General features: G+C 61.8%; 100 protein-coding genes and 1 pseudogene (1 of these 101 running past the window's edge). 54 read left to right on the forward strand and 47 right to left on the reverse strand.

The genetic code is table 11. The annotated features are described in order from the left end of the window. From JJJ17_RS12130 to JJJ17_RS12145, 4 genes are all read left to right on the forward strand, one after another. Nucleotides 1-464, forward strand: a 464-nt coding sequence (locus JJJ17_RS12130; RefSeq protein ID WP_200686819.1) for an ABC transporter ATP-binding protein, incomplete at its 5' end; no start/stop codon positions are given. Between the two features lies 1 nt (nt 465). Beyond that, nucleotides 466-1,347, forward strand: a complete 882-nt coding sequence (locus JJJ17_RS12135; protein ID WP_200686821.1) for a branched-chain amino acid ABC transporter permease — start codon at nt 466-468, stop codon at nt 1,345-1,347. A 1-nt stretch (nt 1,348) separates the two neighbouring features. Beyond that, nucleotides 1,349-2,347 (forward strand): branched-chain amino acid ABC transporter permease, encoded by a 999-nt coding sequence (locus JJJ17_RS12140; RefSeq protein ID WP_200686823.1) that lies wholly within the window; start codon nt 1,349-1,351, stop codon nt 2,345-2,347. A gap of 215 nt (nt 2,348-2,562) precedes the next feature. Further along, nucleotides 2,563-2,967 carry a DUF2177 family protein gene (locus tag JJJ17_RS12145; RefSeq protein WP_200686825.1) on the forward strand — a complete coding sequence of 135 codons (405 nt, stop codon included), beginning with the start codon at nt 2,563-2,565 and terminating at the stop codon, nt 2,965-2,967. 4 nt (nt 2,968-2,971) lie between these two features. On the opposite strand, the gene JJJ17_RS12150 is transcribed toward JJJ17_RS12145, so the two are convergent. From JJJ17_RS12150 to JJJ17_RS12160, 3 genes are read right to left on the reverse strand one after another with little or no spacing between them, the layout of a single operon-like run. Next, nucleotides 2,972-3,706, reverse strand: coding sequence for an SDR family NAD(P)-dependent oxidoreductase (locus JJJ17_RS12150; RefSeq protein ID WP_200686827.1), 735 nt, complete (start codon nt 3,704-3,706; stop codon nt 2,972-2,974). 3 nt (nt 3,707-3,709) lie between these two features. Beyond that, complete coding sequence (locus JJJ17_RS12155) at nt 3,710-4,345, reverse strand: ChrR family anti-sigma-E factor (protein WP_200686829.1); 636 nt, start codon at nt 4,343-4,345, stop codon at nt 3,710-3,712. Next, nucleotides 4,342-4,896, reverse strand: a complete 555-nt coding sequence (locus JJJ17_RS12160) for a sigma-70 family RNA polymerase sigma factor (protein ID WP_200686831.1) — start codon at nt 4,894-4,896, stop codon at nt 4,342-4,344. The genes JJJ17_RS12155 and JJJ17_RS12160 overlap by 4 nt, the downstream gene beginning before the upstream one ends. 218 nt (nt 4,897-5,114) lie before the next feature. Between JJJ17_RS12160 and JJJ17_RS12165 the strand changes: the two genes are divergently transcribed. Genes JJJ17_RS12165 through JJJ17_RS12180 form a run of 4 tightly spaced genes read left to right on the forward strand, consistent with a single transcriptional unit; the run spans nt 5,115 to nt 9,061 of the window. Next, the gene (locus JJJ17_RS12165) at nt 5,115-6,392 is read left to right on the forward strand and encodes an NAD(P)/FAD-dependent oxidoreductase (protein ID WP_200686833.1); all 1,278 of its coding nucleotides are present in this window, start codon (nt 5,115-5,117) and stop codon (nt 6,390-6,392) included. Nucleotides 6,393-6,435: 43 nt separating this feature from the next. Further along, nucleotides 6,436-7,170 (forward strand): DUF1365 domain-containing protein, encoded by a 735-nt coding sequence (locus tag JJJ17_RS12170; protein ID WP_234464068.1) that lies wholly within the window; start codon nt 6,436-6,438, stop codon nt 7,168-7,170. Beyond that, nucleotides 7,170-8,354 (forward strand): SAM-dependent methyltransferase, encoded by a 1,185-nt coding sequence (locus JJJ17_RS12175; RefSeq protein ID WP_200686835.1) that lies wholly within the window; start codon nt 7,170-7,172, stop codon nt 8,352-8,354. Before JJJ17_RS12170 ends, JJJ17_RS12175 begins: the two co-directional genes overlap by 1 nt. A 29-nt stretch (nt 8,355-8,383) precedes the next feature. Beyond that, entirely contained in the window at nt 8,384-9,061 is a 678-nt protein-coding gene (locus tag JJJ17_RS12180; protein ID WP_234464069.1) for an SGNH/GDSL hydrolase family protein, read from the forward strand. A gap of 155 nt (nt 9,062-9,216) precedes the next feature. Here JJJ17_RS12180 and JJJ17_RS12185 read toward each other — a convergent pair whose 3' ends face one another. The 11 genes from JJJ17_RS12185 to JJJ17_RS12235 all read right to left on the reverse strand — a co-directional run bounded on the left by JJJ17_RS12185 (nt 9,217) and on the right by JJJ17_RS12235 (nt 19,477). Continuing rightward, nucleotides 9,217-10,233, reverse strand: coding sequence for a hemolysin family protein (locus tag JJJ17_RS12185; protein ID WP_200686837.1), 1,017 nt, complete (start codon nt 10,231-10,233; stop codon nt 9,217-9,219). Further along, nucleotides 10,230-11,606: a hemolysin family protein gene (locus JJJ17_RS12190; protein WP_200686839.1), complete on the reverse strand. Its 1,377-nt coding sequence runs from the start codon at nt 11,604-11,606 to the stop codon at nt 10,230-10,232. Before JJJ17_RS12190 ends, JJJ17_RS12185 begins: the two co-directional genes overlap by 4 nt. Nucleotides 11,607-11,770: 164 nt before the next feature. Beyond that, nucleotides 11,771-12,436 (reverse strand): exopolysaccharide biosynthesis protein, encoded by a 666-nt coding sequence (locus JJJ17_RS12195; RefSeq protein ID WP_200686841.1) that lies wholly within the window; start codon nt 12,434-12,436, stop codon nt 11,771-11,773. After that, entirely contained in the window at nt 12,433-12,984 is a 552-nt protein-coding gene (locus tag JJJ17_RS12200; protein WP_200686843.1) for a DUF2076 domain-containing protein, read from the reverse strand. The genes JJJ17_RS12195 and JJJ17_RS12200 overlap by 4 nt, the downstream gene beginning before the upstream one ends. Before the next feature lie 26 nt (nt 12,985-13,010). After that, nucleotides 13,011-13,727, reverse strand: a complete 717-nt coding sequence (locus tag JJJ17_RS12205) for a Bax inhibitor-1/YccA family protein (RefSeq protein WP_200686845.1) — start codon at nt 13,725-13,727, stop codon at nt 13,011-13,013. Between the two features lie 24 nt (nt 13,728-13,751). Then, the gene (locus JJJ17_RS12210; protein ID WP_200686847.1) at nt 13,752-14,522 is read right to left on the reverse strand and encodes an anti-sigma factor family protein; all 771 of its coding nucleotides are present in this window, start codon (nt 14,520-14,522) and stop codon (nt 13,752-13,754) included. Further along, nucleotides 14,512-15,198, reverse strand: a complete 687-nt coding sequence (locus JJJ17_RS12215; protein WP_234464070.1) for a sigma-70 family RNA polymerase sigma factor — start codon at nt 15,196-15,198, stop codon at nt 14,512-14,514. The genes JJJ17_RS12210 and JJJ17_RS12215 overlap by 11 nt, the downstream gene beginning before the upstream one ends. 32 nt (nt 15,199-15,230) lie before the next feature. After that, nucleotides 15,231-16,256, reverse strand: a complete 1,026-nt coding sequence (locus JJJ17_RS12220; RefSeq protein ID WP_200686849.1) for a GlxA family transcriptional regulator — start codon at nt 16,254-16,256, stop codon at nt 15,231-15,233. A 257-nt stretch (nt 16,257-16,513) separates the two neighbouring features. Beyond that, nucleotides 16,514-17,500, reverse strand: coding sequence for a dipeptidase (locus JJJ17_RS12225; protein ID WP_200686851.1), 987 nt, complete (start codon nt 17,498-17,500; stop codon nt 16,514-16,516). A 58-nt stretch (nt 17,501-17,558) separates the two neighbouring features. Continuing rightward, a complete protein-coding gene (locus tag JJJ17_RS12230; RefSeq protein WP_200686853.1) occupies nt 17,559-18,089 on the reverse strand; it encodes a 4-vinyl reductase in 531 nt (176 codons plus the stop codon). A gap of 29 nt (nt 18,090-18,118) precedes the next feature. Beyond that, nucleotides 18,119-19,477 (reverse strand): MFS transporter, encoded by a 1,359-nt coding sequence (locus JJJ17_RS12235; protein ID WP_200686855.1) that lies wholly within the window; start codon nt 19,475-19,477, stop codon nt 18,119-18,121. Between the two features lie 408 nt (nt 19,478-19,885). On the opposite strand from JJJ17_RS12235, the gene JJJ17_RS12240 reads away from it, so the two are divergent. Next, nucleotides 19,886-20,827 carry a LysR family transcriptional regulator gene (locus JJJ17_RS12240; RefSeq protein ID WP_200686857.1) on the forward strand — a complete coding sequence of 314 codons (942 nt, stop codon included), beginning with the start codon at nt 19,886-19,888 and terminating at the stop codon, nt 20,825-20,827. A gap of 21 nt (nt 20,828-20,848) precedes the next feature. On the opposite strand, the pseudogene JJJ17_RS12245 reads toward JJJ17_RS12240, so the two are convergent. The 7 genes and pseudogenes from JJJ17_RS12245 to JJJ17_RS12275 form a co-directional block, all read right to left on the reverse strand. Next, nucleotides 20,849-20,981, reverse strand: a pseudogene (locus JJJ17_RS12245) (IS3 family transposase); the annotation flags it as partial. A 2-nt stretch (nt 20,982-20,983) separates the two neighbouring features. Next, on the reverse strand, nt 20,984-22,564 hold the full coding sequence (locus JJJ17_RS12250) for a bifunctional serine/threonine-protein kinase/phosphatase (protein ID WP_200686859.1): 1,581 nt from the start codon (nt 22,562-22,564) through the stop codon (nt 20,984-20,986). Nucleotides 22,565-22,759: 195 nt separating this feature from the next. Then, nucleotides 22,760-24,421 carry an OFA family MFS transporter gene (locus JJJ17_RS12255; RefSeq protein WP_200686861.1) on the reverse strand — a complete coding sequence of 554 codons (1,662 nt, stop codon included), beginning with the start codon at nt 24,419-24,421 and terminating at the stop codon, nt 22,760-22,762. 105 nt (nt 24,422-24,526) lie between these two features. Then, nucleotides 24,527-25,042: an HPP family protein gene (locus JJJ17_RS12260; protein ID WP_234464071.1), complete on the reverse strand. Its 516-nt coding sequence runs from the start codon at nt 25,040-25,042 to the stop codon at nt 24,527-24,529. A 60-nt stretch (nt 25,043-25,102) separates the two neighbouring features. Further along, nucleotides 25,103-26,308 carry an NAD-dependent formate dehydrogenase gene (locus JJJ17_RS12265; RefSeq protein ID WP_200686863.1) on the reverse strand — a complete coding sequence of 402 codons (1,206 nt, stop codon included), beginning with the start codon at nt 26,306-26,308 and terminating at the stop codon, nt 25,103-25,105. 664 nt (nt 26,309-26,972) lie between these two features. Next, a complete protein-coding gene (locus tag JJJ17_RS12270) occupies nt 26,973-27,746 on the reverse strand; it encodes a class I SAM-dependent methyltransferase (RefSeq protein WP_200686865.1) in 774 nt (257 codons plus the stop codon). Between the two features lie 6 nt (nt 27,747-27,752). Continuing rightward, complete coding sequence (locus JJJ17_RS12275; RefSeq protein ID WP_200686867.1) at nt 27,753-28,703, reverse strand: LysR family transcriptional regulator; 951 nt, start codon at nt 28,701-28,703, stop codon at nt 27,753-27,755. Between the two features lie 100 nt (nt 28,704-28,803). On the opposite strand from JJJ17_RS12275, the gene JJJ17_RS12280 reads away from it, so the two are divergent. Beyond that, nucleotides 28,804-28,989 carry an FAD/NAD(P)-binding protein gene (locus JJJ17_RS12280; protein ID WP_200686869.1) on the forward strand — a complete coding sequence of 62 codons (186 nt, stop codon included), beginning with the start codon at nt 28,804-28,806 and terminating at the stop codon, nt 28,987-28,989. A gap of 198 nt (nt 28,990-29,187) precedes the next feature. On the opposite strand, the gene JJJ17_RS12285 is transcribed toward JJJ17_RS12280, so the two are convergent. The 5 genes from JJJ17_RS12285 to JJJ17_RS12305 all read right to left on the reverse strand — a co-directional run bounded on the left by JJJ17_RS12285 (nt 29,188) and on the right by JJJ17_RS12305 (nt 35,913). Then, on the reverse strand, nt 29,188-30,234 hold the full coding sequence (locus tag JJJ17_RS12285) for a hypothetical protein (RefSeq protein WP_200686871.1): 1,047 nt from the start codon (nt 30,232-30,234) through the stop codon (nt 29,188-29,190). A gap of 29 nt (nt 30,235-30,263) precedes the next feature. After that, nucleotides 30,264-31,652 (reverse strand): hypothetical protein, encoded by a 1,389-nt coding sequence (locus JJJ17_RS12290; protein ID WP_200686873.1) that lies wholly within the window; start codon nt 31,650-31,652, stop codon nt 30,264-30,266. Beyond that, nucleotides 31,652-32,701: a DUF4123 domain-containing protein gene (locus JJJ17_RS12295; RefSeq protein WP_200686875.1), complete on the reverse strand. Its 1,050-nt coding sequence runs from the start codon at nt 32,699-32,701 to the stop codon at nt 31,652-31,654. The genes JJJ17_RS12290 and JJJ17_RS12295 overlap by 1 nt, the downstream gene beginning before the upstream one ends. A 700-nt stretch (nt 32,702-33,401) precedes the next feature. Continuing rightward, complete coding sequence (locus JJJ17_RS12300; protein WP_200686877.1) at nt 33,402-34,514, reverse strand: ParB/RepB/Spo0J family partition protein; 1,113 nt, start codon at nt 34,512-34,514, stop codon at nt 33,402-33,404. Further along, nucleotides 34,507-35,913, reverse strand: a complete 1,407-nt coding sequence (locus JJJ17_RS12305; protein ID WP_200686879.1) for an AAA family ATPase — start codon at nt 35,911-35,913, stop codon at nt 34,507-34,509. Before JJJ17_RS12305 ends, JJJ17_RS12300 begins: the two co-directional genes overlap by 8 nt. A 528-nt stretch (nt 35,914-36,441) precedes the next feature. Here JJJ17_RS12305 and JJJ17_RS12310 point away from each other — a divergent pair. Continuing rightward, nucleotides 36,442-37,623: a replication initiation protein gene (locus tag JJJ17_RS12310; protein WP_200686881.1), complete on the forward strand. Its 1,182-nt coding sequence runs from the start codon at nt 36,442-36,444 to the stop codon at nt 37,621-37,623. Nucleotides 37,624-37,675: 52 nt separating this feature from the next. Here JJJ17_RS12310 and JJJ17_RS12315 read toward each other — a convergent pair whose 3' ends face one another. From JJJ17_RS12315 to JJJ17_RS12345, 7 genes are all read right to left on the reverse strand, one after another. Then, nucleotides 37,676-38,503 (reverse strand): carbohydrate ABC transporter permease, encoded by an 828-nt coding sequence (locus tag JJJ17_RS12315; protein ID WP_200686883.1) that lies wholly within the window; start codon nt 38,501-38,503, stop codon nt 37,676-37,678. Beyond that, the gene (locus JJJ17_RS12320; RefSeq protein WP_234464089.1) at nt 38,500-39,270 is read right to left on the reverse strand and encodes a carbohydrate ABC transporter permease; all 771 of its coding nucleotides are present in this window, start codon (nt 39,268-39,270) and stop codon (nt 38,500-38,502) included. The genes JJJ17_RS12315 and JJJ17_RS12320 overlap by 4 nt, the downstream gene beginning before the upstream one ends. Before the next feature lie 196 nt (nt 39,271-39,466). After that, entirely contained in the window at nt 39,467-40,744 is a 1,278-nt protein-coding gene (locus JJJ17_RS12325; protein WP_200686887.1) for an extracellular solute-binding protein, read from the reverse strand. Nucleotides 40,745-40,780: 36 nt separating this feature from the next. Further along, a complete protein-coding gene (locus JJJ17_RS12330; protein WP_200686889.1) occupies nt 40,781-41,866 on the reverse strand; it encodes an ABC transporter ATP-binding protein in 1,086 nt (361 codons plus the stop codon). A gap of 55 nt (nt 41,867-41,921) precedes the next feature. Then, entirely contained in the window at nt 41,922-43,439 is a 1,518-nt protein-coding gene (gene arfA / locus JJJ17_RS12335; RefSeq protein ID WP_200686890.1) for an arabinosylfuranosidase ArfA, read from the reverse strand. A 105-nt stretch (nt 43,440-43,544) separates the two neighbouring features. Beyond that, a complete protein-coding gene (locus JJJ17_RS12340) occupies nt 43,545-44,471 on the reverse strand; it encodes a LysR substrate-binding domain-containing protein (protein ID WP_234464072.1) in 927 nt (308 codons plus the stop codon). Nucleotides 44,472-44,729: 258 nt separating this feature from the next. Beyond that, nucleotides 44,730-45,680, reverse strand: coding sequence for a LysR family transcriptional regulator (locus JJJ17_RS12345; RefSeq protein WP_200686891.1), 951 nt, complete (start codon nt 45,678-45,680; stop codon nt 44,730-44,732). Between the two features lie 119 nt (nt 45,681-45,799). On the opposite strand from JJJ17_RS12345, the gene chvE reads away from it, so the two are divergent. The 15 genes from chvE (at nt 45,800) to JJJ17_RS12420 (ending at nt 62,712) form a co-directional block, all read left to right on the forward strand. Continuing rightward, nucleotides 45,800-46,864: a multiple monosaccharide ABC transporter substrate-binding protein gene (gene chvE, locus JJJ17_RS12350; RefSeq protein WP_200686892.1), complete on the forward strand. Its 1,065-nt coding sequence runs from the start codon at nt 45,800-45,802 to the stop codon at nt 46,862-46,864. Nucleotides 46,865-46,927: 63 nt separating this feature from the next. Further along, nucleotides 46,928-48,448, forward strand: coding sequence for a multiple monosaccharide ABC transporter ATP-binding protein (gene mmsA / locus JJJ17_RS12355; protein ID WP_200686893.1), 1,521 nt, complete (start codon nt 46,928-46,930; stop codon nt 48,446-48,448). Nucleotides 48,449-48,459: 11 nt separating this feature from the next. Next, on the forward strand, nt 48,460-49,650 hold the full coding sequence (mmsB, locus tag JJJ17_RS12360) for a multiple monosaccharide ABC transporter permease (protein WP_200686895.1): 1,191 nt from the start codon (nt 48,460-48,462) through the stop codon (nt 49,648-49,650). A gap of 2 nt (nt 49,651-49,652) precedes the next feature. After that, complete coding sequence (gene araD1, locus JJJ17_RS12365; RefSeq protein WP_200686897.1) at nt 49,653-50,642, forward strand: AraD1 family protein; 990 nt, start codon at nt 49,653-49,655, stop codon at nt 50,640-50,642. Between the two features lie 8 nt (nt 50,643-50,650). Next, on the forward strand, nt 50,651-52,393 hold the full coding sequence (gene araD, locus JJJ17_RS12370) for an L-arabinonate dehydratase (RefSeq protein WP_200686899.1): 1,743 nt from the start codon (nt 50,651-50,653) through the stop codon (nt 52,391-52,393). Next, nucleotides 52,393-53,304, forward strand: coding sequence for a Gfo/Idh/MocA family protein (locus JJJ17_RS12375; protein ID WP_200686901.1), 912 nt, complete (start codon nt 52,393-52,395; stop codon nt 53,302-53,304). Before araD ends, JJJ17_RS12375 begins: the two co-directional genes overlap by 1 nt. Nucleotides 53,305-53,313: 9 nt before the next feature. Then, nucleotides 53,314-54,822 carry an aldehyde dehydrogenase (NADP(+)) gene (locus JJJ17_RS12380; RefSeq protein ID WP_407673364.1) on the forward strand — a complete coding sequence of 503 codons (1,509 nt, stop codon included), beginning with the start codon at nt 53,314-53,316 and terminating at the stop codon, nt 54,820-54,822. Nucleotides 54,823-54,871: 49 nt separating this feature from the next. Then, the gene (gene ytfQ / locus JJJ17_RS12385; protein ID WP_200686905.1) at nt 54,872-55,831 is read left to right on the forward strand and encodes a galactofuranose ABC transporter, galactofuranose-binding protein YtfQ; all 960 of its coding nucleotides are present in this window, start codon (nt 54,872-54,874) and stop codon (nt 55,829-55,831) included. A 50-nt stretch (nt 55,832-55,881) separates the two neighbouring features. Next, nucleotides 55,882-57,384, forward strand: coding sequence for a sugar ABC transporter ATP-binding protein (locus tag JJJ17_RS12390; RefSeq protein WP_200686907.1), 1,503 nt, complete (start codon nt 55,882-55,884; stop codon nt 57,382-57,384). Next, a complete protein-coding gene (locus JJJ17_RS12395) occupies nt 57,384-58,400 on the forward strand; it encodes an ABC transporter permease (protein WP_200686909.1) in 1,017 nt (338 codons plus the stop codon). Before JJJ17_RS12390 ends, JJJ17_RS12395 begins: the two co-directional genes overlap by 1 nt. Then, complete coding sequence (gene yjfF / locus JJJ17_RS12400; RefSeq protein WP_200686911.1) at nt 58,400-59,374, forward strand: galactofuranose ABC transporter, permease protein YjfF; 975 nt, start codon at nt 58,400-58,402, stop codon at nt 59,372-59,374. Before JJJ17_RS12395 ends, yjfF begins: the two co-directional genes overlap by 1 nt. Then, nucleotides 59,371-60,213 (forward strand): SMP-30/gluconolactonase/LRE family protein, encoded by an 843-nt coding sequence (locus tag JJJ17_RS12405; RefSeq protein WP_200686913.1) that lies wholly within the window; start codon nt 59,371-59,373, stop codon nt 60,211-60,213. Before yjfF ends, JJJ17_RS12405 begins: the two co-directional genes overlap by 4 nt. After that, entirely contained in the window at nt 60,210-61,193 is a 984-nt protein-coding gene (locus tag JJJ17_RS12410; protein WP_200686915.1) for an aldose epimerase family protein, read from the forward strand. Before JJJ17_RS12405 ends, JJJ17_RS12410 begins: the two co-directional genes overlap by 4 nt. Next, complete coding sequence (locus tag JJJ17_RS12415) at nt 61,190-62,077, forward strand: 2-dehydro-3-deoxygalactonokinase (protein WP_200686917.1); 888 nt, start codon at nt 61,190-61,192, stop codon at nt 62,075-62,077. Before JJJ17_RS12410 ends, JJJ17_RS12415 begins: the two co-directional genes overlap by 4 nt. After that, nucleotides 62,077-62,712, forward strand: coding sequence for a 2-dehydro-3-deoxy-6-phosphogalactonate aldolase (locus JJJ17_RS12420; protein ID WP_200686919.1), 636 nt, complete (start codon nt 62,077-62,079; stop codon nt 62,710-62,712). Before JJJ17_RS12415 ends, JJJ17_RS12420 begins: the two co-directional genes overlap by 1 nt. A 202-nt stretch (nt 62,713-62,914) precedes the next feature. Here JJJ17_RS12420 and JJJ17_RS12425 read toward each other — a convergent pair whose 3' ends face one another. Then, nucleotides 62,915-66,022 (reverse strand): efflux RND transporter permease subunit, encoded by a 3,108-nt coding sequence (locus tag JJJ17_RS12425; protein ID WP_200686921.1) that lies wholly within the window; start codon nt 66,020-66,022, stop codon nt 62,915-62,917. Next, on the reverse strand, nt 66,019-67,017 hold the full coding sequence (locus JJJ17_RS12430) for an efflux RND transporter periplasmic adaptor subunit (protein ID WP_234464073.1): 999 nt from the start codon (nt 67,015-67,017) through the stop codon (nt 66,019-66,021). Before JJJ17_RS12430 ends, JJJ17_RS12425 begins: the two co-directional genes overlap by 4 nt. Nucleotides 67,018-67,859: 842 nt before the next feature. Here JJJ17_RS12430 and JJJ17_RS12435 point away from each other — a divergent pair. The 6 genes from JJJ17_RS12435 to JJJ17_RS12460 all read left to right on the forward strand — a co-directional run bounded on the left by JJJ17_RS12435 (nt 67,860) and on the right by JJJ17_RS12460 (nt 74,540). Continuing rightward, nucleotides 67,860-69,056 (forward strand): M20 aminoacylase family protein, encoded by a 1,197-nt coding sequence (locus JJJ17_RS12435; RefSeq protein ID WP_200686925.1) that lies wholly within the window; start codon nt 67,860-67,862, stop codon nt 69,054-69,056. Continuing rightward, the gene (locus tag JJJ17_RS12440; protein ID WP_200686927.1) at nt 69,049-69,678 is read left to right on the forward strand and encodes a GNAT family N-acetyltransferase; all 630 of its coding nucleotides are present in this window, start codon (nt 69,049-69,051) and stop codon (nt 69,676-69,678) included. The genes JJJ17_RS12435 and JJJ17_RS12440 overlap by 8 nt, the downstream gene beginning before the upstream one ends. After that, nucleotides 69,675-71,465 (forward strand): amino acid ABC transporter permease/ATP-binding protein, encoded by a 1,791-nt coding sequence (locus JJJ17_RS20725; RefSeq protein ID WP_200686929.1) that lies wholly within the window; start codon nt 69,675-69,677, stop codon nt 71,463-71,465. The genes JJJ17_RS12440 and JJJ17_RS20725 overlap by 4 nt, the downstream gene beginning before the upstream one ends. Nucleotides 71,466-71,600: 135 nt before the next feature. Then, nucleotides 71,601-72,536, forward strand: coding sequence for an ABC transporter substrate-binding protein (locus tag JJJ17_RS12450; protein ID WP_200686931.1), 936 nt, complete (start codon nt 71,601-71,603; stop codon nt 72,534-72,536). 65 nt (nt 72,537-72,601) lie between these two features. Further along, nucleotides 72,602-73,546 carry an ABC transporter substrate-binding protein gene (locus JJJ17_RS12455; protein ID WP_234464074.1) on the forward strand — a complete coding sequence of 315 codons (945 nt, stop codon included), beginning with the start codon at nt 72,602-72,604 and terminating at the stop codon, nt 73,544-73,546. 1 nt (nt 73,547) lies between these two features. After that, nucleotides 73,548-74,540, forward strand: coding sequence for an LLM class flavin-dependent oxidoreductase (locus JJJ17_RS12460; protein ID WP_200686933.1), 993 nt, complete (start codon nt 73,548-73,550; stop codon nt 74,538-74,540). 190 nt (nt 74,541-74,730) lie between these two features. Here the strand turns inward: JJJ17_RS12460 and JJJ17_RS12465 are convergent, their stop codons facing one another. The 8 genes from JJJ17_RS12465 to JJJ17_RS12500 all read right to left on the reverse strand — a co-directional run bounded on the left by JJJ17_RS12465 (nt 74,731) and on the right by JJJ17_RS12500 (nt 82,298). Next, nucleotides 74,731-76,068: an LLM class flavin-dependent oxidoreductase gene (locus JJJ17_RS12465; protein WP_200686935.1), complete on the reverse strand. Its 1,338-nt coding sequence runs from the start codon at nt 76,066-76,068 to the stop codon at nt 74,731-74,733. 15 nt (nt 76,069-76,083) lie between these two features. After that, on the reverse strand, nt 76,084-77,070 hold the full coding sequence (locus JJJ17_RS12470; RefSeq protein ID WP_200686937.1) for an MsnO8 family LLM class oxidoreductase: 987 nt from the start codon (nt 77,068-77,070) through the stop codon (nt 76,084-76,086). 164 nt (nt 77,071-77,234) lie between these two features. Then, the gene (locus tag JJJ17_RS12475) at nt 77,235-78,338 is read right to left on the reverse strand and encodes an LLM class flavin-dependent oxidoreductase (RefSeq protein ID WP_200686939.1); all 1,104 of its coding nucleotides are present in this window, start codon (nt 78,336-78,338) and stop codon (nt 77,235-77,237) included. A gap of 26 nt (nt 78,339-78,364) precedes the next feature. Next, entirely contained in the window at nt 78,365-79,237 is an 873-nt protein-coding gene (locus JJJ17_RS12480) for an ABC transporter permease (RefSeq protein WP_200686942.1), read from the reverse strand. Continuing rightward, nucleotides 79,234-80,082, reverse strand: a complete 849-nt coding sequence (locus JJJ17_RS12485) for an ABC transporter ATP-binding protein (protein ID WP_200686944.1) — start codon at nt 80,080-80,082, stop codon at nt 79,234-79,236. Before JJJ17_RS12485 ends, JJJ17_RS12480 begins: the two co-directional genes overlap by 4 nt. Before the next feature lie 7 nt (nt 80,083-80,089). Then, nucleotides 80,090-81,103 carry an ABC transporter substrate-binding protein gene (locus tag JJJ17_RS12490; protein ID WP_200686946.1) on the reverse strand — a complete coding sequence of 338 codons (1,014 nt, stop codon included), beginning with the start codon at nt 81,101-81,103 and terminating at the stop codon, nt 80,090-80,092. Nucleotides 81,104-81,280: 177 nt separating this feature from the next. Further along, nucleotides 81,281-81,766: a hypothetical protein gene (locus JJJ17_RS12495; protein WP_200686948.1), complete on the reverse strand. Its 486-nt coding sequence runs from the start codon at nt 81,764-81,766 to the stop codon at nt 81,281-81,283. Nucleotides 81,767-81,839: 73 nt separating this feature from the next. Then, nucleotides 81,840-82,298 (reverse strand): Lrp/AsnC family transcriptional regulator, encoded by a 459-nt coding sequence (locus JJJ17_RS12500; RefSeq protein ID WP_200686950.1) that lies wholly within the window; start codon nt 82,296-82,298, stop codon nt 81,840-81,842. 125 nt (nt 82,299-82,423) lie between these two features. On the opposite strand from JJJ17_RS12500, the gene JJJ17_RS12505 reads away from it, so the two are divergent. The 6 genes from JJJ17_RS12505 (at nt 82,424) to JJJ17_RS12530 (ending at nt 90,608) form a co-directional block, all read left to right on the forward strand. Then, complete coding sequence (locus tag JJJ17_RS12505) at nt 82,424-84,223, forward strand: tyrosinase family protein (protein ID WP_200686952.1); 1,800 nt, start codon at nt 82,424-82,426, stop codon at nt 84,221-84,223. 25 nt (nt 84,224-84,248) lie between these two features. Next, the gene (locus JJJ17_RS12510) at nt 84,249-85,982 is read left to right on the forward strand and encodes a hypothetical protein (RefSeq protein WP_200686954.1); all 1,734 of its coding nucleotides are present in this window, start codon (nt 84,249-84,251) and stop codon (nt 85,980-85,982) included. Between the two features lie 56 nt (nt 85,983-86,038). Continuing rightward, nucleotides 86,039-87,556, forward strand: a complete 1,518-nt coding sequence (locus JJJ17_RS12515; RefSeq protein ID WP_200686956.1) for a hypothetical protein — start codon at nt 86,039-86,041, stop codon at nt 87,554-87,556. Between the two features lie 508 nt (nt 87,557-88,064). Beyond that, nucleotides 88,065-88,868, forward strand: coding sequence for a MetQ/NlpA family ABC transporter substrate-binding protein (locus JJJ17_RS12520; protein ID WP_200686958.1), 804 nt, complete (start codon nt 88,065-88,067; stop codon nt 88,866-88,868). Then, nucleotides 88,865-89,974: a methionine ABC transporter ATP-binding protein gene (locus JJJ17_RS12525; RefSeq protein WP_200686960.1), complete on the forward strand. Its 1,110-nt coding sequence runs from the start codon at nt 88,865-88,867 to the stop codon at nt 89,972-89,974. Before JJJ17_RS12520 ends, JJJ17_RS12525 begins: the two co-directional genes overlap by 4 nt. Then, nucleotides 89,955-90,608, forward strand: coding sequence for a methionine ABC transporter permease (locus tag JJJ17_RS12530; protein ID WP_200686962.1), 654 nt, complete (start codon nt 89,955-89,957; stop codon nt 90,606-90,608). Before JJJ17_RS12525 ends, JJJ17_RS12530 begins: the two co-directional genes overlap by 20 nt. Nucleotides 90,609-90,841: 233 nt before the next feature. Here JJJ17_RS12530 and JJJ17_RS12535 read toward each other — a convergent pair whose 3' ends face one another. From JJJ17_RS12535 to JJJ17_RS12550, 4 genes are all read right to left on the reverse strand, one after another. Then, nucleotides 90,842-92,212: an LLM class flavin-dependent oxidoreductase gene (locus JJJ17_RS12535; protein WP_200686965.1), complete on the reverse strand. Its 1,371-nt coding sequence runs from the start codon at nt 92,210-92,212 to the stop codon at nt 90,842-90,844. A 2-nt stretch (nt 92,213-92,214) separates the two neighbouring features. Then, nucleotides 92,215-93,423, reverse strand: a complete 1,209-nt coding sequence (locus JJJ17_RS12540; RefSeq protein ID WP_200686967.1) for an SfnB family sulfur acquisition oxidoreductase — start codon at nt 93,421-93,423, stop codon at nt 92,215-92,217. A gap of 4 nt (nt 93,424-93,427) precedes the next feature. Then, entirely contained in the window at nt 93,428-94,654 is a 1,227-nt protein-coding gene (locus JJJ17_RS12545; RefSeq protein ID WP_200686970.1) for an SfnB family sulfur acquisition oxidoreductase, read from the reverse strand. A gap of 146 nt (nt 94,655-94,800) precedes the next feature. After that, nucleotides 94,801-95,763 (reverse strand): LysR substrate-binding domain-containing protein, encoded by a 963-nt coding sequence (locus tag JJJ17_RS12550; RefSeq protein WP_200686972.1) that lies wholly within the window; start codon nt 95,761-95,763, stop codon nt 94,801-94,803. Between the two features lie 396 nt (nt 95,764-96,159). Here JJJ17_RS12550 and JJJ17_RS12555 point away from each other — a divergent pair, with 396 nt between their 5' ends. From JJJ17_RS12555 to JJJ17_RS12630, 16 genes are all read left to right on the forward strand, one after another. After that, nucleotides 96,160-97,224 carry an ABC transporter substrate-binding protein gene (locus tag JJJ17_RS12555; RefSeq protein WP_200686974.1) on the forward strand — a complete coding sequence of 355 codons (1,065 nt, stop codon included), beginning with the start codon at nt 96,160-96,162 and terminating at the stop codon, nt 97,222-97,224. Then, nucleotides 97,221-98,078, forward strand: coding sequence for an ABC transporter permease (locus JJJ17_RS12560; RefSeq protein WP_200686977.1), 858 nt, complete (start codon nt 97,221-97,223; stop codon nt 98,076-98,078). Before JJJ17_RS12555 ends, JJJ17_RS12560 begins: the two co-directional genes overlap by 4 nt. Then, nucleotides 98,054-98,779, forward strand: coding sequence for an ABC transporter ATP-binding protein (locus JJJ17_RS12565; protein WP_200686979.1), 726 nt, complete (start codon nt 98,054-98,056; stop codon nt 98,777-98,779). The genes JJJ17_RS12560 and JJJ17_RS12565 overlap by 25 nt, the downstream gene beginning before the upstream one ends. A 19-nt stretch (nt 98,780-98,798) precedes the next feature. Beyond that, nucleotides 98,799-100,139: an LLM class flavin-dependent oxidoreductase gene (locus JJJ17_RS12570; protein ID WP_200686981.1), complete on the forward strand. Its 1,341-nt coding sequence runs from the start codon at nt 98,799-98,801 to the stop codon at nt 100,137-100,139. A gap of 1 nt (nt 100,140) precedes the next feature. Then, on the forward strand, nt 100,141-101,505 hold the full coding sequence (locus JJJ17_RS12575) for an LLM class flavin-dependent oxidoreductase (protein ID WP_200686983.1): 1,365 nt from the start codon (nt 100,141-100,143) through the stop codon (nt 101,503-101,505). After that, entirely contained in the window at nt 101,502-102,926 is a 1,425-nt protein-coding gene (locus JJJ17_RS12580) for an MFS transporter (RefSeq protein ID WP_200686985.1), read from the forward strand. Before JJJ17_RS12575 ends, JJJ17_RS12580 begins: the two co-directional genes overlap by 4 nt. A 38-nt stretch (nt 102,927-102,964) precedes the next feature. Then, nucleotides 102,965-104,020, forward strand: a complete 1,056-nt coding sequence (locus JJJ17_RS12585; RefSeq protein WP_200686987.1) for an aldo/keto reductase — start codon at nt 102,965-102,967, stop codon at nt 104,018-104,020. A 30-nt stretch (nt 104,021-104,050) separates the two neighbouring features. Beyond that, nucleotides 104,051-104,890: a nitroreductase family protein gene (locus JJJ17_RS12590; RefSeq protein WP_200686989.1), complete on the forward strand. Its 840-nt coding sequence runs from the start codon at nt 104,051-104,053 to the stop codon at nt 104,888-104,890. Between the two features lie 483 nt (nt 104,891-105,373). Further along, entirely contained in the window at nt 105,374-106,048 is a 675-nt protein-coding gene (locus JJJ17_RS12595; protein ID WP_200686991.1) for a response regulator transcription factor, read from the forward strand. Then, nucleotides 106,045-107,367: a sensor histidine kinase gene (locus JJJ17_RS12600; RefSeq protein WP_200686994.1), complete on the forward strand. Its 1,323-nt coding sequence runs from the start codon at nt 106,045-106,047 to the stop codon at nt 107,365-107,367. The genes JJJ17_RS12595 and JJJ17_RS12600 overlap by 4 nt, the downstream gene beginning before the upstream one ends. Nucleotides 107,368-107,698: 331 nt before the next feature. Continuing rightward, nucleotides 107,699-108,031, forward strand: coding sequence for a hypothetical protein (locus JJJ17_RS12605; protein WP_200686996.1), 333 nt, complete (start codon nt 107,699-107,701; stop codon nt 108,029-108,031). A 332-nt stretch (nt 108,032-108,363) separates the two neighbouring features. Further along, nucleotides 108,364-109,449: an ABC transporter substrate-binding protein gene (locus JJJ17_RS12610; protein WP_234464075.1), complete on the forward strand. Its 1,086-nt coding sequence runs from the start codon at nt 108,364-108,366 to the stop codon at nt 109,447-109,449. Further along, on the forward strand, nt 109,446-111,398 hold the full coding sequence (locus JJJ17_RS12615) for an ATP-binding protein (protein WP_200687000.1): 1,953 nt from the start codon (nt 109,446-109,448) through the stop codon (nt 111,396-111,398). Before JJJ17_RS12610 ends, JJJ17_RS12615 begins: the two co-directional genes overlap by 4 nt. Before the next feature lies 1 nt (nt 111,399). Then, on the forward strand, nt 111,400-112,671 hold the full coding sequence (locus JJJ17_RS12620; protein ID WP_200687002.1) for a sigma-54-dependent transcriptional regulator: 1,272 nt from the start codon (nt 111,400-111,402) through the stop codon (nt 112,669-112,671). A gap of 155 nt (nt 112,672-112,826) precedes the next feature. After that, nucleotides 112,827-114,149 carry an ABC transporter substrate-binding protein gene (locus JJJ17_RS12625; protein WP_200687004.1) on the forward strand — a complete coding sequence of 441 codons (1,323 nt, stop codon included), beginning with the start codon at nt 112,827-112,829 and terminating at the stop codon, nt 114,147-114,149. A 41-nt stretch (nt 114,150-114,190) separates the two neighbouring features. Then, a protein-coding gene (locus JJJ17_RS12630; protein WP_234464076.1) for an ABC transporter permease crosses the window boundary here: on the forward strand, nt 114,191-115,343 show its 5' portion. The gene runs 593 nt beyond the window's last position; the window shows 1,153 of its 1,746 coding nt (coding positions 1-1,153); the start codon lies at nt 114,191-114,193; the stop codon falls past the right edge of the window.

The raw sequence follows: 115,343 nt of genomic DNA on the forward strand, positions 1-115,343 counted from the left end.
GTCTGGGTTTCGTGCCCGAGGAACGCGGCATCTTCGCCACGCTGTCGGTGCAAGAGAACCTGATGCTGCCGCCAAAAGTGGCCGAGGGCGGCATGTCGGTCGATGAGATCTACACGCTGTTCCCGAACCTCAAGGAACGCCGCAACTCGCAGGGCACTAAACTGTCCGGGGGCGAGCAACAGATGCTGGCCATGGCGCGCATCCTGCGCACCGGCGCGCGCTGCCTGTTGCTGGACGAGCCGACCGAGGGGCTGGCCCCGGTCATTATCGACGCCATCGGCGATGTGCTGCGGGCATTGAAACAGCGCGGCATGACCGTGGTGCTGGTCGAGCAGAACTTCCGCTTCGCCGCCAAGGTCGCCGACCGCTTCTATCTGATGGATCACGGCCAGATGAAGGCAGAGTTTCCCGTCTCGGAACTGGCCGCGCAGACCGATCTTCTGCATCGCGAATTGGGGGTCTGAGATGACAATGATCTTCGGCATTCCCCTTCAGGCGCTGATGGGCCAGATCCTGATCGGCCTGATCAACGGCTCCTTCTACGCGCTACTGTCGCTTGGCCTTGCCATCATCTTCGGCCTGCTGCGCGTCATCAACTTCGCCCATGGCGCGCAATACATGCTGGGGGCATTCGTCACGCTGTTGCTGCTGAACAAGCTGGGCGTCAATTACTGGTTCGCACTGATCCTTGCGCCGCTGATCGTCGGTGCTTTCGGTGCGCTGATCGAGCGGACGATGCTGTCGCGGCTTTACAAGCTGGACCACCTTTACGGGCTGCTGTTCACCTTCGGGCTGGCGCTGACCATCGAGGGCACCTTCCGCTATTACTATGGCGCATCCGGCATGCCCTATCCGCAACCCATTCAGGGCGCGGTCAATCTGGGCTTCATGTTCCTGCCGATCTATCGGGGGTGGGTGGTGCTGGCCTCGCTGGTGGTCTGTATCGGCGTCTGGCTGATGATCGAAAAGACCAAGCTGGGCGCGTATCTGCGTGCCGCGACCGAGAACCCGACGCTGGTGCAAAGTTTTGGCGTCAATGTGCCGCTGCTCTTGACGCTGACCTATGCGCTTGGGGCCGGGCTTGCGGCCTTTACCGGGGTGCTGGCCGCGCCGATCTATCAGGTCAGTCCGTTGATGGGATCGCAGATCATCATCGTGGTCTTTGCGGTGGTGGTGGTCGGCGGCATGGGCTCGATCCTTGGCGCCATCGTCACCGGCTACATGCTGGGCATCGTCGAGGGGCTGACCAAGGTGTTCTACCCGGAAGCCTCGAATATCGTGATCTTCGTGATCATGGCGATCGTTCTGATCCTGCGTCCTGCGGGTCTCTTCGGAAAGGATGCGTGAGATGTCAGGCAAATCCGAACCCATTCCTGTCGAATTCGGCGCGGTTCATCCGCAGGCCCGGCGGATCCAGTTGGCGATCATTGCGATCTGCCTGATCGGGCTGCTGCTGGCGCCGCATTTCTTCTACCCGATCTTTCTGATGAAGCTGCTGTGCTTTGCGCTGTTCGCCTCGGCCTTCAACCTGCTTCTGGGCTATACCGGGCTCTTGAGCTTCGGCCATGCCTGCTTCTTCGGCGGCGCCGCCTATTTCACTGCGCATTCGGTGAAGGTCTGGGGCTGGCCGCCCGAGGCGGGGATCTTGCTGGGCGTCGCAGGGGCCGCAGGTCTGGGGCTGATCATGGGGGCCATCGCGATCCGCCGCCAAGGCATCTATTTCGCGATGATCACGCTGGCGCTGGCGCAGATGTTCTTCTTCTTCTGCCTGCAGGCCGGGTTCACCCATGGCGAGGACGGCATCCAGTCGGTGCCGCGCGGCAGGCTTTTCGGGCTGATCAACCTTCAGGACACCACCAACATGTATTACTTCGTGTTGGCGGTGTTCATCATCGGGCTGCTGATCATCTGGCGCTTCGTCAATTCACCCTTCGGGATGATCCTGAAATCGATCCGCGAGAATGAACAGCGGGCGATCTCGCTGGGCTATTCGGTCAGCCGCTACAAGCTGGGGGCTTTCGTGATGTCGGCGGCGCTGAGCGGGCTTGCCGGGGGCACCAAGGCGCTGGTGTTTCAGTTCGCGACGCTGACCGACGTGGCCTGGCAGATGTCGGGCGAGGTGATCCTGATGACGCTGCTGGGCGGCATCGGCACGCTGGCCGGCCCGATCTTCGGCGCGGGTCTGGTGGTGACGTTGCAGAACTATCTGGCGACCTCGGAATTTCCGGTGACGATCATTACCGGCGTCGTCTTCATGCTGTGCGTGCTGCTGTTCCGCCGTGGCGTGATCGGCGAATTCTTCGCATCAAAGCTGGGTAAAAAACTGGGATTCAGGGCGGAGAGCTAAGGCGATAGGAAGCAACGGCTAAGGCCCAGTCAGCCGGGTATCGCTCTTGATCTTGGCGCTTGCGCGACAGACTTGTCAAAAAAGACATTTTTCCGCTCCAAAGAAGGGACAGCCGTCGCAGACAATAAGATCAAACAACAAGCTTCGCCTGGTTTCGACAAATAATGATCCGCCTGAGTTCTTCCTGCGTATAAGGGTGATACGGGGAGGCCGCGATGACGCAGTTATTGATCCTTTATGCCGTGACGGTGGTGGTCTTTCTGGGACTGGACATGCTGGGGATCAACTTTCTGATCCGGCCGGTCTTTGATCGTCATGTCGGGCACCTGTTGGCCTCGCCGCTTCGGCTTGGGCCTGCCGCGGTGTTTTATATGGTTTATGTGGCGGGGCTGTTGTGGTTCGTGTCGGTTCCCGCGTTGAAAGAGAATGCGCCGCTGCAAGCGCTGATCGGCGGGATGGTGTTGGGGTTTCTGTGCTATGGCACTTATGAGATGACCAACTATGCCACCTTGCGCGACTGGTCGTTGGAACAGGTGGCCGCCGATCTGGTTTGGGGCACGGTTCTGACCGGCTTTTCGGCTTGGGTCGGGGTCGCGGTGCTTAGCGGGAAGCTGGCGTGATCTGTCAGCCGAAACGGCGGGTCAGTCTGAGCGATAGCGAATAGGGCAGCAGCCGCAGCAGTTTTACCGCCAGCGTAAAGCGTTTCGGAAAGTGGATTTCGAACGCCCGGCCCCTCATCCCCTGCAGGACGTGACCGGCGGCTTCTTCTGCCGAGATGATCGCGGGCATCTTGAAATCATTCTTCTCGGTCAGCCGTGATCTGACGAAGCCGGGGCAGACCAGCCGCACATCAATCTTCGGCGACAGTTCAGCGGCCAAGGTTTCGGTAAGGTTATTCACCGCTGCTTTGGTCGCGGAATAGGGCTGACCGCCGCGCAGACCGATATAGCCTGCGACCGAGCCGAACAGGACCAACTGCCCGCCATCGCGTAAAATCTTGGGGCAAAGACGTCCTACCTCGAACATCCCCAGAAGGTTGACGCGGACCAGCTGCTCGGCCACTGCCGGATCGATGTCGGCGATGCGGGTCGGTTCATACATCGCCGCTGTGCAGATCACGGCGTCCAGCAGATCAGGATCAAGCCGGGTGATTGCATCGGCCAAAGCACCGGGCTGGCCCAGATCGAAGGCGATGACCTTTGCGCCGCCGCATTCTTCCGCCAGCCGATTAAGCGCAGCTTCATCCCGGGCCGACAAGATTAGCCGTGCCCCTTCGGCGGCGAACGAGCGGGCCAGTGCCTCGCCGATGCCGCTGCTGGCGCCGATGACCCAGATCCGCTTACCCGCGAAATGGGTCATCGCTTAGATCCTGAACAGCGGCTGCAGAAGCCGGGGAATCAGCGCGTTGAACCGCAATGGCGCATCGGTCGCCGCAAGGCAGATGCAGGCCTCACCCGGATCGGCAATGGGTTGGTGATTGATCTCATCATGAGCCAGTTCCACATCGCCGCGTCCAAAGCGTCCGGCGCTGTCCGAAAAGCTGCCCTGCAGGACCAAGGTCATCTCCATCCCCTGATGCCCATGTTCCGGCACGGCGCGTCCCGGCGGAATATACAGCAACCGCAACGACGCCTGTCTGTCGTCGATCAGGATTTGCTGACGAATACCACCGCCCAACATCCGCCAGCGTGGCGGATTGCCATCCAAGATTTGCATCACCGCCGCCGGGAAAATGCCCGACGGCCCGATCGGGACAGGATCGTGGACCGGCTGATCCAAAGCGGCCATCACGCGGTCGCGGCGATCAGAGGCCAACGCTACCCCATCCGTATCCTGCAAAAGAAGCCCGCCCAGCGTATCGGCAGCCTCGACCCGCGCGCGGCATTCGTCGCAGATCGAGATATGCGCCGCAACGACGACAGCAAAAGCCTGCGCCAGACGGCCATCGGCGTAGTCGGCCAAAAGGTCATCGGTGATATGATGTGAAATCGGGGTCATGATTGCAGATCCCTCAGCTCGTGACGAAGCCGCTCTAGCCCAAGCCGGATGCGGGACTTGATCGTGCCGATGGGCAGGCCGGTCAACTGGCTGATCCGGCTGTGGGGAAGGTCTTCGAGATAAGATTGTTCCAGCGCCTGCCGCTGTTCTGCCGAAAGACGAGAAAGAGCATCGCGCAGATGTCGGGTTTCTTCGGCCAAGGCCAGAATTTGCGCAGGATCTGGATCGGTGCCCGGCGGTTCTTCCAGCAGATCGGGCTGCGGAACCGGGCGGCGGCGGATCAGGTCGATCTGACGATTGCGAGCGATGCGATAGATCCATGCGCTGGCCTCGGCCCGGTGGGGATCGAACTGTGCCGCCTTGCGCCAAACGACCAACATCACATCCTGCACGATGTCTTCGGCCGCGCCGTCGCGCTGACCGGATCGGATCAACATTGCCTTCAGGCGGGGGCCGAAATGATCGAACAGCCGCCCGAACGCCTCGCGGTCGCGGTGATCGCGAACGGCGATCAGCGCCTCGGTCATCTCCGATAGCGGCGATGTGGTCATTGGCCCGTCCTTTGGAATCGGGCCGATCTGACCCGCCCCGGCGCGGCAGTGCAACCCCCGGTCGGAAAAGCGTGCGGCAGTTGCCATGATATCATCAGGCCTTGTCATGAGGATGCTACGCCGCCGGGCAGTCAGCGGATCAAAAATTTTCGTTCAAAGTGATCCGAAGTGATCCAGGTTGCGTAAACCCGATTGCACGAAGACATGCGGGAATGTTCATGCCCTTCGATCTGACACGCGGCGCACCGCAACGCATCGCCATCATCGGCGGCGGCATCGCCGGACTTTCGGCGGCCTGGCTGCTGCGCAATCATCACGATGTCACGCTGTATGAGGCGTCGCCCCGCCTTGGTGGCCATGCGCGCACGGTGATGGTGGGCGATCAGCCGGTGGATACCGGGTTTATCGTCTTCAATTACGCCAATTATCCGCATCTGACCGCGATGTTCCGCGATCTGGACGTGCCCGTTCAACGCAGCGATATGAGCTTTGGCGTCTCATTGAACGGCGGCAGGCTGGAATATGCGCTGCGGTCCGGCAATGCGCTGTATGGGCAGCGGCGCAACCTGATATCAGCAGGTTTTCACCGGATGGTCCGTGATATCCTGCGCTTCAACAGTCGGGCCGAGGCGACAGCCGCGGCCCATCCGGGTCTGAGCATTGAAGGCTTGCTGGACAGGCTGGGTTTGGGGCGGCGCTTTCGCGATCACTACCTGTTCCCCATTTGCGGTGCGATCTGGTCCACCCCGGCCAGCGGCATCGGTGCCTTTCCGGCAGAGGCGCTGATCCGCTTCATGCGAAATCACGCGCTGATGTCGGCGGGCGGTCAGCATCAATGGTGGACCGTTGACGGCGGCAGCATCGCCTATATCCGCAAGCTGGAAGTGGCACTGGCGCAGGCGGGTGTGAAGCTGCGCCCCGGCGCGGCCATTCGTTCGGTCACGCGCGCGGAAAGCGGGGTGACGCTGCGCGGTGATGGTTTCGTCAGCGACGCCTATGATCAGATGATCTTCGCCACCCATGCCGATGTGACGCTGAATATGCTGGCTGATCCGTCACCGAAAGAACGCGCTGCGCTTGGGGCGATCCGCTTTCAGCCGAACCGGACCGTGCTGCATTCCGATCCGTCGGTCATGCCCAAACGTCGCCGTTGCTGGAGTTCGTGGGTCTATCGCGCAGACACCGTTGCTGACGAAGGCGCGGCGGTCGGGGTCAGCTATTGGATGAACCGGCTGCAGAATATCCCCGATAGCACGCCGCTGTTCGTGTCCCTGAACCCGGAAATTCAGATCCGCGACGATCTGATCCACGATCAAACCACCTTCCATCACCCGGTTTTCGATCATGCTGCAATCGCCGCACAAAGCCGCCTCGCCGCAATGCAGGGCGAAAATCGAAGCTGGTTCGCGGGGGCTTGGCTGCGTAACGGGTTCCACGAAGACGGCTTTGCCAGCTCTGTCCGTATCGCCCGGCAGTTGCTGCCCGCGCGGGTCTGATATGATGCTTGCCGAACGCCTTCATGCGGGACAGGTGCTGCACATGCCGGCAGATGTCACCCATGCAAGACGCGGCGCGATCCGGCATGCATTCCGATACAGGGTCGATTACCTGCTACTGTCCCCCGAAACGGCCAAAGGCCCGGCGCTTCTGTCCCTGAACCGCTTCAATCTATTTGCGGTTCATGACCGCGACCACGGCGGCCTGCGTGGCAAGGGTGTCGGCGCATCATGGGCTTGGGACCAACTGGCCCAAGCGGGGTTTGAACGGACGCCGGGGATGGTCATGGCGCTGCTGACCCAACCGCGCTTGCTGGGCCATTGGTTCACGCCCGTCAGCTTCTGGCTGGTCCTGCGTGGCGACGAGATTCTGGCCGCGATAGCCGAGGTGAACAACACCTTCGGCCAACGTCATTCCTATCTGTGCGTCACTCCGGGCTTCACGCCGATCGGACCCGACGACGACATTTGCACCCGTAAGCTGTTCCATGTCTCGCCCTTCCAGGACGTAGCCGGGGAATATCGTTTTGCCTTCCGACTTACGCCCGATCACATCGGAATCCGCATCGCGCAGATTGACAGTGGCAATGGCCTTGATGCCGCGATGACCGGCGCGCTGCGCCCGTTCGGCAATGCCGCCGCCATCGGTGCCTGCCTGCGTCGTCCCGGTGGAAGCCTGCGTGTGTTGGCGCTGATCTACTGGAACGCGCTTCGCCTGAAACTGAAGGGTGCTGCCTATCGGCCCGTGCCCGCCCCTCCCGACAAGGACGTAAGCTGATGGGCCTTGCCTCTCGCCTCATGCAACGACGCTTTCTGACCTCGCTTGAGGGGATCCGAAAGGGCCGCCTGTGCCTGACCACGCCCGAGGGGCGCGTCCATCATTTCGGCGACGAAGGGGCTGAGGTCGAACTGCATATCCACGACTGGGCAGTGCTGTCGCGCATGGCCGCGCGCGGTGACGTCGGTCTGGGCGAAGCCTGGATCGAGGGTCAGTGGTTCACGCCGTCGCTAGAAGCGTTGCTGACACTGGCCATCCGCAACCTTGACCACCTGTCCGAATGGGCGAATGCGGGCATCCTGTCGCGGCTGCGCATGCGGATCACCGATCAGGTTTTGCGGTTGAACAGCCTGCGCGGCTCATCCCGCAATATCCGCGCCCATTACGATGTCGGGAATGAGTTCTATCAGCTCTGGCTGGACCCCGGCATGACCTATTCATCGGCGATTTTCGCGCCGGGAGAAGATGATCTGGAACAGGCACAGGCCCGCAAGAACGCCCGCATCCTGTCGCAGCTTGGCCACGGCGAAACGGTTCTGGAAATCGGCTGTGGCTGGGGCGGCTTTGCCGAAGCGGCGGCGGATCACGGACGACAGGTGACCGGGCTGACCCTGTCGCATCAGCAAAAAGGCTATGCCGACGCGCGTCTTGATGGACGCGCCCAGATCCGGCTGCAGGATTACCGCCATGTGCAGGGGCGCTTTGCCAATATCGTCTCGGTCGAGATGATCGAGGCGGTGGGCGAGCGTTACTGGCCCATCTATTTCGCCACGCTGAAGGCGCGACTGGCCGAAGGTGGCCGTGCCGTCCTGCAAGCCATCACCATCCCGGATGCGGAATTCTCGATCTATCGTAAACGGTCGGATTTCATCCGCCAGCACAGCTTTCCGGGCGGAATGCTGCCCTGCAACGCCGTGATCGCGCGCGAAGCGGCCCGCGCCGGGCTGGTGCTGCGCGACACCTTTGCCTTCGGACAGGATTACGCCCGAACCTGCCGCATCTGGGCCGAACGCATGCTGACCGAACGCGACCGCATCCGCCGCTATGGCTATGACGAACAGTTCATCCGCGCCTGGCAGTTCTACCTGGAAGCCTGCGCCGCGACCTTCGCCACCAAACGCACAGACGTGGTGCAGATCACCCTGTCGCACGCCTCAGAGGTGCATCCCGCGCCACCTCGCTAAGAAGCGCCACAAATAAAGGGAATGGACCCATGCACCTTTGCGCAATTGCCCTTTTCACCCTGATCTTTCTGGCAAGCTGCGGTTTGGTGCCGAAAAAGCAGGGCGGCGACATTCTGGTGATCGGCGATTCGGTTATGGCGTGGAACGGTTTTGCGGGTGCCGATATCGGCGATGTCATCGCGGCCGAATTGGACCGCGATGTGGTGAACCGCGCGGCACTGGGCGCGCGGTTTCAAGCAGGCGGCGCGGCGACCCTGATCGGCCTCAACATCCCCGCCCAACTGTCATCCGGTCGCTGGACCTGGGTCGTGATGAATGGCGGCGCCAACGATCTGGGGGGCTCCTGCGGTTGCACCCGCTGCGATGGCGTCGTCGATGCCCTCATCTCAGCGGACGGGAAGGTCGGTCAGATTCCCAATCTTATCGCGCGGGCACAGTCCCAAGGCGCCCAAGTCCTGTGGATGGGCTATTATCAGGCGCCGAAATCCACCTCTTTCAAGGGCTGCCGCCCCGCTTTGGTCGAACTGGAACGGCGGATCGCCCTGCATGCCGGTCTGCGGGCCGGATTCTACTTCCTAGATGCAGAGGATGCGTTCGATCCGACCGACGACACGCTATTCGCATCAGACCTGACCCATCCTTCGCAGAAGGGGTCTGCGGTGCTAGGCAGATTCTTGGCAAAGAAGATGTCTGAAAGCGCGTTGTAGGGTGAGGCAGAAGCTTCTTCAGTTTGGCGTTCTCATCCTTTATGGCCTTCAGCCGCTTGCCTCCGGCAGCCTAATCTAGGAATTTGTTGGTGAAACAAAAGAAAAGGACGCCTTCCGGCGTCCATAGGTGACACAAATTTCACCGTAGACCAAAATCAATCCTTGCCCACGCTTGTGGTTGGCAGCAAACGCTTGACGATATCTGACAACGAGACGACGCCCAGAAGCCTTTCCCCCTCCATCACGACCGCCAACTGGACGCTGGCATCGCGAAAGCGGGACAGTGCTTCGTAGACAGGCATGCTGGGTGGAAGCGTCAGGACCGGACGCGCAACCTGTGATACGAACTCGTCGTCTTTCAACAGCAGTGTGTCGCGGACATGGATGATCGCAGGCTGCGTGTTCTCGTCAGTCAGCAGAATGCGCATGTGACCCGATGCAAGACCCGCCGCGCGCAGATCGGCAGCGGTAGCGTTCGGGCCAACCTGCGTCACGGCTGCCATCGGCGTCATCAGTGAGGCGATCTGAATGCTGCCCAGATCGATCAACCCCGAAAGCTGCTGCTGCATCTCAGGCTCCAAGGTGCCTGCCTTGGCTGAGTGTTCGACCAGTTGGCGAATGGTGGCGGCGTCTTGTCCACCGACCGCCGCTTTGTCTACCGGCGTGACGCCGCTGGCTTCGACAAGGCGGTTCGCCAATCTGTTGATCCAAGCCAGAAGCGGTCGCAGCGGCCAGATATAGGCCTGCGCGATATGGCCGATGGCCAGGGCGGATCGTTCCGGATGGGCGATGGCCCAGGATTTCGGCGCCATCTCACCCACGACAAGGTGCAGGAAGGTCACGACGAACAGCGCCAGCGCGAAGGCCAGACCGCCTGCCAACCAAAGCGGCAGTCCCGCCGAAAGAAGGATCGGATGCAGCCAGGAATCGACGGCAGGTTTGGTGATGGCACCAAGCGCAAAAGCGCAGACAGTGATGCCAAGCTGGGCACCCGCCAGCATCAGTGTCAGATCATTCATGCCGCGCAAAGCGGCGCGGGCCGAGCCGCTGCTCCCGGCCAGTTCTTCAAGCCGGTGACGCCTTGCGCCAAGCAATGCGAATTCGATGATGACGAACAATGCGCTGAGCGCGATCAGCGCGATCGTCGCCAAAACTACGGGAAGGGGACTCATGCTTCGTCCTCATCTTTAGAGACCTCGACCAGCTTCACACGAAGCTCGGTCGGGATATGTCGTTCGACCTGGAGAACATCGACTTCCAGCAGCCATTGTGACGGACGTTCGTTCACCAGATCGGCGGGATCTATCGGCAGAGGAACAACGATCCGCTCGCCCAACTGGGGCAGACCACCCCGCTGGGCGATCAGAAGGCCCGCAACAGTCTCGACATCAGGGTCCGGCAGATCGCGACCGATTTTTCTGCGCAACTCGTCCAGATGAACATCCCCATCGATCAGCCAGACATTTTCGCCTTCGGCCGTCAGACCGTCGCTTGGGCTTTCGTCATGTTCGTCCGTGATCTCGCCCACAACCTCCATCGCCAGATCTTCCAGCGTCAGCACGCCAGCGAAGCCGCCATATTCATCGATGACGCAGGCCAGTTGATTGCGCGAGGCGGCCAGCAAAGCCAAGGCATCAGGCAGGCGCATCAGCGTGGGAATGACGGTGGCCGGACGCATCAGTGTGGTTACAGTGGCCCCGGCGGGGTCGGCCACATCTTGGTTTAGCAGATCGGCCAGATGCACGACGCCCACCGGCGTATCTTCATCGTCGATCACCGGATAGCGCGTATGCGCCTGCGACATCAGAACGCGAAGTTCGCCCAAGGTGGTGTCAGGCGTGACCCAATCGACTTGCGAGCGCGGAACCATCGCGTGTTCAACATCCTGCTGTGGAAAATCGATGATCCGATCCATCATCAACGACAGTTCCAGCGGCAGATCGCCACTTTCACGCGAATCCGCGATGATATGCGGCAGGTCCGCCGCCGAGGCTGTAACGTCCAGATCGTGAACCGGCTCAATCCGCAAGGCGTGCAGCAGAATATTAGCGGATTTGTCGAAGAAGCCGATCAGCCAGCCGAATACCTTAAGATAGATGAGGGTTGAACGCGCAAGCCCCCGTGCCAATGGCTCGGGGTTCGCGATGGCCAGATTCTTGGGATAAAGTTCCGCGAAGATCATCGTGACCAGCGTTGCGACGATCAGCGCCAAGGCCGTGCCGATCCCAATCCCGATCGCGCCTGGTACGCCAAGCCCGCCAAGCACGACGCCCAGCGGATAGCCGATCATCGGCTGAGCCACGAAACCGATCAGCAGCCCGGTGACGGTGATGCCCAACTGCGCCCCCGACAGCATGAAGCTTGTGCGCTGCGTCACCAGCAAGGCGCGTTGCGCTGAGGCATCGCCCCCCGCCGCCTGCGCCGCCAACCGGGTCCGGTCGACGGACATATAGGCGAATTCTTGGGCGACGAAATAACCGCAGGCGGCGATGATCACCAGAATGACCACCGTGCCGACCAACAGCAGAAGAAGTGCTTCAATCATCGCTGCGCCCCCGTGTCAGAGCAGGGTTTGACGCGGCAAGACCTGCGGCCCATGAAAGTTTCTCCTTCTGTATGTTTAGATAAAGCCGCGCCGGACCGAAGGTCCGGTGCGATGATTGTTTCGGATGGGATATCACAGTCAGGAAGTCTAAGGGCTCACGCATGTCAGGACAAAAGACCCACAAGCAGATGCCAGACAAAGATGACCGATGCGGCCACGACACCTGACATCAAGATGATGCAAACCAGCGACAAGAACCAACCCAACAGAATACTGATACCGTCGCGCATCGCCAAAGCCAGCACAAGAAAGGTCATGCAGGCGGCGGGCGGAATGTTTCCGAAGGGTATAGGCAGGATCAGGATGATGGAAAGGATCAGGCACAACAGCCCTGAAAACCGGAATGCCCATCCTTGTGAAAGCTGCTCCCTGCGGGGCCGCAGTAGCTGTTCGCAACGCCGCAGATACGGCGTTCCCCGATACGCCAGTGTCTGGAACAGCGACGCGGAAATGCCCCGATCCATCACGATGCGGGGAAACCATGGCTGCCGGTCAAGCAGCATTGCCGCTGACAGATAAAGCATCGGCAGGCCCAAAACGACGGAAGAGCCTGGCGGGTTGGGCAGGATGTTCAGAATGCCAAAGATCAACATCAATGCCAGCGTCGCCCGGTCCTCAAACCAGAGGACAAGATCGCCGATCGCAATGCGCTCACCAGTCGTTTGACGAGGAAGCTCTTCGATCAGCGATGAAATAGGCTTGTTGCTTCGGTCACCCTCTGCATCGGTGTCAGACTCCGGAGACCCTGCTTCTTGCGAGCATTCGGTCATTCGAAGTCGTCAAAACCGCCGTCGTCAAAACCCTCAGCATCCGCCGATGTATCCTCGTCCTGAGCCGCTGGTTCTTGCGGTGCTTCTGCCGCATCGGCTGGGCCTGCGAACATGCCGCCGATAACGTTTCCAAGCAGCACCCCGCCTGCAACGCCCATCGCGGTCTGTGCGGCACCAGCCATGAAGCCGCCTCCTGTGCTGCGTCCGCTGCCCCAAGGCCCGTCGGATTGCTGTGCCGGAGCCGCTGCGCTGGCACGATGCGGCGCAGGGCGCTGCTGTGGCTGCGCGCCGCCGAACATGCGCCCGAAGATACCTCCGGTTTCAGGTTCAGGACGATCCTGCGCCTGTTTGATTTGCTCTTGCGCGACGTTAAGCGCCTGTTCCTGCATGATAACGGTCTGCGCAAGATAATAGGCCGCGCCGGGATTTCGAGAGATCAAATCGTCAATCAGCGTTTCGGCTTCGGGGTCGCGATCAGGTTGAACGCGCGCGGCATGGCCCAGTTTGTTGAACAGGCCTTCGATGGCCCGTCGGTCATGGTTGTCCATGAGGTTAAATTCCTTTTGCCCGAGCGTTATTCTTCCCGCTGGCCGGTCAGGCTCAGCAGAAGCTGAAAGATGTTGATGAAGTTCAGATACAGCGACAGCGCACCCATGACGGCCAGTTTCTGCTGCGTCTGGGCATCGTGATGCTGCGCATAGGCCAGCTTGATCGATTGGGTGTCCCACGCGGTCAGTCCGACGAAGACCAGAATGCCGATGATTGAAATCGCGAATTGCAGCGCCGACGATCCCAGAAAGATGTTGATGATGCTGGCGATGATCACACCGATCAGACCCATGATCAGGAAGCTGCCGAACTTCGACAGGTCGCGCTGCGTGGTATAGCCGTAAAGGCTCATCCCCGCGAACATGGCCGCCGCCCCGAAAAATGCGCGGGCAATGGATGCGCCCGTAAAGACCAGAAAGATCGACGCCAGCGACAGGCCCATGACGGCACAGAATGCCCAGAACAGGGTCTGGGCGGTCGCGCCCGAAATCGCATCGATGCGGAATGACAAAAACATCACGAAAGCCAGCGGAGCCAGCATCACAACCCACCGCAGTGGCGTGCTGAAGATGGGGACATAAATCGCGGGCACCGATGCGACCAGAACGGCGACCAGCCCCGTGACCAGAAGGCCAAGGCCCATATAGTTGTAGATACGCAGCATATGCGCGCGAAGGCCGTCATCAAAGGCCGCAGTCGGGGCGAAGCCGGCGCTGCGACCGGTCTGGTGGAGGGGTTGCATGAGATACTCCGGTTGCTTGAAATGTCAGTAAAGCGTGTCGGACAGCGCGAAGGATGCATCCAGCAACGTGTCTGCATGCTCATCCTCGGCCACCAGGACATGGGCGGTCTCGCCGATCTGGAACCAGGCGATGCCGTAATCAGGGGTCTCATGAAGGCGTGGCATGGTCACGTTGAACGCCCCGGCGCGAACGGCGAAATGGCTGACGCGGCCCAATTCGGCGGAATCGAAAAGAATCTCGATCCCCGGTCCTTCGGCAGAGGGAAACACCTGCACGTCGCGGACCGTCCAGTCCTCGGGGAAATGAGGCAGGATGATGCCGGTCGCGGCGCGCAATTCTTCTTCGTCAAGCTGCGTGGTTTCAGGCTGCGACAGCATCGCCAGCCGTATCGTGCTCACCTGATGCGCGGCCAGTGCGGATGTCACAGACGGAGGGGCAGGCTGTGAGGCTGTGACCGGACCGACTGAAAGTGGCCCCAATCCTGCATTGGCCAACCAACCCAGACCGATCAGCAGCACTGCCGGAACAAGTCGTAGCGCCGCCCGCATGCGAACTGCGCGCCGCCGCGCCCGCGCCAGAGCTCGTGCCGCGCCCAGAAGCGGTGCTGAGGCAGCGGGCGGCATCAATGCGCGGCGCAGATCGCGCCGCATCGCCAGATCGCGCATCACCTGCGCCGAAGCCTCCGGATGGTGGGAAAGCCATGCCTCGACCTCCGCCTTCTGCGTCTCGGTTAGTTGATCATCGATATAGGCGCAGAGGTCCAATTCGTGCATCGCAGGATCTTCATTCAGCATCAGTGCCTCCCACCAATTTCAGCGCCTTGACCGGGCGCTGCACGCCGTCCTCTATCTCGCGCAGCTTTGCCCGAGCGCGCGAAACACGAGACATGACCGTCCCTGGTGCCACGCCGATCAGCTGAGCGGCGTCGGCATAGGACAAACCGTCAACGGCGACGAGCGCCAGCGCCTCGCGCTGCTCCTCTGGCAGCGCCATGAAGAACTGCCGCAATTGCGTCAGCCGGATCGCGTCATCCTGCGGCGCGTCCTGAACCTGCGGCGATAACTGCGCGAAATCGACTTCGCGTTTTATTTGAGCGGCGTGCTGACGGCGCCGATCCAGAAAGCGATTGCGCAGAATCGAACGAAGCCAAGGGCCGACCGCCTTCTCAGAGACCAATTGCCGACGTTGTTCGTGACCGCGCAACATCGTGTCCTGCACAAGGTCATCCGCCTCGGCCCAGTCGCGGGTCAGGGCAAAGGCATAGCGCCTCAACGGCGCGAGCAAGGCAATGATCGGGTCAGGAACGTGGTGCATCTTGAAACTATAGACGCAGCCAGTGACGAAGTGCTTCCACCTCTTTGCAAATAAAGTTTCGGGGGAGGTTCTATTGCGCGTCGTGGCGGTGTCGAGAACCGGGATTGGTGATTGAAATCTGGAAGCGGGCCTGTGCGTCGGCCATGGCGGCGGCAAAGACGCTCGACAGTCGAACGACTGGTTCTCCCTTAGCGGAAATTCGAAAACCTGTTCGGTGAGACGCCGTATTTCTTCCGGAACGCTTTCGCGAAATGGGATGAGGACGCATAACCACAGGCGACAGCGACATCCATGACCGACAGATTGGTTTCCGACAGCAGGATCCGCGCCTTTCTTAGACGCGCATTGTTGCGATACTCGACCGGGGTGATGCCCAGATGCTGCCGGAACAGCCGCTGGATCTGGCGTAGCGACACGCCGCAATGGTCGGCACATTCGGCAAGGTTGAATTCTTCATCGATATGCGTCTCGATGAATTCGACCGCACTGACCAGATATTCGTTGCGCGTGCCCAGCCGCGCCGCGATCGAGATGGTCTGCGGATCTTCGGCCGTCCGGCGGTGGGTTAGCAGACACATATTCATCGCCGCCTGACCCATTTCCGCGCCGCAATGATCGTTGATCAGCTTCAATGCGATTTCGGCCGAGGCGATGCCACCGGCGCAGGTGATCAGGCGATTGTCAAAGCAATAGCTGCTCTCAACCGGGTCAAGGTCGGGATAGGCCTCGCGGAAGCCGGGGATGTTTTCCCAATGCAGGGTGAACCTGCGGCCCTTCAGCAGACCCGCTTCGGCAAGGATATAGGCACCGCTGCACAGGCTGCCGACCGTGCGGCCATGACGCCATTGCGCCCGCATCCAGTCGGCCAGCTGGGCCGAGGTGGTCAGTTCGGGTTCGACACCGCCGCAGACGAAGATATAGCCGGGCGGAGATTGCCGGGGCAAAGCCTCATCCACCGCGACTTGCACACCGTTCGAGGCGATGACACCCGCGCCGGTTTCCGAAAAGATCCGCCATTCGAACAGATTGCTGCCTGATAGCTGGTTCGCGGCGCGCAATGGTTCAATCGCAGAGGTAAAGGCCAGCATGGTGAACTTCGGGACCAGCACGAAGTTCACCATGATCGGCTCAGCCGGCTTGGGCGCATTAAGATGGGCCACGCCGCGAGACACGAACCTGCTTGCCACGGGGGCGGCCTCGTCCTGCCGGGTCATTCTCGTGAATCCTTAGTGGGGTGTTCGCCCTGACAGCCAAGAGCGGTGTCGCGACGAACCGGTAGATGACGCGCGGCTTACTGGAAAACCGCTTCCTGAGAGCTGCTAATCGATGCAATATATCCAGCAAAGCAGATATTCCGGTTACCTGCCAGATCGCCTTTACGTCAGCCTCACCGCCCTGATGCATCCGTGTGCTGCTGACGCACTACGCACGGCATGGACGTTCCACCCAATCATTTGAATGCGGACCATGGCTATAGCCACACTCGTTCCAATAGATCGACCCAATTGCGCCCCAAGACCTTCTCGATCTTCGCATCGCCCCAACCCGCCTTCGACATCGCGTCCGCAATGTTCGGGAAGTCGCGGATTTGGCGGAAGCCCTTCGGGTTGATCACCTCGCCAAAGGTGGTCAGCGCGCGGCCCGAGCCTTTGTCGTGGTTCAGCCAGTTGAAGAACGCCTCACCATAGCCCTGGGTGAAATCGGTGCCGATCCCGACAGCGTCTTCGCCGATGATGTTGATAACGTAGTCCATCGCAGCGACATAATCGGAAATATCTGCGTTTCCGCCTTTTTCCAGAAACGGTGGGAACATCGTCACGCCGACGAAGCCGCCTTTATCGACGATGTAGCGCAGTTCCTCGTCCGATTTGTTGCGGGGGTGGGACTTCAGCCCCGACGGCAGGCAATGCGAATAGGCGACCGGCGCGGATGAGGCGTCGATCACGTCACGTGATGTCTTGGGCCCGACGTGGCTCAGATCGCACAGCATGCCGACCCGGTTCATCTCGGCCACGATGTCGCGGCCGAAATCGGACAGGCCGCTGTCGCGGCTTTCATAGCAACCGCTGCCGACCCAGTTCTGGGTGTTGTAGGTCATCTGCGCGATCCCGACGCCCAGCGTCTTCAGGATCTCGACATAGCCGACCTTATCCTCGAATGCCGAGGTGTTCTGCATCCCAAGGATGATCGCTGTTTTGCCGGCCGCCTTGGCTTGCCTGATATCGGCGACGCTTTCTGCCTTGACGATATGATCCGCATAATCGCGAAGCCACTGGTTCCACTGGACAATATTATCCACCGTATCGCCGAAATTTTCCCAAACGCTGCAGGTGCAGTTCGCCGCGGTCAGCCCCGCCTGCTGCATCTCTTTGAACAGCGGGCCGTCCCATTTTGAAATGATCAACCCATCCACAACGATCGCGTCCTCATAAACGCGGCTGGCGCTGTCTTTCATCATATCCTCCGTTCTTGCTATGGCCCGCCGGACGGATGCCCGGCGGGTTTTCGTTTGTGATTCAGGAAAGCGTGCAGGTGACTTCGAACCGGCAATGCGGATCGCCCGTCGCCGCGCATCGGGTTTCGCGGCAAGAGATCGTCTGCGGGCTGATGCCAAGCGTCTCGCAGACATATTCCATTGCCCCGACGAAGAAGCCTTCGAAGATGTAACAGGTGGGCGCCTGCGCGCCGCCGCCCGCTTCAAGCACATAGATCGAATCCCGCAGATCGATCACCGCGACCAGTTCGTTCAGATCCAGCCTGTCGATGCTGAACCGTCCCCAGCCACGTTCGGAAAGGCGCCGCAGGTAGAACTCGAACACGTCGGACGCAGAGGCGCCGGATTGTTCTGCCTGCTTCCGGCACCAATGCAGCGCGGATTTGCGCCCCGACCGATGCAGGACATCGCTGAAGCCGTCGCGGCCTAGGGCCTGTTCGATCTCGTTATGCATGTTGACCATGAAGTGGCGCGGCACATACAGCATCGGCAGGCCGTCCGTGCGCCAGATGCCGCTGGCTTCATCCACGTCGATTTCAACTGCTGGTTGCATCAGTTTTTCCTTTCGATGTCAGATTGGGATCAGCGCAACGACCGCTGTGGGGCGTAGTCCGCCAGTTCAGCCTCAAGGTCGTCGCCCGCTTCATCCATCAGCGAAATCCGCGAGGTTTCACGCAGTGCCAGCCCCCCGGCAGCGGCAAGAAGCGTAATGGCCATCAGGTAGATTGCGGGCGCCAGATTGTTGCCGGTCGCGTCGATCAGCCATGTCGCCATCAGCGGCGCGGTGCCGCCAAACAGCGTGTAAGAGATGTTGTAGGTGAAGGCCGATGCCGTATAGCGCGTGCGCGTCGGGAAGGTTTCGGACATCAGTGTCGCGGTGACCACATTGCTTGTCAGCGCGCCTATGGCCAGCAGAAGCACACCGGGAATGGCCAGCAGCAACTGCCCCGAACTTGCCAGCAGAAAGGCCGGGATCACCATCAGCAGAAACCATCCGCAGACGAAGGTGATGGTGTTGCGACGGCCAAACCGATCGGACAGCGCGCCCGCCACCGGGCAGAACAGTGCCGCAAAGACGAGTGCAATCAGCGTCACCAGCAGCGCGCCAGGCCGGGTCAGACCTCCGACGACTTGCAGATAGGTCGCGAAATAGGTGGTGAAGGTATAAAACGACAGCGCCGTCAGCGAGATGAAGGCCCCAAGCCGCAGGATCAGACGGCTTTGGCTTTTCAGTGTCTCTCGCAGCGGCGAATGGTTGTGGGTCTTGTCCTCGGCGGCCATCGCCTTGAACGCGGGTGTTTCTTCCATCCGCCAGCGCAGATACAACCCGATCAGCCCAAGCGGTGCCGCGATCAGGAACGGCACGCGCCAGCCCCAACCGGCCATTGCTTCCGCCGACAGGGTGTTTTCCAGAACGAACACCAGCGCCGCCGCCGAAGCGAATGCCGTGAAGGTCGAAACCGGGATGAAGCTGCCATACCATCCGCGCTTATTGCGGGGCGAATGCTCCATCACATAGGCAATCGATCCGGCATATTCGCCGCCCGCCGAAAAGCCCTGCAGACAGCGGAGCAGCGTCAACAAGATCGGTGCAGCGATGCCGATGCTGGCATGGGTGGGCAGCAATCCGATCAGCGTGGTGGCACAGGCCATCAGAAGGATCGTCAGCGACAGGATGCCCTTCCGGCCCAACCGGTCGCCCAGCACGCCAAAGAAGATCCCGCCCAGCGGTCGCATCGCGAAGGCCACGGCGAAGACGCCAAAGGTCTTCAACAGGCCCAAGCTGACGCTTTCACTGGGAAAGAATTGGCTGGCGATCACCGTCGCCAGAAAGCCGTAGACGGCGAAATCGAACCATTCGACGAAGTTGCCGATCGCCGCTGCGCTGATCACCTTGCGCAAGATCGTCGGTGACGTCTGATCCTCGGATACTGTTGTCATGTCCGTTCCTCTCTGTTGGATGCGCGAGGATGAAACCGACCGGCCCGCAATCTGTGCTGCGGGTTCGTTCATGCCGGGTCGGAACGATCAGGCAGCGCCTATCGATCGGCGTGCCGCCGTTTTCCGCCTTGGCCTGACGGGGTTCCATCTCGCCTATGTCGGTCGAAGGGACCGAAATCCCCCGTCCTCTTCAGCATGCCCGAGATTTGGGTGACGATGTTCCTGACACGCCGTGCGCAGGGCGCGGTAATCGCGGAACGGTCGTCATTCGTGCATTCCCTGAAGCTTTGATCATTCTGTGGTCAGGTTCTGTCGCCTGTGAAACCAATGATCCGCAGGAAGTCCCGCTTTGTAAAATATCATTTAAGGCGTTATTAAGATCTAGATGGAATAAATCTAAAGCATCCGATGAGCCTTGATCTTCGTCACCTGCGCGCCTTCGACACCCTCGCCCGCGAGCTGCATTTTGGTCGCGCGTCTGAAAGCCTGCGCATCGCGCAGCCCGCTTTGACCAAAACGATCCAGCAGCTGGAAGATCATATCGGCGCGCCGCTTCTGCGACGCTCGACCCGCCGGGTCGAACTGACCGAGGCCGGGCGCGTCTTTCTGACCGAAATCTCGAACCTCTCTGCCCAGATCGACCTTGCCGTCGAACGCGCGCGCAAGGCATCGCGTGGCGTTCGTGGGGAACTGCGCGTGGCCTATACCGACTTCGCGATCAACGGCAGCCTTCCGGTTTTTCTAAGGGAATTCAACGCCGCACACCGCGACATCCATCTGGATCTGATCTTCATGCCGACGATCCATCAGCACGAGGCGATCTTGCAGCACCGGATCGATATCGGGTTTCTGTATGGCGTCTCGGATCAGCAACCGATCAGCAGCCTGACCTTTGACGAAAACGATTATGTCGCGGTGCTGCCTGAAAACCACCCGCTCGCGGCACGCGATCATCTGACGTTGCAGGATCTGCGCGACGAAAAGTTCGTCTTCGGCACCGGCGACAGCTGGATCATCTTCCGCCAACAGGTCTTCGCAAAATGCCGCGCGCGGGGCTTTTTTCCAGACATATCGCTTGAAGCGACCAGCAGTGACGGAATCTTCGCCTTGGTCATCGTCGGGGCTGGCATCGCAATCTATTCAAGCTGCATCGGCAACATGCCCCGCCAAGGCATCGCGATCCGGCAGTTGGTGGACATGGAAGACAAACTGCCAATCACCGCCGTCTGGGAACGGGGCAACACCTCGGAAGAGCTGAACACGTTCCTGCGGTTTTTACGGCGCAGACGACCGTTGCTTGCAGAACCTAGATGTTCGGTCCCGGCATCTGGTGGATCGGATTTACGATGAATCGATTCCGGCTCCGACGTCTGATGTGAATGCCGTTCTGACGCATTAAACGGCCAACGTGACGCTGACCGACCTGTAGACCCAACTTGTTCAACTCCTCGGTCATGCGAGGTCGTCCTTAGCTGCCCAAGCTTAGCCGGTGTTGGTCCTTGACCTCTAGCCGGTCATCGCCCTGACGATGACGCTTGCATTGTCAGGCGCACCAAGGCGCAGGACTTCCTCCATGATCGCATCTGCCGCCGCCTGGGGCGTCGTTGCCAAGGTGCAAATCTCTGCCAGTCGCTCGACAGAAAGCACCTCACCGACGCCATCGCTTGCCAGAACAAGACAACCTGTCGAAGCGGCAGGCGGCAGATCTAGGATTTCGGGCTCATGCGATATGGCGGGTGTGAGCGCAGGCAAGCCAAGTGCTCTGGTCAAGGCGATGCCGCCCGCTCCGTCCGCACCATAGACGCGCAGTGGCCCCCAGGGCACCATTTCGCCGCTGTCCATCATCCGCGTTTCGCGCCGCACTGCGCCGCCTGCGGCCGTCACCCTTGCCGCCTCGGGTTCGCTGGTTGGATGATGGGCGCGGATCAGCGGACTTGGAGCAACCTTGTCAATCGACCAGGCAGGTGAATCGCCCGTCCAGCCGATGTCCACGCTTTCGGGGCCGATCACGACAACGGTAGCGGTCGTTCCACTTGTCACGGCGGGGTCAAGGCGTCGCAATCGGGCCTGCACCCCGACAAAGGCATGGCGGATCGCCGCAGCCGGCGCTTCGCGCGACAGCGCATCCTTCAGCATCAGCGCGAGCGAATGGGCCGCAAAACGGCTGGCGCGATCACCGCGTAGCCCGTCAAACACCGCAAGAATCTGGTATCCGCCCGCATCGAGGACGCAAAGCGCATCCTCCATGGCCGGGCGCTGCCTGCCAATTGTGGCCGCCATCCCGATCCCCTGCACGCCACAGCCGGATTGGGACTGCACTGGCGTCACGGGCAGGGATATTCCCGTCAGCGCCCGGTGAATTTCCGCGAAGTCGGGGCGCTGATCCGGATCGGCAGCCAGACAGCGGTAGGCGAGATCGCGCAATTCCAGGTCCGGGCTCCGCCAGTCCGGCCGCAGTCCTTGGGTCTTTACCTTTGCACCGAACTCCTCGGCTGTCATGGTCCCGGGCAGGCCCGTCGCGACCTGTGGGAAGGGCCGCGCGCCGCCATTCGCGACCTCGTGGATCAGAATGCCGAAGGCGTAGACATCAACGCGGTGGTCATAGGGCTGCCACGCCAGCAGTTCCGGCGCCATGTGGAACAAAGAACCGACCGGTTCGTGAAGGCGCGATCCGGGCGGCAGAGCGATTGCCCGGTCGAAATCGGCGATCCGCACCTCGGGGTCTGGTCCATCAGCGAACACCAACACATTTTCAGCCTTCAGATCCCGGTGCATGATCCCCCGCGCGTGCAGGCCCGCCATCGCCGAGGCGATCTGGGCAAGGATGCCGCGCGTGACCGTGGGCTCGGGCGGCCTCGGTTCACCGCGCTCATCCCGCAGGAAACGTGCAAGCTCGCCATGCGGGGCATAGTCATAGGCCCGAGCCAGATGATCGGCGGTCCCGGCGACTTCTCTAAGCGCGACCAGCCCTTCAGATCGCCCGAAGGCGCCAAGGCGGGCGTAAACGTCCAGCTCGGGCATCACGTCCTCGGCCTTCTCCCAGGGAGTCAGCTTCCAGATCAGTTCCGGCCGGGCGGGATCGCGCACCAGAACCGTGGTATTAGGCAGTATGCGCCCCCGCGGCGGCGGCACCGGTCCGCCAAGCGGCAGAGCCAACAAGCGCGGTGAATCTGTGGGTGGAAGAATATAGAGGCCGGTCATGTCTGAAGTCCCTGTCTGTCGCAAAGAAAAGGCGCGCGGACCTGCATGGTCTGCACGCCTTGGGGTTTGATGACCGTCCGATCAGTTGAACAGAGCTGCAGTCTTCAGGACTGTTGTCCAGACACCCCAAGCGAGCGGGATGCCCACCGCGGCCCAGGCCAGTGCCGCCGTCAGATCGAACCGGCCCCGGTCGATGCCGAAGGAGCCACTGCGAATTTCACCCGCCTGGGTCCCGTTGGACTGCAGGGCCGCGACTTCATCGGCCGACATGAACCACCTCTCGCCCAACGGTCGCACCAGCGCATTGGCCAGAAGGCCAAGCGCCAGGAAGCCCGCAAGGATATACATGGTGTTGTCATAGACCAACGCCCGCTCAACGCCTGCGTTGATCTGCGCCTCACGGATGTAGTTGACGACAACTGGCCCGACGATCCCGGCAGTGGCCCAGGCGGTCAGCAGCCGGCCATGGATCGCGCCTACGAACTGGGTGCCGAAGATATCGGCCAGATAGGCCGGCACGGTCGAGAAGCCGCCACCATACATCGACAGAATGATGCAGACCATGGCGACAAACAAAACCTGGCTGCCCATATGCGCCACCGTCGGCAGAAGCGCGTAAAGAGCAATCCCCAGACCGAAGAAGATGAAATAGGTGGTCTTGCGACCAAGCCGGTCAGATGCCGAGGCCCAAGCGATACGGCCGCCGATATTGAACAGCGACAAAAGTCCCGCGAACCCGGCAGCGATTGCGGCAATCGCTGCCTTCTGATCGCCGTTCAGTTCGGTGAAGCTCAGCTCCGGCAGACCAATCAGGCGACCGCCGAAGATCTCCTGCAACATAGGCGAGGCCATGCCGATCACGCCGATCCCGGCGGAAACGTTCAGGCAGAGCACCGCCCAGATCAGCCAGAACTGCGGTGTCTTGTGTGCGTCGCGCAGATGGACGTGATGCTGGGTGATCATGGCCGCTTTTTTCGGGTCTACCTTCGGCTCCCATCCCTCGGGCTTCCATCCAGCTGGCGGCACCCGGTAACCAAAAGCACCGGCCATCATGAAGACGACGTAGATCGCCGCCATGACAAGGAAGGTCTGCCAGACGCCCACGCCGGTGTCTGATGCAAAATGGCGCATCAACGCATCGGCCAGAGGCGCGCCGATCATCGCACCGCCGCCGAAGCCCATGATCGCCATGCCAGTTGCAAGACCGCGCCTGTCGGGGAACCATTTGATCAGCGTCGAGACTGGCGAGATGTAGCCCAGCCCCAGTCCGATACCCCCGATGAAGCCGGAACCGATCCACATCAGCCAGAGCTGATGGGTCATGATGCCGATGGCTGCCAGCACCATGCCGCCACACCAGCAGAGCGCAGCCACGAACCCGGCCTTGCGAGGTCCGGCGACTTCAAGCCAGCCGCCCCAGATCGCTGCAGAAGACCCGAGCAGGACGAAGAACAGGGTGTAGATCCAGCCGAGGTCAGCCACGCGCCAGTCACAGCTTGTGGTGAACAGCGCGGTCATCAGCCCCATTCCCTCGCAGACCACGGGATCAGTCACCCCGATGGCGCGCGACAGAGGCAGCCAGAAGACCGAGAAACCGTAGGCCATGCCGATGCACAGATGGATCGCCAATGCGGCAGGCGGCACGAGCCAGCGGTTGAAGCCCGGCCTGGCAATGGTTCTTTCGCGGGACAGAAGTGCGGTCGTGCCGCCGCTATCCCCCCATATTTCTTGAGTGGCTGTCATGTTTCCTCCCTCGACCGGTTTTCCGGATTCAAGGCGAAGAGCCGACAGCCTCCTCCTGGCCCGCGGCAGATCGCCCGGTTGAATGGCCGCGCAGGGCCGGCCTCCTCAAGCCGGCCAGGCGCGTTTCGATACGAAGCGGTGATAGATGAACGCGACCAGAAGCAGGATCAGCGCGCCCGCGATGATGGGCAAAGCCAGGAAAGACCAGCCTGCCCCGGTCATGATGACGACCAGCGGGTTGCCACCCGCTGGCGGATGCAAGGTTTCGGTAAACTGCATCGCGGCGATGCCCAGCCCCACTCCGATGCCCATGGCCAGAACGCCGTCACCGATGAATGTCAGCGCCAGAAGACCCATGAGCGCGGTCAGGAAATGGCCTCCTACCACATTGCGGGGCCGTGCCAATGGACTGGCAGGCAACGCAAAAAGAAGAACACAGCTTGCCCCGAACGGTGCAATCAGCAGCAACTGGTTGAGGGACGTGGTCAGTGTTGCCAGCAGCCAGATCGCCAGCGCGCCACCCAGACCAGATACAAGGGCCGGTAAGCCGTTCTTGCGGATGTAAAGCGTGATCGCTTCGATGGTGGAAACCGATTGTTCGGTGTTGATCTCGGATGACATGGGGGACCCCCCGGCTGAACGGGAAACCCGCGCGGATTTGCCCCGCGCGGGAGTTTACGGTCAGTTGACCTTCTTGAACTTGGCTGCCTCTTCGGAACCGCCAGTCGCATTGCCCTTGGAATAGGAATGCGCGCCGACCCCGGCCAGACCGCCACCCTGGACGATCAGGTATTCGTCGCGGATCGGGCGACCTTCAAAGTGGCATTCCAGGATCTCGCGGGTCCCCGCTGCATAGCGCGCCTGAGCCGACAGCGAGGTGCCCGAGATATGCGGGGTCATGCCGTGATGCGGCATCGAGCGCCACGGGTGATCTTCCGGGGCGGGCTGCGGGAACCAGACGTCGCCCGCGTAGCCTGCCAGCTGACCCGATTCCAGTGCCCGCGCGATGGCGTCGCGGTCGCAGAGCTTGCCGCGCGCGGTGTTGACCAAATAGGCGCCACGCTTGAAGTGCTTCAGCGTGGTGTCGTTGATCATATGTTCGGTTTCGGGGTGCAGCGGGCAGTTCAGCGTCACCAGATCGCAGGCCTCATAAAGGCTTTCGCGGGTGGCGTGCCAGGTCAGGTTCAGCTCTTCCTCGACCGCCTGCGGCAGGCGGTGGCGGTCGTTGTAGTGCAGATGGGTGTCGAAGGGCTTCAGCAGCTTCAGCACCCGCAGGCCGATGCGGCCGGCGGCGACGGTGCCGACATGCATGCCTTCGATATCATAGGAACGGGCCACGCAATCGGCGATGTTCCAGCCGCCCTTCATCACCCAGTTGTAGCTGGGGATATAGTTCCGCACGAGGCTGAGCGCCTGCATCACGACGTGCTCGGCCACCGAGTTCGAGTTGCAATAGGTCACCTCGGCGACGGTGATGCCGCGGTCGATGGCCGCCTGCAGGTCCACATGGTCGGACCCGATCCCGGCGGTCAGCGCCATCTTCAGCTTCGGAGCCTTGGCGATGCGCTCTGCCGTCATATAGGCGGGCCAGAAGGGCTGCGAGATCACCACCTCGGCATCGTGCAGATGCTGTTCCAGAACCGAGTCCGGGCCGTCCTTGGACGAGGTGACGATCAGCTCGTGACCCTGTGATTCCAGATACTTGCGCAGGCCCAGCTCACCGGAAACCGACCCAAGCAGATGGCCGGGGGTGAAGTCGATGGCCTTCGGCGTCGGCAGGGTCTGGCCGTCCGGATACTTGTCGATCTTCGGCAGATCGTCGCGGGCATAGGAGGAGGGGTAGCCGTCCACCGGATCATCGTAGAGAACCAGAACAACCTTAGCCATGTGACTTCCTTTTCAGCGTTCATGAGGCACCAGAAGCCCAGCCCCTGCACCGCATTTCCGGGCGCAAAGGTTCAGCAGGACGCAGGTTTCCGGGGCCTGACCCGGGGGTCAGACGCTCCGGACGCATGGGTCCGGGATGAAATCGGGGCTTCCCTCCCTGGATGCCTCGGGGTGAGCGAGGTGTCTTGTCGGACAAGAGAAGCTTGCATGCCATTGTATGCGGCTTCCAATGGAAATTATGCACGAATCCATAGACGATGCCGATGAAGCCGCAGTGCAGCGATGGATTTAATCTATTGCATCGCTATGGTTATAGGCTGGGGTCCGGTTTTCACGCCGCGCGTTTTCTGCACAGGAAAACTGTCGGATTTCTTAGTCTGACCGCATGTCGAGGCCGGAAATCATGTCCGCCACTGCGCAGTCCTGCCCGGTCGCCCGTGCGTTCAGCCCGGCGACGATCCATTTGCGGTCCTCTGTGCTCTGGTCCTGGCTGAGTTTGGCGATGCAGTCAAACGCCTCGATTCCAAGCCGGTATCCTCCATGATCTGCAGACGCCCCGGCATCGATTTTACCACCAGCCTGCTGGAAGGCCGTTGTGCCCTACTTGCGCACCAGAAGGATCTTTCCTTCCTCGTTCAGGATCAGTCCCACAGCGAAATGGATGTCACCTGCCATCTGCCACTATCAGACAGAGTGAACCTTCATATTCAGGCTGATTGCGCAATGATCCGTAGGCAGCGTCCCAACTTCCCGAACACAGCGCCTCTGAAAGGGCATCGACATAACAGGCGGCAAGATCTGCGGGCACAAAGCTCCAGGCCGAATTCGCCTGACGCGCCCCGGGATCAAGCAGGGTTTCGGGGCGCCCGAAATAGGCTTCGTTAAACCCATCCCGGCAATCGAACGGGATGGGAACAGGCTCGACCCGAACCCTCTCTCCCAATGCGGCTGCGATGGTGTCGGGCGAAGGATAGCGCCGGGCCTCGGTTGCCAGCACTTCGGGGGCATAGTCGTTCAGCCAGAACCGCTGGACCGCGTCCGGAAGGCAGGTCAGGATCACGATCGGACCACGGGTTACACGGCGTGTCTCTCCCAGACCGCGTGCCAGATCGGTCCATTGATGAACGGTAAAGCTGGCCATGGCGGCGTCAAACGCCCCATCGTCGAATGGAAGATCTTCCGCCGTGGCGTCAACCGCCTGCGCCAGTGCTGCCGGCCGTTGAGCGCGCATCGTCGCCGAGGGCTCCACCGGGGTTACAACCCGGTCGGTCGGCTCATAGGACCCCGCCCCGGCCCCAACATTCAAGACATTGCTCGCAGCACCCAATGCCGCGTGAAGCCGCTTTGCTATCTGCGGATCTGGCTGCCTCCAGCGCGTATAGCCGCCACCAATTGCACCGTAATTCGCATCGCCTGCACTGCCGTCTGGCTTTCTCATCCTCGCCTATCCCACCATCCGGGCGTTCGCATCCGCATCACCTCTGCCGAAGATCACCTCGAAGCGCTGTTCGACATTGGCATGCTCGGCACAGTCCTGCAGCGCCAGCGCCATCGGAGATTGCGGCGAGCGATCAGAGAGCACGAGTCCGATCTTCTGCCGGTGTGACGGCTCGACCATGTCACGCAGCACGAGATCTTCTGTTTCGCCAAACACGAAGCCAAAGGTATGGGGGACAATCGCACACCAGTGGCCCGCTCGCAGATGCGCCGCAACGCCAAGGAATGAGTTGCTGACAACTTTGGGGCGAAGTGCCACCCCCGCGCTGGCGGCCACATCGTTCAGGATACGCCGGTTCTGCATGTCGTCTGACAGCAGGCATAGCGGTTGGGTCACAGCCGCAGCCCAACTGACGGTCATGTCCTTGGCAAAGGGATGATCAGAGCGGCAGGCGAACACATACCTCTCATGGTAGAGAGGAAAGCGCCGCACGTTCTGAAGTGGCTCATTGTCCAGATAGGTCAACCCGCCATCGATCTCAAAGGTCTCCAGCCCGCGCTGGATATCCCTGGAAGACATCGAACGCACCGCTATTTCCGCAAGCGGATTGCGGGCCTCAAATTGCTCGGACAGGAAGGCAATTGACGGCATGGCAGCGGGGATGACACCAAGGCGAAGCGTGCCGTTAAGCCCCCCCTTCTTCTTGCCTGTCAGATCGTCATGCATGCTGTCGTAGTCCGCCAGGATCTGGCGTCCCCAGACCAGAACCTTCTCGCCTTCCGGCGTTAACGCCATGAACCGATGCCCCCTGATGATGAGGGCCAGGTTGAGGTCATCTTCCAGTTTGCGGATCGCCTGTGACAGCGTCGGTTGGGTGACGTTGCAAATCTCTGCCGCCCGGCCGAAGTGCTGCTCTTCGGCCAGGGCCACGAAGAATTTCAGGTGTCGGATCAGCATATGTTCCCCTTCCGGCCTATGTCCCAGGCGACGCGATATATTTGACGAAACATATCGAAATCTGCAACCTGCCGCCCGATAGAAAACCCAGCCGGTTCACGTGCGACATGCGGCCGAAACGTTGAAATCCCCCGCTCTCGGCATCGGCATCGCATACGGCACGGAGAACCTCGAGCATCTCCTCAATGTTTCCGCTTCGGAAATGAGCGCGCGGCCCGATGACCCCGACCATTTTCTTGACTGGCTCAAGACGCAAACAAGGTGGCGTCCGGTCTTCGGCATCTAGCCGCGAACCTTTGCTCCTCGCGGAATCTATCGAGACTATCTGCAGGACTTTCTTGCTGCCCGGGGCCTTAAAGAGGGCGATAGGCTGGTCCATCACCGCGCGATTGTGACCATGTCGATCACTCCATGCGCTCCCAGCTGGTTCAAGCCGAGGGAAGGCTGCACATGGGTCAATTCTCAGTGGCAATCAACATGCCCGTTATCTCGGCGGTGCGAAGGGCCCCTCATAGCCCGCCTCGCGTTCCAGCAAGTGCAGCTTTTCGCAAAACAGCGACAGGTTTTCTTTATCCTGCCAGTAGTTGTAGAATATTTGTCCCCAATCCAGCTCGGCCCGCCTGATCGGGTCCGTCACCTGTTCACCATCAACGACCGGCGGGAAGTAATCGGCATAGAGGCCGTGGAAAACATGTGCTGCCTGCGCCTGAGAATAGAGCATCTTTTCTGGGAAAATCGCTTGCTGGTCATAGCATTCCAGAAGCTGGCGGCCGAAATAGGAGTTTACAAAATCCTTGATATTGACCCTCAGACTCAGATCGCCCGGGATATCCTCCCCGCCCCCGGATGACGCAGTGACTGTCATCATCGCAAGCGCGCCATTCGGCAGCCACCATTGTCCAAGGTTCAGCACCCTCGCGGGCAGTTTCCGGTCCCACTCCTCCGTTGATACCAGAGTGCGAAACCTGTGCAGCTCTTCGCGCAGGGCGTCGGGAGAAAGCTTTTCGGTCGCCAGTATCACGCGCTCACAGGGCTTTTCGCTGATCTCGATACTGTTGTGAAAGCAGCTGCTCTGATCACGCGCCCGCAGCGTCAACTCCATGATGCTCGCGTAAATCCGGCTAATCGCCTCGATATCGTCTTCGCCTTGTTGGGTCGCGGAACCATCGCCGGGATCCATTCGGATAAAGGTGTGAAAGTCGAGGTCAAGTTCATCTGTGACGCCGACATACATCCACAGCATCCCGGAATCGGGCTGATATGGCAGCGCGACACTTTGCCCCGCGCCATTGCGCAATACGATCTGCAAGGGGGAGCCATCTTCGCCTCCCGGCCATAGTTCCAGGCCCTGCATGTCCAGCAGGATCTTGAAGTCATATTTCCGGGTGGAACGCGCCATGGTGCCGCTGAACGGCTCGCCGATCTCGACATCGAGGATATCGGGCTGCAGCATCGCATCGCTCCGGTTTTCAGCAAATGTACGCAGCGAAGAAATCAGCACAATCCCCATTAGCGCGAGGACTGCCAGCATCAACGTAGCAGGGATGGGCCGCCGATGCCTCATCCAGCCGCCATCACGCTGCGGATCTCATCATAGAGGATCGGCCGAAGCTTTGGCGGATTTCGCGGGTCAAGTCCGGTCCCGTAGTCCAGAAGTGCGGGCTTCCCCCAGACCCATCTGAAATCGTTACTGTCATTCGTGGCAGGCCAGTCGAAATTCTCATTCTCCGCGCGGACGAAATGCCGGACGACATCCTTGAACCACGGCGTTCGTTCATTGGGATCGGTGAAATCGCCGCGCGAATACGAGAAGAGGAAGGGCTGAGGCCCGACTGCGATCGGGCTCAGCGTAGCCGCTTTCAGCGGCAAGGATTGCAGCATATACGGCAGTTTCGACGCAGAAAGCAGCGCCCTGATCCCGGAGAACTGCGTCGTTGGGCCATTACGATTGCCGACCACCTCGACCACCCGCTCAAGCGTATTCATGAAGCGGCTGAAGGAGGCATCGCCCCCCTGCTCTCCCAGGGCCACAAAATCCTCGTCGGGCACAGCGCCCCTTCTGGGGCGATACATGTAGTTTTCAAGGATATGACGCTGTTCATGGTCGATGATCGTCAGTGAGCCTTCAACATCATTCATCGCCAGTCTTCGCAACCCATTACGAAGATGGTTGTTCAGTGGCGAGCCGAATGTGCCGTTCCCCCAATAGACCGGGTGTTCTTTCGCATATTTGTCTTTCACATGTGCCACGAAGTGATCAAAGCACTCAAGGAACTCATCGACCTTGCTCAAGCGGAAAAAGCCGAATTCTGCCTCATGCATCTGGCAAAAATGCAAAACCGCGCCGAGATCCATATAGATCGCCAGATTGCCATATATCAGCCGCCTCAGACCGATAAGGGTCTCGGGATAGCCCATATCCATCCACATGCGCGCAGAAATTTCCTGCCAGTCGACGAGGTTCGTGACATTGTTGTCATTCACGATGCCCCGCCCGCTTTCGTCATAGACGTCAGGCTCTTCTCCCCGCCCGGCCCAAGAGCCCCAACCCTTCAGCGCATCCAGCGCAGCGTCCATTGCATAACCGATATGGGTCGAACCAAGAGCCGCGCCACCAGCGAATTTAAGCCGTTTGGCCTCACCGTTTGGCTGCATGTAGATTCTGGCATAATCGGCCGAGATCGCCCTGTTTCGCTGCCGATGGGCCGCGAAATTCTCGATCGAGCAGCTTGCTGCGTTGCTGGAGCAGAGGTTTTTAACCCGCAGCACCTTCGCCATCACCTGATCGTAAAGCTTCTCGCACTGGCAACGATGGCAGGAAAGCGCCTTGGCATCTCCGGCTGCGGTCTGCGTCGAGAATGGGTTGGGTACGCGGCCCTGTTCCCCAACCTGCTGCCGTAGGATACGCGCATGCTGGTTCATGTGCCGGTCGAAGAAGGTGGATAGCATCAGGCGGTCTCCGAATTGGCCTTGCGTGACATCTCCCAGGCCGTGTCATGCATTCGGGCGAGTGTAGCCTGCGGGATCTCATGAGAGAGCGGCCTCATATCCACTACCCGTTCCACCGGCTGGCGCAACAGCCAAGAGGCGGCCAGATAGTCGCTCACCTCGCGCTCTGAACGCAAGCCAAGCTGGTTGCGGGCATGATGAAATAATTCCACTAGGAATCTGTGCTCGTCGATATGGCTCGGAAGTCTGCCATAAGAATCGGTCAGCCACTTGCGTACGCGGGCGACAAAACCGTCCATCACCGCCAGCTGCAGCGCGTGCCGGTCCTGCAGACTCAGTACGAGCGGCCCCGCCTCCAGCCGCGCGGCATCGGCCTGACTCGCCGCCCAGATCCGCAGTATTCCATGCGGCGCATCGGGGATCATTATCGTCCCCGCCGCCAGAAGACGTGCGCATACCGCGTGCGAGCCGTGATCCAGCAGATAGCGGGCGAAGACCGGGTTCCAGAAGCGCAGGAACATCCAGCGCGCTGCATCGCCCGCCTCGTCCCTGACCTGGGTCAGTTTGCGCAGCCGCCTGCGAACGCCATCGATCCCCAGATCCGAGCGCAGGAAGATCACTGCGCCGCTGTCCCACAGCCATCGATCCGAGGGCCCGCAGGTGAACAAGCTACGCGTCAAGGCATCCTCATCGGCAAGTTCGATCAGCCACGGCGCGACTGCGCCAAGCTGCACCGCCGCATCGCCATCGAACAGGCAAACCGAAGCGGGCCTCCTGCCCTGCAAGCGCTGGTCCAGATTGGAAATGGCCGCCGCATCAAGCACCGCAAAGCCCTGACGGCCATCCACACCAAGAATAGTGTCGCGCAGTGCATCCGGCACGGATTTACGCGGCCACTGACCTAGTTGCTGGTCAAGCGGTGTGACCTGCAGGGTCCGGTATGGCGCTTGTTGTTGCTGAACCCGCCCGGCGGAAAGCACGTCTGAATGGTCCGATGCAGATGATGTAACCCGCCATGGATCGTCGGCTTCCGGAAACTGACTTAGCATACCTGTAATTCGTCAAGGGAGTGAAAATGGCATGAAAACACCGTTTTATGGGACGCGGCTTTGGTAAGGTCAATATGAGATGGGCCGGGTCGAGCCGCGATGCAGTTCCCTTCAAGGCGAACATTGCAACATGTGTAGGCCGAAACAACAGGAAACCCTGTGGGTCCATCGCGGCAACGGGCATGAGTGCCCGGCACACTATCTCAAAGATGCCGGGCGGTCTCTGATCGGGCAAACCGGCTTCGGGTCAAGCTGGCGCCCTCGGGGACGGCACAAGTCCATATCGACCGCCCAGGCGACGCTGCACCGGATCCCGATTCAATCTCGCTATCTGTCGGTTCGGATTCCAGTCGACGGAACGGCGCATCCGGACCCATCTGGTTCGTCCTCCTTAGACGAGCAGGCTGGACCCTTTTTGGGATATCGCAGCTTACCTCGCTAGTTGCGGTTCCGCCTGACATCATCCTCTTAGCATTATTTATTTTTTAATAGATATCTATATAATCGAAACCGCGCCAGACATCTTACCTGCGGATCACTCATCGCTTCTCTTTGCTGCTCCAATATTTCCGATAATGTTCCCTTATCGCATACGCAAAGTGAGTACAAGAATTACGCCTCACCGCCCGTCGAATCCTGGCTCTAGTCAAAAAAATGGGCGAAGAATCCTCATAGATCCGTCGCCCATTTGTTGCCTGACTTACTTCTCCAGCAGTGCCCGCACCTCGATCATCAGAAGCTCCATCAGGTCGTTATTCATCGGCGCGCCTTCCAGTCTCAGAACATAGGCCTTGCCATCCCGCCCCCGCGTGATCGTTATCCCGCTCGATGTCCGCAAGGTTTCATCGTCCAGCCAGCCGTATTGCGGCGGTTGCTTGGCCTTGGGTCGCCCGCCCCTTGCCGGATCACGTGGCGCGTTTTCATAGCTTTGAAGAACCGGCTCGATCAGCGCCCATTCTTCCTCCGCATCATCCGGCCCGCGCGACGACAGGGCCTGCCGCAACCGCGTTTCAGCGCCGCTACGAAGCGCCGAGGACAGCCGTAGCCCGCGCTTTTCTGTCAGCGCCTCGGGATAGCGCAGCATATCGCCCAGTTCTTCAAAGATCAGCGCGAAGGATCGGACCTTGGACCGCTTCGCCTTTGAGCCGGTCGCGTAGAGCCGGTTGACGGCCTCTTCAGTGTTGGCGAAAGCGCCCTGATTGGCGGCGATGACGGCGATGCGGCCACGTTCGAAATGGCTTAGTTCTTCGCGGACTTCGTTCTCTTCGACCATCGAGACGAAAGCCTGATCCGCCTCGGCGCGCGGGCGGATCAGTGCGCGGATACGGGCATATTTATCGGCCTCGGTAAGCTCGTGCAGCGCGCGGACGGCGTGAAGGCGGCGGTAGCCTGACAGCAGCCCGTAGCGAGGCCCCTGCCCTTCTTCCGTCTCGATCTCGAAAACCTCGATCGGCAGCCGCAGCCCGCTCGCCGCGATGGATTGGCGAAGCTCCATCATGTCCGCTTCGCTCATCACCATGCGGTCGCGGATCATCGCGCCTTCGTTGATCTGATCGGTCGGCAGTTCGACCATCAGCAACCCCTGCTCCTGCGCTTCACGCAGCCGATTGGCGTCCGCCTCGGCCTTGGCGCGGATCGCGCGGGTTTCGGCGCCTTCGGTCGGCGACTGGGCGGCGCTGTCGGCGGCGACCTGTGCGATGGGCGCGATGCCGGGACCGACCGAGGGACGGCCAGAGGTTTCGCGGCGAAACTGTTCCTCGATCCGGTCCAGATCGTCGCTACTGGGGGTTTCAAGACGCCTGCGCTTAACCATGTGCCTGTTTCTCCTCTGCTGCCTTTTCGGCCTCGCTCATCTGCTGATCGCGCCACCAGGTTCCAAGGATCAGCTCTTTCACCTCGGCCCAGGTCCGGTCGAAGGTCTCGCGCCCCCGGACATAGGTGTCGCGGTTGAATTCGCGGTAATCGGCCTCGTAGATGCCGTTCACTTGCTCACCCGCCTGCCCCACCATGGCGGTCAGTTCCTGCCGGTATGTGGTCATGAAGTCGCCGAAATAGGCCTGAATGACATTGGCCAGATCGGTCTGCTGCGCGGCGTCGAACCGGGTGACGATGGCGCGCACCGCGTCCCATTCGAAGCGCATCTCCGGCAACCCGTCCCGGCGGCGGGCGGCATTTTCACCCTCTTCGACACTGGCGAAGGTTGAATAGAGCATGTCGAAGAAGCGGCCGGTTGAATCGAATTCAAGGAAGGACGCGCCCAGCGGCACCAGAAGGATGTCGGCGGCGGCCAGCGCGTTGATCGTCAGATAGCCAAGCGCGGGCGGTGTATCGAGGATAATGATGTCGTAAGTGTCAACGAGGCGGTCGTTGCTCAGCGCGTTGCTGAGCGCGTCCCATAGGGGCCAACCACGCAGGCCCATCCGCCAGACCGGAATTTGGAATTCGGCCCAATAGAGATTCAACTGCGCGCCCAGCAGGTCGATATTCGGCCAGTGGGTCGGCTGGATCAAATCCTGCGCGGTCAGCTTCAGCGCCTCGGTCAGGGTCTCATCAAAGGGCAGGGGCGGCTGACCGGCAGCCTCGCGGACGCGGTTCTCGTCCTGCAGTGCGAGGGCATAGTCCTTGGCCAGCAGCGGGAAGGCAGTGGACCATTCATCGGTGACTTCGCCACCCATGATCGAGGTCATGCTGCCTTGGCTGTCCAGATCGATCACCAACACCTTGTAGCCGTCCAGCGCCGCGGACATGGCCAGATGCGCCGCGGTCGAGGTCTTGCCAACGCCGCCCTTGAAATTGGCAACGGCGATGGTCTTGGCGGGAAGCCCCGCGGGGCGGAAGGGGCGGTATTCGCGGCCTGCGGCACCCTCTGCCGCGAAGTGATCGCGAAGGCGCAGGACATCTTCGAGACTGAACCACTTGGAATTGCCTTCCCCGGTGCCTTGCGGCAGATCGGGGAACTTGCGCAAGACGCGACGGAAATGAGCCGGAGCGACCGGGATCAGATAGCGGCAAACCTCCCATGTCGAGAAGCGGCGAAGGCGTTTGCGGCCATCCGGGGCATAGCCGCGTTCGGCCAGATCCTGTCGGCCTCGGGCGGCAAAGGCTGCCGCTTTCGCGAATCGCGCCGTATCGATAGGATCGGACAGGCGTTGCGCCGCCTTGGCCGGATCGATGTTGAAATAGGGGGGAAGGGGGTCCTTACTTGAGGACATGTCACTACCTCTGCGATGTGCTGCTCGGATACGTATTTTGCAGAAACTATCGCACATGGATTCGTGCAAGTGAATCACCAACCGAGGTTTCGCGGCGAAATCATGCGAAAAAGAGAAGAAACGACGGCAGAAAGCTTGTTGGATCTTTGAGATCTTTAGGATCTTTGCGCGAGTATTATTGATTTATATCAGCGAATTACGATCAGTCAGGCACCCGTTTACAGGCTTATTGGTATCCGTTTGCGGGATGAAGGGTGCCCGATTCCGGGGCGAGGGGCACCGATTCGCAGTAAGAGGGGTTTCCGTTTGCGGGAGCGGCGGAAAGCCGGACTTTTGAGCGAAAAACGGGGTCTTAAGCGCCCATATCGATCCCGTAAATGGGCGCCTTTGCGGGGTGGATGTGGCTGAGGAACCCGTTTACGGGAGAGTCTGGAAGGGTAGGGCACCCGTTTACAGGTGCCCATGAAAATGTTGTGACGAGGCACCTTTTCGGTCATACTCTCTGGCAAAAGAGAGTCGGGCAGACCAATGGAAGAAATCCCTCGCGACCAGTTGACGGGCGCGCTGCGCCGGGGCGCAGTCAAGAAGCACGTGGCGGCGATCCATGTGTCGGGCAAGCTGACGCTGCTGCAGCGGAAGCTGTCGAATGTGTTGTTGCTGAATGCCTATGACACGCTGACCAGCCGCAGCCGGCATCAGATCGACGCGCGGACGCTGTGCTTGATGATCGGCTATAACAGCAATGACATGGACACGCTGAAACAGTCGCTGAAGGGGCTGGCCGAGACGGTCGCCGAATGGGACATGCTGGATGAAAAGGGCCAGCAGGAATGGGGGGTCAGCAGCCTCTTGAGCTATGCCAAGCTGAAAGGCGGCGTTTGCGAATACGCCTATTCACCGGCGCTGGCCGAAAAGCTGCATGATCCGAAGGTCTTTGCGCTGATCAATCTGAACATCCAGCGGCGGTTCACCTCGGGGCATGCGCTGGCCTTGTATGAGAATTGCTATCGCTTTGTCAGGACCGGCTCGACCGGCTGGTGGCCGCTGGATCTGTTCCGGCGGCTGATGGGGGTCGAAGGGTCGGCCTATTATGAGGTGTTCAAGCATCTGAACGCCAAGATCATCAAGCCCGCCGTGGCCGAGGTGAACAAGACCAGCAATATCATCCTGACGCCGGAGACGAAGAAGACCGGCAGGGTGGTCACGGATATTCGTTTCCGCATCAAGGAAAACCCGCAGCTTGCGATTCTGGACATCGATGATGGCGAGGGGATGCGGCATGGGCCGGTCTATGCGCGGCTGCGCGGGCTTGGGGTCAGCGACCGGCTGGCGCGGCAATGGCTGTCGGTGCATGGCGAAGAGCAGGTGGTCGCGAAGCTGGACTATGTCGAGTCGCGGCCGAATGTGAAAAGCATGGTCGGTTATCTGACGGCGGCACTGGAGGGCGATTTTGTCGCGACGCCGGACGGGGCAGGGGAGGGGGCCGCCCCCTCGGGCCGGGCCGAGCAGTTGCGGCGTATCCTTGAGGCGGTCAAGGCGCGGACGCCGACGCAACGCGATGCCGACAAGCGGCTGTTCCTTGGCCAGATCTCTGACCGTCGGATGCGAGAGGACTTCGAGAAGCACGGCTGGATGTCGCCGCTGAATGCCTCGCGCATTGCCGAATTCTGGGCAGAGATGTCGCCGGGATTGCTGGCGGGGATCGAGTGAGAGGGCGTTCGGCGGTCTTGAGGATGACCGGCACGCCCGATGCCCGAAGCGATCAGCCTTTGACCCCGGCGGAGATCATCACGGCCTCTGTCACCCTTTTCTGGAACACGAGGTAAGCCAGAATAACGGGAGCGGCTGCGAGCAATGCAAGCGCCATCATCCGAGCATATGCGACGCCGAAGCTGTCATTCACCTGCGTTATGCCCACCGGGATGGTCATCATGTCTTCGGACGTGGCGACAAGGAAGGGCCAGAAAAAGTTGTTCCACGCCGAAATGAAGGTGATGATTGCCAGCGCCGCAGTGATCCCCCAGTTCAGGGGCAGATACAGCTTGAACAGAAGGGTGAACTCACCGCCGCCATCCAGAAGGACCGCCTCGCGCATTTCTTTTGGGATTGCGTCGAAGAACTGTTTGTAAACGATCACGACGACCGGAACGATCAGTTGCGGCAGGATGATGCCCCAAGCCCGGTTGATAAGGCCGAGATCGCTCATCAGGACGAACTGTGCCACATACAGCGCGGGGACCGGGACCATGAAGCTGCCGACGATCAGCAGATACAGCAAGCGACGCCCCGGAAAGCGCAGTTGCGACAGCGCGTAGGCGCACATCATCCCGAACAGCAATACGATTCCCGTGATCGTCAGAGAGGTGCCGATGGAATTCGCATACCAGCGCGCCAGTTTGGACGTGGACAACACTTCCCGATAGGCGGCCAGGTTGATCTCGTCCAACAGCACGCCAGCACTGTCAGAAACGATGCGGCCTTCCGTGCGCAACGATGTCGTCAGCGCCCAGTAAAGCGGGAAAATCCAGATCATCGCGGCGATCAGGACAAGGGCTGCGAAGGCCAGATTGCGGGCGCGTTTGGCGGTCATTTGCGGCCTCCGATCCGGAGCAACTGGAATTGCAGCACCGAAACAATGACGATTGTGATGAACAGGACCATAGCGATCGCCGAGGCGTAGCCGCCGTTGTTCAGCTGAAAGGCCTCGCGATACATCTGCATCAAGACGACATATGACTGATTGAAGGGCCCGCCTTTGGACAAGAGATACACCTGATCGAAGAGCTTCAATTGCAGGATCAACTGAAGCGTCAGGACCAGGGCCGTTACCGGCCATAGCAGGGGCCAAGTCACACGTGCGAAACGCTGCCATGCTGTTGCGCCATCCAGCGCAGCGGCCTCGTAGAGATCTGGTGGAATATTGCGCAGCCCGGCGATGAACAGAAGGACGTTGAAGCCGTTCGTCCACCAAACCGTGACGACCGCGATCATCGGCATCACCCAGTTGGGGTCTTTGAACACGGCGATCGGGCGGCCTGTTACGGTTTCGATCAGCGGCTGCAGAATGCCGAACTGGAAATCCAGCATCCATGCCCAGATCATCGTGACGACCGAAACCGGCAGGACATAGGGCAGAAAGAACAGCGTCAGCACCAAGGCCTGAACGCGCCCCCTTAGCTTGTTCACCGCCAATGCGATCAGCAGCGCGATCACTGTTGTCGGGATCACCGTCAGAAGCACGAAGTAGAAGTTGTTCCAAAGAGAAGTGTAAAACAGCTTATCTTTCAGAAGTTTGGCGTAGTTATCGAAGCCTATCCAGTCGCCACCACCGATCAGGGCGGCATTCGTAAAGCTCATCGTGACCACCCGAAGCGTCGGGTAGAGGAAGAACACGATGAAGACGATTACGAACGGACCTGTCAGAAGAAGTGCCGCGCGCATTTCGCGGCGCCGACGTAACTTTAGCGACATGGAGAGTATCCTTCCGGTGGGAGAAGGGTGCCGGAAGCGTCAGCGGACGCCCCCGGCAATCAGGTTCATCGGCAAAGGCAGGTCAGTCCAGAAGACTTTGCAATTGTTCTTGCATTTGCAGGGCAGCGTCTTCGGGGGACAGGAAGCCATGCACCGCCGGCGCGATCAGGTTGTCCACGGCGTCATATACTGGTGACGCCACCCCGGCGATGCGGGTTCGTGGATCAAACGCCGCGGTTTCGGCAAGCACCGCATAGGTCGCGTTCGGCTCCATCCCCTGATATTCGGCGCTGTCAACGGTGGGCTTGTAGGCCGGGATATGTCCGGCTTCTCCCCATGCAAGCGAATGTTTTTCCATCCAGCCGATGATGGTCAGCACCGCATCTCGGGTTTCCTGCGACATGTTGGGATCGTTCGGGATCGCGAAGCCGTGGGAATCCGCCCATGTCGAGCGCTGGTCCAGAAGTTGCGGCACCTCATTTGCGGACCAGTCGAAGCCCAGTGTTCCAGCGGTGCTTTGATCCTTGTAGGTTGGCACTTCCCAGACACCGTTGATGAACAATATCGACTTTTTGCCCGAGAACAGCGCGACCGAGGCTTCGTATTCGGCCTGTTCGGGGATCAGGCCTGCGGCGCGCCAGTCGGCAAGGATTTGGATTGCCCTTGTCGCTTTGGCCAGATTGTCGCCTTCAAGCACCTGGCCATCGGTGACCAACTGCCCACCTTGCTGGGTGAAGAGGGTGTAGAACGTGCGCCAGGTTCCGCCGCCGCCTGCTGTTTGAAAGCTGAGTGGATCCGAAAAGCCCTGCTCTTTGGCCCAGGTCAGCAGTTCGGTCATGTCCTCTACGGATTCCAGACCCGTCAGGTTGCCGTCTGTATCCAGCCATTTGCTGCCCGCGAGTGCGGTCTTGTTATAGTAGAGCACGATGGCATGGATATCGAAGGGCAGAGCCATGAGCTGACCGGCCTCGTCAGAAGCCGCCGCGATGGAGGCAGGAAAGAATTCCTCTTTCGAAAGCCCTGCCGTCGCGAGATCGGCATCCGTAATCGGGGACAGCACCCCCTCTTCCAGCGCGAGGGGGAGGCGGGACAGGTGATAGGTCATGATGTCCGGGCCTTCGCCGACGGCAACGGCGGTGCGGACCTTTGTGTAGAAGGGCATTCCCCATTCCAGTGTGGTGCCCTTGATCTCGATATCGGGATGTTCTGCGTTGAACTGCTGGATCAGCGCTTTCATGCGCACGCCATCGCCGCCTGCAAGAAAATCCCACCATTCGACCTGAACCTTGGCCCAAGCAGGAGATGCGAGGCCTGCGATCATCGCGACCGTTGCTGCAAATTTAGTAAATCTTCCTGTCATGCTTTCCTCCCTCGGATGACTGGTCTTGGATTGCGGTCAGCGCACCCTTTGGCCGCCCGCATCAAAAGCGAAGATGCGTCCCGGTTCGGGCAGCAAATTCTGGACAGTTCCGCGCAGGCCATGGCGCGCGCCGACCTGCTGAAAGATCACAGGACTTCCGTCTTGCAGCGCGCCATATTGATAAGAGATGCCGCCCAGTTCTTCGGCGACATCAACGGTGACCTGCAGGCCCGGACCATCCGTCAGGGTCAGATGTTCAGGACGCATTCCAAGGCTGATCGCGCTGTCGATCGCAGGCCGCGACGTGATCGGCACTGAAAGGTCAAGATCGGGCTGACCCTTCGGTCTGGCGCGGATTCCGTCCGTATCGTGAGCCGAGACCGTCGCCTCGAGAAAGTTCATTCCGGGCGACCCGATAAATCCCGCGACAAACCGATTGACCGGATCATCATACAGGTCCAGCGGCGCTCCCGCCTGCTGAACCATGCCAGATTTCAACACGAATATCTTATCCGCCAGCGTCATCGCCTCAACCTGATCATGGGTGACATAGATCATGGTCGTGCCAAGAGCCTTGTGCAGCCGCGCCAGTTCCAGCCGCATCTGCACCCGTAGTTCGGCATCCAGATTGGAGAGCGGTTCATCGAACAGGAACACTTCGGGGGCGCGGACAATCGCGCGCCCGATCGCGACCCGCTGACGTTGGCCACCCGAGAGTTGCGCAGGCTTCTTGTGCAGATGGTCAGTCAGTTGCAGGATGCCCGCCGCACGATTGACCTTTTCCTCCACCTCTTTCCTTGGGCGCCGCGCAAGGCGCAGGCTGAATGCCATATTCTCAAAGACAGACAAATGCGGGTAAAGCGCGTAGGACTGAAACACCATCGCCACTTCGCGCTTGGCCGGGTCTTCGTGAGTGACATCGCGGGCGCCAATATGGATGCTGCCGGATGTCGTGTCCTCAAGCCCGGCAATCATCCTGAGCAGCGTAGATTTTCCGCATCCCGAGGGGCCGACGAAAACAGCGAACTCGCCTTTGCCTATCTGCATATCGACGCCGCCGATGACATCGACCGCGCCGAAAGATTTCGTCACCCCTTCAAGATGAACGCCGGTTGCCGTCATATTCCCCCCTTTTTCTGTTCGCGCCGCCCGCAGGAAAATCGGCGCGTCGGTGCGGTCACTCCATTGCCAAGCGGATCAGACTATAGGAAAGCGCAGGCAATTCCCCCCGCAGAGAACCGTCAACGACAGCGATGCCGTCACCCTTCCGGGGTTTGATACGATCCGGTGCATCCGTGGTGTTCGCCACGCGGGGACCAGTTCCATCACCCCCCATCATCCGATGTTCGATCAACCGCAATCCGGCGAAGCCCAGTATCGCCACATCCAGTTCCATTGCCTGATCAGGGCTGCGGTTCACTGCGAAGATACTGATTTCGTTATTTTCCTTCGACAGCACGGCGGCAATGTCCAGATAGCTGACATCCTGCGCCGCGTCTGCATCATAGCGCGGGCCATCGACAGCCACGTTCAGGGCCGTTCCTCGTCCGAACAGGCTGGCGAATTGGTAGGGGTAGTAGATCGTCGTGGCCCAGGCCTTGCCACCCGGCTCTGCCCGGATCGGGGCGATAACGTTCACCAATTGCGCGATGCAGGCGATTTTCACCCTGTCGGACCGGCGCATGAACTCGTTCAGCAGCCCACCAACGAAGAGCGCGTCTTCAAGGTTATAGTCTTCTTCCAGCAGCACCGGGGCCTCGGGCCAGTCCCAGCTTCGCCAGTTCTTCGAGTCCTGTTCGCGGTTGTGATACCAGACGTTCCATTCGTCAAAACAGATGAAGACATCGTTCTTCGCCCGTTTCTTCGCCTTCACATAGTCGATTACACCGGCGATAGACTGGATATAGCGGCCGGTTTCTTCGATTTTCGCAAAGTAATTCAGCGTGTTGTGACTGGAGTTGCCGAAATATTTGTGCAGCGAGATGTAATCGACATTCTCGTAGCATTCTTCCAGGACTTGCCGCTCCCATTCCGGGTAGGTCGCCATCTGATCGTTCGACGAACCGCATACGACCGTCTCAATATCCTTCCCGAACGCCTTCACCGCCTTTGATGTCTCGTCTGCAAGGCGGCCATATTCCTTGGCTTCCATGTGACCGATTTGCCAGGGGCCATCCATTTCATTCCCCAGACACCACATCTTGACATCATAGGCCTGTTCAACGCCGTGACTGCGGCGCAGGTCGCTCCAATAACTGCCGTTGGGATGGATGGCGTATTCAACGTAGTTGCGCGCATCCTCGATGCCGCGGGTGCCGAGGTTCAGTGCCAGCATCATCTCGATCCCGGCATCCTTGGCCCAGCCGGCAAATTCGTTCAGCCCGACATGGTTGGTTTCCTTCGACCGCCAGGCAAGATCCAGCCGCACCGGACGATCTTCCCGAGGGCCGATGCCGTCTTCCCATTTATAGGCCGACACGAAGTTACCGCCCGGATAGCGGATTGCGGGGATCTGCAATGCCTTGACCAAATCCAGCACATCGCGGCGGAAGCCCTGCGGATTGGCCGTCGGGTGCCCCGGTTCATAGATGCCGGTATAAATTGCCCGTCCCATATGCTCGATGAAGGCTGAGTAAAGCCGGTTGTCGATTTCGGCGATGGTGAAATCGCGATGAATCGTTACACGGGTTTTCACGATGGTCCTCCAACTGTGCTTGTCTGGTTGAAGGCAGGCTAAATCGGAGGAATGTTTACAAACAATTTACATATGGGTGCATTTGGTTAGCAATTTTGGTAAGTCTCAGGCCAGTTCTTCCATCACCATTGCCAAAAGTTCACTTGCCGCGGCCGAGATGATGCGGTGGCGCGGTTGAAGAATGTGGTAGGCTTCGATCAGCACAGGGCGCGCGGGACGGATCAGCGCTATGTCGGCGGCATAGGGGGGCTGCAAAAGCAGATCAGCGACCTCTTCGGTGACAACGGCGATGATATCGGAGTCGCGCATCAGCGCCATGATCGCGACCACCGAGGCGGTCTTGATCAGATTGCGCGGAAGGGGAACCCCATCTTCGTGGAACGCTAATTCAAGCGCGCGGCGGATCGGCGCACCTTGATCCTGCATGGTCCAGGGAAAATCGGCCAAATCGCGTAAACTCGGGTTAGGGTTTTCTGCTAACGGGTGGGCGCGGCGGACCATGAACAACGCAGATTCCTGGCGTGCATGAGAGATGTCGAAATCGGGTCCATGCGCTCCTGATCCGGGGCGGCAGAGGGCAAAATCGTACTCCCCGCGCTCAAGCCCCCACATCAGGCGTGAAGAGGAAGAAACATCCAGCGCAACCTCGACCAGAGGTGCCTTGTCTTTCAACCGCAACGTGGCGGGAATGACAGCCGTCAGCGCGGCCCCCGTCACAGCACCTACGCGCACCGTGCCGCCGATCCCTGACGAATGGGCAATGAAATCTTCCGCCATTCGGTCAACGTCGGATGCAAGTTTGCGGGCATGGCGGGCCAGCACCTCACCGATCGGGGTCAGCACCATTCCCCGCGGCATCCGGGTGAACAGGCCGGCCCCGAGATTCTCCTCCATATCCGCCAACATCCGCGACGCTGCGGGCATAGTCATCGCGCACGCATCGGCAGCCAGCCCAAGTTTTCCGTGAAGGGCGATGGCAGCGATCAGGCGTAGCTGCACGGGCCGCAAGGAGCGAAGGTAAAGCTGCATCATAAACCTATCGAAAGGAGAGGGAGCGTTGGTAAAGTTTAGGATTGCCGAGGAACAGAGCCAAGCCTGCGGACCGAACAGGACCAAGAGGCGTCAGCAAACTCTGAGCTGAAGGTGACAGCTATCTTGGGTTTCCTTCGAACCCGGTGGAGATCAATCTTCCTTGGCGATCACGCTGGAAGTGCTTCTGGTCTTGATCACCGCACTAGGGGTTCGACGATGGACAACCCTTTCAACGCAGCTCCTATTTTCGGCCATCGGTTAACGCCCCACCTGATCGAGAAGAGGATTGCGCGATGTCCGCGCTACCTCGTCCCGCAACCGTTTGGCCAGTGGCGATAACGGACGCCTGACCAGATCCAGCAGGTAATAGGTCGAGACGCTGATCTGATGCACGCTGCGCAATACGGTAAACCCCGCCGATACCGGCGGCTGCATCAACAGGTCAGCGACCTCATCCGAGACCGGCGCAATGGCATCGCTTTGCGCAAGATAGGCAAGCGTCCACAGCATCGATGGAGAGTCGATGATATCAGCGGGTTCCGACAGGCCAACGCTTGCGAAAGCGGCCAATGTCGCCTCACGGATCGGGGCGCCGCGTTGCTGCATGATCCATTCGTGGCCTGCCAACTCGGTCAATGTCACCACCTGCGCCCGTGCCAGCGGATGGGCGGCCCGCGCGATCAGGCTGACCTTTTCGTCGCGCATCGGCAGGATGTTGAACTCGCGGCTGTCGAATTCGGGCAGGATGCGGGCCAGCACGAAATCCATCTCTCCCGCCGCCAGATGCCGCAGTAATTCGCGCGAGGGCTGCACATCGACGCTGATCTGCGCGCCGGGCGATTCGTGTTTCACCCTGCGGATCGCCGGAACCAGATAGCTGACCGCTGGCCCCGTCACCGCGCCTACCCTGACCGCCCCCGCATGACCGCCTCGCATATCGCGGATATCCGTGGCGATGCTGTCCATCTCTCGCAGGATCACCCGGGCGCGGCGCAGGAAGGTGGCGCCGATCTCGGTCGGCTCCATGCCTTTTGGCAGGCGCAGGAACAGGGCCGCACCCACTTGACGCTCGACCTCGGACAGCATGCGCGAGGCGGCGGGCTGCGTCATCGCAAGCACTTCGGCTGCCATCTGCAACTGGCCGGTCAGCGCGATCTGATGGATCAGCCGCAATTGTGGCGGCTTCAGGGACAGGCGTTCTAGAGACATATCAATTACGCTATGCAGGTTGCTTATTAACTCATTTTACCGATATGCAGCCGCGCTGCTAGTCTCTCTGCACCACTTGAGGAGCCGCAGGCGCAAAATGCGCCGCGAGGGAGGATAACATGAAACTCAGAACCGCCGCGATCGCGCTTGCGATCGGTGTTTCCTGGTCTGCGATGGGCGCGGTCGGCGTCATGGCTGAAACGGTTGGCATCTCGATGCCGACGAAATCTTCGGCCCGCTGGATCGATGACGGCAACAATATGGTGAAGCAGTTCCAGGATGCGGGCTACGACACCGACCTGCAATATGCCGAGGATGACATTCCGAACCAGTTGGCCCAGGTCGAGAACATGATCACCAAGGGCGTCGATGTGCTGGTGATCGCGGCGATTGACGGCACCACGCTGTCGAATGCGCTGGCCAATGCCAAGGCCGCCGACATCAAGGTCATCGCCTATGACCGCCTGATCCGCGACACCGGCGATATCGATTATTACGCGACATTCGACAACTTCAAAGTCGGCGTCGAACAGGCCAATTCGCTGGTCGCCGGTCTGAAAGAGCGCTTCCCCGATACGAAGCCGTGGAACGTCGAATTGTTCGGCGGCAGCCCCGACGACAACAACGCCTATTTCTTCTACGACGGTGCCATGTCGGTGCTGCAACCGCTGATCGACGCGGGCGATATCGCGATCCTGTCGGGTCAGATGGGCATGGATACGGTCGGCACGCTGCGGTGGGATCCCGCGACGGCGCAGGCGCGGATGGATAACGTGCTGTCGGCCAATTACACCGATGCGCAGGTTCAGGGCGTGCTGTCGCCCTATGACGGGCTGTCGATCGGTATCCTGTCGTCGCTGAAGGGCGTGGGTTACGGCTCGGGCGATATGCCGATGCCGATCGTGACCGGGCAGGATGCGGAAATTCAGTCGGTCAAGTCGATCCTTGCGGACGAACAATATGCGACCGTCTTCAAGGATACCCGCGAACTGGCCCGCGTCACCGTTGGCATGGTCAATGCGATGCTGAAGGGCGAAGAGCCCGAGATCAACGACACCGAAACCTATGACAATGGCGTCAAGGTCGTGCCCTCCTACCTGCTGGAGCCGGTGCCGGTCGATAAGTCGAACATCGAGAGCGTGCTGGTCGAAAGCGGTTATTATACCGCCGAGCAAATCCAGTAACGGCAGCAGAAACAGGCACGGGATCACCCATTCTCGGGTGATCCCCACCGACGGAGATCAGGCATGTCCGCGCTTTTGGAAATGCGTCATATCACCAAGACCTTTCCGGGTGTGAAGGCGCTGGACGATGTCAGCATCTCGGTTCGGGACGGCGAAATCCACGCCATCTGCGGCGAGAATGGCGCCGGAAAGTCCACGCTGATGAAGGTGCTGTCGGGCGTCTATCCGCATGGCAGTTATGACGGCGACATCATCTATGCCGGAGAACCGGCCAGCTTCGCCAGCATCCGCGACAGCGAAGATCGCGGAATCATCATCATCCATCAGGAACTGGCGCTGGTGCCGCTTCTGACCATCGCCGAGAATATCTTTCTGGGCAATGAACGCGCCACCCGCGGCGTTATCAACTGGCCCGAGACCTTTCGTGAAACCGAAACCCTGCTGGCCAAGGTCGGTCTGCGCGAAACGCCGGGCACGCGCGTTGACAGTCTTGGCGTGGGCAAGCAACAGCTTGTCGAGATTGCCAAGGCTTTGTCCAAGAATGTCCGTCTGCTGATTTTGGACGAGCCGACGGCGGCGCTGTCGGAAAGCGACAGTCAGGCGCTTCTGGATCTGTTGCTGGAGCTGAAGGCGCAGGGCGTCACCTCGATCATCATCAGCCACAAGCTGAACGAGGTGCGCCGCGTCGCCGACAGCGTCACCGTGATCCGCGACGGCGCGACCATCTCTACCATCGATGCGCGCGGCGGTGATCTGACCGAGGATCGCATCGTCCGCGACATGGTTGGCCGCAGCATGGAGAACCGCTTTCCCGACCGCGATCGCCATGCCGGTGAGCTGGTGTTCGAACTGAAGGACTGGAACGTCTGGCATCCTGAACAGCGCGAACGGCAGATGATCCGCGATCTGTCTATGAACGTCCGCGCGGGCGAGGTTGTCGGCATCGCCGGGCTGATGGGCGCGGGGCGGACCGAACTGGCGATGAGCATCTTCGGCCGCTCCTATGGCCGCAATATCAGCGGCGAGGTGCGGATGAATGGCCAGCCGGTCGATGTCTCGACCGTGGACCGCGCGATCAAGGCCGGGCTTGCCTATGTGACCGAGGATCGCAAGACGCTGGGCCTGATCCTTGAGGAAACCATTCGTCGCAACACCATCCTTGCCAATCTGGGCGCGGTGTCCAATCGCGGTGTCGTCGATGAAGGCCGCGAGACCGAGGTGGCCGAGAAGTATCGCAAGGCGATGCGCATTCGCACCCCTTCCGTGTTTCAGAAGGTGATGAACCTGTCGGGCGGCAATCAGCAAAAGGTGGTGCTGTCGAAATGGCTGTTCACCAATCCCGAATTGCTGGTGCTGGATGAACCGACGCGCGGCATCGATGTCGGCGCGAAATATGAAATCTACAATATCATCAACGATCTGAGCCGCGAGGGTAAGGCGGTCATCATGATCTCGTCCGAGATGCCCGAGCTGTTGGGCATGTGCGACCGGATCTACGTCATGAATCAGGGCAGCTTCGTGGGCGAGTTGACGGCAGAGGAAGCCAGTCACGAAGCCATCATGTCGCTGATCGTCAGGGAATAAGGGGAGGGGCCATGACACAGACCGACAGCGCCCAGAACGGCATCGGCATCGGCGCCTATATCGCCAAGCATATCCGCGAATACGGGCTGCTTTTTGCATTGATCGCGATCATGGCGTTTTTCCAGATCGTCACCGGCGGCGTGCTTTTGCGCCCGGTCAACATCACCAACCTGTTCCTGCAGAACAGCTACATCATCATCATGGCGCTTGGGATGCTGCTGGTGATCGTCGGCGGGAATATCGACCTGTCGGTCGGCTCGGTCATGGGCTTTATCGGCGCGCTGGCGGCGGTGATGATCGTGACGTGGAAACTGCCGGTCGGGGTGGCGATCATCGTCTGCCTGATCTGCGGGGCCGCCATCGGTGCGGCGCAGGGCTATTTCATCGCTTATTGGAAGATCCCCTCGTTCATCGTGACGCTGTCCGGGATGCTGGTCTTTCGCGGGTTGTCGTTGTGGCTGCTGGCCGGGCAATCGATCGGGCCGTTCCCGCAAAGTTTTCAGGCACTGTCGAACGGCTTTATCCCCGATCTCTTCATGGTCGGACGCCCGAACATCCTTGCGATGGCGGTGGGCGTGGTCACGGTTCTGGTGCTGGTCTGGCTGGGTCTGCGCACCCGTGCCCGCAACGCCCGCTACGGGATAGAGGACGAGCCGATGGGCCTTTTCGTCCTGCGCAACGCCATCATCGCGGCGGCGCTGCTGTTCGTGACGTGGAAGCTGGCATGGTTCCGCGGCTTGCCGAACGTGCTGCTGTCGATGGTGATCCTGACCGTCATCTATGTCTTCATCACCGAGCGGACCACCATTGGCCGTCGCGTCTATGCGGTCGGCGGCAATGCCAAGGCCGCGAAACTGTCTGGCATCCGGACCGAGCGGCTGACCTTTCTGACCTTCGTTAACATGGGCGTTCTGGCCGCTTTGGCCGGGATGATCTTCGCCGCCCGGTTGAACACCGCCACACCCAAGGCCGGTTTTGCGGTCGAACTGGACGTGATCGCGGCGGTCTTTATCGGCGGCGCCTCGATGGCGGGCGGATCGGGCAAGATCGTCGGCGCGGTGGTCGGGGCCTTCATCATGGGGGTGATGAACAACGGCATGTCGATCCTTGGCATCGGCATCGACTACCAGCAGGTGATCAAGGGGCTTGTCCTGCTCGCCGCCGTGTTCTTCGACGTTTACAACAAGAATAAAGAGGCCTGACCATGTTCCTGTCGCAACTGAAACTGGCCGATGGGAACCGCGCTGTCGCCGTGCGCGAGGATGAGGCCGCCTATCTGATCCCCGGCGTCGCCACGACGCTGGAACTGGCAGAGGCGGCCATCGCCTCGGGCCACAGCCTGCGGGCCGAGATCAAGGCGCGCGGACAGGGCGACCCGGTCGATCTGGCGGCTGCTTTGGCCGAGGGGCGGATGCTGCTGCCGGTCGATCATGCCGATCCCGCGCATCTGCATCTGACCGGAACCGGGCTGACCCATCTGGGTTCTGCCGCGACACGCAACTCGATGCACAAGAAGGCCGACCCGGACGATCTGACCGACAGCATGAAGATGTTCCGCATGGGTCTGGAAGGCGGCAAGCCGGGGCAGGGCGCCATCGGCGTGCAGCCGGAATGGTTCTGGAAGGGTAACGGTTACGCAGCCGTCGCCCCCGGCACCGATCTGACCTCGCCCGGCTTCGCGCTGGATGCGGGCGAAGAGCCCGAGATCGCGGGCATCTATCTGATCGCGGCGGATGGCCGACCGTTCCGGCTTGGCTTTGCGCTGGCGAATGAATTTTCGGACCATGTGACCGAACGCGGCAATTACCTGTGGCTTGCCCATTCCAAACTGCGCCCCGCCAGTTTCGGCCCGGAAATGCTGGTCGGCGATCTGCCGCAGCATGTCGAGGGCACCAGCCGGGTGATCCGCGACGGCGCGGTGATCTGGGAAAAGCCGTTCCTGTCGGGCGAGGCGAATATGAGCCATAGCCTGAGCAATCTGGAACATCACCACTTTAAATACGCGCTGTTCCGGCAGCCGGGCGATGTGCACGTGCATTTCTTCGGCACCGCCACGCTGTCCTTTGCCGACGGGATCGCCGTCCAGCCCGGCGACAGCTTCGAGATCGCCTGCCCAGCCTTCGGCCTTCCCCTGCGGAACGGCCTGACCCAACAGCCACACGAGACGACCCCGGTGGCCGTCGCAGCCCTTTGAGACCAAAGATGACCTTCACTCCGGCACCCTGGCCCCGCAAACTGCGCTCGCAGGAATGGTATGGCGGCAATTCGCGCGACACGATCTATCATCGCGGCTGGATGAAAAATCAGGGCTATCCGCATGACCTGTTCGACGGTCGCCCGATCATCGGCATCCTGAACACATGGTCCGACCTGACCCCGTGTAACGGCCATCTGCGCGAGCTGGCCGAGAAGGTGAAGGCGGGCGTGTGGGAGGCAGGTGGCTTCCCGGTCGAGGTGCCGGTGTTTTCGGCCTCGGAGAACACCTTCCGCCCGTCGGCGATGATGTTCCGCAATCTGGCCGCGCTTGCCATCGAGGAAACCATTCGCGGCCAGCCGATGGACGGGGCGGTCCTGCTGGTCGGTTGCGACAAGACCACGCCCAGCCTGCTGATGGCGGCGGCGTCCTGTGACATCCCCTCGATCGTGGTGACGGGCGGCCCGATGCTGAACGGCTATTTCCGCGGTGAACGGGTCGGTTCGGGCACGCATCTGTGGAAATTCAGCGAAGCCGTGAAAGCCGGAGAGATGACCCAAGGGGAATTTCTTGAGGCGGAAGCCTCGATGAGCCGGTCCTCGGGGACGTGCAACACGATGGGCACGGCCTCAACCATGGCCTCGATGGCCGAGGCTTTGGGTATGGCCTTGTCGGGCAATGCCGCAATCCCGGCGGTGGATTCGCGTCGTCGGGTGATGGCGCAGATGACCGGGCGGCGGATCGTGCAGATGGTAAAGGACGATCTGAAGCCGTCCGACATCATGACGAAAGCCGCCTTTGAGAACGCCATCCGCACCAATGGCGCGATTGGCGGGTCAACCAATGCGGTGGTGCATCTGCTGGCGATGGCCGGGCGGGTCGGGATCGATCTGACGCTGGACGACTGGGACCGGTTGGGCCGCGACGTGCCGACCATCGTGAACCTGATGCCTTCGGGCAAATATCTGATGGAAGAATTCTTCTATGCCGGTGGTCTGCCGGTGGTGCTGAAACGTCTGGGCGAGGCCGGGATGCTGCACCGCGACGCTCTGACCGTATCGGGCGAGACGATCTGGGACGAGGTCAAGGATGTCGTCAACTGGAACGAGGATGTGATCCTGCCTGCCGACAAGGCACTGACCGATCACGGCGGCATCGCGGTTCTGCGCGGCAATCTGGCCCCGAAGGGCGCGGTGCTGAAGCCCTCGGCTGCGTCTGCGCATCTGCTGACGCATCGCGGGCGGGCGGTCGTCTTCGAGGATATCGACGACTACAAGGCCAAGATCGAGGATGAGGCGCTGGATATTGATGAGACCTGCGTGATGGTGCTGAAGAATTGCGGCCCGCGCGGCTATCCGGGCATGGCCGAGGTCGGCAATATGGGCCTGCCGCCCAAGGTTCTGCGCAAGGGGATCACCGATATGGTGCGGATCAGCGATGCGCGCATGTCGGGAACGGCTTACGGCACCGTGGTTCTGCATACCTCGCCCGAGGCGGCGGCGGGTGGGCCGCTTGCGGTGGTTCGCGATGGTGACATGATCGAACTGGACGTTCCGAACCGTCGGCTGCATCTGGATATCAGTGACGCCGAGCTGGCCGAACGGCTGGCCGAGTGGCAGCCGCTGGCCGGTCAGCCCGCCAGCGGTTACGCATGGCTGCATCAGGCGCATGTGATGGGCGCCGATACCGGGGCCGATCTGGACTTCCTGCGCGGTTGTCGCGGCAATGCGGTCGGAAAGGACAGCCATTGATGAAGATCGCGCTTGTAGGCATCGGCAAGATCGCCCTCGACCAGCATGTGCCCGCGCTGGAAGCCAGCCCGGATTGGGAACTGGCCGCGACCGTTTCGCGCAATGGTAAGGTTGCGGGCGTGCCCGCCTATGCCCGGATCGGCGAGATGCTGGACGCTCATCCCGAAATCGGCACCGTCAGTCTGTGCCTGCCGCCGGTGCCGCGCTTTCTGGTGGCGCAGGCGGTGCTGTTCGCGGGGCGCAACCTGATGCTGGAAAAGCCGCCCGGTGCGACCTTGGCCGAGGTGCATATCCTGTGCGATCTGGCGATGGCGCAGGGCGTCAGTCTTTACACCACATGGCATTCGCGGATGGCCCATGCGGTCGCCGGGGCAAAGGCGTGGCTTGCCGATTGCGACATTCGCTCGGGCCGGATCATCTGGCGCGAGGATGTGCGGAAATGGCATCCCGGTCAGGACTGGATTTTCGAGGCAGGCGGCATGGGCGTCTTCGATCCCGGCATCAACGCGCTGTCGATCCTGACCGAGATCCTTCCGGTCCCGGTCCATTTGACCGCCGCTGAAATCGATTTCCCCGGCAACCGTCAGGCGCCCATCGCCGCGCGCCTGCAACTGGGCCAGAACATTACCGCCGATTTCGACTTCCGGCAGGAAGGCCCGCAGACGTGGGACATGGAGTTCCAGACCGATCGCGGCTCTCTGGCCCTGCGCATGGGCGGCAATCTGCTGGAAATCGACGGTCAGCGGGTAGGCGGTCAGGACAGCATCATGGGTGAATATCCCGCGCTTTACGACCGGATGGCGCGGCTGGTGGAACAATCCGCGTCAGAGGTTGACGTGTCCCCGATGGTTCTGGTGGCGGACGCCTTTACCCTAGGGCGCCGCACGACCGTTGAAGACTTTGAATTCTAAGGAATGGTTATGACCTATAGCCCGCAAGGCAAGCATCTGATCGCAGGCGAATGGATCGCCACCGATGCGAAATTCACCTCTAGCCCCGCGCATGGGCCGGTGCATGAGTTCAGCTCGGGCAATGTCGATCTGGTGGATCGCGCGGTGAAAGCTGCGGAAGAGGCGTTCTGGACCTATGGTGCGGCCAGCCGTCAGGATCGTGCGGCCTTCCTTGACGCCATCGCCGATGAGATCGAGGCGCGGGCGGATGCGATCACCGAAATCGGCGCGCAGGAAACCGGCCTGCCAGCGGCGCGGTTGCAGGGCGAGCGTGGCCGAACCACCGGCCAGTTGCGCCTGTTCGCGCAGCATGTCCGCGACGGCGAATATCTTGACCGCCGCCATGACAAGGCCTTGCCTGACCGCCAGCCCTTGCCTCGTCCCGATCTGCGGCTAATCCAGCGGCCGATTGGCCCGGTCGCGGTCTTTGGCGCCTCGAACTTCCCGCTGGCCTTTTCGACGGCGGGCGGCGACACCGCTTCGGCTTTGGCGGCGGGCTGTCCGGTCGTGGTGAAGGGGCATCCCGCCCATCCCGGCACGGGCGAGATCATCGCCGAGGCGATCTTTGCCGCGATCACCCGCACCGGCGTTCCGGCAGGGGTCTTTTCCTTCATTCATGGCGACAGCCACGAGGTCGGCAAGGCGCTGGTCGAACATCCGCTGATCAAGGCGGTGGGCTTTACCGGCAGCCTGCGTGGGGGCAGGGCGCTTTACGATCTCTGCGCCGCCCGGCCAGAGCCGATCCCGTTCTTCGGCGAATTGGGCAGCATCAACCCGGTCTTCGTCCTGCCCGCAGCACTTGCTGCACGTGGCAAGCAGATCGCCGAGGGTTGGACCGCCAGCCTGACGATGGGCGCCGGGCAATTCTGCACCAATCCGGGCATGCTGGTGATCTCCGAAGAGGGGGCCGACGAATTCACCGCCACGGCCAGTGCCGCGCTGAAGGAGGCCGCCGAGCAGGTCATGCTGACCGACGGCATCGCCCATGCCTATCGCGACGGCACCGACCGTATCGCCGGCGCGGCCCGGCCTGTGCTGGCCAATGACAGCCGCGGCCGCAATGCTTTGCCCAATATCTATCAGACCAGCGCCGCCGATTTCATGGCGAACCATGCTCTTGGGGAAGAGGTCTTTGGTCCGCTTGGCCTTGTCGTCACCGTCTCGGGCGAGGATCAGATGCTGGAACTGGCGCGCAGCCTTGAGGGCCAGTTGACAGTGACCCTGCAAATGGACGAGCCCGACACCCCGACCGCCCGCCGCCTGATGCCGATCCTTGAGCGGAAGGCCGGGCGGGTGCTGGCGAATGGCTGGCCCACCGGGGTCGAGGTGGCCGATGCCATGGTGCATGGCGGCCCCTATCCCGCCTCTACGAATTTCGGCGCAACCAGCGTCGGCACGATGGCGATCCGGCGTTTCCTGCGCCCGGTCAGCTATCAGAATATGCCCGCTGCCCTGCTGCCAGACGATTTGCGCGACTGAGGAGGCTTTGACGCGCAACAGACGGTCATAAACCCAAAGGGAGGAAACCATGACCACCAAGACCCTGATGACGACTGTTGCCGCCTTGGCGATCTCGGCTACTGCCGTGATGGCTCAGGACAGGACCATCGGCTTTTCGCAGATCGGTTCCGAATCCGGTTGGCGGGCCGCAGAAACCACCCTGACCCGCACCGAGGCGGAAGAGCGTGGCTACCAACTGCAATTCTCGGATGCGCAGCAGCGGCAGGAAAACCAGATCGCCGCGATCCGGTCGTTCATCGCGCAGGGCGTCGATGCGATCCTGCTAGCGCCGGTGGTTGCGACCGGCTGGGATTCGGTCCTGCAAGAGGCGAAAGAGGCCGAGATCCCGGTTGTGCTGCTGGACCGTCAGGTCGACAGCTCGGACGATCTTTATCTGACCGCTGTGGGGTCGAACCTTGTCCATGAGGGTCAGGTCGCGGGCGAATGGCTGGCCAATGAGGTCGGCGACCGCGAGTGCCGGATCGTCGAATTGCAGGGCACCACCGGCTCTTCCCCCGCTATCGACCGCAAATCCGGCTTTGAAAGCGGGATCGCCGATCACGCCAATCTGGAAATCGTCCGCAGCCAGACCGGCGATTTCACCCGCGCGCTTGGCAAGGAAGTGATGGAAAGCTTCATTCAGGCGGAAAACGGCGGCAAGGATATCTGCGCGCTTTACGCCCATAACGACGACATGGCCGTGGGCGCAATTCAGGCGATCAAAGAGGCTGGTCTGAAGCCGGGCGAGGATATCCTTGTCGTCTCGATCGACGGCGTGCCGGATATCTTCCAAGCCATGGCCGATGGCGAGGCGAATGCCACGGTGGAATTGACGCCGAACATGGCCGGACCTGCCTTTGACGCGCTGGAAGCCTTCTGGGCGGACGGCACCGAGCCTGAGAAGTTCCTGCAGACGGAATCGAAGCTGTTCACGCAAGCCGATGATCCGGCTGCTGAATACGAGGCCCGCAAGGGTCTGGGCTACTGATCTTGTCTGGCCGGGCCACACGGCCCGGCCTTCTTTTCAGGGGTGGTGTCATGCTGCTTTCCATCAGCTCGCTGACCAAGGTTTTTCCCGGCACCCGTGCGCTGGACGATGTGCATTTTGACCTGCAAGCGGGCGAGGTTCACGCGCTTCTGGGCGAAAATGGTGCGGGCAAATCGACGCTGATCAAATGCCTGACCGGGGCCTATCGCCGCGGTGGCGGCAGGATGGTTCTGAACGGGACCGAAATCGATCCGCGCTCGACCGTCGAGGCGCAGGATCAGGGCATCGGCACCGTCTATCAGGAAGTGAACCTGCTGCCCAATCTGACCGTCGCCCAGAACCTAATGTTCGGGCGCGAGCCGAGACGTTTCGGCCTTGTGAACACCCGCGCCATGCGGGCCGAGGCACGGGCGATGCTGAACCAATACGGGCTGGATCTGGATGTGGATCGCGATCTTGGCAGCTATCCCGTCGCCATCCAGCAGATCATCGCCATTGCCCGCGCGGTAGCGCTGTCGGGCAAGGTGCTGATTCTTGACGAACCGACCGCCAGCCTTGATGCCGCCGAGGTGCGGATGGTTTTCGACGTGGTGCGCGGCCTGCGCGACCGTGGCCTTGGCATCGTTTTCGTGTCGCATTTTCTGGATCAGGTCTTTGATCTGACCGATCGGGTGACCGTCCTGCGCAATGGTCGCAAGGTGGTGACAGAAGAGACGCGCAGCCTCGACCGGGAACGGCTGATCGGTCACATGCTGGGCCGTGAACTGGAAGCCGCGACCAACCAGACCGCCACGGATCGCGGACCGCGCCCGCCGATGCTGCGCTTTCAGGGCATGTCGCGGCGCGGTGCGGTCGAAGCCTTCGACATGGATGTGGGTCAGGGCGAGGTTGTTGGCCTTGCCGGGCTGCTTGGCTCGGGGCGGACCGAAACGGCGGAACTGCTGTTCGGGGTCAGGACCGCCCAATCCGGCAGCGCCAGCGATCAAAGCGGCCCGCTAAACCTGACCGCCCCTCGTGCGGCGATTGCGGCAGGCTTCGGCCTTGCCCCCGAGGATCGCAAGACCGATGGCATCGTCGCCGATCTGACCATCCGTGAAAACATCATCCTTGGCCTGCAAGCCCGTCGCGGCTGGGCACGGCCGATCCCGCGTGCCGAACAGAACCGGCTGGCCGACGACTATATCAAGCGGCTGGATATCCGCACCACGGGTCGCGAAAAACGCATCGGCGAATTGTCCGGTGGTAATCAGCAAAAGGTGGTGCTGGCCCGTTGGCTGGCGATGAACCCGCGCTTTCTGATCCTTGACGAACCGACGCGCGGCATCGATGTCGGCGCCCATGCCGAAATCGTCCGGCTGATACAGGAACTGACCCAGCAAGGCATGTCGCTGCTGGTCATCTCGTCCGAGATCGATGAGCTGATCGCCGTCTCGGATCGGGTGATCGTGCTGCGCGACCGCCGCCATGTGGCAGAGCTGACCGGCAGCCAGATCGCCCCCGAAAACATCGTCAAAGCCATTGCCGCGACCGGCCCGAAACAGGAGGTCGCGTGATGGCCGAACTGCTGAAACGCATCGCCCCGCAACTAATCGCGCTGGCCGCGCTGATTGCGCTGGTGACGGTGGTTTATCCGGCCTTCCTGACCATCACCGTCAATGATGGTCGTCTGGTCGGCCCGCTGATCGATGTGCTGAAACGCGCGGCCCCGGTGGCGCTGCTGGCAACCGGCATGACGCTGGTGATCGCGACGCGGGGCATCGATCTGTCGGTGGGCACGATCATGGCGATCTGCGGCGCGGTCGCCGCTGCCGCCATCACCGCTGGCTGGGGTTTGCCGGTGGCGCTGCTGCTGGCGCTTGCGGCGGGGGCTTTTGCCGGGCTTTGGAACGGCGTTCTTGTTGCCATTGTCGGCATCCAGCCCTTTGTTGCCACGTTGATCCTGATGACAATGGGGCGCGGCATCGCGCAGTTGATTACCGAGGGCCGCATTCTGACCTTCACCCATCCGGGCTTTGGCTGGATCGGGTCGGGCAATCTGCTGGGCCTGCCGTTTCCGGCATGGATCTGGATCGTCACTGCCGTTGCGGCAACGCTGGTCCTGCGCCGCACCGCGCTTGGCATGCTGATCGAGGCGACCGGGATCAACCGCCGCTCCAGCGCCTTGGCCGGGGTCAATGCGACGGTGCTGCTGATCGCGGTCTATGTCGCCTCGGGCGTCTGCGCGGCCTTGGCCGGGCTGATCGTTACTGCCGATATTCGCGGGGCCGACGCCAATAATGCCGGGCTGTGGTTGGAGCTTGACGCCATCCTTGCCGTGGTCATCGGGGGCAATTCGCTGCTGGGCGGTCGGTTTTCCATCGCCGCCTCGGTCATCGGGGCGTTGATCATCCAGACCATCACCATCGGTATCCGGCTGGCGGGTTTCCCTTCGGAATATAATCTCATCATCAAGGCGGCGCTGGTTCTGATCATCCTGATCCTGCAATCGCCCCGGATCGCGGCGGAGTGGCGGCTGTGGCGTGACAGCCAGCGCGCCTCACGCGAAGCCGCGCTGAAAGGAGATGCGTGATGAATACCCGCGCCTTGCCGCTTTACGTCACCATTGCCATCTTCCTGCTGGCCTATGTGATCTGCTGGACGCAGTTTCCGACGATGCTGTCCACCCGCGTCATCGGCAATCTGCTGACCGACAATGCCTATCTGGGCATCGTGGCCGTCGGCATGACCATGGTGATCCTGTCGGGCGGCATCGATCTGTCGGTCGGATCGGTGATCGCGTTTTCGGGCGTATTCATCGCGGTGATCCTGCGCGATACCTCGCTGCATCCGCTGGCGGTCTTCGCGATGCTGCTGGTGCTGACCACCGCCTTCGGCGCCTCGATGGGGTTTCTGATCGACCGGCTGGCGATGCCTGCCTTTATCGTCACGCTTGCGGGCATGTTTCTGGCCCGCGGCGCGGCCTATATGCTGTCGATCGATTCCGTGCCGATCTCGCATCCGTTCTTTCAGTCGGTGCAGGGCGCCTATTGGCTGATGCCCGGCAAAGGCAGGCTGACGCTGATCGGCGTGCTGATGGTCCTAACCTTCATCATCGGCATGATCATCGCCCATAAGACCCGCTTCGGCACCAGCGTCTACGCCCTTGGCGGAGGCGAGGCGACGGCGCGGTTGATGGGGGTCCGACAGGGCAGGACGACGGTGCTGGTCTATGCCTTCTCCGGGCTGATGGCCGGATTGTCGGGGATTGTTTTCACCATCTATACCGGCTCGGGCTATTCGCTGGCGACGGTCGGGGCAGAGCTGACCGCGATTGCCGCCGTGGTGATTGGCGGCACGCTGTTGACTGGCGGCGCGGGCTATATGTTCGGCACCTTCATCGGCGTGCTGACGATGGGGCTGATCCAGACCTACATTGTCTTTGATGGAAGCCTGTCGAGCTGGTGGACCAAGATTGTGATCGGGGTGCTTCTGCTGGCGTTTATCCTGTTACAGAAAGGGTTGCTGAAACTGTCACAGGACCGACTGGCAGGAGGCCGGGGATGAAAGCTGAAATCTATGACGACAGGCCCTGCACGCTGGGCGAGGGGCCATTGTGGCATCCCGAACGGCAGCAATTCTTCTGGTTCGACATCATCGGCCGCAAGCTTTTATCGCGCGATGCCTCGGGACCGCTGGAATGGGGCTTCGACCGCATCGCCTCTGCCGCCGGATGGATCGACCGCGACCGCCTGCTGATCGGGACCGAGACGGGGCTGTCGGTGCTGGACCTGACCAGCGGCGCGCTGACCGATCTGGTCGAGATCGAGGCCGACAATCCCACGACCCGCTCGAATGACGGGCGGGCAGATCGGCAGGGCGGGTTCTGGCTGGGCACGATGGGCAAGCTGGCCCAGACCGGGGCGGGCGCTATCTGGCGTTGGTATCGGGGCGAGTTGCGCAAGCTGCATGACGGGATCAGCATCACCAATGCGATCTGCTTTTCGCCTGACGGGCGCACGGTGCATTTCGCCGATACGGCCATCGGCAAAGTCTGGCGGCAGGCGCTGGACGCGGATGGCTGGCCTGTGGGTGAGCCCGAGCTTTATCTCGACCTTGCGCCGCAAGGTTTGAATCCGGACGGCGCGGTGATCGATGCCGATGGCGGTTTCTGCTGTGCAATCTGGGGAGAGGGCGCGGTGCTGCGCTTTGATCCCGAGGGTCGGCAGACACATCGCTTTGATGTCGGCGGCGCGCATTCCTCCTGCCCGGCCTTTGGCGCGAGCGGAGAGATGCTGGTGACGACGGCCACACAAGGCATCAGCGATCCTGATCCGTATCAGGGCCTGACCTATCTTCTGCGCCACGATCTGCGTGGGCTTGCCGAACCAAGGGTGATTCTATGACTGTAACCGCACTTCCCCCCTTGCCCGACGGGCGCGATTTGCATGCGATCTCGCTTCAGGCAGACGGGCTGACCGCACGGGTTCTGACGCTGGGCGCGATCGTGCAGGATCTGCGGCTTGAGGGCGTCGATCATCCTCTGGTTCTGGGATCGCCCAATCCGGCCGCCTATATGACGACGACCCGATCAATGGGCGCGATTGTCGGGCGCTGCGCCAACCGGATCAACGGCGCCAGCTTTACTCTGGATGGCACGACCTATCACACCGACAAGAACTGCCTTGGCCGCCACACCCTGCATGGCGGGGTCGAGGGCGTCGGCCAACAGGTCTGGCAGATCGAGGATCACGCGCCGGACCGTGTCACCCTGTCCCATGTCTCGCCCGACGGACATATGGGTTTCCCCGGCAGGCTGACGATCCGCGCCACCATTTCGCTGCAGGATCAGGCTTTGGTGACAGAGATGGAGGCGGTAACGGACGCCGCCACCCCCTGCAATCTGGCGCCGCATGGCTATTTTAACCTCGATGGCAGCGACGATGTTCTGGACCACCACCTGATGATCGCCGCGGATCGCTATCTGCCGCTGAACGATGACCTGTTGCCGCTGCCCGGAACAGGTCTGGTCGAAGGCACTTTGTTCGATTTCCGTGAAGACCGCGAGATTGGCAGGTCGGGTTACGATCACAACTTCTGTCTTGCCGACAGCGTTTTGCCGCCCCGCCCGGTCGCGCGGTTGACCGGAAGATCGGGCCTTGCAATGACTGTTGAGACCAACATGCCGGGCCTGCAGATCTATGACGGCAGACATTTCGCCGGGCTGCCGGGACTTGATGGCCGGGTTTATGGCCCGCATGCCGGCTTGGCGATGGAGACGCAATTCTGGCCCGATTCACCGAACCGGCCGGATTTTCCCGATGTGATCCTGCGGCCCGGCCAGACCTATCGGCACCACGCCGCATATCGGTTCCAACGCGCATGACCGGGTTGATCGCCATCGATTGGGGCACAAGCTCGTTTCGGGCATGGCGGATGGATCGTGGCGGCGAGGTGACAGACAGCGTCACCGAGGGGCCGGGTATCCTTGCCGCAAGTGCCGAGCCGGGCGGGTTCGAAGGTGCGCTGAAACGTGCCATACCGGACTGGCTGGGGCAGGGTTTGCCGATCATCGCCTCGGGGATGATCACCAGCCGCAATGGTTGGGTCGAGACGCCCTATCTGCCCTTGCCGTTGGATGCCGAGGCACTTGCAGGCGCGCTGGTTACGCATGAAAGCGCGGTTGGGCGGATATATTTCGCTTGTGGCGCGATCTGTGATCCTGACGGACCGACGCCCGATGTGATGCGTGGCGAGGAAACCGAAATCATCGGGCAACTGGCCGTGGACGATGAGAGCGAAGGCCGGTTCGTGCTGCCCGGCACGCATAGCAAATGGGCGGTGATCGAGGGCGGGCTGCTGATCCGCTTTCGCACGGTCATGACCGGCGAGATGTTTGCGCTGATGCGCGATCAGTCGATCCTCGGGCGGCTGATCGAGCCGGGTGAGGGAAGCGCCGCTGCCTTCCTGCGCGGCGTGGAAACGGGCGGGCAGGAAGGCCCGTTGCTGGCGCGGGTGTTTTCGGCCCGGTCGCTGGCCTTGCAAGAGCGGTTGCCCGCGAATGAGATTGCGGACTACCTGTCGGGGCTGCTGATCGGGGATGAGGTTGCCGGGATGGCGACAGGCCCGGTCACCATCATCGGTCGGGGCGATCTGGCCGAGCGGTATCGGATCGCGCTGAACGCCCGGGGGATAGCCGCGAAGATTGCCGCGCCGGGAATGGCGCGGCAGGGGCTGTGGAAGATTGCACAACAAGCGGGGATCGTCTGATGGATTTCGAAGCTGCCTTTGCCGCCTGTCCGCTGGTCGCGATCCTGCGCGGACTGCGCCCGGACGAGGCGCTGGATCACGGCAAGGCGCTGACCGACGCGGGCTTCACGCTGCTGGAGGTGCCGCTGAACTCGCCTGAGCCGTTGGACAGTATCGCAACCCTTTCGGCAAACCTGCCGCAAGCGCTTGTCGGTGCGGGAACGGTTCTTACTGCGGAAGACGTCCGCTTGGTGGCCGAGGCGGGCGGGCGGCTGATCGTGGCCCCGAATTTCTCGCCCGCCGTCGCCGCCGAGGCGCGCCGATTGAACCTCATCTACCTGCCCGGCATCGGCACCATGTCCGAGGCTTTCGCGGCGCTGGATGCCGGTGCGTCGGCGCTGAAATTGTTCCCCGCCGAGATGATCCCACCTGTTGCGGTCAAGGCAATGCGCAGCGTGCTGCCCAAAGATGCAAGATTGCTGCCGGTTGGCGGCATCAATGCGCAGACCATGGCCGCCTATCTGCAGGCAGGCGCGAACGGGTTCGGTCTTGGGGGTTCGCTTTATAGCGCGGGGCAGGACTTCAAGGATACCGCTGATAAGGCGGCTATCCTGATCGAAGCCTATAAAAATTTTAGGTCAGCTGGCGCCGGGTGAATGTTTTTGTAGCCTGTTTGCAATCATGGACGTTGGCAGCAACGTGATCCACAAGATGCCGGGAATGAGCCCTTATTCGGCATCAGAAAGTGGCTCTTCCTCACTACCCACCGTTCCGGATTTAGCAACGCTGATAGCTGCGGGACTGTGTCAGGGCCAGCGCCGACGCGCTGGCCCTCATAGGTGTCAGAATCGTTCCGGCTTACGCATGTGCGTCATCAGGCGCCTTGGGCAGATATGGCCGGATCAGGTTCAGGAACCCTTCCACATAGGTCAGCAAGACCGGCACCACGATCAACGTCAGCAGCGAGGATGAGATAAGCCCGCCGATCACCGCGTGGGCCATGGGTGCGTTTTGCGACGTGCCGCCGTGCATGTTGATAGCCAGCGGCACCATGCCGAAAATCATCGCCAATGTGGTCATGACAATCGGCCTGAAGCGGGTCACGCCAGCTTCCAGCAGCGCTTGGCGCAGGTCCATGCCTGCGGCGCGTTGATGGTTGGCGTTATCGACCAGAAGGATCGCGTTCTTCACCACCAAACCCATCAGCATGATAAACCCGATGGCCGAGAACATGTTCAGGGTCGATCCGCCGATCATCAGCCCCAACATCACCCCGACAAGCGCAAGCGGCAGCGAAGACATGATCGCAAGCGGCTGCAGGAAGCTGCCGAACTGTGAGGCCAGAACCAGATAGATGAAGACAATCGCCAATGCCAGCGCGACCAAGGCCGAGATACCGGACTCGATAATGCTTTCAGCATCGCCGCCCATCGAGTAGCTGTAGCCCGGCGGCAATTCGACCGCTGCCATCGCTGCCTGGAGGCCCGATTGCGCGCTGCGGATATCGGCCCCGTCCAGCCCGGCGGTGATGCTGACCGACCGCTGGCGATCCTCGCGGGTGATCTCACCGGCACTTTCGGATTGTTCGACCGTCGCAATCTGATCAAGCCGCACCACGCCACCGCCATCCGGCAAACCGACTATCGGCAAGCTGGCAAGCTTTGCTGCGTCATCGCGCAGATCCTGCGGCAAGCGCACGACGACATCATAGTTGCTGCCGTCCGGGGCGGTCCATTCCGAGACATCCTCGCCCGCGATCATCGGGGACAGGGCGCTGCCGACCTGTGTCAGGCGGACGCCCAGATCGGATGCCGCTTCGCGATTGACGCGCACGCCCAGCATCGGTTGGGGATCATCCAGAGATGTGCGAATATCCACAAGTCCCGGAACCTTCGACAGTTCATCGGCCAAAGTGGCAGACAGCCGTTTCAGCGTGTCCAGATCGCTGCCGCGCATCTTCAGCTCGACCGGCGTTGCCACACCGCTGCCGAAGGAATCCCCCGCACCGACGCGAAACTTTGCGCCCGGAATTTCCTCCAGCGCGACCCGGATCGGGCCGCTAAGCTCGGTCGGGCTGCGATGACGTTCCGCGGGGGGCGTCAGCCGTGCCGTGATCGTTGCCTGATTCTTGCCGCTGGTCGCGCCGGAACCGACCGTGGCGTAAGTCCCGATCACTTCCGGGAACCGCCGCAGGATCGTATCGACCTGCCCGATCTTCGTCTCTGTCCGTGCCATCGAGGTGCCAATGGGAAGCTCGATTTCCACCTGAACTTCGGAATTGTCCGACGCAGGCGCAAATTCCGCGCCGACCAGCGGAAACAGCATCAGCCCGCCCACAAAGGCCGCCGTCGCAATCGCAAGGGTCGCCTTGCGCCAGCTAAGCGCCCATTCCAGCAGACGGCGGTATGACCGGATCAGTCGCTCGAACCAGCGATCAAAAGCCATGACCGCGCGACCGATCGGGCCGCGCTTGGCGTTCAGGTCCGAGGCCGGATCATACCAGACCGCCGACATCATTGGGTCCAGGGTGAACGACACGAACATCGAGATCAGCACGGCGACCGAAACCGTCACCCCGAATTGCAGGAAGAAGCGGCCGATGATGCCGTCCATGAAGGCCACCGGCAAAAACACCGCGACGATTGACAGCGTTGTAGCCAGCACCGCCAGCCCGATTTCGTTGGTGCCGTCCAAAGCCGCCTGTTCGTGGCTTTTGCCCATATGCAGATGCCGCATGATGTTTTCGCGGACGACGATGGCATCGTCGATCAGGATGCCGATGGAAAGCGACAGCGCCATCATCGTCATCATGTTCAGCGTGAAGCCCATGAAATAGATCGCGGCCATCGTTCCGATGATCGAGATCGGCAGCGTAAGCCCGGTGATCACGGTCGAGCGCCACGAGTTCAGAAACAGAAAGACGATGACGGTCGCCAGAATGGCGCCCTCGATCAACATGCTCTGAACGGCGGAGAAGCTTTCTTCCACCGAGGTCGAGTTGTCGCGGATGACCGAGATATTGATGCCGTCATAGAACGGATCGGCGCGCATCTTCTCGATATCGGCGCGGACGGCTTTCGCCACGCCGACCGTATTGGCGCCTTGGGTCTTCAGCACGTCAATGGTGATCGCGGGACGGCCATCGATCATCGCAAGGCTTTCACGCTCGGCAAGATCGGTGCCGACGAAGGCCAGATCGCCAAGCCGCACTGGAAATCCGCCGCGCTGGCCAACGATGATATCTTCGAACCCCTGAAGGTCGGGGATGCGACCCTCGACCTGAACCGATTTGGTGCTGGTGCCTTCGGTCACATCACCTGCGGGCAGATCGGTGTTTTCGTTGCGCAGGATCGAGGTGATGTCCGCCGCGCCGATGCCAAGCGCGGTTTGCCGGTCCGGGTCCAGCAGGATCTGCACTTCGTTCGGCAAACCACCGACCACGGATGCTTCACCCACGCCGGGAATGTTGGCGATCCGGGTCGATAGCTCATCCTCGGCCAGCTTGGTCAGCGTGGCTGTGCCCAGCCGGTCCGACGACAGCCCGATGGACAGAATAGGCATGCCCGTCGGGTCAAACCGCAGGATGCGCGGATCATCGGCATTGTCGGGCAAGGTGCCTTGGATCTGCGAGATACGGTCGCGGACATCCTGCGCGGCGGTGGCGCTGTCCACCTCTAGCTCGAACATGATCAGCACCATCGAGGCACCGGATTGTGCGGTCGAGGTGATGCTGTCGATCCCGGCAAGGGTCGCGACACTGTCTTCTATGGGCTTGATGATATCGTTCTCGACCGCCTCGGGCGTGGCGCCGGGATAGGAGGTGACCACGGCCACGACCGGAAAATCGACATCCGGCAGTTCGTCGATGGCCAGCCGGGAATAAGAGAACAGACCGATGACGACGATGGCAATCATCATCATCGTCGCAAAGACGGGCTGACGAACGGCGATGCGGGTCAGGATCATTGTGCTGCCCCGATCCGGTTCACGCGCGTCCCGTCTTGCAACCGTTCCATTGCTTGCGAGACAATAATGTCGCCTGCGTCAAGGCCCGACGCGATTTCCGAGGTTCGCCCACGATTCCAGGTCCGCGCAATCTCGACCTCTTGCCTGACGACCCGGTCATCCTCGACGCGCAGAACGTAGGTTTTGTCGCCATCCTCACGAATGGCCGTGGTCGGGATGCCGATCCCGTCCTGCGTTTCTTCAAGCACCAGCTCGCCCGCCGCGAACATGCCGCCTTTCAGCAGATCGTTGGTATTGGCAATCGTCGCATAGACCGGCAACACCCGCGTTCCGGCAACTGCAACAGGCGCGACGCGGTTGATCGTGCCCTCAAACCTGCGACCCGGAATGCCGTCCACCCGGATCGAGACCTGTTGCCCGACCCGCAGGCGCGGGGCGTAATTCACCGGGATGCCGCCTTCCAGGATCAGCTCTGAAATATCCACCAATTGCAGAAGCTCGGTTCCGGGGCTTGCGAAGGCTCCGGCATTGACCGACCTTTTGCTGATCACGCCATCGAATGGCGCGGTGATCCTGGCCTTCGACAGATCGTCTTCGGCCGATGCCACCTGCTTCATCAGGGCCGCATAATTCGCCTCTAACTGCGCGACATTGGCGGCCTCTGTCTCAAGCGAAGACGAACTGGTGACGCCGCGCCCGACCAGATCCGTGGTCCGCCGCAACTGCGCGCGCGCTAGATCAAGCTGCGCCAGCGTCGCCTGCGCGGTGGATTGCTGTTGCTCAAGCTGGTTTCGCAATGCTTCCACATCAATCGTCACCAACCCTTCACCCGCCTTGACCGCCTGGCCCTCGCGCAGGCTGACATCTTCGATCCGCCCGGATACTTCGGCCGCAATGGTCAGTTCTCGGCCCGGAACGAGTGAGCCGGTAAGCTGGACCGTATCGCGCAACGCAGCCCGGCGAACCTCATGAAGCTCTGACGGAAGCAACTGCATGACCACTTCTGTTGGCGCAGCGGGTGCAGGAGCTTCATCGCTTTCTGGTGGCGATGGCAGAAACAGGGACACCGCTATGATCACAACCCCGGGAACGATCAGCCAGATCAACCAGCGACGCCGCCGCGTCGTCCCAGCTTTGGCGGCCCCGGTTTCAGGCTTTTCGCCTTGATCAAAATTCGACATCGACCACTGTCCTGTGATGGTTAGATGATGTGTATAGTCTCGAACATTAACTAATGTCACTATATGACATAAAAAAGATCCTAAAGTGTCGTTTACTGACTACTTTATCCTTCCAGCTCAGCTGATCGGGATACGCTTTTGCCGATCATCAGCGGTTCGGAGCATGATTTCCATTGAGAATTGACCCATCTTGCCCGTCCTTAACGCGGCGAGCCGACGGAGCGGTGGTTGTTCTGTCCCGCGGCCGCTGGTCACATCGCCCTTGCGACGGTGTCCAGCTTGAGGATGCCGTCGCCAAAGGGTGGTGTGGCAGGCCGATTCGACAGTAGTCGCAACGAAAATATGATTATCTATAAATTTCATATAGATAAGAAGATTTCGCGACGGCCCTCTGATGCAATCGTTCTTCTCAACCCATGCCTGCATGAAATTTTACATGCGTTGCTGCGCTGCAAAAGAACGGGCTGTTTCATTTACGATTAAATCTACAGTGATATGGTAGAGATTAAAGCGGATCAGGCTCCAACGACGAAGATCCGAGCTTTCAATAGCCGAAGGTGGTCGCGTGAAAATGTGTTGTCATGACAAGCCGGAACTGACCGCCGCGCCGTGATCGCACGGCCATCTGACACGCTGTCGAAGACCCAGGAGACCCCATGAACATCGCTGTCAGACCGCCACCCGACGGATCGGGCGTATCGACCGCCATTGCCGAAAGCATCGCCGATTTCGTCTCGCTGCGGCATGAACTGCACCGCAAGCCCGAACTGGCTTTTGCCGAACGGGCGACGACGGCGAAGATTATCGACCTGCTGCAAGGCTGGGGTTATCGCGTCGCGCAACTGACCCGGACCGGGGTGATCGCGACGCTGGAGAACGGGCCGGGGCCGGTGCTTGGTCTGCGCGCGGATATCGACGCGCTGCCGATTGCCGAAGCCACCGGGCTTTCCTATGCCAGCGCGGTTCCCGGCGTCATGCATGCTTGTGGGCATGACGGGCATACGGTGATCCTGCTGGCCGCCGCGCGCTATCTGGCACGAAGCCGGAATTTCCAAGGGACGCTGCGGCTGATCTTTCAGCCCGCCGAGGAAATCGGGGCAGGGGCCCGCGCGTTGATCGAGGCGGGGCTCTTCGACCGCTTCCCCGTCGATGCGATTTTCGGGCTACACAACTGGCCGGGGGTCGAGGCGGGGCGGTTAGGCTTTGTCGAAGGTCCGGCCATGGCCGCCGTGGACAAGATCGGCGCGCGCTTTGTCGGCAAGGGCGGGCACGGGGCCGAGCCGCATCTGGCGGTCGATCCGGTCGTGGCATCGGCCCATGCCATCACCGCGCTGCAATCGGTGGTCTCGCGCAATGTCGATCCGTTGCAGATGGCGGTGGTCACCGTCGGCTCGATCCATGGCGGGCAGGCGTCGAATGTCATTCCGGGTGAGGTTGATCTGCAACTGACCTTGCGCAGCTATGCCCCTGAAGTGCGCGAGCTGCTGAAAAAGCGCATCCCGGCGCTGTTCGATCAGGTCGCGAAAAGCTTCGGGGCCGAGGTTCGTGTCGATCTGCATCACGGCTTTCCAAGTGTCGTCAATTCCAGCGCCGAAACCCGGCTGATCCGACAGATTGCCGAGGACAGCCTTGGCACCGACGCCGTGATCGCCGATTTCGCGCCGCGCACCGCGTCCGAGGATTTCGCCTACTATCTGCACCATCGGCCCGGCAGCTTCATCTTTGTCGGCAATGGCGACAGCGCCCCGCTGCACAGCCCGGAATACCGCTTCAACGACGACATCATCGCCCCTGCCGCGACCCTTTGGGCGTCCTTGGCCGAGCGTTTTCTGAACGGAGACACCCATGAGTGACCATTTCGTCGTGACCTCTCCTCTGGACCCGCGGGCCGCGCCACTGGTCGAGGATCTGATCCGCGAATACGATCAGCGTTACGGCACGCTGTTCAGCACCGGCGGCGCGCGGGAAGAGGTGTTTCGTTATCCGCCCGACTATTTCGCCGCGCCGAACGGGACGTTCCTGCTGCTGATCCGCGATGGTGAGACCATCGGTGGCGGGGCCTTCATGCGCTATGACGACGATACCGCCGAATTCAAACGCATCTGGACGCGCGCCGATCTGCGGCGACAGGGGTTGGCGCAGCGGATCGTGACCGAGCTTGAGGCGCAGGCGGTAGCGCTTGGCTATACCCGCGTCTATCTGACCACCGGCTTCCGCCAGCCCGAGGCGAAGGGGCTTTATCTGGGCCTCGGCTATCGCCCGCTGTTTGATCCCGATCTGCCGCCCGAGCTTTATGCGACACTACCTTTTGAAAAGCATATCGGCGCGCTGGCGGGGAGACCGGGCAGCACGCCGCTGAAACAACCGGCGGAAAATTTCGAGGCGGCGGCCAAGGCCGCAGTTGCCGCGAAGGTTGCCAAGAATGAACAGGTCGCCCGGCAAAGCGGCGAGATCAGGGCAGGAGCGGCATCATGAGCGCAACCGATATTCATACGGGGGCCGTCCCGCCACGCCGCGATCTGGGCGAGCTTCGGGTCATCCCCGTCAGGCATCGGGCGCGGACCATCGGCACCGCCTTTGCCGCCGTCCTGTTGATCGCGATCCTGTATTCGGTGCTGGGCAATCCCCGGTGGGGCTGGCCGGTCTTCGCCGAATGGTTCCTGTCCGAGCCGGTCCTGACCGGCCTTGGCCGCACCCTGTTGTTGACCGCGCTTGGTGCGTTCTTCGGTTTTACCCTCGGCACGGTGCTGGCGCTGGCGCGGGTGTCGTCTTCGCCGCTGCTGGCCGCGCTGGCATGGGGGTTCATCTGGCTGTTTCGGTCGATCCCGCTGATCGTGTTGCTACTGATTCTGAACAATCTGGGCTATCTTTATCAGACCGTCTCGCTGGGCGTGCCCTTCACCGAGATCAGCTTCTTCAGCTACAATACCACACAACTGATGACGCCGTTTCTGGCGGCGGTTCTGGGGCTGACGCTGAACCTTGGTGCCTTCTCGGCCGAGGTGATCCGGGGTGGTATCCTGTCGGTCGATCAGGGCCAGCACGAGGCGGCAGCGGCGCTCGGTCTGCCGAAAGGCCATCAGGCGCGACGGATCGTGCTGCCGCAGGCGATGCGGTCGATCGTGCCGACGGCTTTCAACGAGATCATCGGTTTGGCCAAGGGCACATCGATGGTCTATGTGCTGGCCCTGCCCGAGTTGTTCTATACCGTGCAGATCATCTATCGCCGGAACCTCGAGGTGATCCCGCTGCTGATGGTCGCGACGGTCTGGTATCTGATCATCCTCTCGGTCTTGTCGATCATTCAGTATCATATCGAACGGCATTACGCCCGCGGCGCCCTGCGCACGCTGCCCCCGAATGCCTTCCGCGTCTTCTTCGCTCGGCTTGGGCTGGTCAGCCTTTATTCGCCCGCCCGGCCCGTCTCTGTCGCGGCTGAGACGCCTGCGCCGGTGATCCGCGCCCGCAGCCATGGCTCTGACTGGGCCAACAGCCTGCCGGGCGGCGGTACGGTCGAAATTCGCGGCGTGACCAAGGCTTATGGCGATCTGGTCGTGCTGGAAGATGTGGATCTGGTGATCCCCTCGGGCTCGGTCACGGCGATCATCGGGCCGTCGGGGTCGGGCAAATCGACCCTGCTCCGCTCGATCAACCATCTTGAGCGGGTGGACCGGGGCTATATCGCCATCGACCGCGAGTTGATCGGCTATCGCCGCGAAGGGGACACGCTTTACGAGCTGAAAGAGCGTGAGGTGCTGGAACGGCGCACCGATGTCGGAATGGTGTTCCAGAACTTCAATCTGTTCCCGCATCTGACCGTGCTGCAGAATATCACCGAGGCGCCGATCAAGGTGCGCGGCCTGTCGCGCGGCGATGCCGAGCGGCTGGCGCTGGATCTGTTGGCGCGGGTCGGTCTGGCCGACAAGGCGTATGCCTATCCCCGGCAATTGTCGGGCGGGCAACAGCAGCGCGTGGCGATTGCCCGCACGCTGGCGCTGAAACCCAAAGTGCTGCTGTTCGACGAGCCGACATCGGCGCTTGACCCCGAACTGGTCGGCGAGGTGCTGGATGTGATCAAGGAACTGGCGCAATCCGGCATCACGCTGATCATCGTCACCCACGAGATCGGCTTCGCCCGCGAGGTCGCCGATCGTATCGTCTTCATGGAACAGGGCCGCGTCGTCGAGACCGGCAGCCCGGAGCAGGTCTTGAACGACCCGCAGCACCGACGGACTGCCGATTTCATCGCGAAGGTTCTGTAAATGTCAGGGCGCGCGGGTTCCTCCTCTCCCTGACGCGCGCGTCCTGACTGATTTTTCCTCCACCGACCGCCTTGCCTTCTGCCGTGATCTTTCGGGCAGCGGTCTTCCTCATGCCGTCAACAGAAAGCCTCCATCATGTCCTTCATCACCCGAACCCACAGCCTGTTTCTGGCCGCTGCGCTTGGCGCGTTGTTGCCGCTTGGCGCGCAGGCCGCCGACGAGATCGATCTGAGCCCCGAACAGCCGAACCGCGTCCGCGCCGAGCCGGTGCAGGCGGCCATCGATCTGCTGCCCGCAGATTACCCATGGGTCACGCCGGGCAAGCTGACCATCGCCTCGGTCCCGAACCGGCTGCCCTTCGCGGTCTATGCGACGGATACCAAGACCCCTGTCGGCAACGAGCCCGACATCGCCCAACTGATCGCCGATTCCCTTGGGCTGGAGCTTGAACTGGTCCCGGTCGCCTGGGCCGATTGGCCGCTGGGCGTGACCTCGGGCAAATACGAGGCTGCGATCCACAACATCACCGTCACCGAAGAACGCAAGGAGAAATTCGATTTCTCCAGCTACCGCAACGACCTGCTGGGCTTCTACGTAGCCACTGACAGCGACATCACCGCCATCACCAAGCGCGAGGACATCGCCGGGCTGAATGGTGCGGTCTCGTCCGGGACCAATCAGGAAGAGATCCTGTTGCGCTGGATCGAAGAGAACAAGGCCGAGGGGCTTGCGGATACGCAGGTTTCCTATTTCGACGATGAGGTGGTGCAGGATCTGGCGCTGGAATCGGGGCGGATCGATTTCTATCTGGGGCCGAACGCGACATCGGCGTTCAAGGCGGCAAAGGACGGCAAGATCCGCGTTGTCGGAACGCTGCCGGGTGGCTTCCCCGATACCGCTGAAATCGCTGTTGCGACCCGCAAGGATGCCGGTCTGGCCGAGGCGATCACCGCCGCGCTGAATGCGCAGATCGAGAATGGCAATTACGCCAAGGTGCTGGCGCAGTGGGGTCTGACGGATGAGGCCTTGTCACAGTCGCAGACCAACCCGCCGGGCCTTGCGAGTAAGTAAGCCACGCGCCCGGTCCGCATCATCGCGGGCCGGGCTTTTCGACACGCACGACAGGAACAGCCCCCATGAACATGCTCATGAACAGCATCATCCGCCGCATCGCCGTGGCTTTGACGGCCTCGCTGATATCGGTTGCGCCCGGCCTTGCGCAGGACGGCCCCTTCGATCTGAGCCCCGAACAGCCGGGGCGCGAGCATGTCGGCCCGAACCCGCAGGCCATCGAGGCGCTGCCCAAGGATTTCCCCTTCGTCACCCCCGGCAAGCTGACTGTCGGCGCGAACCCGTCCTCGCCGCCTTTGAACGCCTATGCCACCGACACCCAGACCATCGTTGGCGCTGATCCCGATATCGCCATTCTGATCGCCGAAAGTCTGGGGCTGGAGCTTGAGATCGTCCCGGTCGCTTGGGCCGATTGGCCGCTGGCGCTGCAATCGGGCAAGATCGATGCGGTGCTGTCGAATGTCGGCGTGACCGAGGAGCGCAAGGAGAAGTTCGACTTCGCCACTTATCGGCAGGGCCTACACGGATTTTTCGTGCATCAGGACAGCCCGGTCCAGTCGATCGCCGAGCCGAAGGATATCGCCGGTCTGAAGATCGTCGTCGGCATCGGCACCAATCAAGAGCGGATTCTGAACAAGTGGAACGACCTCAATGTCGAGGCCGGGTTGGAGCCGGCGGAGTTGATTTACTACGACGACGAGGGGACGAAATTGCTGGCGCTACGCTCGGGGCGGGTGGATGTGATGGTGCAGCCTCATGCGCAACTGGTCTTCATCGCCGAACGCGACGGCGATTTCCGCAAGGTCGGCACATTGTCCGCAGGTTGGCCCGAACGTTCGGACGTGGCCGCGACCTTTCGCAAGGATTCCGGTCTGGCCCAGCCGGTCGCCATCGCCATCAACGGGCTGATCGCCGATGGCGTCTATGGACGCACGCTGCAACGCTGGCATGTGCAGGATGAGGCGCTGGACGAGTCTCTGGTCAACCCGCCGGGCCTGCCGAAGTTCTGAGATGGGTATTTCGCATTTCGCCATCCTGATCCCCGGCAATTTCGCCGGGGAGGATCCGTTTCCGGGTTTGGAAGCAACGCTGCAACTGTTCGAGCTGGCCGAGGATTTGGGCTTCGATTCCGCATGGGTCCGGCAGCGGCATCTGGAACGGGGCGTGTCTTCGGCTGCGACCTTTCTGGCGGCGGCGACACAGCGGACGCGCCGGATCGGACTTGGCAGCGCGGTGATCCAGCTTGGCTATGAAAACCCGTTCCGTCTGGCCGAGGATCTGGCGACGGTCGATGTGTTGTCGCGCGGGCGGCTGAATGTCGGCGTCAGTGCCGGGCCAGCGCCTTTCGCGCATCTGTTGCAGGGGTATCTGCCCGAATGGCCCAAGGGTGAGGGTCGCTATGCCGTGGCCGAGAAGCTGGCGCGGGCCTTGCAGAGCGAGCCGTTATCGGGCGAGGCCGAGGCCGGGAATGCGGCGGGCGATCAGATCCCGCGGCTGCATCCGCATGCGGTCGGGCTGACCGGGCGGCTGTGGTATGGGGCGGGCTCTTCGGCATCGGCAGAGTGGACGGGGCGGAATGGCTGGAACATGCTGACCGGGAACGTGATCACGTCCGAGGGGAGCGTGAATTTCCTTGAAACGCAGGCGCGGCTGATCGCGACATATCGCGCAAGCTATGCGGGGCAGGGTGCTGCGTCGGTCGGACTGGGCCGGGTGCTTCTGCCGACCGATAGCGCGACGGATGTGCAGCGCGAGAAATATGCGTGCTTTGCGGAGGCGAGACAGGCGCGGACATTGCAGCCTAACGGGCCTAGGAAGATGATGTTCCTGCCGGATATCGTCGGGACCACGGATGAGATCGTGGCGGCTTTGGCCGATGATCCTGTGCTGCCGCTGGTCGATCATCTGCGGCTGGAATTGCCCTATGAGTTCGAGCTGGAGGACTACCAGCAGATCTTGCGGGATTTCAGCGGGGTTTTTGAAAAGCTTCGCCAGTGCGGCTGAATGTGAAGCGCCCGCCCGGAATCAAGGTGCCTGAAAGGCACCGCCGGGCAGTGTCCAGCCGCCCCACCGGCTGGGCACTTTGTCACCGTTCCGCGCCACAGTTATGTTTGACGGGGTGGCACGATAAAGCATTCAGAACGACTGTCGCAGTGCCCATCCGGCGGACGGGCACTGCCCTCTGCTCTGATATTTACCCCGCCTTGGCCACAATCCCCGCAGCCTGCGCGTATCGGCTTTCCTTCCTCGGCAGGCCCAGATGATCGCGCAAGGTCTCGCCCGGCAGATCGCGGCTATATCTTCCGCGCGCCTCAAGCTCGGGGATGACCAGACGGATGAAATCTTCCAGCCCCTCGGCCGAGACCGCAAAGCCCAGAATGAACCCGTCCGACGCGCCTGCATCGATCCATTCGATCAGCCTTTCGGCCACTTCCGCCCCAGTTCCGATGAAATTAGGGCGGGGCGTCGCCGCGGCAAGGGCAACCTCGCGCAAGGACAGGTTCCCGGCGGCGGCATCGGCCTTGATCCGGTCGGTGGTCGAACGGAAGCTGTTCCGCCCGATCTCGCCCAGATCGGGGAAGGGCGCGTCCAGATCGTATTGCGAGAAATCGTGGTGGTCGAAATAGCGGCCCAGATAGGCCAGCGCTTCCTCGATGCTCAAAAGGTTGCGGATGCGGTCATATTTCGCCTCGGCCTCTTCGCGGGTCTCGGCGACGATCGGGCTGATGCCGGGGAAAATCTTCACATCGTCGCGGCGGCGACAATGGGCGACGGCAGCATCCTTGACGCGGTTGGTAAAGGCGCGGGTTTCCTCGAGCGAGGGGGAATGGGTGAAGACCGCATCCGCATATTTGCCCGCCAGCCCGATCCCGGCATCCGAAGACCCCGCCTGAAAGATCACCGGCTGCCCCTGTTTCGAGCGTGGTGAGTTCAGCGGCCCGGCCACCTCAAAGAAGCGGCCCTTATGGTTCAGCGCGTGCAGCTTGGCAGGGTCGAAGAATTGGCCGGTCTCGCGGTCGCGGATCACCGCATCGTCGTCCCAACTGTCCCACAACCCTTGTGTCACCTGCAGATATTCGTCAGCGATTTCATATCGCAAGGCATGGTCCGGGTGGTCGCGCGAATAGTTCAGCGCGGACCCTTCCAGCGGCGTGGTAACCACATTCCAGCCCGCCCGCCCGCCTGAGATCAGGTCCAGCGAGGCCAACTGACGCGCGACGGTGAACGGATCGGAGTAGGAGGTCGAGATGGTCCCGGCCAGCCCGATCTTGTCGGTCGCCACGGCCAGCGCCGACAGGATCGTCAGCGGCTCGAACCTGTTCAGGAAATGCGGGATCGACTTTTCGTTGATGTAAAGCCCGTCGGCCACGAAGGCAAAGGCCACACCCGCCTGTTCCGCCTTCCGCGCCTGCGAGATGTAGAAATCCAGATTGACGCTGGCATCGGCAGGCCCGCCCGGATGTTTCCACGAATTCATGTGGCCGCCCGCGCCGTGCAGCATGATGCCGAATGAGATGGGTTTCGCAGTCATGTCGATCCTTTCCGGTCAGGCCGCAGCCCGACGCGCCCCAAGGGCAAGCAGTTCGATGGATTTCAGCCGCGCCGAACGATCTGCGACAGGCTGGTCGATGATGAAGTCGTTGACGCGCAGATCGGCCTGAAGCGCCTCGATCTGCTGATGCACATCCTCGGCGGTGCCGGCGATGGCGGTGGGCTTGCGGATCTCGATCCGGTAATCCTCGCTGCCGTCATATTGGCGGGCATATTCATGCGCCGCATCCTCGGAGCCAAGATTGACGGCGTGGCCATCGGAAAAGACCGGACGCACGACGCGCAATTCGCCCAGCCGGTCCTGCGCCTCGGCCCGGCTGGGCGCGGCAAAGGCGGCGATGGCAAGGGTCGGACGCTTGCCGGTCAGTGTCTCATAGGCATCAAGAGCGGCCAGCGTATTCGCACGGTCGCCATCTTGATGGCCCGCATGAACGAAGTTCCAGCCCAGCCGCGCCGCCTGCACCGCGCTATCCACGCTGCCGCCCAGAAGGAAGCGGTCGGGCAGCACCGCCGGGCGCGGGAAGATGTCGGCGTCGCGATAGGGTCCGGCAAGCCATGCGTCGAGTTCCTCAAGCTTCCGCACCAGATCGCGGGCCGATCCTTCCGCCAGTTCCGACTGGATCGCCCGCGTCGCATAGGGCAGCCCGCCCGGCGACTTGCCCACGCCAAGCTCGACCCGGCCCGGTGCCAGCGTGGCGAGGACCGAGAACAGCTCGGCCACCTTGTAGGGCGCGTAATGTTGCAACAGCACGCCGCCGCTGCCGACGCGGATATGCCGGGTTCGGGCAAGAATATGCGAGACCAGAATCTCGGGCGCGGCGCTGGCAAGGCTGGGGGTGCCGTGATGTTCGGCGACCCAGAAGCGGTGATAGCCCAGATCGTCGGCCAGCCGCGCCGCGTCCAGGGTCGTCGTCAGCGCCTCGGCCCCGGTCGCGCCTTCGGGGATATGGGATTTATCAAGAAGACCAAGTTGATAGGTCATTCGCCGCTCCTTTTCTGGCAGCTTTCTCCTTAAAATAACTATAAGAATTGTCGTGTTTTAGTAAATGAATGGAAGCTGGCGAAGTTGGGGCAAGCAGGGGGAAAAACTTCTGTTTCAGACCGCGCCGGGGAAAGCGCGGCCTGCGATGCAGCCGCCGCCGCGACTCAGGCGAAGCGGGGTTGCGGCGCGGTGACGTTGGCGGGCAGCAGCAGCGGCAACAGGGTCTGACCCTGACGCTTGATCTCAGTCAGATAGGGGGTGTCGGAGAGGATGAAGCGGGTGATCCCCAGCTTCTGATAATTCCGCAGCGAGGCCGCCACCTCTTCTGCTGATCCCACCAGCCAGGTCGTCGCCGCGCCGCCCGCGCCGAATTTTCCGGGGGCGGTGTAAAGATTGTCGTCCAGCACCTCGCCCTGTTCCTGAAGGTCCAGCAGCCGCCGTTGACCTGTGGCCACGAATTGCCGGTGATCGTGCCAGTGGGCCCCTTCGCTTTCGGCCATGCGCGCGACTTTGGCCTCGGCATCGCGCCATGCCTGTTCGCTGGTGTCGCGGATCAGGGTGGTGATGCGCAGGCCAAATTCCAGCGGCGGCAGGTCGCGGTCCAGATCGCGAGAAAGCGCCTTCAGCCGGGCGATGCGCTCGGCGATGCCGGCCAGCGGTTCGCCCCAGAAAAGCTGCACATCCGCCTCGGTCGCCGACACTTGCTCGGCTGCGTCGGACGCGCCGCCGAAATAGAGCGGCGGGTGTTTGCGGGTGCCGCGCGCCGTGATGCGGGGCTGCGCGGTCGAGCCGATGACGCGGTAATGGTCGCCGTCGAAGCGCACCTCGGTTTGTGTCCACAGCCTGCGGATCAGCCGCATGAATTCTCGGGTGCGGCCATAGCGATGCGCCTGATCGCCCTCGTGATCGCCATAGGCGGCCAGATCGTCCTTGCCGGAAACGATGTTGATCCTGACACGCCCGCCGGAAAGCTGATCCAGCGTGGCGGCGGCCGAGGCGAAATGTGCCGGGGTCCAATAGCCGGGGCGGATGGCGATCAGCGGGTTGAACCGCTCGGTCCGCGCCGCCAGCGCGGCGCCGACGGTGAAACAGTCGGGCCTGCCCCAGCCGGTGCCGATCAGCGCACCGGACCAGCCGTTATCCTCGATCGCCTTCGCCTGACGGGTCAGGTTTTCAAGGCTGTTATGGTCGTCGCTGGCGATGTCGCCGCGATGACCGCCTTCGGCATGGTTCGGGATATACCAAAGGAAATCAGGATGGTTCGTCATATCTCGTCTGCCTTTCTGCGGTGTCGTCAGCGTTGCTGACCCCAACGAAGGATTGTGGCGCGCTCGACCGTGGCGAAGACCACGTTCTCGACCAGAAGGCCGATGATGATCACCATGGCCAGCCCGGCGAAAACCTGATCGGTGTAAAGCTCGTTCCGGCTTTGGAAGATGTACCAGCCCAGTCCCCCACGCCCCGAGGATGCCCCGAAGACCAGCTCCGCCGCGATCAGCGTGCGCCAGGCAAAGGCCCATGCGATCTTCAGCCCCGAGACGATCGAGGGCAACGCCGCCGGAACCAGAATCTGCGCCACGAAGCGCCAGCCGGTCAGGCCATAGTTGCGCCCGGCCATGCGCAAGGTCTCGGGTACGGCCTGAAACCCGGCGAAGATGTTCAGCGCCAGCGGCCACAGCACCGAATGGACCAGCACAAAGATCAGGCTGGCCTGACCAAGCCCGAACCACAACAGCGCCAGCGGCAACAGCGCGATGGCGGGCAGCGGGTTGAACATCGAGGTGAGCGTGGACAGAAGATCTCGCCCGAACTGGGTCGAGACCGCCAGCGAGGTCAGCAGGAAAGCCAGCACGATCCCGGCCAGATAGCCCTTGAGTAGCACGGTGATGGAAATCCACGCCCGGTCCAGCAGCACGCCGTCGGCGATGCCCGACACGAAAGCGCGGGCGGTTTGCAAGAAGGTCGGCAGCATCAGCGGACTGGCCTGCCAGCGCGCGGCCAGTTCCCAGATCAGCGCAATCGCCGCGACGATGACCAGACGGCGCAGCCAGTCCTGCGACCACAGCCGCGCGGCAAGCGGGATATCGCGCTCGACCGGCGCGTCGATGAATTCGGGCAGATCGCGTTCATATTCGGCGCGGATGGGCGGGGTCAGGCTGGCGGTCATTCGGCGGCCACGGCGCGGTTGTCCTGCGCGTCCTCTGGGTCGGGAGTGTCGAACAGCAGGTTGTGGATGCGGCTGGCCGCTGCCTGAAAATCCCGCCCGCCAAGGCTGTGCAGATCCCATGCGTGGCAGTTGATCTCGGCCCGGACGCGGCCGGGGCGGGGGGATAGCAGCGCGGTGCGGTTGCCGACGACCAGCGCCTCTTCGATCGAATGGGTGACGAAGATCAGGGTAAAGCGGACCTCGTCCCAAAGCTGCAGCAGTTCCTCTTGCATCTTGCGGCGGGTCAGGGCGTCCAGCGCGGCGAAGGGTTCGTCCATCAGCAGGATCCGCGGCTTCATCGCCAATGCGCGGGCAATCGCCACGCGCTGTTTCATGCCGCCGGAAAGCTGATGCGGAAAGGAATCCTCGAAGCCCGAAAGGCCGACCTTGGCGATGCTGTCCCGTGCCCGCTCTTTCGCCTCGGCACGCGGCAGACGGCGCGAGGCCAGCAGGGGGAACATGACATTGCCCAGAACCGTCTTCCACGGCGGCAGTTGGTCGAATTCCTGAAACACCACGATGCGATCCGCGCCCGGCCCGGTGACCGGCCTGTCATCCAGCAGGATCTGCCCCTCGGTCGGGCGGATGAAACCGGCAATGGCCTTCAACAGCGTCGATTTTCCACAGCCCGACGGGCCCAGAAGGACGAAGCGGTCGCCCGCATGGACATCCAGATTGATCCGGTGCGCCGCGCGCACCACCCGTTCGCGCGTGGCATATTCCAGCGTCACGCCCTTGACCCGTAAAAGCGGGTCGGGCGTGGCTGCCGTGGCGGATGCTGCGTTGACGCCGGAGAGCAGGACCATCGTTGCCTCAGCTTCCCTGCGAGACGCGCGGATCGTCGAAGAAGTAATCCGACAGCGTCGCAGGCTCGGTGCGGATCGCGCCGACGCGGTGCAGGAACTTGCCAAGGCCCAGCGTATTCTCGGGCTCGACCTTGAAGGTCACGGCATCGCTGGTCAGCACCTCCAGCAGCAGATCGCGGTCTGTATTGCCGCCGGTCACGCGCAGGTAGATATCGGCGGCCTCTTCCGGGTTTTCGGTCACGAACTGCGCCGCCTCATCCAGCGCGGCAAGGAAGGCCTGATAGGTCTGCGGGCTGTTTTCATAGAAATCCTCGGTCGCATACAGCACCGTGGACGAGGCCGGGCCGCCCTGCACGTCGAACGAATTCAGGATCACATGGGCATCGGGATTTCCGGCAAGCTCTTGTTCCTGAAACGGCGGGTTGCCGAAATGCGCGGTGATCTCGGTCCCGCCCGAGATGATGGCGGCGGCAGCTTCCGGATGGGGCAGGGCGACCGAGATTTCGTCAAGCCGGTCGAATTCCTCATCGCCCCACAGCTCGGCCGAGGCCCATTGCAGGATCCGCGACTGCACCGAAACACCGACCGCCGGAACCGCGATCCGGTCCTTGTCGGACAGGTCGGCAATGCTTTTCACCTCGGGATTGTTCGAGACGAGGTAGTAGGGAAAATTGCCCAGCGACGCGACGCCGCGCACATTCTGCGCCCCCTGCGTGCGGTCCCAGATGGTGAATAACGGCCCGACACCGGCCCCGGCGATATCGACGCTGCCCGACAGAAGCGCATCGTTCACCGCCGCGCCGCCTGACAGGCGGATGAATTCCACGTCGATGTCGATTCCCGCCTCGCGTCCGTGCTTTTCGATCAGTTGCTGATCCTTGGCGACGTTGAGCAGCAGATAGACCACGCCGAATTGCTCGGCGACGCGCAACTTGCCCTCTTCCGCCGTGGCGGCGGTGGCGAGTGAGGTCATGCTGGCCCATGCCAGCAGGCCAATGGCCGAACGCAACTTGCCCTTCATTCCACGATTCTCCTAAATCTTTACCAATATACTGGATGAAAATCAGGAGCCGACAAGGCGCACAGGTCGCTGGCAAGGCGAATTGAAAGCCTGTTTCAAAGGGGGGTCAGGAAAGAGAAATCGCTTTCACGAAGCGGGTGCGGGGCAATGGAATCGTTCCTGCGCGCCTGCCAAAGATCATCGGTCGAAGGGGGGAGTAACAGTGTTGACGGGCGACAGATCGGGGTGCAGCAGCAGGTAGGCGGCAAGGCGGGGGTCTTCGCTGTATCGCGGCTGCTGATCGAGGATATCGTATCGTGCGCCCAGCTCATGCCGCAAAAGCGCAATCAGCGTATCCACCTTTGCGTTGAAACACTCGCATAACGCCTGTGTCCAGAGGCTTGGATCGGGTTGATAAAGCGGGTTGAGATAGGCGGAATGTTCGAAATCGATCTGATCGCGAAGATCGCGCGCCGGGACGGAAATCAGTAATTTTGGCCCAACTATCTCGCGGCCTTGCAAATCACGGAAACTGGCATCAACCGGACCAACGCCAAGTTTCTCGCGCGTCGTAGTATCGCCAGCCCAAAGACATCCGCCTGCGCCATAGGCGAAGAAAAATCTGAGGGTGCTGTTCGTCATATGGGATGATTTACATAAGATGCGGACGGCCGGAAAGTCCACGCTTGCCGTTATTGACCGAAAAATATTTCTATATATACAATGTAAACCACTCTGTTTACTGAGATATAAAGACCTAGAGTGGTAATGAAGCCGTTTCCCGCAATGTCCGAACGACCAGTTGTGACGTATAACTTTGAATGCGAATGTCGGAATAGGTTTCCAGAAAACTGTAGATGTAGTCGGTATAGTCCGCTGCCGTCCGGAATTTCGCGATCAGGACGAAATCAAACTCCCCCGCGACAAGATAGCTGGCCACAACCGCCGGATCGCGTTCAAGAATCTTCGCCAGCCGCCGATCCACGTCGAACGTGTCCTGTCCCAGCTTGATCAGGAAAATGCCGGTCACCTGAAATCCAAGTTTGTCCGCATCAAGCATGGCGCGACGACCCTTGATGGCGCCGCGCGCCTCAAGCGCCTTTATGCGCCGATGACAGCTTGCAATCGACATATTCACCCGCTCGCTGATTGCTTCAAGTGAAAGCGAGCAGTCTTCCTGCAGCAGCTTGAGAATCGTCAGGTCGGCGTCGCGCAAAAAACTGGCCCTCCAAAATCAGGAAAGTGAAAAAATCCGATCAGCGCCGCCCGATATTTGAAACAAGCTTACACCGGCCACGGCTACAATCTTAAGACACTGTTTGGGATTGGGAAAGACAATCAATGATTGTAGCGCAACCAACATGGGAAAATGATATCCGCACTCTTCTGGCGGCCCCCTACTGGTTGCCAACGGATGAGCGCGAGGCGATAGGGCGTGGCTGGCGCAACGCCATGGTCGAATATCTGATTGATCTGGGCGATTACGGCTCGGTTCGCACCTGGTCCGAGACGATTTATAATCATCTTGCGTCGCGTTCGATGCCGTTGACCACCGATACGCGGCAGTTCTGGCCGCTCGAAGCGCTTGAGACATTTCGCCTCTGGGTCAATCAGGGCTGGCGGCGCGTCTCTTCGGACCCGTTTGACGATGCGCCCCGGCTGCCCAAGCCGTCATGTCCCTATCCGCCGCCCTACGTCCGCCGCGATCTGGCGTCGCTCAGTCAGGCCGAGATCGACGATTTCCGGGCCCGTCTGGATGACATTATGCGGATCACCGATCCCTCGCCGTTTTCGCCGTGGCAGAAATGGGCCTATGTCCACACCAATTGGTGCCTGCATTATCAGGAAGCCTTCGCCTTCTGGCATCGTGGTTTCCTGATTTACCTTGAGACGATGTTGGGTTGTCCGATCCCCTACTGGGACTGGATGGCCAAGGACGCTAGCAAGGATGGCAGCCCCTCGGCCGGTCTGCCGCAATGCTTTCTGGACCAGACCTATATTCACCCCGAAACGGGCGAACGCCGTCCGAACCCGCTGCGCTATGCCGCCGCGAAGGATGGTGTTTCGAAACTTTGCGAGGTGCGTTTGCCCGAGGGGGTCGATTGCCGCTTCGTGCAGCGCAATCCGTTATTCTACACCAGCGGCGACGACCGCCGGGCCGAGCGGGCCGCGTTCTACGCCATGGCCGAAATCTTTCAGCAGCAGGTGGTGGATGCGCTTCGCTTTGACAGCTTCAGCGTGCCGCAGGGTTCGCCCGGATTCCCTTGGGCGAATATTCCGACCTTCACTCCGCCGCAGCCGGACAACCTCTATCCTTATCGCGACATGAATTTCGACGGCGCTTACGAACAGCCGCATGATAATTATCACGGCTGGATCGGCGCCGACATGGCTGACAATGCCTATACCGCCTTCGATCCGATCTTCATCTGTTACCACGCGAATATCGACAGGATGCTGGAGGTATGGATTCGCGCCAATCCGGTCGCGCAATACACCGCCGGGGTGCCGTTGCAGCCGTTCATCGGCCCGACAGCAGCCCAGATCGACGAAGCGACGCCAGAGGCGTGGCGCTACACCACGCTTGGCGATCTCGCTCAAGACAGCCGGCATCTGGGCTATGACTACGGCCCGCCGGTTTCACCGCAATTCCGGGGACGTTCTCCGGTTGCCGCGTTCGGCGCTGCCCCGGAACCTGGGACGGGTAGCAGTGCCGGGCGAATGGCCTGCGCCTCCCATGCGACGACAGATGCGTGGGTGATCTTCGACGGCGTCCGCTGCACCCATGACAGTTTTGCGATTGATGTGTTTCTGGGTGGAAGGGTCAGCGAGGCGCGGGCCGACAATCCCGCCTATGTCGGGCGGTTCAGCCGCATCGGCATGGGCATCATCGACGACAAGGGCCGCTGTATCCGGCACGGCGTAAGCCGGGCGCTGGATGCGTCGCGCGCGGCGGCGGCCCTGGGGCTTTCGGCAGGTGAGGATCCGGGCATGTGCATCCGGGTCACCAACCTGCATGGCGGCTTCGAGCTGAGCAGGGACGAGTACAGCAGGTTGCCGGGCTTTTTGCCTGAATTTCATTGGGGGGACCTGCGTCGCGCACCGATCAGGAAGGCTTCGCAATCCCCGTGTTGCCACTGATGGCCTCTGGCCGAAAGGATTTGACATGACGAGCTTTACCGCATTTTCCACCCCGGCATTGCAGGGTCCAAAGGATTACCAGCTTCTTAATCTGCCGCAGGACCAGCTTGCCGCTTTCGAGGCGGATTGGAGCGCGAATATCGCGGGCTGGACCGAGATGTCGATGATCGGCAATCCGTGGTCGAACCTTTATGATGCGCCGCGCGACAATTACTACAACCCGCTGGTCGAAGGCATGGGCACGGCAAGCGCTGCCGTGATCAGTTGGCTTCCCTTCCCCAATCGGCTGATCCAGTTCCTGACCAATCCGGGCATCGTGCAGGGTGGGCAGCTTGCCGCACCGCTGAGTCAGGATCAGGTTCAGCAACTGGCCGATACCGGCCAGATCACGATTAACGGCACGACCTTCGTGCTGTTCAATCCGCAACCGGGGCAGGTGCTGTTGAAGATCCCCGGCGACCGCTGCCCGGCAATCGACTGGAACGGCAGATACGTGGATTTTTCGCCCTCGGGGCCGCGCGGTTGGCAGGATGAATATTGCGAATGGTCGATTGTCAGGAACGCTCAGGGAGAGATGCAGTCGGTGTCATTCACCTGCGAGAACCCGGCCTATTTCCTGACCATGTGGCGGCAGAACCCAAAGGCGGTTCTGGGCATCTATCAGCAGTTCATCGATCCGGCGGTGCAGATTGAGGATCTGTTCCTTCGCTATGAATTCGACCAGCCGACCGGCAAAAAGGGTGATCCGGTCGTGGACCCGACCACCGGCATCCCCGCCTATGACCCGACGAACAAATGGAACCGCGGCCCGGCCCGTTCGCCCGGCAGCTTTGGCGGGGCGATGCACCTGACCTCGCCTCCGAATACGCTGTCGGCCGAGATCTATCTTGCCGCTGCCGCCACCATCCAGCGGTCGTCCGCGGTCAACGGCAACCCGCAATCGCTGATCTGCTGCGCGCAATACGGGCAGAATTTCCGCAACTCGGACCCGAATATCGGCTACGGGGCCAATGTCGCCGCGCGCACGTCGCGGTTGACGCTGACAGATCCGGTGGGGCTTTACCTTCAGCAACCGCAGAACTTTCAGGGCTGGCAGGGGCCGGGCGGACAGGATGTATCGGGCTATTGGAAGATCCTGCGCGGGACGGCGGGCACCGGGCCGAACGGCTCGGACCAGATCCTGCATGCGGTGTTCGACATTCCTGACAGTGCGGGCTTTTCGATCGAGGATTGCACCATCTACGGCATGCCGATCTCGCATGTCGGGGTGATCCTGAACCAGATGAAGGTCGCGCTGGCCGTCACCCCGAACAATGCGACGCCCGATCTGACCGTGCAGGCCTGCGTCGCCGACCGCACCAGCGGCGTGCAGCCATGGCCGGTCCAGATGGTGCCGGAAACGCTGTTCTATGGTGAATCGCCTTCCGATCTTCCCGCGCTTCTGCGGCCCGGCAGTCAGAACCGCTTCGTCCTGATCGTGCAGGGCGCGGATGAAAATACGACAACGGCCACGGCACGGGTGCAATTCTCGGACCCGAATATCAGCATCCGGATCGAGGAATTTCTGCCAAACGCATCAGCCGTTCCGGGACAGACCAATGGCGGCGGCACGCAGGGATATGTGATGACCGTCGCGGTCGGTGCGAATGCGCGCCCCGGCCCGGTCTGGCTGCGCGCGCTGAACCCGGCCGAGGGGGCCTCGCCCACACCGGATGAACATCCATGGGAAGCCGGGCTTGCCGTGATTTCGGCCACATAACCATCAGCACAGCGTCAATCACCGATTGACGCACCCATTCTGAAAGGAGATCCGCCATGCGAACGGGTCCAGTCACCGGCATGCTGGCCGCTTGCGTCACACTTGCCTTTTGCCCAACCGACGTGAAGGCGCAGACCGCTTGCAGCGCCATGCTTGTGACCGACCCGACCTCGCCCAACTTCCTGACCGGCGACACCCCCTTCGACCATACGCAGGACGGGATGAACTGCTATGGCTGGCAGATGTTTCTGTCGCTGAACTGGCCGGTGGAATCCGGCTGGCCGCAGACGCCCGCGCTTGCCGGAGAGCCTGACCGTAGCGTCAGCATCGCCGAATTCGGCCTGCCCGGCGCGACAGGTCAGCCGACACAGCGAACCACGGTCTGGCAAAGCTTCATGTCCGCGCCCGAGGTTTTCAAACCCTTCGCGGCCACCCCGACCGCATGGGGCGAAACCACGCCGCCCCCGGCAGGCTGCGGCACTGGCACATTGGCGGCCTCTGCCAGTGGACCGGGCAGAGTGCTGAACGCGGTCTCGAAATCCGCCGTCAGCCCGCTTCACGACTTCAATCTGGACACCGGGACGATGTCCACCATCTCGGATGAGATCGAAGAGGCGACAGGCGGCTGGCTGACCGACCAGAAGGGAAACTTGGTGTTCTTCGAGCGGCTGATCGGCAAGGCGGAATACGATTATATCGTCCAGAAAGGGCTTTATGACGCCGCCAATCAGCTTAGCGTCGCGACCAATGCTGACGGCACCACGCCTGAGGGTCTGTCGCTGCCAACAGGGCTTCGGGCAACTGGAAGCGTGCAAAGTCAGGATGATCTTGGCGCGTTCGAGCTGAAGGCGGCATGGCGCAATCTGACCGATTTCCCGGATCTCTATGACCGTTACCTGACCTCCATCGCCTATCTGGAACAGCCCGACGGAACCTGTTCGAAAGCGGTGGTGGGGCTGGTCGGGCTGCATATCATCCACAAAACCACCTCGATGCCGGATTTCGTCTGGTCCACGTTCGAACAGATCGACAACGTCCCCGGCGCGGCCCAGCCCGCACCCGGCACGGATTTCAGTTTCAACAATCCGAACTCGAACGCGAAACCGAACCAGATGCCGCACTGCACCAATGGCGTCTGCGACTATTCCCTGCCGATTCAGGTCACGCGAGAGGTTCCGATCCCTGCGGCCGTCGCCCAGACCAACAGCGATGTGCAACAGATGCTGGCCCATGAGACCGGGGGCAAATCGGTGTTCCAGTATTATCAGCTTGTGAACGTGCTATGGGACGGCGCGCCCACACCTCCGCTGCCCGAGCCGGGCGCAAATGCGCAGGTGCCCCTGATCTATGGCAGCTTCCAGACCGAGGCCAGCGTGCCGATGGCCAACACCACGATGGAGACCTATGCCCAGCAATTCACGCCGGGGCTTGGCCCGTCCTGCAATGCCTGCCACCAGAGCGCGACCATCGCCACCAGCCGGACACTGGCCTCGGATTTCTCGTTCCTGTTCTCGACCGCGTCCAGCCGCGCGAAACTGCCGGGGCTGTTCATCTCAAGCGATTTCGTCAGGTGAAGCCATTCACACCGGTTCGCCACATACCGCTTGTCGGAGATGTTCTGGCCGTAAGCCACAATTTCGTGGTCGCCTTCAGCAGCAGGGGGGCAGCATAATCGCCCTGGACCTGTCATGAGACGCTTTGCTCAGACCGCACCATCAACCGAGTCGAATTGCGCAACCCTGCCGCAGTTGAAACAGGGCTAGTCGGTTCGAAGCTCTCAGCTACTCTGATTGAACCTCCAATGTGCTTCTCCCGCGACTGGCCGCTGCAAACCAAAACGCAGCGGCCTTCTGTTTTTCTCTGTTGCGGAACATCGCAACGATGCCGCGATTAAAACCTTTCCTCTGAAGTCCTGCCGACAGCAAACCGCGTTCGCGGACGGCGGCAGAACGCAAAGGCTATACCATTTACCCGGCCAGTTAATTCACGATATTTTTTGTCGTGATAAACGTGATTCCGTTCGGCTGACCGGGATCGCCGCCGCCTCGGCTGAAACCATTCCTCCATTCCTGTAGGTTCGACATGAAATACAATCTGCTTGCCCTGACCGCCGCCCTTGCCTTGGGCGCAACTGTCGCCTCTGCCGCGCCGCTGAAGATTGGCGTGGTGCCGGGTGCCTATGGCGATACCGTAAACGTCGCCGCGGAAGAGGCCCGCGAAAAGGGGCTGGAGGTCGAGGTGATCGAGTTCAGCGACTGGACCACCCCAAACGTTGCGCTTGATGCAGGCGATATCGACGTGAATTTCTTCCAGCACGAGCCGTTCCTTGAAAACGCCAATGCCGAAGGCGGTTACGATCTTCAGGTCGTGGCGCCCGGGATTCTGGCAAATCTTGGCCTCTATTCGCTGAAGCACGACAGTTTCGAGGATATTCCAGAGAACGGGCAGGTCGCCATTGCGAACGATCCGGTCAATCAGGGTCGCGGGCTGCTGCTGCTGGAAAAGGCGGGGCTGATCAAGCTGAAGGAAGATGTGGGTTTCCTTGGCACCGTCGATGATATCGTCGAGAACCCGAAGAACCTGTCCTTCACCGAAGTCGAGGGCCCGCAGCTTGTCCGCATCACCGGCGATGTCGATCTGGCGCAGGGCTATCCGCATTTCATCGTCGCGGCGGGCACCTTCGATCCGACCTCGGGGCTGCTTTATTCCGGGATCGAGGATAAGCAATTCACCGTCAGCTTCGTGACCCGTTCAGACCGCACCGATGACCCGCAGGTCCGCCAGTTCATCGAGATTTTCCAGAATTCGCAGGCAGTTGAGGCTCAGGCACGCGAAAGTTTCTCGAACAGCGACAAGCTGTATATCCTCGCCTGGAAGGACCAATGACCGACGCGGCTTTCAGTGCCGGGCTGCGGCCCTCTGCCGTGCAGGGGGTCGTTTCGCTGGACAGTGCCGTCAGGGGGCCGGGCACGGTCCGTTTCGAGGGTGTAGGTAAGGTCTTCCATTCCTCGGCAGGTGAGGTTCAGGCGCTGAAGGATATCAGCCTCGACATCCGCGCGGGCGAGGTCTTTGGCATTATCGGCCGGTCGGGGGCGGGCAAGTCCAGCCTTCTGCGCACCATCAACCGGCTGGAAGCGCCGACCACCGGCCGGGTGCTGGTCGATGGGCAGGACATCTCGGCGCTGCAGGAAGACGGTCTGGTGCGCCTGCGCCGCCGTATCGGGATGATCTTTCAGCATTTCAATCTGTTATCGGCCAAGACAGTGCGCGAAAATGTCGCCCTGCCGTTGCAGGTCGCGGGGGTAGCGCGTGCCGATATCACCGCGCGGGTGGATGAGGCGCTGAAGCTGGTTGGGCTGGAAGGCAAGGATGCCACCTATCCGTCGCGGTTGTCAGGCGGGCAGAAGCAGCGCGTCGGCATCGCCCGCGCGCTGGTCAGCCGCCCCGAAATCTTGCTGTGCGACGAAGCGACCTCGGCGCTGGACCCGGAAACCACGCTGTCGATTCTGGAGCTTTTGCGCGACATTAACCGTCGTCTGGGGCTGACGATCATTCTGATCACCCATGAGATGAGCGTGATCCGCGAGATTTGCAGCCGTGTCGTCGTGCTGGAAACCGGCGAGATCGCCGAGGAAGGCCCGGTCTGGCAGGTCTTCGGCGCGCCGCGCCATCCGGCCACACAGGCGCTGCTGCAACCGCTGCAACGCGATCTGCCCGCCGATCTGGTTGCGCATCTGCGCCCGACCTCGCAGGGGCCGCGCGACCGGGCGGTCATCGATATTCGCTATGCCGGCCGTGCCGCGCCTGATCTTTCCGTGCTGGCGCAAGCAGCGGGCGCGGGGCTTGAACTACTCTCCGCCGGGGTCGAGCGGATTCAGGGGCACTCGGTGGGGCGTATCGTTCTGGCCGCAGGGCCGGGCACGGATCTGGCGGCGGTTCAGGCCGCTGAAACGACGGCAAGGGTGATCGGCTATGTCTCCGCAAATGATTGACCGCCTGTGGCAGGCGTTTCAGGACACGCTGTTCATGGTCGGCGTTTCGGCCGGGATCGCGGTGCTGGCGGGGATTCCGCTGGCGGTGTTTCTGGTCACCTCCGGGCATGGCGGCATCTTCCCCACGCCGCGTCTGAACCGGATCGTCGGATTGGCGGTGAACGGCTTTCGCGCGGTGCCTTTCATCGTGCTGCTGGTGGCGCTGATCCCGTTCACCCGGCTGGTCGTCGGCACCACCATCGGTGTCTGGGCGGCGATCGTGCCGCTGGCCGTGTCGGCCACACCTTTCTTCGCCCGCATCGCCGAGGTCAGCCTGCGCGAGGTTGATCCCGGTCTGATCGAGGCGGCTCAGTCCATCGGCTGCCGCCGTTGGCACATCATCCGCCACGTCCTGCTGCCCGAGGCGATGCCCGGCATCATCGGCGGGCTGACCATCACCGTCGTCACCATGATCGGGGCATCGGCAATGGCGGGCGTCGTCGGTGCGGGTGGCCTGGGGGATGTGGCGATGCGCTATGGCTATCAGCGCTTCGATACCAATGTGATGCTGGTGGTGATCGCAATTCTGATCGTGATGGTCAGCGCGGTGCAGTTTACCGGCGATACGGTGGTGCGTCGGTTGAAGGCGCGGTGAGAGCCGCGCCCGTTCGACATTGATGATCGAAGCGGAGGGCGGGGCACTGCCGCGGTTGGGCACGGCAACGATCGTGCAGGACACTTTATGGTGCCATCCCTTCGAACATCTCTGTAGCGCGGGACATCACCGAAGTGCCCAGCCGGGGGGCGGCTGTGCACTGCCCGGCGTCGCCCAAGGGCGACTTGATTCCGGGCGGGCGCTCTACTTTTGTCGCCGGGGGTGGAGGGCTTTCACCGCGTCCGATTGACCCGATACCCTTCGACCGCATGGCGGGCCGGTAGACGGTCGCCTTCTCCGAACAACTTGTGGCGCAAGGTGCCGGGGCTGTATTCGGTCTTGTAGCGCCCGCGCGTCTGCAACTCCGGCACCACCAGATCGGCGAAATCCTCGTAACTGCCGGGGGTGATCAGCCGCGACAGGTTGAAGCCGTCGATCCCGCCTTCCTCAAGCCAGCTTTCCAACTCATCCGCGACCTCTGCCGGATCGCCGACCACCAAAGGATAACGCCCGCCAAGTGCCAACTGCTGGAGCAGATCGCGCTTGGTCCAGCCGCGACTTTCGGCCAGCTTGTTCGCCGATTGGATCGCATTGCCGCCACCCCAGGGGATCGGATCGTCCAGCCCGTAGCGGGCAAAGTCGATGCCGGTCGAGGCCGAATAATGCGCCAGCCCGGCCTCGGGGTTGGAATGCGCCTGAATGCCCGCAAGCTTCTCACGCGCGGCACGGGCGTTGCGGTCGGTCACGATGTTGATACCGACCAGTATCTTCACGTCATCCGGCCGCCGTCCCGCCGCGACCACCGCCTCGCGCAAGGTTCGGGCGGTGCGCGCCGCCGTTGCCTTGTCGGGGGCCGAGATGAACACGCATTCCGCATGCTGCGCCGCAAAGCGCTGACCCCGGCCCGATGCGCCCGCCTGATAAAGAACCGGCGTGCGCTGTGGCGAAGGCTCGGACAGGTGATAGCCATCGACGCGGTAGAACGGGCCTTCATGCAGAACCGGGCGCACCTTGGCCGGGTCGGCATAGCGGCGACCGGCGCGGTCGGCGATCACCGCATCGTCGTCCCAGGAATCCTCCCACAGCTTGTAGAGGGCTTCCAGATAGTCATCCGCCTGATCGTATCGCTGATCATGGCTTGCCAGCCCCGCACCACCGACGGCGCGGACGGCACTGTCCAGATAGCCGGTGACGATGTTCCAGCCGATCCGCCCGCCGGTCAGGTGATCCAGCGTCGAGATGCGACGGGCGAAGGTATAGGGATGTTCCTGATTAACGTTGACGGTCACGCCAAAGCCAAGATGCGTCGTCACCGACGCCATGGCGGTGACCAGCAACAACGGATCATTCACCGGCAACTGGATGCTTTCCCGCAAGGTCAGATCGACATTGCCGCCATAGACCCCATAGGTCCCCAGAATATCCGCCAGAAAGATCCCGTCGAACAGCCCCCGTTCCAGCGTGCGGGCCAGATCGGTCCAGTGATCCAGCTGCGTGTAATCGGTCGAACGGTCCTCAGGATGCGTCCACAGGCCGTGGTTGATATGGCCGATGCAGTTCATGTTGAACGCATTGACGATGATGTGCTTGCGATCTTGCGCCATGATCAGATCGCACCGTGACGCGGCGGGTGGATGCCGTTCAGACTGTGGTTGCCGATGGCGTGATATTTCCAGCGCACCGGATCGTGCAGCGGATGCGTGCGGACATTGCGCCAGTGCCGGTCCAGATTGTCATCGGTAAAGGTGGCCGAGGTTCCGGTCAGCTCGAACAGCTTGTTCGCCGCCAGAAGCCCCGCCGTCGTGGTCAGCGCCCGCGCCGCCGCAACGGCAAGCGAGGCTGCGGCCACGCTGTCCTCGGTCGGATCGGCCTTCGCGGCATCGACAAAGCGGCCCGCGCGGTTGAGCAGCGCCTCGGCAGCACTAAGGCGCAGCGAGACATCGCCGATCCCGGTCAGGGTCAGCGGATCCTCGGATGCATGCGCGATCTTCGCGTCCAGCCATGGCCGGGCGCGGTCGCGGATGAAGGGCAGCGTTTCGGCGAACGCCGCCTTGCCGATGCCAAGATCAATCGCCGCATGCAGGATCTGGGCAAGCGGGCCGATGGGGGTCGGACGGTCGAAGCTGTCCTGAAACGGGATCACCCATTCGGGTCGCACCTGAACCCGCCGCAATGCGACCGAGCCGGACCCGGTGACGCGCTGTCCGAAGCCGTCCCAGTCGTCGGTGATGGTCACGCCCTCGGCCTCGCGCGGGATGAAGACCAGTTGTTGCCGATCATCCTCGTCGGTCACCAGCGTCGGTATCCAATGGGCATAGATCGCGCCGGTGCAGTAGAACTTGTTCCCCTCGACCAGCAGCTTGTCGCCGTCGTGGAACAGCCGGGTACGGCGTTTGAAATCGCGCGCGCCGATTTCGGCCAGCGCATTGCCGAAGCGATGCCCGGCAAGGGCAAGACCGTCGAAATAGCGCCGCTGTTCGGGTGACCCGCCCGAGCGCAGCACCTCGAGCGCGTAAAAATGGTTCTGCGGGATCTGGCCCAGCGAGCCATCGGCGGCGGCGATGATCGCGATGACCTGCGCCAGTGTCGCCGACCTGACCCCGGCACCGCCATGCTCTCTCGGGACGGTGATGCCCCAGAGGCCGGAGGCGGTGAAACGCTCGATCTCGTCCCAGGGCAGGCGACGGTCGCGGTCGCGCTCGGACGCGCCCTTTGCAAATTCGGCGGCAAGGTGGGTGGCTGCGGCGATGGCCTCGGCATCGTCGGCGATGACATGAACAGGGGCGGGCTTGGGCGCGGCTTTTGGTGCGGTCATCGGCTTAATTCCATTGATGGCGCGCAGGCAGCGCACCGTTTAGGTGCCAGTTGCCCAGCAGGTGATATTTCCAGCGCACCGGATCGTGCAGCGTATGAACCCGCGCGTTCCGCCACAGCCGCCCCAGATTCAGCGCCGCCCGTGTCGATGACGACCCCGCCAGTTCATAGAATTTCTCGGTCGCGGTCAGGGCGATTTCCGTGGTCAGGATCTTCGCTTCGGCCACCGCGACCGAGGCGCGGGCGCTGGCCTCGGCAGTGACCGGGGCTGCGGAGAGTTCGTCCAAAAGACGGGCGGCGTTGCGCAAGACCTCTTGCGCGGCCCAAAGGTCGATCTGAAGCCTGCCGATATCGGCGATGATATAGGGGTCATCCTGCGCCCGGCTGGCACCGGAATCGACCCATGGCCGCGATTTATCGCGCACGAAGGCGGTCGCCTCGCGCAGCGCGCCCACGGCGATGCCGCTGTCGATCGCGGCCTGTATGATCTGCGACAGGGGGCCGGTCAGGCCGGGAATCTCAGCGCGCTGCCAGACCGGGATGATCTGTTCGTCACTCTCGATCAGCACATTGTCAAAGATCACGCTGCCCGAGGCGGTGGTGCGCTGCCCGAAAGAGTTCCAGTCGTCGGGAATGGTGACGCCCGGCGCATCGGCGGGCACCCAGACCTGAACCGGGCGGCCCTCGGCATCATTGGCGCGGGTCGGAATCCAGTCGGCAAAGATTGCGCCTGTCGAATAGAAGCGGTGACCGCTGAGGCGCAGCCCGTCGGCGGCGCGATGCAGGCCGGTGGTGTTATGGGTCAGCACCTCGCGGCTGCGTTCCGGCCCGGCATTGCCGATACGTTTGCCCTTCAGGACATCGCCGTAGAAGCGGCGTTTCTGCGCCTCGGTCCCCGCCTCGTTCAGCAGTTGCAGGACGCCGAAATGGTTCTGCGGGATCTGCCCGACCGAGGAATCGGCGGCGCAGAGGATTTCAAACACCTCTACCAGCGTAAGGATCGGCAATTCCGGTCCGCCATAGGCTTTCGGCACGGTGATCGCGCCCAGCCCGGTCGCGGTGAAATCCGCGATTTCCTGATGCGGCAGGATACGTTCGGCATCGCGTCTCGCGGCCTTCGGGGCCCAGTCCTCGGCCAGCCGCAAAGCCGCAGCAATCGCCTGATCATGCGTGGAAATCTGGGCGGGGAATACGCCGTCCGATGGGGCGATTTTGTGGGCGAGATGTGTCATGGCACCGTCGCTGCCTTTTTATCTACCATATATGTCGTGATTTATACGGGTGACGCGCGGCGGGCTCTATTCCAAATTCGGGGCGGATCGTGGAAGCATTTGCCTGTCGGCGCGACATGCAGAGGAAAATCTGCCGTCATCTCGTTTCAAGCTGCATCCGCATCATGGGCGGCGCCTTTGGCTTCCTGCCGCAGCCAGTTCTGCAGAGCCATGATCTCGGGCCGTCTTACGCTGTCGGCGGGGGTGACGAAGTAATAGGCGCGTCCGATGGGCCAGGGATCGCCAAACGGGCTGACCAGGCGACCGCTGGCCAAATCCGCTTCGGCCAGACGCAATTTGCCAAGCGCGATGCCTTTGCCCGCAGCCGCCGCCTCTAGCAACATCGAGGATTGCTGCAGCCGGATGCCGGCGCGCGCATTCTCGCCCGCGACGATCTCGTGCTTCAGCAGCCATTTCTCCCAATCCGGGCTGGAGCCGTCATGTTCCGGCCCGCCTTCGTGCAACAGGACGACATCTCCGGCCAGTGCGGCGGGACCGCGCCGGGCAAGGTCGTGTCGCGCGGCCAGATCGGGGCTGCAGACCGGCAGCAGCGCTTCCGACATCAGATGGCTGACCGCAAGGCCGGGATACTGGCCGTTGCCATATCGGATCGCGCAATCCACCTTGCCGTCACTGAAACTGGCCAGCCCCACCGACGCCTCGATCAGCAGTTCCAGCCCCGGCACGGCGGCATGCAGCGTATCAAGGCGCGGCATCAGCCACTTCATCGCAAAGGATGGCGGGACCGAAATCCGCAGTGCCATGCTGTCCTGTCCCAGCTTCGCCAGCGCGCCGATCATCAGGCTGAATGCCTTGTCCAGATCGGGCAGCAGATCCTGTGCCATCGGTGTCAGGTCCAGCCTACCCCGATTGCGGTGAAACAGCGGGCCGCCAAGCTGCTCTTCCAGTAGGCGAACCTGCTGCCCGATCGCTGCGGTCGAGACCCGCAGCTCCGCCGCCGCCGCCCGGAAACTGCGGTGACGGGCGCTGACGACAAAGGCGCGCAGGGCGTTCAACGGCAGCCGGTCCATGGCCACATATCGCGCGCTGGCGGCTCTTTCTGTCGGCATGGTGGCAGCTCCCTTTGCTAGGGCACACCGTCGCAAGGGCGGATCGGCTGCGAACCTACGCGGCGGGGCGCATCCTGCCGATTCCAAAGAACCAGCCGACTGGGGAAGAGGATTCCCGTTCCGCGGGTGCAATCAGGAATTATCTTTTCCCGCACCGCCGCCATGCTGCCTGTTCGCCGAAGAATCCTCCGCAGCAGGGCCAAAACCAGCCCGGCGGAAAGAAATTCTTTCGGCGGCCCGATGGAAATCTATCTCAAGCGAAGGAATTCTGCGCCGCGCCCCGAGAAGAGCAGGATCAACCCCCGAAACCGTCCGTTTTAAGTACGGCGCGTCTATCGACATTAAAGTGTTTATGCCTAGCCTTTGGTGTTCAGAACTCATCTGGACAGGTTGGACATGACAAAGACCTTACTCCGCCATCTGCTGGCCCCGGTGCTGGCGACCTCATTCGGCCTTGCCGGTGCCGTGCCCCTTGCCTATGCCGCCGACCCCCTGCCTGATGAGGTACCCGAGGGAACGGTGCTGCGGATCGGCGATCCGTTGATTCAGAAAGCGCTGGAGCTTTCGGGGCTGATCGACGAGCTGAGCTTTACCGTCGAATGGGCCAATATCAGCGGCGGTCCGCAATCAAGCGAGGCTTTCCGCGCCAATGCGCTGGATATTTCAAGCGTCGCCGAGATCCCCTCGATCCACGCGACATGGACCAACCTGCCGGTCCGCAACATCGCCTATCGCGAACGCGAAGACCCGCTGGCCCATCCCATCTACCGCTTTGGCATCACCCCGGAACTGGGGTCCGAGATCGACAGTCTGGAGGATTTCAAGGGCCGCCGTATCGCCTATAGCCCCGGTCAGGCGCAGGGCGCGCTGGTCCTCAGGGTGCTGGAAGCGGCGGGGCTGGAACAGGATGATGTGACGCTGGTCGAACTGCCCAGCACCGGCGACGTCTATCCGGTCGCGCTGGCCTCGGGTCAGGTGGATATCGCGCCGCTTGGGTCGGTCTATATCCCGCGCTACATCGCGCAATATGGCGATGATGGCGCGCGGCTTGTCGATCACGGGCTGCGAGACGATCCGAACCATCTCTGGGCACCGCAGGCGGTGCTGGACGATCCGGCCAAGGCTGCGGCTGCGGCGGAATATGTCCGGCTCTGGGCGCGTGCGACCGAGTGGATCAACGACCACCCCGAAGAATTCATTCAGGGCTATTACGTCAAGGACCAGAATCTCAGCTACGAGGACGGCAAGGCCGCGGTCGAACAGACTGGGCGCTACGTGATCCCGTCGAACTGGGACGAGGTGGTCGCGCGTCACACCCATACCATCGCGCTTTTGGCCGAGGCGACCGGCAACGAGCCGTTCAGCGCCGAACAAATCTTTGACCGCCGCTTCGAGAAGGTGGCTGCCGAGGCTTTGACCGAAGGCTCCAGCGCCGTGAAGCAAGAGGAACTGAGCCAATGACCCTGATCGCGACAGACGGCTTCAAGCCGCAACAGGCGGCTGCGGCCAACCTTCAGAATCGTCGCCGCAGCGGGGCAAGGGTCCGTCTTGGGCCGGGCCCGGCGATCCCCTTCGGATTGCAGATCGGCAGTCTTGCGCTGCTTGTGCTGTGGACGCTGGGCTCGGCATTGGGGCTGATCGATCCGCGGATTTTGTCGGCGCCGTGGACGGTGCTGGATGCGTTTCGGCAACTGATCGCGGATGGACGGCTGCAGGATCACTTTGGGGTTTCGGCCTATCGGGCGGTGACCGGGCTGGTCATCGGCGTCGCCATCGGCACGGTTCTGGCGATCATCGCCGGGCTGTCGCGGATCGGCGAGGCGCTGATCGACGGCCCGATCCAGATCAAGCGCGCGGTGCCGACGCTGGCGCTCATCCCGCTGCTGATGCTGTGGTTCGGCATCGGCGAAGAGATGAAGATCATCACCATCGTCCTCGCCGTGATCGTGCCGATCTACATCCATACCCACAACGCGCTGCGCGGCATCGACAATCGCTATGTCGAACTGTCCGAGACGCTGAACCTGTCCCGCTGGGCCTTCATCCGCGAGGTGGTGCTGCCGGGCGCGATGCCGGGCTTCCTTCTGGGGCTGCGCTTTGCCGTCACGCTTTGCTGGGTCTCGCTGGTCGTGGTCGAACAGATCAATGCCACCAGCGGTCTGGGCTACATGATCAACCTTGCCCGCACCTATGGCCAGACGGAAATCATCATCGCCGGGATCGTGGTCTATGCGGTGCTTGGCCTTGCCTCGGACGCTGCCGTCCGCTTCATCGAACGGAGGACGCTCTCATGGCGCCGCACACTGTCGCAGTAAACCCGAACCCGGTCGTCCGCACGCAGGATCTGTATCGCGGCTTCAACGGGCGCACCATCCTGTCAGGGCTGGATCTGCATATCCAGCGGGGCGAGTTCGTCGCGCTTCTGGGACGCTCCGGCTCGGGGAAAAGCACCTTTCTGAAGGCGTTGGCTGAACTGGATCACGAGGTTGAAGGCTCGGGCACGCTGGATGTGCCCGAGAACCGCTCGGTCGTGTTTCAGGACGCCCGACTGCTGCCATGGCGCAATGTATTGCAGAACGTGACGCTGGGCCTTGCCGGGGCAAACGATGCCGGTCGCCGGATGTTGCGAGAGGTCGGGCTGGCCGGGCGTGAAAATTCATGGCCGGTCGAGCTTTCGGGCGGCGAGCAGCAGCGGGTGGCGCTGGCCCGTTCGCTGGTGCGCGATCCCGATCTGCTGCTGGCGGATGAGCCCTTCGGCGCGCTGGACGCGCTGACCCGGATCAAGATGCATGCGCTGCTGCGCCAGCTTTGCGCGCGTCACCAGCCTGCAGTGCTTCTGGTCACGCATGACGTGGACGAGGCGATCACGCTGGCCGACCGTATCCTTGTTCTGGAAGAGGGCAGCTTCATCGAGGATCTGCAGGTCGATCTGCCGGAACCGCGCGATCACGGCGATCCCCGTTTCGGCCAGTTACGCCGTCATCTGCTGAGCAGGCTGGGCGTTGCTGCGCACTGACAATCAAAGGAAATTCGACATGACCCAGAGACAGCTTCACCTGAACCTGTTCGTCTATCCGGGTGGCCATCACGAGGCGGGTTGGCGCTATCACGGTTCGGACCCCGACCGGGTGGTGGATATCAGCTACTATCAGGAGCTTGCCCGGAAGGCCGAGGCGGCAAAGTTCGACGCCCTGTTTTTCGCCGACGGTCCGGCGCTGGCCGACAATATCCGCTATGCCAGCCGCTTCCGGCTGGAGCCGCTGACGACGATCACCGCACTGGCGGCGGTCACGCAGCGGATCGGGCTGATCGCCACCGCCTCGACCACCTATTCCGAACCTTACAACCTTGCCCGGCTGTTCGCCTCGGTCGATCATATCTCGAACGGGCGGGTCGGCTGGAACATCGTCACCACCGGCGCGGCGCAGGCGGCGCAGAATTTCGGGCTGGACGCGCATCCGGACCATGGCGACCGCTATGGCAGGGCGCATGAGTTTCTGGAGGTGGTGACGAAGCTGTGGGATAGTTGGCAGGATGACGCGCTGGTCATCGACCCGCAGACCGGCATCTTCGCCGATGACGACAAGATCCATGAAATCAACCATGTCGGCGCGCATTTCCGGGTGCGCGGCCCGCTGAACCTGTCGCGCAGCCCTCAGGGACGGCCGGTCTATGTGCAGGCGGGTTCCTCGGAAGACGGCCGCCATTTCGCCGCCCTTCATGCCGAGGCGATCTTTACTGCCCATCAGAACCTGCGGAACGCGCAGGACTTCTATGCCGATATCAAGGCACGGCTGCGCGGTATCGGGCGCAATCCCGATCATCTGAAGGTGCTGCCCGGCATCAGCCCCTATATCGGCTCGACCACCGCCGAGGCGGAGGCGCTTCATGATGAATTCAACGACCTGACGCAGCCCGCCTATTCGCTGGGCGTGCTGCGCCGGATGACCGGGCTGGAGCTGTCGGGCCATGATCTTGACGGGCCATTCCCGCGCCATCTGATCGCCCCCGATCCCGACCGGGCCGAGGCAAGCCGCTTCAAGCTGGTCCTTGACATCGTGGACCGCGAAAAGCCGACGATCCGGCAATTGCTGCACCGGATCGCGGGCGCGCGCGGGCATTGGGTGACGGTCGGCACGCCGGAAAAGATCGCCGACGATATCCAGACCTGGTTTGAAAACGGCGCCGCCGACGGCTTCAACGTGATGCCGCCCTGGCTGCATGGCGGCTTTGACGCCTTCGTCGATCACGTCCTGCCGATCCTGCGCAAACGCGGGCTGTTCCGCCACGATTATCAGGGCCAGACCCTGCGGGACCATTTCGGTCTGCCCCGCCCGGACAGCCTTTACGCCACCGAAACCAAGCGGAGCGCCTGAAATGACGACACCCCGACGCCAGATCAAGCTGGGCGCGTTCCTGATGGCGACCGGCCACCATGTCGCCTCATGGCGCCATCCCGATGCGCAGGCCGATGGCGGCATCAATGTCGCCCATTACCGCAAGGTTGTGGAAACCGCCGAGAAGGCCAAGTTCGATCTGGTCTTCGTCGCCGACAGCCCCGCCGGCTGGCCCCGCGCCAAGGACCGCGAGGCGCAGCAACGCAGCAGTCAGGGCGCGCATTTCGAGCCGCTGACCCTGTGGTCGGCGCTGTCGCAGGTCACCAGCCATATCGGCTTCGTCGCCACCGCCTCGACCACCTACGAAGACCCGTATCTTCTGGCGCGGCGCTTTGCCTCGCTGGACCATTTGTCGGGCGGGCGCGCGGCGTGGAACGTGGTCACGACCGGCGCGGATGTGTCGCATAACTTCCAGATCGCGGGACATCCGGCCCATGCCGACCGCTATGCCCGGGCCGAGGAATTCGTGGATCTGGTTCTCGATCTGTGGGATTCGCACGAGGACGGGGCGTTTCCGCGTGACAAGGACAGCGGCATCTATGTCGATCTGGACCGGGTTCACCAGTTGAACCACAAGGGCACGCATTTCTCGGTCCGCGGGCCGCTGAACGTGCCGCGTCCGGTGCAGGGGCATCCGGTCGTGGTGCAGGCAGGCGCGTCCGAGCCGGGCCGCAGGCTTGCCGCCCGCACCGCCGAGATGATCTTCACCGCCAACCAGACGCTTGAGGATGCGCAGGCTTTCTATGCCGATGTGAAACGCCGCCTGCCAGCCTATGGCCGCAGCCCGGATCAATTGCTGATCGTGCCGGGCATCTTCCCGGTGCTGGGCGGCACCGAGGCCGAGGCGCAGCGCAATCACGAAGAGATCCAGAACCTGATCCACCCGGCCATCGCATGGGAGATCCTGACCCGGCATTATCAGGGCCGCGATCTGTCGGGCTATTCACTGGACGACCGCGCCCCACCCCTGCCCGAAAGCACCGAGTTGAACAAAAGCCGTCTGACGCTGGTCAGCGATCTGGTGTCGCGCGGCAATCTGACCTTGCGCCAGCTTTATCTGGCCGTTGCCGGAGCGCGCGGCCATCGCGAGGTGGTGGGAACGCCCGAACAGATCGCCGATGCGATGCAGCAATGGTTCGAGAACGGCGCGGCGGATGCCTTCAACATCATGCCGCCGGTGCTGCCGCGCGGGCTTGATGATTTCGTCGCAGAAGTAGTGCCGATTCTGCGCCGCCGTGGCCTGTTCCGCGAGGAATATGAAGGCCCGACCTTGCGGGAAAATCTGGGGCTGCAACGGCCCGAAAACCGCTTTGCGGCACGGCGCGGGATATCGGCAGCAGAATGAACGAGCAGAAGTCGGGCGCGACAACGCGCTTTCCATGGCTGGTGCCGCTGGTCCTGTCGGTGGCACTGTTCATGGAGAACATGGATTCGACCGTGATCGCGACATCGCTGCCCGCGATTGCCGAGGATATAGGCTCGACCCCGGTGGCGCTGAAACTGGCTTTCACCGCCTATTTTCTGGCGCTGGCGATCTTTATCCCGGTCAGTTCATGGCTGGGCGACCGTTTCGGCCCGACCCGCGTGTTCCGGGTGGCGATCCTGATCTTCATGCTGGGATCGCTTGGCTGCGCCTTTGCGACCTCTCTGCAAGGTTTCGTGCTGGCCCGGTTTCTGGGTGGTATGGGCGGTGCGATGATGACGCCACTGGCGCGGTTGATGCTGTATCGGATCACCCCTCGCGCCGGGCTGATGCGGGCGACGGCGCTGATGACCATTCCCGCCGTCGCGGCACCCCTGATGGGACCATTGATCGGCGGCGCGCTGACGACCTTTCTAAGCTGGCACTGGATTTTCCTGATCAATCTGCCGGTCGGGCTGGCCGGGATCGCCGCCACCGGCAGACTGATCCGAGAGGTGCCAACCGTGCCCGTCCGCGATCTGGACTGGCGCGGCTTTCTGCTTTTGGCGGTGACTTTCTCGGGGCTGATGTCGGGCGCCTCGCTGATCAGTCTGCCGATCCTGCCGGTCTGGATGTCGCTGACGATCACGCTCACCGGGCTCGTGGGCGGCTGGGCCTATCTGCGCCACGCGCGAAGACACCCCGATCCGCTGCTGGACCCGGCGATCTTCGCCGATCCGGTTTTCCGTCATGCCACCACTGCCACGCTGGTCTTTTTGATCGGCGCCGGGGCGGTGCCGTTCCTGCTGCCGCTGATGCTGCAACTGGGCTTCGGCCTCAGCGCGTTCGAGGCGGGTATGATCACCTTTGCGGGCGGTATTGGCGCGATCACCGCGAAACTGATCTCGACCCATGTTTTCGCCAGCCACGGCTTTCGTAACCCGATGATCCTTGCCGCGGTTCTGTCGGCCACCGGCCTTGCGATCAAGGGACTGTTGACGCCCGAGACCCCGCATCTGCTGATCGTCTCGCTGCTGGTCGCGGGGGGCGTGCTGCGGTCGTTGTTCTTCACCGGGCAACATGTGCTGACCATCTCGGAAATCCCGGCGCAGGATGTGGGCGCGGCGCTGTCGCTGACCACGGTGCTGCGGCCCATTGCCACCGCGCTTGGCGTCGCGATGGCGGGCGGGATGCTGGAAATGGGCAGCCACCAGACCGGCGGCCTGACCCTTTCGGCCTTCCATATGGCGTTCTTCGCGCTGTCCCTTGTCGCGGCACTGGCGATCCTGCCGCTGATGCGGCTTGCGGCCAGTTCCGGCCACGAAATGTCCGGGCAGGTGGTGCCGATGCGCAGCAGCCCGTGACGCGACCACGCAAACTGAATACCTTTAGGAGAGACTGAATGACACTCGACTACCGCCCACTTGGCCGCACCGGCACCAAGGTTTCGTCCATCGCGCTTGGCACGATGACATGGGGCGAACAGAATACCGAAGCCGAAGGCCATGCCCAGTTGGATCAGGCCACCGATTTCGGCATCAACCTGATCGATACCGCCGAAAACTATTCGATCCCGCCACGGGCCGAGACGCAGGGCGCGACCGAAAGGATCATCGGCTCATGGTTGAAGGCGCGGGGCGGGCGGGACCGGATCGTGCTGGCCTCGAAAGTCTCGGGGCCAAGCGACCGCACCTATCTGCGTGCCGACGGCCAGCCGCCGCGTCTGGATGCGCGCAATATCAACGAGGCGATCGAGGGGTCGCTGAAGCGGTTGCAGACCGATTATCTGGACCTTTACCAGATCCACTGGCCCAACCGCGCGGTGCCATTGTTCGGCAATGGCAATCACGCCCCCTCGCGCGGGCATGACGGCTCGGACGTGCCTATTGAGGAGACGTTGCATGCGCTGGCCGAACTGGTCCGGGCGGGCAAGGTTCGCCATATCGGCCTGTCGAATGAAACCGCATGGGGTCTGTCGCGCTTTCTGCATCTGTCGGAAACGGCAGGATTGCCGCGCGTCGCCTCGGTCCAGAACGCCTATAACCTGTTGAACCGCACCTATGAGCAGGGTCTGGCAGAGTTTCAGCCCCGCGAAGATGTCGGTCTTCTGGCCTATTCGCCGCTGGCGCAGGGCTTTCTGACCGGCAAATACCGCAACGGCGCCCGGCCCGAAGGCGCAAGGCTGACGCTCTTCAACCGGGGCGACCGTTATACCAAGCCGGGCGTGGCCGAGGCCGTCGATGCCTATCTGCAAATCGCGGATGATTTCGGGCTGGACCCGGCGGCTCTGGCCATCGCCTATGTCACCAGCCGCCCCTTTGTGACGGCCAATATCATCGGCGCAACCAAGCCCGAACAGCTTCAGGCCGATCTTGCATCGGTCGAAGTCACCATCACCCCGGAAATCGAGGCGCGGATCGACGCGATCTTCCAGCTTCATGGCAGCCCCGCGCCGTGAGCCATCGTCCATCGTGAAAGGAGAACCCGCATGAATATCCCCATCGACACCCCGCAGGACGCCGCAGCCGCAGACGCGGTTTTCGCCCGCTACCGCGAGGCGGTTCCTGTGACCGGCTGGAACCCGGTCCTTGCGCGCCTGCTGGACCACCGCTCGGTCCGTGCTTACCTGCCCGACGCTCTGGCCCCTGATACGGTTGAGACGCTGATCGCCGCTGCCTCCTCAGCCCCGACCTCATCCAACATTCAGGCATGGAGCGTGGTGGCGGTGACTGATCCGCTGAAAAGGGAGGCGCTGTCCCGTATCGCCGGCAATCAGGCGCATATCCGGCAAGCGCCGCTGATCCTTGTCTGGATCGCCGATCTGTCGCGGGCCGAGGCGGTTGCCACGCAGGCCGGAACGCAGCTTGACGGGCTGGACTATACCGAAACCTTCCTGTTGGCCGCCATCGATGCCGCACTGGCGGCGCAGAACGCATTGATCGCGGCGGAATCGCTGGGCCTCGGCACGGTCTATATCGGCGCCTTGCGCAACGATCCCGAGGCGGTGGCGAGGCTTCTGAACCTTCCGCCCCGCGCGGTTGCAGTTTTTGGGTTGGTTGTCGGCCATCCCGATCCCGCCGTGCCGACGGCAGTGAAGCCGCGCCTGCCGCAACAGGCGGTGCTACACCGCGAAACCTATTCGCAAGAGGTTCAGCCCGAAGCCATCGCCCGCCACGACCTTGCCACCGCCGCCTTCCGTCAGGAACAGAACCTGCCCCAACAAAGCTGGAGCGATCTGCTGATGGGCAGGCTGAAGACGGTCGAGGCATTGAAAGGTCGCCACCTTTTGCGCGAGGTGTTCGAGCGGCTTGGCATCAGGCTTGGCTGATGGCCGCCCTTGCTCGGGCGAGATGAGCTTGAGCTTTGGAAAGTAGGTCTGGTAGCGGCCCTTCTCCCGCGTCAGCAGCCGATAGCTGCGAATGGCGGCATGGGCACCGATGTAGAAATCCGGCAGGGGCGATCTGCGTGTCCCGCTCCGCCGATGATGGGATTGCGCAGACTGTCCGCTGCAACCCCTTGCCCCGCTGCGAAAACACGCCGGACGCCATCGTCGCCATACTCATGATCCGCTCGTTGATAATGCCGAGAAGTAATATTGGGGAGCGGTCAACAGCAGCATTGAACAACACTTCGGAGATACTGGGTGACTTCACTAGCATCTGCCGGAACGATGATGGTTCCAAAGCGATTGGGGGTGCCGCCGTCACGTAGAACAGCGTGACCGCCATCGACTCTGGCCCGGAACTTCGGCATGCGGTGCGTTCACCAAACACGGGGCTATCGAGGTGCCGCAACCGAATGGGCTGATACAATGAGAGTTCTGCTGGTCGAAGACGAAGCGGAGTTCGCGAAATCGCTGCGTGGAGCGCTTGAGCGTGATCGATTTGTCGTCGATTGGGTCGATAGTCTTGAACTGGCCAGCGAAGCATCGCGGTCGGCTGTACACGAGCTGGTGTTGCTTGATCGCACCTTGCCCGATGGCGACGGCCTTGGCCTTGTTCCACAGCTTCGCGCCGACAATCCGGGCGTGCCGATCATCGTGCTAAGCGCCCGTGGTGAGCTGACTGACCGTGTCGCTGGTCTTGACAACGGGGCCGACGACTATCTGGTCAAGCCTTTCCACCTTGATGAGATGTTCGCCCGTATTCGCGCAGTGCAGCGCCGCCCGAACGAGGTTGCCGCGCAAGAGGTCGGGATTGGGGATCTGGTTTTCGACATGACCTTTGGCGAAGCGCGGGTTCGCGGAATATCTTTGGTTCTGCAACGGCGCGAAATCAGGGTGCTGACCGCGCTGATGCAACGGCGCGGGCGCGTCGTCCTGCGAGAATCGCTGGAAGAGGCTGTCTATGGTTTTGACGACGAAATTCAGTCGAACACGCTTGATTCCCACGTTTCCCGCCTGCGCCGAAAGTTCAGTGATGCGGATGCCGGCGTCGAGATTCATACCGTCAGAGGAGTGGGCTATTTGCTGAGGGCAAAGGATTGAAGCGCCATCAGACATCGTTGAAGTCGCGTCTGATCACCCGGCAGCTTTTCCTGCAGTTCCTGGCGCTCGCGGCGGCCGCCATCGGGTTCATCTTCTTCTTTGTCAGTTCCACTCTCGACGGCATGTATGTCGAAGCGACGGTGTCCGAGATCGCCGCCGATGCAATCACCCGCGATCCCGAAGGAGCGGTGGTCGTGGAAATGACGCCCGAACTGGTCCAGCTTCAGCAGGAATCGCCGGATCTCTGGTTTGCGGCGCGGCTTGTCGATGGCGATGAGGTCAGTTTCGGCCATGTGCCAACAGAATTCGCCTCGCTTGTCGCCAATCTCGACAAGCTGTCTGCGGCGGATATTCGCGGGCAATTTGAGCCGTTCACGCTTTCGGCCATCGTGCGACAAGAGTCGGGACCCGCAGGGGAGATGAAGATCATCGCCCATGGACGGCTCCGGCCATTCACGGCGCTGATTACGGTGGCGTCGAATATCGTCGCCCTTGCGATCTTTCTGACCTTGGCTCTTGTCTCTGTCGTGGCGACGCCGATCATCGTCAGGCGCGCGTTCGCCGGGGTGATGAAGACGACAGAGGAAGCACAGCGGATCAACGCCGAGCATCGCGGTATTCGTCTGTCAGAGGATAAAGTGCCGCGCGAGATTGGCCCGCTTGTTCGTGCGGTCAATGACGCGCTCAGCCGCCTTGATGAAGGCTATGATCGCCAACAACGCTTCATTGCGTCAGCCGCGCATGAATTGCGGACGCCAATCGCCATCCTGAAAATGAAGATCGACGCCGCGCAGGACAGCGACATGCGCGCACTTTTGCCCGATGTGTCGCGGCTCGCCACCCTTGCCGAGCAACTGCTGGATCTGCACCGGCTGGACAACGGCGCGCCACGCGATCGGATCAAGCTGATGGACCTTGCGCGGGATGTGGCTGCCGATCTGGCACCGCTTTTGATTGCGTCGGGCAAGACAATTGAGGTGGTCGGCGACAAATCCGGGGTGATTTCTGGAAACCCCGGATCGATTGAACGCGCGCTCACCAATCTTGTCCAGAATGCGCTTGAGCATGGCGGCGACGAAATCATCGTCCGGGCGGACGGCATTTCTCTGGAGGTCGAGGACAACGGTTCCGGCATCCCTCGGGAAGAGCATCACCGTGTGCTGGAACCGTTCTATCGGTTGCGGCCGCGATCGTCCGGTGCGGGTCTGGGCCTGAGTCTGGTGAAGCAGATCGTCGATCATCATGGTGGCCGCATCACCGTCGCCAATGCAAGCGGTGGCGGAGTGATCGTGCGGATGGAGTTTGACGCCGCCAGATAACTGCGACCGCCAGTGTACGCGCAATGTTGTTCTGCACATCTGTCCGGATGAAGCAGGTTTGCCCGGCGGTGGTTGCCATTCTACCGCCGCCCACATTGCGGTGCGCCGAGAGACTTCATCACGTTGTTTTAGAGCTCGATCACCCCCCCTTGGAGAAGAAATCCTGTTCAGAGACGTGATTGCGAACGCACTCAACCACTACGGAGCCTTCGTGGGCAGTTTTCTGAATCAGGCAATGTTGCCGCAATCTTCGTCTGCTCTGAGCAGCTTCTGTTGGCTTCGGCGGCCACAGAGCCGCCTGCCAATGCTTGATTCAAAGGAGATCTATAGAATGCTGCAACGTCCCCACAGCGCGCGTCGCCGGTCGGCGACCCCTCTCTTCTCGGCTGCACTGATTGGCGTCATCCTGTCAGGATGTGTAACGGTCGAAGACCGGCAATCCGCAGACGCGAATACCTGCCAAAGTTTCGGGGCCTCTTACGGCTCGGCGGCTTACACCGATTGCATGCTTGAACAGCAACGCCGCCGCGACGACAAGCATCTGGATTCGCTTGAAAAGACCCGGATGACCACCGAAATCGCGCGGGATGCGCAGATCATGGCTGATCGCGCCCGCCGGGATCGTTGTGATCGCGATTCCGACCGTCGCGAGTGCAGACGCTAAGCGACGGACTTGCGTTCTAAGGCAGCTTGGCACCCGTCTCCGCCGATGATCTCTTATCGAGGTCGTCGGCGGATCACGGTTTGAAACTGAGTGGCTCAGCTGCAGAGCATTATCCATCCGCAACAGCGCCAAAAAACACGTTGGTTGACCAGACAGGTATCCGGCGCTTCAGGCCGGTTGCTTCACCGATCCCGAGAATGCAACAGTTTGGCATCGCGGGAGGGGACATGCGCCGGGCAGAGCGAATCGGGATCAGAACGCGGAGGTTGATTGTCCTGCTGTTGACGCTTGTTCTGGTGGCGTCACCTGCTTCAGCGGAAGAATTGCGGATCATGACCTCCTATCAGGCTGACGTGGTCGATCCGATGCTGGATGCCTTCTGGCGCAGCCATCCCGATATCCGCATTCGGGTACTGAACAAGAACACCAACGCCGCGGTCGATGAGGTGCTGGCGGGCAATGACCGGCGGTTTGACCTGTTCTGGGCCTCGGCCCCCGAGGCGTTCGTGGTGCTGGACAGTGCCGGGCGTCTGGCCGATCTGGGCTATGGACCCTACACGGATTTCGCATTGTCCGCCGTCGGCTGGGCGTGGCGCGTGCCACATGACGGGCCGGTGCCGCAGGAATGGAACGACCTCTTGGACCCCACCTTCGCCCAAGGCATCGCCATGTCGCATCCGATGCGTTCGGGCACGATGCATTCGCTGTTGGAAACGATCTTGCAGGATCGTGGCTGGCAGGCGGGCTGGGCATGGATATTGGAGCTTGGGGGCCAGTTGAACACGATTTCGGCGCGCAGCTTCGGCGTGCTGGAAGGCGTCGAAAGTGGTGATTTCGATATCGGCCTGACCATCGATTTTCTGGGCCTGACCCATGACGGGCTGGCCTTCCGATATGGCCGTCCCGTCATCCTTATCCCGGCCCGCATCGCCGCATTGCAGGGTGGCACCGAACCCGAAGCGGCAAAGGCTTTTGTTGATTTCGTTCTGTCGCCCGAGGGGCAGCGCATCCTGTTGCGACCCGATATCCGCCGCATTCCCGTTGACCCCGACATTCGTGCCGAGCTTCTGGAAACGCTGGACCCGGCGGTCACGGCGGCGCTTAACTTCAGTTGGTCAAGTTACGATCCCGAATTGGCCGCGCGGCGCTATTGGCAGGTCAAGCAGCTTTTCGAGGCTTTCGTCGCGCGTGACCTGATCCTGCGGCGGGACCTATGGCGGCGCCTGCGGGCGTTGGACGACGATGCCCCGGCGGCAGAGCGTGCGCGTATCCGCCGGTTACTGACATGGATGCCGCTGACCGAACATCAGGCGCGCGCGGCCCCGGCTGATCGCGGGACATTGCTGGAATGGTCCGAACGCTCGCATACCATCCTGCGCGATGCCGAGGCGCGCATCCGCGCATTGGAGCAGCAATGATCCGGCGCGGCTCGATCCGGGGGCGGCTGATGGCGGCGCTGGTGCTGGTGGTGCTTATCGCGACGGGGATATTGGCGGTGGGCATGATGGTGATGCTGCGGGCCGAGCGTGACTTTCGCGCGCTGGCGCAGGACCGCATTCCCGCCGTCGCGCTGGCAGGCGAACTGGCCGAGGCGACGGGCGAACTGGCGGCGCTGGCGATGCAGATGGTGGCCGACCCCGCCATGCCCGCAGATCGGATGACGCGCGCCATCGACAGCGCCTCACAGGGGGTCGAGGGGGTGCTGGCCTCGCCCCTCTGGCTGGCAGCGTCGGAACGTGCCCAGACGCGCGCCGGGATCGAAGCCGCCGAACAGGATCTGCGCCACGCACTGACAGGCTTCGGCAGGATCAGCACCGACCTGACCCGGCACGCGCAGGCGGAAGCCCGGACCGGGGCGAATTTGCGCTGGATTCACGCCGATGTGCAGGATCAGGTGCAGGGTATCCTTAGCGATCTGTCCTTCAACATGGATACGCAACTGGCCGCTTTGGTGGTGAATACCGATCCCGATACCCGTGCGGGGGCGGAACAGGCGTTGTCACAGGATTGGCTGCTGCGCGACCGGGTGCAGCAGATCGGCTCCGAGGCGGCGACGCTGACCGCACTGTTGTTGCAGGCCCGCTCGGCTGACAACCCCGATGCGCTGGCCCAGACCGGCCTGCTTGGTCGTGATACGCTGGACCGGCTGGAACTGGCGCAGTTGAACCTGCCGGAACGGGTTGATGTGACGCTGCTGATGCAGGCGCTGGAGCGGCTGAAGGCGCTGGCCTCGGGCGAGGACAGCGTCTTTGCCCAGCAGGGGCGGCGGCTGGAACTGCACCGGGCTGCCGTGGCCGAACTGCAGTCGGCGCAGTCATCACTGGCGCGGATGCAGGCGCTGCTGACCGAGTTGGGCCGGGCTGAGCGGATCGGCGCACAGGGCCGCGCCGATGCCGCCGCGACCGCGATCCTGCGTGGTTCGATCTGGCTGGGGCTGCTGACGGCTTTGGGGGCGGTGGCGACTGCGGTCATTCTGGCCGTTTTCGTCCGCAACCGCATCCTGATTAGGATCGAAGCGCTGTCCGCCGATCTGACCCATATCGCAGGCAGCGATCCGAACCCGCCTCATCCGCAAGGCGACGAAATCGCCGAAATGGCCCGCGCGGTCGAGGTATTCCGCGCCTCGGTTCAGGCGCGGCAGCAGGCGTTGGAGCGGTTGGAGATGACGCAGCGCGAGCTGGTTCAGGCGGGCAAGATGGCGGCGCTTGGCCAGATGTCCGCCGCGATCAGCCACGAGATCAACCAGCCGCTTGCTGCCATCGGCCACCGCCTGCACAACCTGCGCGCCGCCCATCCCGAGGCTCTGCCAGCGATCACCCGGATCGAGGCGCTGGTGGAGCGGATCACCCGCACCATCGGCCATCTTCGCCGCATCGCCCACCGCTCGGCCCATCGCAACACGCGGGTGATGCTGGCCGAGCCGGTGGCGGCGGCGCTGGAACTGCTGGATCACCGCTTGCGGGCCGAGGGTGTGGGCGTGAATTGCGCCGACCTTGACGGGCTGGCGGTTGCGGGCGACGAGATCCTGCTGGAACAGGTTCTGCTGAATATTCTGGGGAATGCTTTGGACGCGATAGGGGCGCGCGAGAACCCGGTGCAGCCGGGTCAGATCCGTATCGAATTGCGGGGGTCAGACCCTGTCAGGCTGGTCGTGATCGACAATGGCGTCGGTCTTGGCGGGCAAAGCGGACAGGCGCTGACCGATCCGTTCGTGACCACGAAAGAGCCGGGCAAGGGGCTTGGCCTTGGCCTTTCCATCGCGTTCAACGTCATGCAGGACATGGGCGGTCATCTGGAAATCGAGCAGCATCCGCAAGGCGGTGCCGAGGTCTGGCTGCGCCTCAATCGATGGGAAGAGGGGGACTGACATGCCCGAGGTGATGCTGGTCGAGGACGATACCGATCTGCGGCAGGCAACCGCCGAGACGCTGGAACTGGCCGGTTTCCGCGTCCATCTTTTCGGCGCCGCCACACCCGCCTTGGAGGCGCTGCGTCCCGATTTTGCCGGTGTGATCCTGTCGGATCTGCGGATGCCGGGGCTGTCGGGGCTGGATTTTCTGGACCGTGCCCGTGAAGTCGCGCCGGAGGTGCCGTTCATTCTGATCACCGCGCATGGCGATGTGCCCGCAGCAATCCGCGCCATGCGGGGCGGTGCCCATGATTTTCTGGAAAAGCCCTGCGCGCCCGAACTCATGCTGGATGTGCTGCGGCGCGCGCAGGCGATGCGCGATCTGCATCTGGAAAACGCCCGCCTGCGACAGACCCGGATCGAGGATCGCCTGATCGGGCGATCTGCCGTCATGCAGGATCTGAGACAGCGTCTGCGCGCGCTGGCGGGGCTGCAACTGGATCTGCTGATTGCGGGCGAGACCGGGACCGGCAAGGAAAAGGCCGCGCGTATTCTGCACGACCTGTCGCCGCGCGGCGATGGCCCATTCGTCGCCATCAATTGCGGCGCGCTGTCCGAGGCAGAGGTGGACCGGGAACTGTTCGGCACCACTGACACGCCGGGGCTGATCGCGCGGGCGCAAGGTGGGACGCTTTATCTGGACGAGCTGGAATCCATGCCCGACGGATTGCAGGTCCGCCTGCTGCGCGTGGTCGAGGCGCGCGAAATCACCCCGCTTGGTGCAGCGCCGCGTCCGGTCGATCTGCGCATTCTGGGCAGCGTCAAACGCCCGCCGGATGCGCTGGTCACAGCGGGGCAGTTGCGCGCCGATCTGTTTCACCGCTTCAACGCCACACTGCCCATGCCGCCGCTGCGAGAGCGCGAGGATGACGCGGCCCTGCTGGTCGCCCATTTCGCGGGTGAGGCCGCTGCACGTCACGATCTGCCGAAAATCCATATCGACAGCGCGCTGCGTCGCCGGATCGCCTATCACGACTGGCCGGGCAATGTCCGCGAAGCCCGCAATCTGGCCGAACGGCTGGTGATCGGGCTGGATACCAGTTTTCCGACCCCCGGCGGCGGCACTGAAACGGTGAATATGGGTTACGACGACGCGATGGATGCGTTCGAATCACGTCTGTTGCGTTCCGCGCTGATCCAGACCGGAGGCCGCAAGACCGAGGCGGCGGCGCTTCTGGGGGTGCCGCGCAAACGCCTTTATTTGCGGCTGCGGCATCACGGGATGCTGTAATGGGTCACAATTGACACATTAGATGTGTCACAAATGACCCATAAAAGTTAATAAAAACAATGTGTTGCAAGGTGAATTGGCGTCCGCCATAGTCGGGGTGCGCCAATGGCATGCCGGTATGATCCGGCCCGCCTGACGCCTCTGGGAGGAGAGATATGAACAGAAACTTTACGCTCGGCGCGCTTGCGCTGATGATGACTTCGGCTGCCAGCTTTGCTGATACCGTGACCGTGGTGACCTCGTTCCCGCGCGACCTGACCGATCCGTTCAAGGCCGCGTTCGAGGCAGCCCATCCCGGCACCACGCTGGAAGTGGTCAGCCGCAACACCAACGCCGCCGTCTCGCATCTGCAAGAGACCCGCAGCGCCAATACCGTTGACCTGATGTGGGCCTCGGCCCCCGACGCCTTCGAGGTGTTGAAGGAAGAAGGGCTGCTGGCCAAGGTTGATGTGCAGTTCGAGGGTATCCCCGACTCTATCGGCGGCTATCCGGTCCACGATCCTGATGGCACCTATTTCGGCTTCGCCGCTTCGGGCTACGGGATCATGTATAACACCCGTTATATCGAGGCGAACGAGCTGCCCGTTGCGAAAGAGTGGGAGGACCTGAAGCGCGCCGAATATAACGGCCATGTCGCGATGTCCTCGCCCTCGCGGTCCGGCACCACCCACCTGACGGTCGAAACCGTGCTGCAAGGCGAAGGCTGGGATCAGGGCTGGGCGACGTGGAAATGGATCTCGGGCAACATGAACACCGTGACCGAACGCAGCTTCGGCGTGCCCGATGCGGTCAATTCCGGTGCGACGGGCTTTGGGATCGTGATCGACTTCTTCGGGCTGGCGTCCAAGGCGTCGGGCTTCCCGGTCGAGCTGGTCTATCCCAGTGTGACGGCCATCGTCCCGGCCAATATCGGCATCATCGAGAATGCGCCGAACCCTGAAGGCGCCAAAGTATTCGTCGAATACCTGCTGTCGCCCGCGGGGCAGGAAGTGCTGCTCAATCCCGCGATCATGCGTCTGCCGGTCAACCCCGACGTATATGCAAACGCGCCCGAAGGCTTCCCGAACCCGTTCTCGGAAGAATTCGCGCCGGGTGCGATCGAATTCGACGTGGACGAATCCGGGCTGCGCTACAATCTGGTCAACTCGCTGTTCGACGTGCTGGTCACCTATCGCCTTGACGATCTGCGCGCCGCCGTGGCTGCCGTGCAAGAGGCCGAGGCCGTTCAGGCGGAAACAGGCAATGAGGAAGCCGCGGCCCTGATCGCCGAGGCCCGCGCGCTGATCGAAGCGATGCCGATCACCGAGGAACAGTCGCTTGATGCGTCCTTCACGCAGGTCTTCACCATCTCGCGGGCAGAGCCCGACACCGAGGTCGTGGGTCGTCAGGCCGAAGTGGAACAGTCCTGGGACAGCTTTGCGGTCGAGAATTACCGCAAGGCGAAGGAACTGGCTGATCAAGCCGCCGCGCTGAACTGATCCAGCCCCGCGCCGTCCTGGTGGCGGCGCGGGAACCCCCGATGCGCGAGGATACCATGTCCGATCTACCCCGAACCGCTTCCAGCGGATTCACCCTGTTTCCCCGTTTGTCAGGTGCGGCTATTGCGGGGATCGCGATTGCGATCTTCCTGATGGCTTTCCTGATCCTGCCGGTGGCGCAGGTGATCTACGTCGCCTTTCTGGACGCGCGAAGCGGTGCCTTCACCCTCCAGAACTTTCAGGATTTCTTCAACACGACGCTGTTTCGCGAAAGCTTCGTGAACTCTTTCTACGTCTCGGCCATGTCGGTTGTGCTGGCAACAATAATTGCACTACCACTGGCCTATATCACCACACGCTTCAACTTCGCAGGCACGGCTGCGATTCAGGCGCTTGGGATCATTCCGCTGATCATGCCGCCCTTTGTGGGCGCGGTGGCGATGTCGCTGCTGTTCGGGCGGAACGGTTCCATCAACCTGCTGCTGAACCAGTATTTCGGCTTCCGCATTCCCTTCATGGAGGGGTTAAACGGGGTCATTCTGGTGCAGGCGATTCACTATTTCCCGTTCATCCTGATCAACCTGTCGGCCAGCCTGCGCAATATCGACCGCTCGATGGAAGAGGCGGCGCAGAACCTTGGCTCGCACGGGATGCGGATGTTCCGCCGCATCGTCTTTCCGCTGGCGATGCCGGGCTATCTGGCAGGGGCGGCGCTGGTTTTCATCAAGGTGTTCGACGATCTGGGCACGCCTTTGCTGCTGAACGTCAACAACATGCTGGCGCCGCAGGCCTATCTGCGCATTACTGGCGTCGGGATCAACGATCCGATGGGCTATGTGATCTCGTTCATCCTCGTCGCATTCTCGGTCTTCTCGCTCTGGGCGTCGTTCCTGTTCATGCGTGGCAAGGACTATGCGACGGTGCAGAAGGGCGGCGGGGGCCTGTCGCGCCGCGACTTGAAGCCGCGCGAAAAATGGCTGGCCTGGGGTGTGATCCTGCTGATCCTTGCGATGGTGCTGTCGCCGCATCTGGGGCTGTTGCTGCTGGCATTCGGCACGATCTGGTCGTTCTCGCCGCTGCCAGACGGCTTCACCATTCAGCATTTCGGCACGATCTTCACCCAGTCGTCGCAATATGTCTGGAACACGATCATCTATGCCGGTTCGGCGGCGCTGATCGATGTCGTTCTGGGCA

The sequence above is a fragment of the Paracoccus caeni genome, assembly GCF_016629665.1.
GTDB classification, from domain to species: Bacteria; Pseudomonadota; Alphaproteobacteria; order Rhodobacterales; family Rhodobacteraceae; genus Paracoccus; species Paracoccus caeni.

What these genes read in the sequence shown, in the direction of transcription:
- JJJ17_RS12550 (WP_200686972.1), bottom strand. Translation starts at nt 95,763, where the DNA reads ATGCCGACAGAAAGAGCCGCCAGCGCGCGATATGTGGCCATGGACCGG.
- JJJ17_RS12460 (WP_200686933.1), top strand. Translation starts at nt 73,548, where the DNA reads ATGGGTATTTCGCATTTCGCCATCCTGATCCCCGGCAATTTCGCCGGG.
- JJJ17_RS12285 (WP_200686871.1), bottom strand. Translation starts at nt 30,234, where the DNA reads ATGCTGGCAGTCCTCGCGCTAATGGGGATTGTGCTGATTTCTTCGCTG.
- ytfQ (WP_200686905.1), top strand. Translation starts at nt 54,872, where the DNA reads ATGACCACCAAGACCCTGATGACGACTGTTGCCGCCTTGGCGATCTCG.
- JJJ17_RS12340 (WP_234464072.1), bottom strand. Translation starts at nt 44,471, where the DNA reads ATGATGCAGCTTTACCTTCGCTCCTTGCGGCCCGTGCAGCTACGCCTG.
- JJJ17_RS12465 (WP_200686935.1), bottom strand. Translation starts at nt 76,068, where the DNA reads ATGACTGCGAAACCCATCTCATTCGGCATCATGCTGCACGGCGCGGGC.
- JJJ17_RS12430 (WP_234464073.1), bottom strand. Translation starts at nt 67,017, where the DNA reads ATGCAGTTGCTTCCGTCAGAGCTTCATGAGGTTCGCCGGGCTGCGTTG.
- JJJ17_RS12205 (WP_200686845.1), bottom strand. Translation starts at nt 13,727, where the DNA reads ATGCAACCCCTCCACCAGACCGGTCGCAGCGCCGGCTTCGCCCCGACT.
- JJJ17_RS12265 (WP_200686863.1), bottom strand. Translation starts at nt 26,308, where the DNA reads ATGGCTAAGGTTGTTCTGGTTCTCTACGATGATCCGGTGGACGGCTAC.
- JJJ17_RS12585 (WP_200686987.1), top strand. Translation starts at nt 102,965, where the DNA reads ATGACACTCGACTACCGCCCACTTGGCCGCACCGGCACCAAGGTTTCG.
- JJJ17_RS12450 (WP_200686931.1), top strand. Translation starts at nt 71,601, where the DNA reads ATGTCCTTCATCACCCGAACCCACAGCCTGTTTCTGGCCGCTGCGCTT.
- JJJ17_RS12195 (WP_200686841.1), bottom strand. Translation starts at nt 12,436, where the DNA reads ATGACCGAATGCTCGCAAGAAGCAGGGTCTCCGGAGTCTGACACCGAT.
- JJJ17_RS12300 (WP_200686877.1), bottom strand. Translation starts at nt 34,514, where the DNA reads ATGGTTAAGCGCAGGCGTCTTGAAACCCCCAGTAGCGACGATCTGGAC.
- JJJ17_RS12330 (WP_200686889.1), bottom strand. Translation starts at nt 41,866, where the DNA reads ATGACGGCAACCGGCGTTCATCTTGAAGGGGTGACGAAATCTTTCGGC.
- JJJ17_RS12620 (WP_200687002.1), top strand. Translation starts at nt 111,400, where the DNA reads ATGCCCGAGGTGATGCTGGTCGAGGACGATACCGATCTGCGGCAGGCA.
- JJJ17_RS12415 (WP_200686917.1), top strand. Translation starts at nt 61,190, where the DNA reads ATGACCGGGTTGATCGCCATCGATTGGGGCACAAGCTCGTTTCGGGCA.
- JJJ17_RS12135 (WP_200686821.1), top strand. Translation starts at nt 466, where the DNA reads ATGACAATGATCTTCGGCATTCCCCTTCAGGCGCTGATGGGCCAGATC.
- JJJ17_RS12625 (WP_200687004.1), top strand. Translation starts at nt 112,827, where the DNA reads ATGAACAGAAACTTTACGCTCGGCGCGCTTGCGCTGATGATGACTTCG.
- JJJ17_RS12305 (WP_200686879.1), bottom strand. Translation starts at nt 35,913, where the DNA reads ATGTCCTCAAGTAAGGACCCCCTTCCCCCCTATTTCAACATCGATCCG.
- JJJ17_RS12535 (WP_200686965.1), bottom strand. Translation starts at nt 92,212, where the DNA reads ATGGCGCAAGATCGCAAGCACATCATCGTCAATGCGTTCAACATGAAC.
- JJJ17_RS12160 (WP_200686831.1), bottom strand. Translation starts at nt 4,896, where the DNA reads ATGACCACATCGCCGCTATCGGAGATGACCGAGGCGCTGATCGCCGTT.
- JJJ17_RS12470 (WP_200686937.1), bottom strand. Translation starts at nt 77,070, where the DNA reads ATGACCTATCAACTTGGTCTTCTTGATAAATCCCATATCCCCGAAGGC.
- JJJ17_RS12275 (WP_200686867.1), bottom strand. Translation starts at nt 28,703, where the DNA reads ATGCTGATCCGACACCTGAAATTCTTCGTGGCCCTGGCCGAAGAGCAG.
- JJJ17_RS12480 (WP_200686942.1), bottom strand. Translation starts at nt 79,237, where the DNA reads ATGACCGCCAGCCTGACCCCGCCCATCCGCGCCGAATATGAACGCGAT.
- JJJ17_RS12180 (WP_234464069.1), top strand. Translation starts at nt 8,384, where the DNA reads ATGCACCTTTGCGCAATTGCCCTTTTCACCCTGATCTTTCTGGCAAGC.
- JJJ17_RS12165 (WP_200686833.1), top strand. Translation starts at nt 5,115, where the DNA reads ATGCCCTTCGATCTGACACGCGGCGCACCGCAACGCATCGCCATCATC.
- JJJ17_RS12190 (WP_200686839.1), bottom strand. Translation starts at nt 11,606, where the DNA reads ATGATTGAAGCACTTCTTCTGCTGTTGGTCGGCACGGTGGTCATTCTG.
- JJJ17_RS12210 (WP_200686847.1), bottom strand. Translation starts at nt 14,522, where the DNA reads ATGCTGAATGAAGATCCTGCGATGCACGAATTGGACCTCTGCGCCTAT.
- JJJ17_RS12455 (WP_234464074.1), top strand. Translation starts at nt 72,602, where the DNA reads ATGAACATGCTCATGAACAGCATCATCCGCCGCATCGCCGTGGCTTTG.
- JJJ17_RS12270 (WP_200686865.1), bottom strand. Translation starts at nt 27,746, where the DNA reads ATGAGAAAGCCAGACGGCAGTGCAGGCGATGCGAATTACGGTGCAATT.
- JJJ17_RS12145 (WP_200686825.1), top strand. Translation starts at nt 2,563, where the DNA reads ATGACGCAGTTATTGATCCTTTATGCCGTGACGGTGGTGGTCTTTCTG.
- JJJ17_RS12150 (WP_200686827.1), bottom strand. Translation starts at nt 3,706, where the DNA reads ATGACCCATTTCGCGGGTAAGCGGATCTGGGTCATCGGCGCCAGCAGC.
- JJJ17_RS12475 (WP_200686939.1), bottom strand. Translation starts at nt 78,338, where the DNA reads ATGACGAACCATCCTGATTTCCTTTGGTATATCCCGAACCATGCCGAA.
- JJJ17_RS12570 (WP_200686981.1), top strand. Translation starts at nt 98,799, where the DNA reads ATGACCCAGAGACAGCTTCACCTGAACCTGTTCGTCTATCCGGGTGGC.
- JJJ17_RS12320 (WP_234464089.1), bottom strand. Translation starts at nt 39,270, where the DNA reads ATGAGCTTTACGAATGCCGCCCTGATCGGTGGTGGCGACTGGATAGGC.
- JJJ17_RS12540 (WP_200686967.1), bottom strand. Translation starts at nt 93,423, where the DNA reads ATGACCGCACCAAAAGCCGCGCCCAAGCCCGCCCCTGTTCATGTCATC.
- JJJ17_RS12490 (WP_200686946.1), bottom strand. Translation starts at nt 81,103, where the DNA reads ATGAAGGGCAAGTTGCGTTCGGCCATTGGCCTGCTGGCATGGGCCAGC.
- araD1 (WP_200686897.1), top strand. Translation starts at nt 49,653, where the DNA reads ATGTTCCTGTCGCAACTGAAACTGGCCGATGGGAACCGCGCTGTCGCC.
- JJJ17_RS12200 (WP_200686843.1), bottom strand. Translation starts at nt 12,984, where the DNA reads ATGGACAACCATGACCGACGGGCCATCGAAGGCCTGTTCAACAAACTG.
- JJJ17_RS12485 (WP_200686944.1), bottom strand. Translation starts at nt 80,082, where the DNA reads ATGGTCCTGCTCTCCGGCGTCAACGCAGCATCCGCCACGGCAGCCACG.
- JJJ17_RS12435 (WP_200686925.1), top strand. Translation starts at nt 67,860, where the DNA reads ATGAACATCGCTGTCAGACCGCCACCCGACGGATCGGGCGTATCGACC.
- araD (WP_200686899.1), top strand. Translation starts at nt 50,651, where the DNA reads ATGACCTTCACTCCGGCACCCTGGCCCCGCAAACTGCGCTCGCAGGAA.
- JJJ17_RS12615 (WP_200687000.1), top strand. Translation starts at nt 109,446, where the DNA reads ATGATCCGGCGCGGCTCGATCCGGGGGCGGCTGATGGCGGCGCTGGTG.
- JJJ17_RS12395 (WP_200686909.1), top strand. Translation starts at nt 57,384, where the DNA reads ATGGCCGAACTGCTGAAACGCATCGCCCCGCAACTAATCGCGCTGGCC.
- JJJ17_RS12295 (WP_200686875.1), bottom strand. Translation starts at nt 32,701, where the DNA reads ATGCTAAGTCAGTTTCCGGAAGCCGACGATCCATGGCGGGTTACATCA.
- JJJ17_RS12565 (WP_200686979.1), top strand. Translation starts at nt 98,054, where the DNA reads ATGGCGCCGCACACTGTCGCAGTAAACCCGAACCCGGTCGTCCGCACG.
- mmsB (WP_200686895.1), top strand. Translation starts at nt 48,460, where the DNA reads ATGACACAGACCGACAGCGCCCAGAACGGCATCGGCATCGGCGCCTAT.
- JJJ17_RS12610 (WP_234464075.1), top strand. Translation starts at nt 108,364, where the DNA reads ATGACCTCCTATCAGGCTGACGTGGTCGATCCGATGCTGGATGCCTTC.
- JJJ17_RS12555 (WP_200686974.1), top strand. Translation starts at nt 96,160, where the DNA reads ATGACAAAGACCTTACTCCGCCATCTGCTGGCCCCGGTGCTGGCGACC.
- JJJ17_RS12310 (WP_200686881.1), top strand. Translation starts at nt 36,442, where the DNA reads ATGGAAGAAATCCCTCGCGACCAGTTGACGGGCGCGCTGCGCCGGGGC.
- JJJ17_RS12315 (WP_200686883.1), bottom strand. Translation starts at nt 38,503, where the DNA reads ATGACCGCCAAACGCGCCCGCAATCTGGCCTTCGCAGCCCTTGTCCTG.
- JJJ17_RS12520 (WP_200686958.1), top strand. Translation starts at nt 88,065, where the DNA reads ATGAAATACAATCTGCTTGCCCTGACCGCCGCCCTTGCCTTGGGCGCA.
- JJJ17_RS12255 (WP_200686861.1), bottom strand. Translation starts at nt 24,421, where the DNA reads ATGACAGCCACTCAAGAAATATGGGGGGATAGCGGCGGCACGACCGCA.
- JJJ17_RS12575 (WP_200686983.1), top strand. Translation starts at nt 100,141, where the DNA reads ATGACGACACCCCGACGCCAGATCAAGCTGGGCGCGTTCCTGATGGCG.
- JJJ17_RS12175 (WP_200686835.1), top strand. Translation starts at nt 7,170, where the DNA reads ATGGGCCTTGCCTCTCGCCTCATGCAACGACGCTTTCTGACCTCGCTT.
- JJJ17_RS12325 (WP_200686887.1), bottom strand. Translation starts at nt 40,744, where the DNA reads ATGACAGGAAGATTTACTAAATTTGCAGCAACGGTCGCGATGATCGCA.
- JJJ17_RS12235 (WP_200686855.1), bottom strand. Translation starts at nt 19,477, where the DNA reads ATGACAACAGTATCCGAGGATCAGACGTCACCGACGATCTTGCGCAAG.
- JJJ17_RS12230 (WP_200686853.1), bottom strand. Translation starts at nt 18,089, where the DNA reads ATGCAACCAGCAGTTGAAATCGACGTGGATGAAGCCAGCGGCATCTGG.
- JJJ17_RS12170 (WP_234464068.1), top strand. Translation starts at nt 6,436, where the DNA reads ATGCCGGCAGATGTCACCCATGCAAGACGCGGCGCGATCCGGCATGCA.
- JJJ17_RS12595 (WP_200686991.1), top strand. Translation starts at nt 105,374, where the DNA reads ATGAGAGTTCTGCTGGTCGAAGACGAAGCGGAGTTCGCGAAATCGCTG.
- mmsA (WP_200686893.1), top strand. Translation starts at nt 46,928, where the DNA reads ATGTCCGCGCTTTTGGAAATGCGTCATATCACCAAGACCTTTCCGGGT.
- JJJ17_RS12185 (WP_200686837.1), bottom strand. Translation starts at nt 10,233, where the DNA reads ATGAGTCCCCTTCCCGTAGTTTTGGCGACGATCGCGCTGATCGCGCTC.
- JJJ17_RS12605 (WP_200686996.1), top strand. Translation starts at nt 107,699, where the DNA reads ATGCTGCAACGTCCCCACAGCGCGCGTCGCCGGTCGGCGACCCCTCTC.
- JJJ17_RS12505 (WP_200686952.1), top strand. Translation starts at nt 82,424, where the DNA reads ATGATTGTAGCGCAACCAACATGGGAAAATGATATCCGCACTCTTCTG.
- JJJ17_RS12530 (WP_200686962.1), top strand. Translation starts at nt 89,955, where the DNA reads ATGTCTCCGCAAATGATTGACCGCCTGTGGCAGGCGTTTCAGGACACG.
- JJJ17_RS12260 (WP_234464071.1), bottom strand. Translation starts at nt 25,042, where the DNA reads ATGTCATCCGAGATCAACACCGAACAATCGGTTTCCACCATCGAAGCG.
- chvE (WP_200686892.1), top strand. Translation starts at nt 45,800, where the DNA reads ATGAAACTCAGAACCGCCGCGATCGCGCTTGCGATCGGTGTTTCCTGG.
- JJJ17_RS12380 (WP_407673364.1), top strand. Translation starts at nt 53,314, where the DNA reads ATGACCTATAGCCCGCAAGGCAAGCATCTGATCGCAGGCGAATGGATC.
- JJJ17_RS12510 (WP_200686954.1), top strand. Translation starts at nt 84,249, where the DNA reads ATGACGAGCTTTACCGCATTTTCCACCCCGGCATTGCAGGGTCCAAAG.
- JJJ17_RS12345 (WP_200686891.1), bottom strand. Translation starts at nt 45,680, where the DNA reads ATGTCTCTAGAACGCCTGTCCCTGAAGCCGCCACAATTGCGGCTGATC.
- JJJ17_RS12410 (WP_200686915.1), top strand. Translation starts at nt 60,210, where the DNA reads ATGACTGTAACCGCACTTCCCCCCTTGCCCGACGGGCGCGATTTGCAT.
- JJJ17_RS12155 (WP_200686829.1), bottom strand. Translation starts at nt 4,345, where the DNA reads ATGACCCCGATTTCACATCATATCACCGATGACCTTTTGGCCGACTAC.
- JJJ17_RS12590 (WP_200686989.1), top strand. Translation starts at nt 104,051, where the DNA reads ATGAATATCCCCATCGACACCCCGCAGGACGCCGCAGCCGCAGACGCG.
- JJJ17_RS12405 (WP_200686913.1), top strand. Translation starts at nt 59,371, where the DNA reads ATGAAAGCTGAAATCTATGACGACAGGCCCTGCACGCTGGGCGAGGGG.
- JJJ17_RS12140 (WP_200686823.1), top strand. Translation starts at nt 1,349, where the DNA reads ATGTCAGGCAAATCCGAACCCATTCCTGTCGAATTCGGCGCGGTTCAT.
- JJJ17_RS12220 (WP_200686849.1), bottom strand. Translation starts at nt 16,256, where the DNA reads ATGACCCGGCAGGACGAGGCCGCCCCCGTGGCAAGCAGGTTCGTGTCT.
- yjfF (WP_200686911.1), top strand. Translation starts at nt 58,400, where the DNA reads ATGAATACCCGCGCCTTGCCGCTTTACGTCACCATTGCCATCTTCCTG.
- JJJ17_RS12390 (WP_200686907.1), top strand. Translation starts at nt 55,882, where the DNA reads ATGCTGCTTTCCATCAGCTCGCTGACCAAGGTTTTTCCCGGCACCCGT.
- JJJ17_RS12560 (WP_200686977.1), top strand. Translation starts at nt 97,221, where the DNA reads ATGACCCTGATCGCGACAGACGGCTTCAAGCCGCAACAGGCGGCTGCG.
- JJJ17_RS12375 (WP_200686901.1), top strand. Translation starts at nt 52,393, where the DNA reads ATGAAGATCGCGCTTGTAGGCATCGGCAAGATCGCCCTCGACCAGCAT.
- JJJ17_RS12515 (WP_200686956.1), top strand. Translation starts at nt 86,039, where the DNA reads ATGCGAACGGGTCCAGTCACCGGCATGCTGGCCGCTTGCGTCACACTT.
- JJJ17_RS12240 (WP_200686857.1), top strand. Translation starts at nt 19,886, where the DNA reads ATGAGCCTTGATCTTCGTCACCTGCGCGCCTTCGACACCCTCGCCCGC.
- JJJ17_RS12290 (WP_200686873.1), bottom strand. Translation starts at nt 31,652, where the DNA reads ATGCTATCCACCTTCTTCGACCGGCACATGAACCAGCATGCGCGTATC.
- JJJ17_RS12525 (WP_200686960.1), top strand. Translation starts at nt 88,865, where the DNA reads ATGACCGACGCGGCTTTCAGTGCCGGGCTGCGGCCCTCTGCCGTGCAG.
- JJJ17_RS12440 (WP_200686927.1), top strand. Translation starts at nt 69,049, where the DNA reads ATGAGTGACCATTTCGTCGTGACCTCTCCTCTGGACCCGCGGGCCGCG.
- JJJ17_RS20725 (WP_200686929.1), top strand. Translation starts at nt 69,675, where the DNA reads ATGAGCGCAACCGATATTCATACGGGGGCCGTCCCGCCACGCCGCGAT.
- JJJ17_RS12425 (WP_200686921.1), bottom strand. Translation starts at nt 66,022, where the DNA reads ATGATCCTGACCCGCATCGCCGTTCGTCAGCCCGTCTTTGCGACGATG.
- JJJ17_RS12580 (WP_200686985.1), top strand. Translation starts at nt 101,502, where the DNA reads ATGAACGAGCAGAAGTCGGGCGCGACAACGCGCTTTCCATGGCTGGTG.
- JJJ17_RS12545 (WP_200686970.1), bottom strand. Translation starts at nt 94,654, where the DNA reads ATGACACATCTCGCCCACAAAATCGCCCCATCGGACGGCGTATTCCCC.
- JJJ17_RS12225 (WP_200686851.1), bottom strand. Translation starts at nt 17,500, where the DNA reads ATGATGAAAGACAGCGCCAGCCGCGTTTATGAGGACGCGATCGTTGTG.
- JJJ17_RS12420 (WP_200686919.1), top strand. Translation starts at nt 62,077, where the DNA reads ATGGATTTCGAAGCTGCCTTTGCCGCCTGTCCGCTGGTCGCGATCCTG.